The 115,343-nt window shown below is 41.7% G+C and carries 103 protein-coding genes (1 of these 103 only partly in view); 43 read left to right on the forward strand and 60 right to left on the reverse strand.

Annotated features, from left to right (window positions below):
* Positions 1 to 57: 57 nt before the first annotated feature.
* Positions 58 to 1,470, reverse strand: a complete 1,413-nt coding sequence (gene leuC / locus K1F36_RS00270; protein ID WP_220112008.1) for a 3-isopropylmalate dehydratase large subunit — start codon at positions 1,468 to 1,470, stop codon at positions 58 to 60.
* A gap of 200 nt (positions 1,471 to 1,670) precedes the next feature.
* Positions 1,671 to 3,776, reverse strand: coding sequence for an ATP-dependent DNA helicase RecG (gene recG, locus K1F36_RS00275; protein WP_220112009.1), 2,106 nt, complete (start codon positions 3,774 to 3,776; stop codon positions 1,671 to 1,673).
* A gap of 46 nt (positions 3,777 to 3,822) precedes the next feature.
* Between recG and K1F36_RS00280 the strand changes: the two genes are divergently transcribed.
* Both K1F36_RS00280 and K1F36_RS00285 read left to right on the forward strand, forming a co-directional pair.
* Entirely contained in the window at positions 3,823 to 5,913 is a 2,091-nt protein-coding gene (locus K1F36_RS00280; protein WP_220112010.1) for a M1 family metallopeptidase, read from the forward strand.
* The gene (locus K1F36_RS00285; RefSeq protein WP_220112011.1) at positions 5,910 to 6,824 is read left to right on the forward strand and encodes a patatin-like phospholipase family protein; all 915 of its coding nucleotides are present in this window, start codon (positions 5,910 to 5,912) and stop codon (positions 6,822 to 6,824) included. The genes K1F36_RS00280 and K1F36_RS00285 overlap by 4 nt, the downstream gene beginning before the upstream one ends.
* Here K1F36_RS00285 and K1F36_RS00290 read toward each other — a convergent pair whose 3' ends face one another.
* From K1F36_RS00290 to K1F36_RS00310, 5 genes are all read right to left on the reverse strand, one after another.
* Entirely contained in the window at positions 6,825 to 7,346 is a 522-nt protein-coding gene (locus K1F36_RS00290) for a DUF7935 family protein (protein ID WP_220112012.1), read from the reverse strand. It lies immediately after the preceding gene.
* 76 nt (positions 7,347 to 7,422) lie between these two features.
* Positions 7,423 to 8,196 (reverse strand): DUF724 domain-containing protein, encoded by a 774-nt coding sequence (locus tag K1F36_RS00295; protein WP_220112013.1) that lies wholly within the window; start codon positions 8,194 to 8,196, stop codon positions 7,423 to 7,425.
* Between the two features lie 41 nt (positions 8,197 to 8,237).
* Complete coding sequence (locus K1F36_RS00300; RefSeq protein WP_220112014.1) at positions 8,238 to 9,800, reverse strand: FMN-binding glutamate synthase family protein; 1,563 nt, start codon at positions 9,798 to 9,800, stop codon at positions 8,238 to 8,240.
* A gap of 102 nt (positions 9,801 to 9,902) precedes the next feature.
* Positions 9,903 to 11,189: an amidohydrolase gene (locus tag K1F36_RS00305; protein ID WP_220112015.1), complete on the reverse strand. Its 1,287-nt coding sequence runs from the start codon at positions 11,187 to 11,189 to the stop codon at positions 9,903 to 9,905.
* Positions 11,190 to 11,211: 22 nt separating this feature from the next.
* Positions 11,212 to 11,670, reverse strand: a complete 459-nt coding sequence (locus K1F36_RS00310) for a DsrE family protein (RefSeq protein WP_313790053.1) — start codon at positions 11,668 to 11,670, stop codon at positions 11,212 to 11,214.
* A gap of 221 nt (positions 11,671 to 11,891) precedes the next feature.
* Here K1F36_RS00310 and K1F36_RS00315 point away from each other — a divergent pair, with 221 nt between their 5' ends.
* The 3 genes from K1F36_RS00315 to K1F36_RS00325 all read left to right on the forward strand — a co-directional run bounded on the left by K1F36_RS00315 (position 11,892) and on the right by K1F36_RS00325 (position 17,337).
* Entirely contained in the window at positions 11,892 to 14,222 is a 2,331-nt protein-coding gene (locus tag K1F36_RS00315) for an ATP-dependent helicase (protein ID WP_220112017.1), read from the forward strand.
* 146 nt (positions 14,223 to 14,368) lie between these two features.
* The gene (locus K1F36_RS00320) at positions 14,369 to 16,585 is read left to right on the forward strand and encodes an alpha/beta hydrolase (protein WP_220112018.1); all 2,217 of its coding nucleotides are present in this window, start codon (positions 14,369 to 14,371) and stop codon (positions 16,583 to 16,585) included.
* 131 nt (positions 16,586 to 16,716) lie between these two features.
* Complete coding sequence (locus tag K1F36_RS00325) at positions 16,717 to 17,337, forward strand: L-threonylcarbamoyladenylate synthase (protein WP_220112019.1); 621 nt, start codon at positions 16,717 to 16,719, stop codon at positions 17,335 to 17,337.
* A 52-nt stretch (positions 17,338 to 17,389) separates the two neighbouring features.
* On the opposite strand, the gene K1F36_RS00330 is transcribed toward K1F36_RS00325, so the two are convergent.
* The 3 genes from K1F36_RS00330 to K1F36_RS00340 all read right to left on the reverse strand — a co-directional run bounded on the left by K1F36_RS00330 (position 17,390) and on the right by K1F36_RS00340 (position 19,819).
* On the reverse strand, positions 17,390 to 18,262 hold the full coding sequence (locus K1F36_RS00330; protein ID WP_108247019.1) for an OmpA family protein: 873 nt from the start codon (positions 18,260 to 18,262) through the stop codon (positions 17,390 to 17,392).
* Positions 18,263 to 18,358: 96 nt separating this feature from the next.
* Complete coding sequence (locus K1F36_RS00335; RefSeq protein WP_220112020.1) at positions 18,359 to 19,360, reverse strand: glycosyltransferase family 2 protein; 1,002 nt, start codon at positions 19,358 to 19,360, stop codon at positions 18,359 to 18,361.
* 12 nt (positions 19,361 to 19,372) lie between these two features.
* Positions 19,373 to 19,819 (reverse strand): type I restriction enzyme HsdR N-terminal domain-containing protein, encoded by a 447-nt coding sequence (locus tag K1F36_RS00340; RefSeq protein ID WP_220112021.1) that lies wholly within the window; start codon positions 19,817 to 19,819, stop codon positions 19,373 to 19,375.
* Between the two features lie 26 nt (positions 19,820 to 19,845).
* Here K1F36_RS00340 and holA point away from each other — a divergent pair, with 26 nt between their 5' ends.
* Complete coding sequence (gene holA / locus K1F36_RS00345) at positions 19,846 to 20,847, forward strand: DNA polymerase III subunit delta (RefSeq protein ID WP_220112022.1); 1,002 nt, start codon at positions 19,846 to 19,848, stop codon at positions 20,845 to 20,847.
* A gap of 3 nt (positions 20,848 to 20,850) precedes the next feature.
* Here holA and K1F36_RS00350 read toward each other — a convergent pair whose 3' ends face one another.
* The 6 genes from K1F36_RS00350 to K1F36_RS00375 all read right to left on the reverse strand — a co-directional run bounded on the left by K1F36_RS00350 (position 20,851) and on the right by K1F36_RS00375 (position 32,159).
* On the reverse strand, positions 20,851 to 21,228 hold the full coding sequence (locus K1F36_RS00350) for a DoxX family protein (RefSeq protein WP_220112023.1): 378 nt from the start codon (positions 21,226 to 21,228) through the stop codon (positions 20,851 to 20,853).
* A gap of 100 nt (positions 21,229 to 21,328) precedes the next feature.
* Positions 21,329 to 23,740: an alpha-ketoacid dehydrogenase subunit alpha/beta gene (locus tag K1F36_RS00355; protein ID WP_220112024.1), complete on the reverse strand. Its 2,412-nt coding sequence runs from the start codon at positions 23,738 to 23,740 to the stop codon at positions 21,329 to 21,331.
* Positions 23,741 to 23,897: 157 nt separating this feature from the next.
* Complete coding sequence (locus K1F36_RS00360; RefSeq protein WP_258538881.1) at positions 23,898 to 26,687, reverse strand: gluzincin family metallopeptidase; 2,790 nt, start codon at positions 26,685 to 26,687, stop codon at positions 23,898 to 23,900.
* Between the two features lie 55 nt (positions 26,688 to 26,742).
* Entirely contained in the window at positions 26,743 to 27,429 is a 687-nt protein-coding gene (locus K1F36_RS00365; protein WP_220112025.1) for an LOG family protein, read from the reverse strand.
* A gap of 15 nt (positions 27,430 to 27,444) precedes the next feature.
* A complete protein-coding gene (gene uvrA, locus K1F36_RS00370; RefSeq protein ID WP_220112026.1) occupies positions 27,445 to 30,306 on the reverse strand; it encodes an excinuclease ABC subunit UvrA in 2,862 nt (953 codons plus the stop codon).
* Positions 30,307 to 30,410: 104 nt separating this feature from the next.
* Positions 30,411 to 32,159, reverse strand: a complete 1,749-nt coding sequence (locus K1F36_RS00375; protein ID WP_220112027.1) for an APC family permease — start codon at positions 32,157 to 32,159, stop codon at positions 30,411 to 30,413.
* An 83-nt stretch (positions 32,160 to 32,242) separates the two neighbouring features.
* Here K1F36_RS00375 and K1F36_RS00380 point away from each other — a divergent pair, with 83 nt between their 5' ends.
* Positions 32,243 to 32,767, forward strand: coding sequence for a hypothetical protein (locus tag K1F36_RS00380; RefSeq protein ID WP_220112028.1), 525 nt, complete (start codon positions 32,243 to 32,245; stop codon positions 32,765 to 32,767).
* A gap of 90 nt (positions 32,768 to 32,857) precedes the next feature.
* On the opposite strand, the gene K1F36_RS00385 is transcribed toward K1F36_RS00380, so the two are convergent.
* From K1F36_RS00385 to K1F36_RS00395, 3 genes are all read right to left on the reverse strand, one after another.
* Complete coding sequence (locus K1F36_RS00385) at positions 32,858 to 34,279, reverse strand: aminotransferase class V-fold PLP-dependent enzyme (protein ID WP_220112029.1); 1,422 nt, start codon at positions 34,277 to 34,279, stop codon at positions 32,858 to 32,860.
* Positions 34,280 to 34,651: 372 nt separating this feature from the next.
* Complete coding sequence (locus K1F36_RS00390; RefSeq protein ID WP_220112363.1) at positions 34,652 to 35,428, reverse strand: TIGR03915 family putative DNA repair protein; 777 nt, start codon at positions 35,426 to 35,428, stop codon at positions 34,652 to 34,654.
* Between the two features lie 107 nt (positions 35,429 to 35,535).
* Positions 35,536 to 36,798 carry a putative DNA modification/repair radical SAM protein gene (locus K1F36_RS00395; RefSeq protein ID WP_220112030.1) on the reverse strand — a complete coding sequence of 421 codons (1,263 nt, stop codon included), beginning with the start codon at positions 36,796 to 36,798 and terminating at the stop codon, positions 35,536 to 35,538.
* Positions 36,799 to 36,982: 184 nt separating this feature from the next.
* Here K1F36_RS00395 and K1F36_RS00400 point away from each other — a divergent pair, with 184 nt between their 5' ends.
* The gene (locus K1F36_RS00400) at positions 36,983 to 37,738 is read left to right on the forward strand and encodes an XRE family transcriptional regulator (RefSeq protein WP_220112364.1); all 756 of its coding nucleotides are present in this window, start codon (positions 36,983 to 36,985) and stop codon (positions 37,736 to 37,738) included.
* Positions 37,739 to 37,747: 9 nt separating this feature from the next.
* Here the strand turns inward: K1F36_RS00400 and K1F36_RS00405 are convergent, their stop codons facing one another.
* The 4 genes from K1F36_RS00405 to K1F36_RS00420 are packed head-to-tail and all read right to left on the reverse strand — an operon-like array spanning position 37,748 to position 41,990.
* On the reverse strand, positions 37,748 to 38,743 hold the full coding sequence (locus K1F36_RS00405) for an SMP-30/gluconolactonase/LRE family protein (protein WP_220112031.1): 996 nt from the start codon (positions 38,741 to 38,743) through the stop codon (positions 37,748 to 37,750).
* 49 nt (positions 38,744 to 38,792) lie between these two features.
* A complete protein-coding gene (locus K1F36_RS00410) occupies positions 38,793 to 39,713 on the reverse strand; it encodes an ATP-grasp domain-containing protein (RefSeq protein ID WP_220112032.1) in 921 nt (306 codons plus the stop codon).
* Positions 39,714 to 39,723: 10 nt separating this feature from the next.
* Positions 39,724 to 41,409: a gamma-glutamyltransferase gene (gene ggt / locus K1F36_RS00415; RefSeq protein WP_220112033.1), complete on the reverse strand. Its 1,686-nt coding sequence runs from the start codon at positions 41,407 to 41,409 to the stop codon at positions 39,724 to 39,726.
* A complete protein-coding gene (locus K1F36_RS00420; RefSeq protein WP_220112034.1) occupies positions 41,397 to 41,990 on the reverse strand; it encodes an acyl carrier protein phosphodiesterase in 594 nt (197 codons plus the stop codon). The genes ggt and K1F36_RS00420 overlap by 13 nt, the downstream gene beginning before the upstream one ends.
* Positions 41,991 to 42,081: 91 nt before the next feature.
* On the opposite strand from K1F36_RS00420, the gene glmM reads away from it, so the two are divergent.
* On the forward strand, positions 42,082 to 43,470 hold the full coding sequence (gene glmM, locus K1F36_RS00425; protein ID WP_220112035.1) for a phosphoglucosamine mutase: 1,389 nt from the start codon (positions 42,082 to 42,084) through the stop codon (positions 43,468 to 43,470).
* Here the strand turns inward: glmM and K1F36_RS00430 are convergent.
* Positions 43,467 to 44,384, reverse strand: coding sequence for a lysophospholipid acyltransferase family protein (locus K1F36_RS00430; protein ID WP_220112036.1), 918 nt, complete (start codon positions 44,382 to 44,384; stop codon positions 43,467 to 43,469). The two genes, glmM and K1F36_RS00430, sit on opposite strands and share 4 nt — an antisense overlap.
* A gap of 53 nt (positions 44,385 to 44,437) precedes the next feature.
* Here K1F36_RS00430 and K1F36_RS00435 point away from each other — a divergent pair, with 53 nt between their 5' ends.
* Positions 44,438 to 45,088 (forward strand): rhomboid family intramembrane serine protease, encoded by a 651-nt coding sequence (locus tag K1F36_RS00435; RefSeq protein ID WP_220112037.1) that lies wholly within the window; start codon positions 44,438 to 44,440, stop codon positions 45,086 to 45,088.
* Positions 45,089 to 45,149: 61 nt separating this feature from the next.
* On the opposite strand, the gene K1F36_RS00440 is transcribed toward K1F36_RS00435, so the two are convergent.
* Both K1F36_RS00440 and K1F36_RS00445 read right to left on the reverse strand, forming a co-directional pair.
* A complete protein-coding gene (locus tag K1F36_RS00440; RefSeq protein WP_220112038.1) occupies positions 45,150 to 46,271 on the reverse strand; it encodes a TlpA disulfide reductase family protein in 1,122 nt (373 codons plus the stop codon).
* Between the two features lie 95 nt (positions 46,272 to 46,366).
* A complete protein-coding gene (locus K1F36_RS00445; RefSeq protein WP_220112039.1) occupies positions 46,367 to 46,858 on the reverse strand; it encodes a porin family protein in 492 nt (163 codons plus the stop codon).
* Between the two features lie 89 nt (positions 46,859 to 46,947).
* On the opposite strand from K1F36_RS00445, the gene K1F36_RS00450 reads away from it, so the two are divergent.
* A complete protein-coding gene (locus K1F36_RS00450; protein WP_220112040.1) occupies positions 46,948 to 49,863 on the forward strand; it encodes an FAD-binding and (Fe-S)-binding domain-containing protein in 2,916 nt (971 codons plus the stop codon).
* On the opposite strand, the gene K1F36_RS00455 is transcribed toward K1F36_RS00450, so the two are convergent.
* Entirely contained in the window at positions 49,834 to 50,754 is a 921-nt protein-coding gene (locus K1F36_RS00455; protein ID WP_108247048.1) for a UDP-2,3-diacylglucosamine diphosphatase, read from the reverse strand. The two genes, K1F36_RS00450 and K1F36_RS00455, sit on opposite strands and share 30 nt — an antisense overlap.
* Before the next feature lie 194 nt (positions 50,755 to 50,948).
* Between K1F36_RS00455 and aroC the strand changes: the two genes are divergently transcribed.
* Both aroC and K1F36_RS00465 read left to right on the forward strand, forming a co-directional pair.
* A complete protein-coding gene (gene aroC / locus K1F36_RS00460; RefSeq protein ID WP_220112041.1) occupies positions 50,949 to 52,013 on the forward strand; it encodes a chorismate synthase in 1,065 nt (354 codons plus the stop codon).
* Between the two features lie 59 nt (positions 52,014 to 52,072).
* Entirely contained in the window at positions 52,073 to 53,380 is a 1,308-nt protein-coding gene (locus K1F36_RS00465) for a dicarboxylate/amino acid:cation symporter (protein ID WP_220112042.1), read from the forward strand.
* Positions 53,381 to 53,434: 54 nt separating this feature from the next.
* On the opposite strand, the gene K1F36_RS00470 is transcribed toward K1F36_RS00465, so the two are convergent.
* The 8 genes from K1F36_RS00470 to K1F36_RS00505 all read right to left on the reverse strand — a co-directional run bounded on the left by K1F36_RS00470 (position 53,435) and on the right by K1F36_RS00505 (position 60,186).
* A complete protein-coding gene (locus tag K1F36_RS00470) occupies positions 53,435 to 55,489 on the reverse strand; it encodes a DUF4139 domain-containing protein (protein WP_220112043.1) in 2,055 nt (684 codons plus the stop codon).
* A 111-nt stretch (positions 55,490 to 55,600) separates the two neighbouring features.
* Entirely contained in the window at positions 55,601 to 56,005 is a 405-nt protein-coding gene (locus tag K1F36_RS00475) for a thiol-disulfide oxidoreductase DCC family protein (RefSeq protein ID WP_220112044.1), read from the reverse strand.
* Between the two features lie 183 nt (positions 56,006 to 56,188).
* The gene (locus K1F36_RS00480) at positions 56,189 to 56,812 is read right to left on the reverse strand and encodes an FMN-dependent NADH-azoreductase (RefSeq protein ID WP_220112045.1); all 624 of its coding nucleotides are present in this window, start codon (positions 56,810 to 56,812) and stop codon (positions 56,189 to 56,191) included.
* A gap of 65 nt (positions 56,813 to 56,877) precedes the next feature.
* Positions 56,878 to 57,459, reverse strand: a complete 582-nt coding sequence (locus K1F36_RS00485) for a Crp/Fnr family transcriptional regulator (RefSeq protein WP_220112046.1) — start codon at positions 57,457 to 57,459, stop codon at positions 56,878 to 56,880.
* A 57-nt stretch (positions 57,460 to 57,516) separates the two neighbouring features.
* On the reverse strand, positions 57,517 to 57,903 hold the full coding sequence (locus K1F36_RS00490) for a VOC family protein (protein ID WP_220112047.1): 387 nt from the start codon (positions 57,901 to 57,903) through the stop codon (positions 57,517 to 57,519).
* A gap of 79 nt (positions 57,904 to 57,982) precedes the next feature.
* Entirely contained in the window at positions 57,983 to 58,396 is a 414-nt protein-coding gene (locus K1F36_RS00495; RefSeq protein ID WP_220112048.1) for a hypothetical protein, read from the reverse strand.
* Positions 58,397 to 58,723: 327 nt separating this feature from the next.
* Complete coding sequence (locus tag K1F36_RS00500; protein ID WP_220112049.1) at positions 58,724 to 59,419, reverse strand: HEPN domain-containing protein; 696 nt, start codon at positions 59,417 to 59,419, stop codon at positions 58,724 to 58,726.
* Positions 59,420 to 59,526: 107 nt separating this feature from the next.
* Positions 59,527 to 60,186 carry a lyase family protein gene (locus K1F36_RS00505; RefSeq protein ID WP_220112050.1) on the reverse strand — a complete coding sequence of 220 codons (660 nt, stop codon included), beginning with the start codon at positions 60,184 to 60,186 and terminating at the stop codon, positions 59,527 to 59,529.
* A 346-nt stretch (positions 60,187 to 60,532) separates the two neighbouring features.
* Here K1F36_RS00505 and K1F36_RS00510 point away from each other — a divergent pair, with 346 nt between their 5' ends.
* Positions 60,533 to 60,817, forward strand: a complete 285-nt coding sequence (locus tag K1F36_RS00510) for a hypothetical protein (RefSeq protein WP_220112051.1) — start codon at positions 60,533 to 60,535, stop codon at positions 60,815 to 60,817.
* A 77-nt stretch (positions 60,818 to 60,894) separates the two neighbouring features.
* Here K1F36_RS00510 and K1F36_RS00515 read toward each other — a convergent pair whose 3' ends face one another.
* The gene (locus K1F36_RS00515) at positions 60,895 to 62,571 is read right to left on the reverse strand and encodes a hypothetical protein (RefSeq protein ID WP_220112052.1); all 1,677 of its coding nucleotides are present in this window, start codon (positions 62,569 to 62,571) and stop codon (positions 60,895 to 60,897) included.
* 114 nt (positions 62,572 to 62,685) lie between these two features.
* Positions 62,686 to 64,587, reverse strand: coding sequence for a tetratricopeptide repeat protein (locus K1F36_RS00520; RefSeq protein WP_220112053.1), 1,902 nt, complete (start codon positions 64,585 to 64,587; stop codon positions 62,686 to 62,688).
* Between the two features lie 313 nt (positions 64,588 to 64,900).
* Between K1F36_RS00520 and K1F36_RS00525 the strand changes: the two genes are divergently transcribed.
* On the forward strand, positions 64,901 to 66,499 hold the full coding sequence (locus K1F36_RS00525; RefSeq protein ID WP_220112054.1) for a thiol-activated cytolysin family protein: 1,599 nt from the start codon (positions 64,901 to 64,903) through the stop codon (positions 66,497 to 66,499).
* 243 nt (positions 66,500 to 66,742) lie between these two features.
* On the opposite strand, the gene K1F36_RS00530 is transcribed toward K1F36_RS00525, so the two are convergent.
* The 5 genes from K1F36_RS00530 to K1F36_RS00550 all read right to left on the reverse strand — a co-directional run bounded on the left by K1F36_RS00530 (position 66,743) and on the right by K1F36_RS00550 (position 73,550).
* On the reverse strand, positions 66,743 to 67,198 hold the full coding sequence (locus tag K1F36_RS00530; protein WP_220112055.1) for a hypothetical protein: 456 nt from the start codon (positions 67,196 to 67,198) through the stop codon (positions 66,743 to 66,745).
* 55 nt (positions 67,199 to 67,253) lie between these two features.
* Positions 67,254 to 68,471, reverse strand: a complete 1,218-nt coding sequence (locus K1F36_RS00535) for a permease (protein WP_220112056.1) — start codon at positions 68,469 to 68,471, stop codon at positions 67,254 to 67,256.
* A gap of 172 nt (positions 68,472 to 68,643) precedes the next feature.
* The gene (locus tag K1F36_RS00540; protein WP_220112057.1) at positions 68,644 to 70,110 is read right to left on the reverse strand and encodes a Gfo/Idh/MocA family protein; all 1,467 of its coding nucleotides are present in this window, start codon (positions 70,108 to 70,110) and stop codon (positions 68,644 to 68,646) included.
* Positions 70,111 to 70,352: 242 nt separating this feature from the next.
* Complete coding sequence (locus K1F36_RS00545) at positions 70,353 to 71,147, reverse strand: DUF5677 domain-containing protein (RefSeq protein WP_220112058.1); 795 nt, start codon at positions 71,145 to 71,147, stop codon at positions 70,353 to 70,355.
* A 231-nt stretch (positions 71,148 to 71,378) separates the two neighbouring features.
* Positions 71,379 to 73,550: an endonuclease MutS2 gene (locus tag K1F36_RS00550; RefSeq protein ID WP_220112059.1), complete on the reverse strand. Its 2,172-nt coding sequence runs from the start codon at positions 73,548 to 73,550 to the stop codon at positions 71,379 to 71,381.
* 240 nt (positions 73,551 to 73,790) lie between these two features.
* Between K1F36_RS00550 and K1F36_RS00555 the strand changes: the two genes are divergently transcribed.
* Positions 73,791 to 74,456 carry a uracil-DNA glycosylase gene (locus K1F36_RS00555; RefSeq protein WP_220112060.1) on the forward strand — a complete coding sequence of 222 codons (666 nt, stop codon included), beginning with the start codon at positions 73,791 to 73,793 and terminating at the stop codon, positions 74,454 to 74,456.
* Between the two features lie 101 nt (positions 74,457 to 74,557).
* Here the strand turns inward: K1F36_RS00555 and K1F36_RS00560 are convergent, their stop codons facing one another.
* The 5 genes from K1F36_RS00560 to K1F36_RS00580 form a co-directional block, all read right to left on the reverse strand.
* Positions 74,558 to 75,406: a substrate-binding domain-containing protein gene (locus tag K1F36_RS00560; RefSeq protein WP_220112061.1), complete on the reverse strand. Its 849-nt coding sequence runs from the start codon at positions 75,404 to 75,406 to the stop codon at positions 74,558 to 74,560.
* Between the two features lie 70 nt (positions 75,407 to 75,476).
* Complete coding sequence (locus K1F36_RS00565) at positions 75,477 to 76,364, reverse strand: nucleoside phosphorylase (RefSeq protein ID WP_220112062.1); 888 nt, start codon at positions 76,362 to 76,364, stop codon at positions 75,477 to 75,479.
* A 3-nt stretch (positions 76,365 to 76,367) separates the two neighbouring features.
* Positions 76,368 to 77,300, reverse strand: a complete 933-nt coding sequence (locus K1F36_RS00570) for a DUF1835 domain-containing protein (RefSeq protein ID WP_220112063.1) — start codon at positions 77,298 to 77,300, stop codon at positions 76,368 to 76,370.
* A gap of 144 nt (positions 77,301 to 77,444) precedes the next feature.
* Positions 77,445 to 77,774 carry a translation initiation factor gene (locus tag K1F36_RS00575; RefSeq protein ID WP_220112064.1) on the reverse strand — a complete coding sequence of 110 codons (330 nt, stop codon included), beginning with the start codon at positions 77,772 to 77,774 and terminating at the stop codon, positions 77,445 to 77,447.
* Positions 77,775 to 77,776: 2 nt separating this feature from the next.
* The gene (locus K1F36_RS00580) at positions 77,777 to 78,727 is read right to left on the reverse strand and encodes an isopenicillin N synthase family dioxygenase (protein ID WP_220112065.1); all 951 of its coding nucleotides are present in this window, start codon (positions 78,725 to 78,727) and stop codon (positions 77,777 to 77,779) included.
* A gap of 111 nt (positions 78,728 to 78,838) precedes the next feature.
* Between K1F36_RS00580 and K1F36_RS00585 the strand changes: the two genes are divergently transcribed.
* The 7 genes from K1F36_RS00585 (at position 78,839) to K1F36_RS00615 (ending at position 85,543) form a co-directional block, all read left to right on the forward strand.
* On the forward strand, positions 78,839 to 80,818 hold the full coding sequence (locus tag K1F36_RS00585; RefSeq protein WP_220112066.1) for an alpha-ketoacid dehydrogenase subunit alpha/beta: 1,980 nt from the start codon (positions 78,839 to 78,841) through the stop codon (positions 80,816 to 80,818).
* A gap of 107 nt (positions 80,819 to 80,925) precedes the next feature.
* Complete coding sequence (locus K1F36_RS00590; RefSeq protein ID WP_108247318.1) at positions 80,926 to 81,411, forward strand: lipocalin-like domain-containing protein; 486 nt, start codon at positions 80,926 to 80,928, stop codon at positions 81,409 to 81,411.
* Between the two features lie 4 nt (positions 81,412 to 81,415).
* Positions 81,416 to 82,108: a YiaD family glycine zipper/OmpA-like lipoprotein gene (locus K1F36_RS00595; RefSeq protein WP_220112067.1), complete on the forward strand. Its 693-nt coding sequence runs from the start codon at positions 81,416 to 81,418 to the stop codon at positions 82,106 to 82,108.
* Positions 82,109 to 82,273: 165 nt separating this feature from the next.
* The gene (locus K1F36_RS00600) at positions 82,274 to 82,606 is read left to right on the forward strand and encodes a P-loop NTPase family protein (protein WP_220112068.1); all 333 of its coding nucleotides are present in this window, start codon (positions 82,274 to 82,276) and stop codon (positions 82,604 to 82,606) included.
* 85 nt (positions 82,607 to 82,691) lie between these two features.
* Positions 82,692 to 83,609 (forward strand): EamA family transporter, encoded by a 918-nt coding sequence (locus tag K1F36_RS00605; protein ID WP_220112069.1) that lies wholly within the window; start codon positions 82,692 to 82,694, stop codon positions 83,607 to 83,609.
* Between the two features lie 68 nt (positions 83,610 to 83,677).
* Positions 83,678 to 84,235, forward strand: a complete 558-nt coding sequence (locus tag K1F36_RS00610) for a DUF4251 domain-containing protein (RefSeq protein ID WP_220112070.1) — start codon at positions 83,678 to 83,680, stop codon at positions 84,233 to 84,235.
* Positions 84,236 to 84,355: 120 nt separating this feature from the next.
* A complete protein-coding gene (locus K1F36_RS00615) occupies positions 84,356 to 85,543 on the forward strand; it encodes a PQQ-dependent sugar dehydrogenase (protein WP_220112071.1) in 1,188 nt (395 codons plus the stop codon).
* Positions 85,544 to 85,551: 8 nt separating this feature from the next.
* Here K1F36_RS00615 and K1F36_RS00620 read toward each other — a convergent pair whose 3' ends face one another.
* The gene (locus tag K1F36_RS00620) at positions 85,552 to 85,839 is read right to left on the reverse strand and encodes a hypothetical protein (protein ID WP_220112072.1); all 288 of its coding nucleotides are present in this window, start codon (positions 85,837 to 85,839) and stop codon (positions 85,552 to 85,554) included.
* Positions 85,840 to 86,326: 487 nt separating this feature from the next.
* On the opposite strand from K1F36_RS00620, the gene K1F36_RS00625 reads away from it, so the two are divergent.
* The 7 genes from K1F36_RS00625 (at position 86,327) to K1F36_RS00655 (ending at position 92,953) form a co-directional block, all read left to right on the forward strand.
* Complete coding sequence (locus tag K1F36_RS00625; RefSeq protein WP_220112073.1) at positions 86,327 to 87,061, forward strand: cysteine hydrolase family protein; 735 nt, start codon at positions 86,327 to 86,329, stop codon at positions 87,059 to 87,061.
* 212 nt (positions 87,062 to 87,273) lie between these two features.
* A complete protein-coding gene (locus K1F36_RS00630; RefSeq protein ID WP_220112074.1) occupies positions 87,274 to 87,819 on the forward strand; it encodes a carboxymuconolactone decarboxylase family protein in 546 nt (181 codons plus the stop codon).
* A gap of 28 nt (positions 87,820 to 87,847) precedes the next feature.
* Positions 87,848 to 88,315, forward strand: coding sequence for a YHS domain-containing (seleno)protein (locus K1F36_RS00635; protein WP_220112075.1), 468 nt, complete (start codon positions 87,848 to 87,850; stop codon positions 88,313 to 88,315).
* 70 nt (positions 88,316 to 88,385) lie between these two features.
* On the forward strand, positions 88,386 to 88,802 hold the full coding sequence (locus tag K1F36_RS00640; RefSeq protein ID WP_220112076.1) for a nuclear transport factor 2 family protein: 417 nt from the start codon (positions 88,386 to 88,388) through the stop codon (positions 88,800 to 88,802).
* 132 nt (positions 88,803 to 88,934) lie between these two features.
* Positions 88,935 to 89,819 (forward strand): helix-turn-helix domain-containing protein, encoded by an 885-nt coding sequence (locus K1F36_RS00645; RefSeq protein WP_220112077.1) that lies wholly within the window; start codon positions 88,935 to 88,937, stop codon positions 89,817 to 89,819.
* A gap of 10 nt (positions 89,820 to 89,829) precedes the next feature.
* Positions 89,830 to 90,207: a DUF302 domain-containing protein gene (locus tag K1F36_RS00650; RefSeq protein WP_220112078.1), complete on the forward strand. Its 378-nt coding sequence runs from the start codon at positions 89,830 to 89,832 to the stop codon at positions 90,205 to 90,207.
* A 112-nt stretch (positions 90,208 to 90,319) separates the two neighbouring features.
* Entirely contained in the window at positions 90,320 to 92,953 is a 2,634-nt protein-coding gene (locus K1F36_RS00655) for a hypothetical protein (RefSeq protein WP_220112079.1), read from the forward strand.
* 110 nt (positions 92,954 to 93,063) lie between these two features.
* On the opposite strand, the gene K1F36_RS00660 is transcribed toward K1F36_RS00655, so the two are convergent.
* From K1F36_RS00660 to K1F36_RS00670, 3 genes are all read right to left on the reverse strand, one after another.
* Entirely contained in the window at positions 93,064 to 93,609 is a 546-nt protein-coding gene (locus K1F36_RS00660) for a JAB domain-containing protein (protein ID WP_258538882.1), read from the reverse strand.
* A gap of 157 nt (positions 93,610 to 93,766) precedes the next feature.
* The gene (locus K1F36_RS00665) at positions 93,767 to 94,390 is read right to left on the reverse strand and encodes a class I SAM-dependent methyltransferase (protein WP_220112080.1); all 624 of its coding nucleotides are present in this window, start codon (positions 94,388 to 94,390) and stop codon (positions 93,767 to 93,769) included.
* A 16-nt stretch (positions 94,391 to 94,406) separates the two neighbouring features.
* On the reverse strand, positions 94,407 to 95,936 hold the full coding sequence (locus K1F36_RS00670; RefSeq protein ID WP_258538883.1) for a prolyl oligopeptidase family serine peptidase: 1,530 nt from the start codon (positions 95,934 to 95,936) through the stop codon (positions 94,407 to 94,409).
* 269 nt (positions 95,937 to 96,205) lie between these two features.
* On the opposite strand from K1F36_RS00670, the gene K1F36_RS00675 reads away from it, so the two are divergent.
* Positions 96,206 to 97,048 carry a 1,4-dihydroxy-2-naphthoyl-CoA synthase gene (locus K1F36_RS00675; RefSeq protein ID WP_108246048.1) on the forward strand — a complete coding sequence of 281 codons (843 nt, stop codon included), beginning with the start codon at positions 96,206 to 96,208 and terminating at the stop codon, positions 97,046 to 97,048.
* A gap of 619 nt (positions 97,049 to 97,667) precedes the next feature.
* Here the strand turns inward: K1F36_RS00675 and K1F36_RS00680 are convergent.
* A complete protein-coding gene (locus K1F36_RS00680; RefSeq protein WP_220112081.1) occupies positions 97,668 to 99,002 on the reverse strand; it encodes a serine hydrolase domain-containing protein in 1,335 nt (444 codons plus the stop codon).
* A 51-nt stretch (positions 99,003 to 99,053) separates the two neighbouring features.
* Here K1F36_RS00680 and K1F36_RS00685 point away from each other — a divergent pair, with 51 nt between their 5' ends.
* From K1F36_RS00685 to K1F36_RS00710, 6 genes are read left to right on the forward strand one after another with little or no spacing between them, the layout of a single operon-like run.
* Positions 99,054 to 99,926 carry a pirin family protein gene (locus K1F36_RS00685; protein WP_207036053.1) on the forward strand — a complete coding sequence of 291 codons (873 nt, stop codon included), beginning with the start codon at positions 99,054 to 99,056 and terminating at the stop codon, positions 99,924 to 99,926.
* A gap of 41 nt (positions 99,927 to 99,967) precedes the next feature.
* Positions 99,968 to 101,449, forward strand: a complete 1,482-nt coding sequence (locus tag K1F36_RS00690) for an FG-GAP-like repeat-containing protein (protein ID WP_220112082.1) — start codon at positions 99,968 to 99,970, stop codon at positions 101,447 to 101,449.
* On the forward strand, positions 101,440 to 101,883 hold the full coding sequence (locus K1F36_RS00695) for a 3D domain-containing protein (protein ID WP_313790056.1): 444 nt from the start codon (positions 101,440 to 101,442) through the stop codon (positions 101,881 to 101,883). The genes K1F36_RS00690 and K1F36_RS00695 overlap by 10 nt, the downstream gene beginning before the upstream one ends.
* Positions 101,870 to 102,529 (forward strand): peptidoglycan recognition protein family protein, encoded by a 660-nt coding sequence (locus K1F36_RS00700; protein ID WP_220112083.1) that lies wholly within the window; start codon positions 101,870 to 101,872, stop codon positions 102,527 to 102,529. The genes K1F36_RS00695 and K1F36_RS00700 overlap by 14 nt, the downstream gene beginning before the upstream one ends.
* Entirely contained in the window at positions 102,529 to 103,977 is a 1,449-nt protein-coding gene (locus tag K1F36_RS00705) for a M14 family zinc carboxypeptidase (RefSeq protein WP_220112084.1), read from the forward strand. Before K1F36_RS00700 ends, K1F36_RS00705 begins: the two co-directional genes overlap by 1 nt.
* A gap of 38 nt (positions 103,978 to 104,015) precedes the next feature.
* Positions 104,016 to 104,615, forward strand: coding sequence for a 3-keto-disaccharide hydrolase (locus tag K1F36_RS00710; protein WP_207036061.1), 600 nt, complete (start codon positions 104,016 to 104,018; stop codon positions 104,613 to 104,615).
* A 57-nt stretch (positions 104,616 to 104,672) separates the two neighbouring features.
* On the opposite strand, the gene K1F36_RS00715 is transcribed toward K1F36_RS00710, so the two are convergent.
* Together K1F36_RS00715 and K1F36_RS00720 are read right to left on the reverse strand one after the other, a co-directional pair.
* Positions 104,673 to 105,620 carry a 3-keto-disaccharide hydrolase gene (locus tag K1F36_RS00715; protein WP_220112085.1) on the reverse strand — a complete coding sequence of 316 codons (948 nt, stop codon included), beginning with the start codon at positions 105,618 to 105,620 and terminating at the stop codon, positions 104,673 to 104,675.
* Between the two features lie 72 nt (positions 105,621 to 105,692).
* A complete protein-coding gene (locus tag K1F36_RS00720) occupies positions 105,693 to 106,775 on the reverse strand; it encodes a vWA domain-containing protein (protein WP_220112086.1) in 1,083 nt (360 codons plus the stop codon).
* A gap of 215 nt (positions 106,776 to 106,990) precedes the next feature.
* Here K1F36_RS00720 and K1F36_RS00725 point away from each other — a divergent pair, with 215 nt between their 5' ends.
* Positions 106,991 to 107,242, forward strand: a complete 252-nt coding sequence (locus K1F36_RS00725; RefSeq protein ID WP_220112087.1) for a MoaD/ThiS family protein — start codon at positions 106,991 to 106,993, stop codon at positions 107,240 to 107,242.
* A 16-nt stretch (positions 107,243 to 107,258) separates the two neighbouring features.
* Positions 107,259 to 107,891, forward strand: a complete 633-nt coding sequence (locus tag K1F36_RS00730) for an NTP transferase domain-containing protein (RefSeq protein ID WP_258538885.1) — start codon at positions 107,259 to 107,261, stop codon at positions 107,889 to 107,891.
* A 201-nt stretch (positions 107,892 to 108,092) separates the two neighbouring features.
* Here the strand turns inward: K1F36_RS00730 and K1F36_RS00735 are convergent, their stop codons facing one another.
* Positions 108,093 to 108,731: a GntR family transcriptional regulator gene (locus tag K1F36_RS00735; RefSeq protein WP_220112088.1), complete on the reverse strand. Its 639-nt coding sequence runs from the start codon at positions 108,729 to 108,731 to the stop codon at positions 108,093 to 108,095.
* Positions 108,732 to 108,770: 39 nt separating this feature from the next.
* On the reverse strand, positions 108,771 to 109,247 hold the full coding sequence (locus K1F36_RS00740) for a DUF5004 domain-containing protein (RefSeq protein ID WP_220112089.1): 477 nt from the start codon (positions 109,245 to 109,247) through the stop codon (positions 108,771 to 108,773).
* 144 nt (positions 109,248 to 109,391) lie between these two features.
* Here K1F36_RS00740 and K1F36_RS00745 point away from each other — a divergent pair, with 144 nt between their 5' ends.
* The 3 genes from K1F36_RS00745 (at position 109,392) to K1F36_RS00755 (ending at position 112,561) form a co-directional block, all read left to right on the forward strand.
* On the forward strand, positions 109,392 to 110,183 hold the full coding sequence (locus K1F36_RS00745) for a hypothetical protein (RefSeq protein WP_220112090.1): 792 nt from the start codon (positions 109,392 to 109,394) through the stop codon (positions 110,181 to 110,183).
* 106 nt (positions 110,184 to 110,289) lie between these two features.
* Complete coding sequence (locus K1F36_RS00750; RefSeq protein WP_220112091.1) at positions 110,290 to 111,660, forward strand: aldehyde dehydrogenase; 1,371 nt, start codon at positions 110,290 to 110,292, stop codon at positions 111,658 to 111,660.
* A 133-nt stretch (positions 111,661 to 111,793) separates the two neighbouring features.
* Complete coding sequence (locus tag K1F36_RS00755) at positions 111,794 to 112,561, forward strand: universal stress protein (RefSeq protein ID WP_220112092.1); 768 nt, start codon at positions 111,794 to 111,796, stop codon at positions 112,559 to 112,561.
* Between the two features lie 74 nt (positions 112,562 to 112,635).
* Here the strand turns inward: K1F36_RS00755 and K1F36_RS00760 are convergent, their stop codons facing one another.
* Both K1F36_RS00760 and K1F36_RS00765 read right to left on the reverse strand, forming a co-directional pair.
* A complete protein-coding gene (locus K1F36_RS00760; RefSeq protein ID WP_220112093.1) occupies positions 112,636 to 113,190 on the reverse strand; it encodes an HNH endonuclease in 555 nt (184 codons plus the stop codon).
* Entirely contained in the window at positions 113,190 to 113,396 is a 207-nt protein-coding gene (locus tag K1F36_RS00765; RefSeq protein WP_258538886.1) for a helix-turn-helix transcriptional regulator, read from the reverse strand. The genes K1F36_RS00760 and K1F36_RS00765 overlap by 1 nt, the downstream gene beginning before the upstream one ends.
* 200 nt (positions 113,397 to 113,596) lie before the next feature.
* Here K1F36_RS00765 and K1F36_RS00770 point away from each other — a divergent pair, with 200 nt between their 5' ends.
* Entirely contained in the window at positions 113,597 to 113,824 is a 228-nt protein-coding gene (locus tag K1F36_RS00770) for a hypothetical protein (protein WP_220112094.1), read from the forward strand.
* 46 nt (positions 113,825 to 113,870) lie between these two features.
* Here K1F36_RS00770 and K1F36_RS00775 read toward each other — a convergent pair whose 3' ends face one another.
* Both K1F36_RS00775 and K1F36_RS00780 read right to left on the reverse strand, forming a co-directional pair.
* Positions 113,871 to 114,425, reverse strand: a complete 555-nt coding sequence (locus tag K1F36_RS00775; RefSeq protein WP_220112095.1) for a hypothetical protein — start codon at positions 114,423 to 114,425, stop codon at positions 113,871 to 113,873.
* A gap of 240 nt (positions 114,426 to 114,665) precedes the next feature.
* Positions 114,666 to 115,343: the 3' portion of a peroxidase family protein gene (locus K1F36_RS00780; protein WP_220112096.1), read on the reverse strand. The gene runs 768 nt beyond the window's last position; the window shows 678 of its 1,446 coding nt (coding positions 769-1,446); its start codon lies off the right edge, out of view; it ends in the stop codon at positions 114,666 to 114,668.

Genomic DNA, 115,343 nt, shown 5'->3' on the forward strand with positions numbered 1-115,343 from the left:
TTTTTCAATTCTCAATTACCAATGGATTGTCCAATGATAATTGCACATTGTTTATTGTTACGCCAATACTTCTTCGTGAATTAACTCCCTTGGGTCGGTTACTTTACCTGTAACAGCAGCTGCAGCGGCCACCAATGGACTGGCCAAAAGTGTGCGGGCACCTGGGCCTTGTCTCCCTTCAAAGTTTCTGTTGGAAGTACTTACGGCATATTTGCCTGCGGGAATTTTGTCATCGTTCATCGCCAAGCAAGCAGAACATCCAGGCTCTCTTAATTCAAAACCAGCTTCGGTCAAAATATCCAAGATACCTTCTTCCTTGATGGCTTCTTCCACTTTGTGCGAGCCAGGAACCAACCAAACGGTTACGTTGTCGGCCTTTTTTCTTCCTTTTATGATCGATGCAAAAGCTCTAAAGTCTTCAATCCTACCATTGGTACAACTTCCAAGGAACACAAAATCGATAGGCTTGCCCACCATAGGCTCTCCTTCTTTGTAGTCCATATACTCCAAGGATTTTTTGTAGGTCGCAACGGCACCATCAATGGTTTCGGCCAAAGGAATGGTATTACTGATTCCAATGCCCATACCCGGGTTGGTACCGAAAGTGATCATAGGTTCGATTTCGCTCGCATCAAAAATGACCTCTTTGTCAAAATCAGCATCTCCATCAGAATAAAGCGTGCTCCAATATTCCATCGCAGCATCCCAGTCCTTGCCTTTTGGAGTATATTCTCTTCCCTTGATGTAGTCGAATGTCTTCTCGTCAGGAGCAATCATACCACCACGGGCACCCATTTCAATACTCAGGTTACAAACCGTCATACGGCCTTCCATGGACATATTTTTGAAAACATCTCCAGCGTATTCCACAAAATATCCAGTAGCACCGGAGGTGGATAATTTGGAAATGATGAAAAGCGCCACATCTTTGGGAGTGACGGCTTCGCTCAATTCTCCACTTACATTGATACGCATACTTTTGGGCTTGGGCTGCATAATGCATTGGGTGGACAATACCATTTCCACTTCACTGGTTCCAATACCGAAGGCAATGGCACCAAAGGCTCCGTGGGTAGAGGTATGCGAATCTCCACAAACAATAGTGGCTCCGGGGACCGTTATTCCGTTTTCCGGGCCAATTACGTGTACAATGCCGTTTTTCCTATGTCCAAGTCCCCAATACGGTATGTTGTGGGCGTTGGCGTTTTCTTCCAATGCCCTTAATTGATTGGCGGACAAAGGGTCCTTAACGGGCAAGTGCTGGTTTCGGGTCGGGGTATTGTGGTCTGCGGTCGCAAAGGTGCGCTCTGGGTACAATACTTTAATTCCTCTGTTCTTTAATCCTAAAAAAGCTACGGGACTCGTTACTTCGTGGACCAAATGCCTGTCAATAAAGAGTACATCCGGACCATTCTCAATATGCTTTACCACGTGGGAATCCCAAACTTTATCAAAAAGTGTCTTGCTCATTGTGTCTTCCATAATTTGTAAGCCTACAAAGTTAAAATTTGTATGTGAAACCGATTTTCGGTTCTGGTAAAATTACGATGTTCAACCGCAATTTCAATGGGTTGTTTTTAAAGTTAACAAATCTTAAGGGTTGATTTTCAATTTATAACAAAGAAGTGTGCGGAATTGTATGGTCTTCCAATTACAAACCTAAATCGCTGCTAACTAATATAATTCCAAATGGTTTTGTTGGCCATCATTTTGGTGAAGGCATTTAGAATAGGCGCATTTTCGGTTTTTTCCAGCCTTGGGTCCTCCTTCAGCAATTGAATGGCGTGATAGCGGGCCGTTTTCAAAATTTGATTGTCTTTAACGATATCCGCTATTTTGAGGTTCAGCATACCGCTTTGTTGGGTGCCCATCAAATCTCCCGGGCCACGAAGCTTAAGGTCGACCTCGGCAATTTCGAAACCATCATTGGTGCGTACCATAGTCTGTAAACGGGTTTTGGCATCTTCAGATAGTTTATGGCCCGTCATTAGAATACAAAAGCTCTGTTCCGCACCTCGGCCCACGCGACCTCGAAGCTGATGCAATTGCGATAGCCCGAAGCGTTCGGCACTCTCAATGATCATTACGGAGGCGTTGGGAACGTTAACGCCCACTTCGATGACCGTGGTGGCGATCATGATATGTGTTTCGCCCTTAACAAAACGCTCCATTTCATAATCTTTGTCAGCCGGCTTCATTTTGCCGTGTACAATCGAAATCTGATACTCGGGTTGCGGAAAATCACGGACAATACTTTCATAACCATCCATCAAATCTTTATAATCGAGCGCTTCGGATTCTTGAATCAGTGGATAGACAATATAGATTTGTCTGCCTTTTTTAATTTCATCTTTGATAAAACCAAACACCTTTAGTCGGTTGCTATCGTATCTATGGACCGTTTTGATGGGTTTTCTTCCGGGTGGTAGCTCATCAATCACAGAGATGTCCAAATTTCCATAAAGGCTCATTGCCAAGGTTCTGGGAATAGGGGTTGCCGTCATAACCAAAATGTGGGGAGGCGTCTGATTTTTATGCCACAATTTTGACCGCTGCGCCACACCAAACCGATGCTGTTCATCCACTATGGCCAACCCAAGATTTTGAAACTGCACTTTGTCCTCCAAAACCGCGTGTGTGCCGACCAGTATGTTCAAATTGCCATTTTCCAGTTGATTGTGGAGCAAGGTGCGTTCGGACTTTTTCGTGGAACCGGTCAACAGGGCAATCTTAACGTCCATGTTTTCCAACAGTTCTTTGAGCCCATTGTAGTGTTGGGCTGCCAAAATTTCAGTGGGAGCCATCAAACAGGTTTGGAAACCGTTGTCAATGGCCAAAAGCATACACATCAAGGCCACAATCGTTTTCCCAGACCCCACATCGCCTTGCAGCAATCGGTTCATTTGGGCGTTGCTGCCCAAATCGTTCCGAATTTCCTTGATTACCCTTTTTTGCGCTGTCGTAAGCTCAAAGGGTAGGTGGTTTTCAAAGAATTCGGTAAATTTTTCGCCCACGGCCTCAAAGGGCATCCCTTTTATCTTTTGCTTCCGCTGTAAATTCTGGGATATCAACCGCAACTGCACAAAAAACAACTCTTCAAACTTTAATCGAAACTGCGCTTTTGCCAACAATTCTTGATTCTTCGGAAAATGAATGTTGAAGAGTGCAGAGCTCTTGGAAATCAACTTTAATTCTTCCAAAATGGGGCGTGACAAGGATTCGGGAAACTTGCCTTGGCATTCCAGGAACAATTGTTGAACCATTTTTCCGATGACCCGATTGGTGATCCCCTTGTTGCTCAATTTTTCCGTAGAAGGGTAGATGGGCTGCATTACCATTTTCAACCCTTGTTGATGCTTTTGCAAAGTCTCCATTTCGGGATGTGGCATCGAGAAGGCACTTCCGTATTTGTTTATCCTTCCAAAAACCACGTAGGGCTCGTTCAGTTTTAAATTTTCCTTGATCCATTTGTGCCCTCGGAACCAAACCAGGTCCATTTGCCCCGTTTCATCCACAAAAGAGGCCACCAAACGTTTGCCCCGTTTTTGTTCCACCGTTTTTATATGAACAATTTTCCCAACCACTTGGACATCCGCACCGCTGGGCTGCAGTTGATCGATCTTATAATAACTCGTCCGGTCCAAATAGCGATTCGGGAAGAGATGCAACAAGTCCCTAAAGGTCTCAATGCCCAATTCGGCCTTTAGGACATCGGCCCTATTGGGGCCAACTCCTTTGAGATATGCTATGGGAGTTTGCAGAAAATTGGGATTCATCGAACTAAAATATGTAATTTGGAAGGACTTTTGATAAGATGATGGTATGAAGCTGAGCCCCGTATTTGTTTTTTTCTTATTCGCACAGTTGTTGTCCGCCCAAATTCAGGATAAGGTGGACTTTGTCCACGCCCAAGTCGCAATTGAACCCACACCCTCCGAAAACCGCATAAATGGTAGCGTGACCTATCAATTTGATGTAATTGAAGATGTAGGTTCCGTTTACCTTGATGCTGTGGACTTGGAATTTTCATCGGTTTTGCTGGATGATACAAAGATAGATTTTGATTACAATGGCCGAAAAATTACCATCAATAAAAAGATGGAAAAAGGAGATACCCATATCTTGAAGCTGGATTATAAAGTCAAACCTAAACAAACGGTATATTTTTTAGGATGGAATGATGGCGTTAGGAACAATGAGCAAGTTTGGACGCAGGGACAGGGGAAATATACCAGTCGCTGGTTGCCCAGTTTTGACGATATGACCGAAAAGGTCGAGTTTGATCTGGATATCATCCTAGAACAGGATTATACGGTAATTGCGAACGGCAAGTTGGTCAAGAAAGACACCTTGCCCGATTCCGAAGGGTATTCCTGGCAGTTTGATATGGAAAAACCAATGAGCAGCTATCTGGTGGGTTTTGCCATTGGGGACTACAATAAAAAAACGGTTGAATCCTCTTCTGGAATTCCAATTGAACTGTACTATGAACCCACGGATTTTACTAAAGTGGAGCCCACGTACCGATACAGCAAACATATTTTTGACTTTCTAGAGGACGAAATCGGCGTGGGATATCCTTGGCAAAACTATAAGCAAGTTCCGGTTCAGGATTTTCTCTACGCTGGAATGGAAAATACCACTTGTACCATTTTTTCCAATCAGTATGTGATAGATTCTACTGCCTTTGTGGACAAAAACTATGTAAACGTCAATGCGCACGAACTTGCGCATCAGTGGTTCGGCGATTTGGTCACGGAAACCAGTAGTGAACACCATTGGCTGCACGAAGGTTTTGCCACATTTTACGCATATCTGGCGGAAAAGGATATTTTTGGCGATGATCATTATTATTGGCATTTATTGAAGACAGCACAAGCGCTGCGGAATTTTTCCGAGGATGATCAGGGCGAAGCTTTGCGAAATTCTGGAGCAGGTAGCTTAACCTTCTACGAAAAAGGTGCATGGGCCTTGGTGATGCTACAAGACAGGGTAGGAGAGACGGCCTTTAAAAAAGGGGTTCAAAACTACCTTGGCAAATACGCATTTAAGAATGTGACCATTCCCAATTTTATAGCGGAAATTGAAAAAACAGCGAACGATAATCTTGAGGATTTTGAAAAATTGTGGTTGCAAAACCCAGATTTTCCCTATAATCAGGTGGTTTCTTTTTTGCAAGAAAAGAATGCATCCATTAAAACGTATTTTGAGCTTAAAAAACAGATAGCGGAGCAACCCGACAAGGCCGAAGCAATATTAAAGCACAATTGGAGAAAATTAAAATCCCGTCAATTAAAGGAAAACCTTGTTTTGGATTATGGGGACAAGTTGTCGGCCGATTTTTTGGGCACTATCCTTCAATCTGGAGATTTAAAGACCAGGCAGGCGACAATCCTCTCCCAAGACAAAATTCCAGCAGAGCTACAAATGCAGATGGAGAACCTTTTAAAGGACAAAAGCTATACCACCAAAGAGGCTGCTTTGTACCGATTATGGACGGATTTCCCCAAAAATAGGAGCAAATACCTCAATGAAACCGATGGTATTATAGGTTTCCCAAATAAAAACATTCGACTGCTCTGGTTGACACTGGCTTTGGTAACCCCTGAATATAATCCCGATTCAAAGGCGCTTTATTTTGACGAATTGAGCGGTTACACGGGTGCGGAACACCATTTTGAGACCCGTTTGATAGCTTTTGAGTATCTTAAAAATATTGGTGGCTTTACCGATATCGTGCTAAAAAACCTCGTGGATGCATGCAATCATCACGTGTGGCACTTTAAAAAATCGGCCCGAACCATTTTGGGCGACTTTCTGCAATCCGAAGGAAATACGGCCCGTATTAAAGGACTTTACCCTTTGTTAAGTCAGGAAGAAAAGCAATATTTGGAGAAAACTTTAGGTGAATGAGGGCATTGGTCATTTCGGGAGGAGGTAGCAAGGGTGCCTTTGCGGGCGGCGTTGCCCAATTTTTGATTCAAGAGGCCAAGCATGATTATGATCTTTTCGTCGGAACATCCACAGGAAGCCTTCTGATTTCCCATTTGGCCCTGAACAAGTTGGACAAGATCAAGAATATCTACTCAAACGTTAATCAGGATAGCATCTTCAACAATTGCCCTTTTATCATCAAGAAAAAGCACGGAGTAGAGACCATTGCTATCAACCACTGGAACGTTATCAAAAACTTTATCAAAGGAAAAAAGACCTTTGGAGAAAGTGAGAACCTTAGAAAATTGATTCGTAGTTCCATTACCGTCCAAGAGTTCAATAAGCTCAAAAAAAGTAAGGTAGATGTAGTGGTTACCGTATCCAACTTATCATTGAACCAGGTCGAATATAAATCCATTAATGACTGCACCTACGACGAATTCTGTGATTGGATTTGGATTTCCTCCAACTATACGCCATTTATGAGCTTGGTAAAGAAAGATGGATGTGAATATGCCGATGGAGGGCTTGGTACTCTGGTGCCAATAGAGGAGGCTTTGTTACGAGGTGCGACCGAAGTGGATGTTGTGGTACTTCATACCGAGGTAAACCACTTGAACCGTATGTCCTCTAAAAACCCTTTTGATTTGATAACAACCATTTTTGGTTTTATGCTCGACCGTATCGAGAACCAAAATGTGCGTATTGGAAAATTGGTGGCCAATCAGAAAGATGCTATCATCAATTTTTATTATACACCAACGGTTCTCACCACAAACTCATTGATATTCAATAAGGAACGTATGACCTTGTGGTGGAAACGCGGTTATCTGTATGCCAAGAACAAGAACGACGAAACGAGCCCTATCGAACCTGAAAAACAGGAATGATTAAGACCAAAGGTCGCTCACCTCTTTTTTAACATAAGCCAAGGCTGCATTCGAAGGTGATTCCTTTTCCATGGTCTGGTTCAAGATATCTTCTCGCAATTTATCGGGAGAATCAGTTGCGCTCATTCCAGCTGAACGGATTATCTGTATCGTGGTGTTCTTTGCAGTTTTGATGATGTTCCAACAAGCATCCGACATGTATATTTGTTGTGATAGATTATGTTCGAACTCAGTTTCTATCTGCTTTATGAGCAAGTTTTCATAATCACCTTTGTTTTTACTGGCCGGCGCAACGCGAACTACTAAACTGTTGAGGGCAATTCGTTCCAAAAATAGGGCCATGCGCTCATAGGCCTGTAAACGAATCGGTAAAGTGTCCTTTTGGGAATCTTTGTGCAATAAAAATCGTCTGCGCCCATCTTCGTTTCGGGTATGCAATCTAAAAAAGTAGAAGGCCACGGCGCCCGTTACAACGGCCGGCATTAAATAAGCGAATAACTGAAGGATTTGATCTCCACTCATAAGGTAGTCTGGTTTTTTATTGATTTTACACTACCAAGAACGCATCAAAATTGTAAAAAGTATTTTTGACTAAAGGTTATTGGGTCGCCTTGGCACTTTCTTTGGCCTTAGCGTAAAAACCTTTGTAATCGGGTTGCAGTCTTATGTTGATTCCCTCTTTAAAATTACCATCCTTGGCGGAAATGCCTATGTTTTGGGCAGGAACTTCCAAACTGGTTACGAGTTCGGAGGCCACAGAAGCCACTTGGTCATAGGTAGGGCCAAATTCACCGGTAATGTTCAATCCTTCGACTTCGGCCTTAAAACTTGGATTGGATTTGATAATATCTGCCACACCGGCCAACCACGTTTTGCCTTCTTCCGTCAATTTATCAGAGGTGTCCGAGCCAAAAAGTGTATTCAAACTATTACTGATGACCACTACGCCAGCTTCAACACTTACTTTGGCATTTTCTCCCAAGGTCTGTTTAATTCGTGTCAGAGAAACAATAGCGGTAGAGTCGTTTGCAGAAATCATATCGTTAATTCCACTTAACTGTTTTTCTTTTCTGGCAAGAGCAGCCATGGCCCGGTCTACATTGTCCGAGTTCTGTTTTGACAACTGTGAAAAATTGCTCATGTTGCCCAACAGGGTTGCATTTGCATCACGAAGGGTTAAATTTTCCGATTTCAAGGCCTCTGCTTCGGCATTACTGGATGATATTTCCCTTTTTGCAACAGCGAGTTCTTGTTCCACCTCGGATATTTTTGATTTTAGATTGTCTATTTCAGCAATTAAATCACTTTTTCTCTGCGAATAAACACTTGTGGTGATAATAAGAAGCGCAATGACGAGTAGATTGTTTTTCATAAGTAGTACAATTATTTGGGTCTAAGTTATAATGTTTTTAATTAAGTTGTTTTCTTGCCTCCAAGATGCTCACAATTATAGAGCTCCTGCATAGAGGTGAAGGGCACTTTCTCTTTTTGGTACTTGTAGACCCTTCTAATATCGCTGCTAAGATAATCATCGTCCACATTCACTTGTATATCCTCCATATGAAATTGGCAGGGATGTTCATAACCCGCAGCATGGGTGATTTCCAAGAATTCTTTTTTGAAGGTATTGAAATATTGGGCCAACCTATCCGATTTCAACGGCACGTTGATTCCGCTCTGTCTCCATTTGTTCTGCGTAGCAACACCAGCAGGACATCTATTGGTGTGGCAAACCTGTGCCTGAATACATCCAATGCTCATCATGGCTTCCCGGGCCACGTTGATGCAGTCCGCGCCCATAGCAAATGCCATGGCGGCCTTCCCGGGGAAACCTAATTTTCCACTTCCAATAAAAACAATTCTATCCGTAAGGCCATGGTCTAGAAATAGCTTGTAGACCGAAGAGAACCCATAGGTCCAAGGCAAGGAAACATGGTCGGCAAAACTTGGAGGCGCTGCTCCTGTGCCTCCTTCACCGCCATCAATGGTTATAAAATCTGGGCCTTTGCCCGTTTTCTTCATTAAATCGGCAAGTTCTTGCCATTGGTCAATTTTACCTATGGCACCCTTAATTCCGACGGGGAGTCCTGTTTCCTCAGCTATGGACTCAATAAACTCCATAAGCTCTGGAATTGTGGAAAATGCTTTATGTGTAGGAGGGGAGATGACATCTTTTCCAACTTCCACGCCACGGATTTCAGCAAGCTCATGGGTGATTTTAGAACCAGGAAGTACTCCTCCCTTTCCAGGTTTGGCTCCTTGGGAAAGCTTGATCTCAATAGCTTTGATACATGGATTTTCATCAACAAGGACTTTTAATTTATCCATTGAAAACCCTCCATCTCTTGAACGAACTCCAAAATATCCGGTTCCAAAATGAAAAATCACATCGCCGCCTTGTTTATGATAGGGTGAAAGGCCCCCTTCACCTGTATTGTGATAGGCGCCGCACTTTTCAACTCCCTTGTTCAATGATTCGATGGCAGCCGCGGAAAGCGAGCCAAAACTCATTGCGGATACATTGATGATGGATGCCGGGCGGTATGGTTTTCTTCGTTTATTATAGGCACCCATTACCTTTGCGCACGGTATAAAATATGGATGTTCAATATTTGGATGCTTTTCTGGGACCTGGAACCCTATCATTGCATTTTTTATAAAAAGATGTTGGTGCTTGTAAATGTCCCTATCGGTACCAAACCCTTCATAATTGTTTTCTTTTTTGGCCGATGCATATATCCAGCTTCGCTCTATTCTATTAAAAGGAAGTTCTTCCCGATTGTTGGCAACAAAATATTGCCGCATTTCCGGACCTATACTTTCCAGCCAGTACCTTAGGTGCCCCACCACCGGATAGTTGTGGCTGATGGTATGGGCCTTTTGAAAAAAGATGTCACGTATGGCCACTATCGCCAGAAAAATCAAAACCCAAGTCCACCAAGGGACGTCGCCTAAAAAATCAAGGAATCCTTCCATTTATTCAATTTGATATAGTAGCTACAAATATCAAGCCCCAACATCCAAATTCCAAATATTGGAGGACATTGGGGCCTAAAAATATGTATTTATTAATATTGATTATTTGCTTCTATCCAAGTAATCCAAAGCGATTTCCGTCATGGCTTTCACACCCAATTGTAATCCGCTATCGTCAATTTTAAAATCGGGAGTGTGATGGGGAAAGTGCTCATCAGGACCTGCATTAGGGTCTTTTCCTCCCAAAACATAAAAGAAACCGGGTATATTTTCTTGATAGAACGAAAAATCCTCAGCTCCTGTTATGGCCTTGATCAAATGTACATTTTCCGCTCCTGCCACTTCTTGAAGACTGGGCAACGATGTTGCTGTTAAATCGGGGTCGTTGTAGGTGATTGGAACACCTTTTGCAATTTCCACGGTCGCTTCGGCGCGGTAGGCTTTGGCAATGTTTTCCGCCATTTCCTTCATTCTGTCGTTTACCTGTTTTTGCATATCATAATCCAACGTACGAATGGTTCCGATAAGCTCGGCACTTTCCGGAATGATATTGTTACGTACTCCGCCACTGATTTTTCCGACCGTGATAACGGCAGCTTCCTTGGTCAATTCCAATTCCCGGCTGATGATGGACTGGTACCCATCTACAATCTTGGATGCCACAAAAATGGGGTCGATACCGCCCCAAGGCTGTGAACCGTGGGATTGTTTTCCCTTGATCTTAACAACAAAGCGTTGTGCCGCGGCCATTGCTCCGCCTGGTTTGTAGGCAATGTGACCCACAGGTAAGTAGGAGCCAATGTGAAGTCCGTAAATCGCATCAACTTTTGGATTATCAAGAACACCTTCTTTGACCATAAGTTCTGCGCCACCTTCTTCTCCGGGAGGAGCACCTTCTTCCGCAGGTTGGAATATGAATTTTACGGTACCATGGATTTTGTCCTTGTTCTTGGCCAAGACTTCAGCTGTTCCCATCATGATAGCAATGTGTGTATCGTGTCCACAGGCATGCATCACTCCGACCTCTTCGCCCAAATACTCGGATTTTACTTCTGATTTAAATGGTAGGTCGTTTCTTTCTGTCACCGGTAGGGCATCAATATCCGCTCTCAAAGCGACCACTTTTCCCGGATGGTCCCCTTTTAAGAGACCTACAACCCCAGTATGGGCAACACCTGTTTGTACCTCTATGCCAAGGGATTTTAGGTGGGCAGCGATTTTCTCCGCAGTTTTGAACTCTCGGTTGCTCAGTTCAGGATGTTGATGCATGTCTCGACGCCATTCAATCACTTTGGATTCAACGGCAGCGATGTCCTTTTCCAGCCCATGATCTTGGGCATACATGGATAAACTTGCTGTGCAAAGTGCAAGTGCTAAAACGTTCTTCATAATATAATTGTGTTGAGTTAGTTTATAGTTTAATCGGGCGGTAACCTTGGTTTTGCAATTGAATATTGGCTGTCATGGCGGAGAGCGCGATTTTTACCCCAGGAATCAAATCTTCTTTTGGTAGGTCCCTTGTTTTGGAAGACTGTCCGCACATGATTATTTCCACACCTGCGGATAACAGTTCTTCAACGAGTTCTCTATTTGGATTTTCTACTTTATACCTAGCTTTATGTGCATCGTCGGAAAGTAAATTTCTTGCTGCGGTGCCATGCACTATCAATGCTGCCTTTAATTGCGCGGTTGGTATGCCACTTTGGGCGTGCATATTCAAAAAACGGGCAACGGTATTAATGTTCCTGTTAAGTTCTGTATTAGACTCAGGGCCATCCTTAACATCAAAAACCACTTTAAATTCTTGGGATGTGTCCGTCTCAAAGTCGGGGTCGTTGATTTCCCATACCGCACCGTAGCCTTCTATCACGGGGCCCGATTTGGTGGTTTGAGAAAATCCAGAAAACACAAGAAAAAGTAAAAGGAATTGAGGTAAACGTTGAAAATTCATCAGCTATTTGAGTTGAGACGTTAAATATATTTAAAAATAGGTCCAAATCCGAAAACGATGTTTATAAAAATTGAAAGCTTGATTTTAGCAAGAGCTCAATATTGGCTAATTTCACGGCTACTTTTAAAAGCTTCTGGCCCTTGAGTAATTTTATAGATGAATTGAATGATGCGCAGCGCGCCCCCGTGCTGCATAAGGATGGACCTCTAATGGTGATTGCCGGTGCAGGCTCTGGGAAGACCCGAGTGCTTACGTACCGAATCGCACATTTAATGGAGCAAGGAGTGGATTCCTTCAATATTTTGGCGTTGACCTTTACCAATAAGGCAGCACGTGAGATGAAGAAGCGGATTGCTACAATTGTTGGCAATTCCGAGGCGAAGAACCTTTGGATGGGTACGTTTCACTCCGTTTTTGCCAAATTGCTCCGTTTTGATGGTGACAAACTGGGCTATCCGAGCAACTTCACTATTTACGATACCCAAGATTCACAACGTTTGATTGCTGCCATTATCAAAGAAATGGGGCTGGACAAGGATATTTACAAGTACAAACAGGTCCAGAACCGCATTTCATCCTATAAGAACAGCTTGATTACCGTGAAAGCATACTTTCAAAATCCTGAATTAATGGAAGCCGATGCCATGGCAAAGCGTCCACGTTTGGGTGAAATCTATCAGAACTATGTAGATAGATGCTTTAAGGCGGGTGCCATGGATTTTGATGATTTGTTGCTACGAACTAATGAGCTACTGACCCGATTTCCTGAGGTATTGATGAAATACCAAGATCGTTTCCGATATATTTTGGTAGATGAGTACCAGGATACCAACCATTCCCAGTATTTGATTGTAAAGGCGTTATCGGACCGTTACCAAAATATTTGTGTGGTGGGGGACGATGCACAGAGTATTTATTCCTTCCGTGGTGCGAACATTAGTAACATACTCAATTTTCAACGGGATTACGACAATGTGGCCGTATATCGATTGGAACAGAATTACCGTTCCACCAAGAATATTGTAAATGCAGCAAACTCCATCATTGCAAACAATAAAAATCAGCTGGAAAAAAATGTATGGACTTCCAATGATGATGGGGGGCTCATAAAAATCCATCGAAGCGTTACCGATGCCGAGGAGGGTCGCTATGTGGCAGGTTCCATTTTTGAGAACAAAATGCAGAACCAGATGCAGAACGGTGAGTTTGCCGTGTTGTATCGTACCAATTCACAATCCCGCGCCATTGAGGATGCACTGCGCAAGCGGGATATCCCATATCGTATTTATGGTGGATTATCTTTCTACCAGCGCAAGGAAATCAAAGACGTATTGGCTTATCTACGGTTGGTCATCAACCCCAAAGATGAGGAAGCGCTAAAACGGGTCATAAACTTTCCTACGCGCGGAATAGGGCAGACCACGATTGATAAACTTGTGGTTGCAGCCAATCATTATGGGCGTTCCATTTACGAGGTCATGGAACATTTGGATAAGCTCAATATGAACATCAATGCCGGTACCAAACGTAAACTGGCGGATTTTGTCACCATGATCAAGAGCTTCCAAATTATGAACGAAGGCTCCGATGCTTTTGTTTTGGCGGAACATGTGGCCAAAAAAACAGGTCTCTTGTTGGAGTTTAAAAAGGATGGTACTCCGGAAGGCATTGCCAAAATGGAGAACATTGAGGAGCTTTTGAACGGCATCAAGGATTTTGTGGAGGGCCAAAAAGAAATTGCAGATGCCACAGGAAGTTTAACCGAATTTTTGGAGGATGTGGCCCTTGCAACGGACATGGACAAGGATATAGAGGATGATGACAGAGTTGCACTCATGACCATTCACCTGGCCAAAGGTCTGGAATTCCCCTACGTCTATATCGTGGGAATGGAAGAAGATTTGTTTCCATCCGCCATGAGCATGAACACTAGGAGCGAGCTGGAAGAAGAGCGACGACTGTTTTATGTGGCACTCACCCGGGCAGAAAAACAGGCATTTCTTACCTATACACAAAATCGCTATCGTTGGGGAAAATTGATTGATGCCGAACCAAGTCGTTTTTTGGAGGAAATTGAAGAAAAATATGTAGAGAACCTAACGCCGGTCAATGATGGCTACCGATACAAATCAACAATCGATAAGAATATTTTTGGCGAGGTGGACAAGAGCAAGCTACGTCAGGTAAAGCCATCGAACGGAACACCTCCCAGTGTTCAGGGGCCAAATGAAAACCAATTGCGTAAGCTGCGCAAACTAAAGCCCGAAATATCTTCTCCTTCACAACCAATGGATTTGGACCCAGGTCTGGTAACAGGTGCTCGTGTGAACCATACGCGTTTTGGAAGGGGAAAAATCCTTAATATTGAAGGTGCCGGTAACGATAGAAAAGCGGAAATACATTTTGATCAGGGTGGAATAAAAAAATTATTGCTGCGCTTTGCCAAGCTTGAGGTTTTGGACAATGCCTAATGCAAATTTTTGCTTTCTGATAATTTAACCTTTACTGGTTTGGGGATTTTCTAATTAATTTTTGGGAGTAGGTTGCTATGGACAAAAATGCTTAAATTCAGAGCTATTATTCTGAATTTTAAGACCAAACCAACCAACCTCCCCCTATGAAGAATCTATTTCTCAGACCTGTATTTATAGCAGTTGCCATTCTGGTTGTCACCCTTTTCGGAGTGGCCGGTTATCATTACGCCATTGGATATCCCGCTTGGGTTACCATGGTGGCCGGAATATTGATAGGCATCGTGCTGATTCTAGTTTTAAAATTATTGCTGACTTGGCTCTTTCCATTGGCCAAGAAGATTCCAGTGCCGATTGCAACAACAATCTTGGGAGGCTTTTTGGCGCTTTATATTATGAGGATGTATGCCTTTAGGTGGCCATCCCTTTTGTTCTATAGTCTCGCCTTGTTCGGGTTTATCTGTTTGGTATTGATTGTTTTGGGTGTCTGGCAAATCATAAAAAATAAAAATACTGGAAAGGGCAGCGCACTTATTCTTATTGGGATTGTTCTGATTGCATTAGGGCTTTATGGATTCAATGCTTTGGATGGCGACCCATATTTGGAAGAGTTATCATCCGAAGAAAGAATGCCCGAAACAACTTTGAGTGAACTTGGCGTTGCTGACCCATCAAAAAATGGCGATTTTGAAACTGAAGTCTTTACCTACGGCAGTGGAACCGATGAGAAAAGAACAGAATATGCGGAAGGTGTCAGATTCAAGACACCTACTGTAAACGCAACTTTGTTACTTCCGGAATGGAAGGGCAAAAAGAAAAAATGGCGCGAAAAATATTGGGGGTTTGGCGTGGACAGCTTCCCGTTGAATGCCCGGGTATATATGCCCAAAGGTGAAGGTCCTTTCCCAATGGTGATGATGGTACATGGCAACCACAGTATGCTCGATTATTCCGATGGCGGTTATGCCTATCTCGGAGAGCTTTTGGCCAGCCGAGGTATTATTGGGGTCTCGGTTGACGAAAACTTCATCAACGGACATTGGTCCGGTGATTTTATGGGCAAGGAAATGCCAACGCGTGGTTGGTTGTTGCTCAAACATCTGGAACAATGGCGAAATTGGAACAATGATGAGACTTCCGAATTATCAGGAAAGGCAGATTTGGACAATGTAATCTTAATGGGGCATTCCAGAGGGGGCGAAGCGGTATCCATAGCGGCAGCTTTTAATAAATTAGAGAGGTTTCCCGATAATGGCAATGAGAAGTTCGACTTTGGTTTTGGGATTAAAGGTATTATTACCGTAGCACCCACAGATTATAGGTACAATCGTGAGATTAGTTTAAAGGACATCAACTATTTGAGCATTCAAGGTGCATCAGACGCTGATGAAACAAGTTTTTGGGGAATGCGCCCATATCACAGACTGCAATTTTCCGATGATTTTGATGGCTTTAAAACCGGATTGTATATGAACCATGCCAATCATGGTCAATTTAATTCATCGTGGGGACGTTCGGATTTTGGCGCTCCTATGAAATGGTTGCTCAATCTTGAACCACTGGTCACGGGGGAGGAGCAAAGGCAAGTGGCAAAGGTTTATGTCAGTGCATTTGCCGAGAGCATATTTAAAGGCGATGAAAGTTACCGACCCATGTTCAAAAATGTTGATTTGGTGCATGATTGGTTGCCCAAAGAAACCTATAGAAGTCAATATAGCGACATACATAAGAACGTGCTGGTAAATTTTGAAGGTGACATAGACTTGACCAATGCTTCTGACAGCATTTTACTTGCAGCCAATAACTTCAAAGTTTGGCGTGAAACCGAGTTAATGTCCAGAGATGGCGGGAGCCAGCAAAACAATATTTTGGTCTTGGGTTGGCACCATGGCAGGAATGTGCAAAAGGATTCCATTCCGGTGTTCAGTATTTCGCTGCCCGATACATTGAAGAATTTCAGTGATGCAGATACCCTCGCTTTATCCATGGCTATGGGTGATATTTCAGAATTGGAACTAAAGGATTGGGACAAAAAGGACAATCCACCAAAGTTTGGTTTCAATTTTAGTGTAATGCTTAAAGATAGCACTGGAAACACCGCATCGGTGGCAATATCGGATTACAATGCTTTGCCCGGAATTATCAAGACCAAGTTTACCAAGTTCGATTTTCTGGACAAAAACATGATAGGAAAAAACGCTGAAGACCAATTAAAAAGCTGCTATTTGCCGATGTCATCTTTCTTAAAAGAAAACGATAGCTTAAAGCTGGACAAGATTAAAAGTATCCATATGGTTTTTGATAAGGATTCTATTGGGGTAGTGATTCTTGATGATATTGGGTTATACCGAGCAGGGAGATAAAGCATCAATATTTTACTATAATATTTCGATTTAAGCTCGTTGTTAATATGGACGGCTTAAACGCTCTGCTGAATTATAAGCGTATCTTTGTACTTGGCTCTTTGGCTTCATTTTACTTATCTAAATAAAAAATGGCAGAGTTTATTAAACTTTATGAAGAAAACCCGAACCCTAAGCAGGTGCAGCAAGTTGTGGACGTGCTCCGAAAGGGCGGCCTTGTGATCTACCCTACGGATACGGTTTACGGACTTGGTTGCGATATCACCAATACCAAGGCATTGCAGCGAATTGCCCGGATTAAGGGAATAAAGCTTGAAAAGGCCAATTGGTCGTTTATTTGTGCGGATTTGAGCAATCTTTCGGACTATGTTCGCCAAATAGATAGCCCTACGTTCAAGATTCTAAAAAGAACCTTGCCAGGGCCTTATACTTTTATTCTACCGGGAAACAATAATTTACCAAAGGACTTTAAAAAAAAGAAAACGGTAGGTATCCGTGTTCCCGACAATTCAATTGCACGTGCCTTGGTGACAGGGTTGGGACATCCCATTGTTTCTACGTCTATACGGGATGATGATGATATTTTGGAATATACTACCGACCCTGAACTTATTTATGAGAAATGGCAGAATCTTGTGGATATTGTGATCGACGGCGGATACGGTGATAACGTTGCCTCTACGGTAATAGACCTTTCAGGAGACGAACCGGAAGTAATTCGGGAAGGCAAGGGCAGCCTTGAGATATATTAATAAAAAAAGCGGCCAATTTGGCCGCTTTTCTTTTAAAGCTTAAGCTTATTTCTTATTTACCAGAACCACCGATTGCTGGATCCTTCATTCCTTCTTCGATCATGCTATAGAACTGATCGATTTTTGGAAGTACAACAATTCTTGTTCTTCTGTTTTTGGCTCTGTTTGCAGAAGTATCGTTACCTACTAGTGGCACGTAGTAGCTACGTCCGGCAGCAGTCATTCTTGCAGGATCTACACCAAAATCATCTTGTAGTATTCTAACAACGGATGTTGCTCTTTTGGCACTCAAATCCCAGTTGTCAAGTAGAACACCGCTTCTGTAAGGTACGTTATCTGTGTGACCTTCTACCATAAATTCAAAATCAGGCTTGTTGTTCACTACTTTGGCTACTTTGCCAAGTACTTCTTTAGCAGCGTTGGTTACGTTGTAGCTTCCGCTTCTAAACAATAGTTTGTCAGAGATAGAAACGAATACAACACCTTTTTCAACACTGATTTCGATGTCTTCATCGTCCAAGTTGCCCAATACACCTTTTAAGCTCTGTACCAAAGAAAGGTTAACAGAATCTCTACGTGTAACGGCATCTTGCAGTTTTCTAATGGTAAGGTCTTTTTCTTTAAGGCTTTCCAAAGACTTTTCAAGGTTTTCAGCACCTTTTGTGGTAAGCGTAGTCAAGTTGCCCATATTGTTTATGAGTTCTTGGTTGTTCGCTTTAAGGAATGCATTTTGGTCTTCGAGAGTTTTCAACCTAGAGTCAGCGGTTGCTTTATCTTCCAAACAATCGTTCAATTTAACGGTTGCGGAATTTAATAGGTCTTGTGTTTCTTTGTGCTTGGCCTCCAATTCGGCATATTTCTTTTGCGATACGCAAGAGGATAATAGAATCGTCATTGCCAATGTTCCTAGAAAAACTTTTTTCATAGTTCAGATTATAATTTAAGGATTGTTAGATATATCAAATGTTAAAAAACTATACCAAAATTAGATAAAAAGCAAAGTACCTATATTTCGGCTTCGTTAATCTTTTACTAAAATGTTAAAATTCTCTACTTGATGTACGAAGTAGGACCATACTATGGATGTCGTAATATGGTATTTTAATATAAAATTAGCTTTTTCGCGTTTTCTATACATTTTTATAAAGTTAGCATAAAAGCTAAGATGGGCCTGCAAAATGGCGAAACAATGGTCGAATTTTAATTGGAACACAAAACGCAATGCGGCCAAAGCGTCCAAAACTAATCGGGCAAGCACCAAAGGGATTGCTTTTTTTCTGGGAAGATTTTTTGTGATGGAGTACAGCGAGTTCCTAAAGTTGAGAAATGTTTTCTTCGGGTTCATATTGGAAAGGGTGCTCCCGCCCAAATGATACACGCTGCTGAGGCCTACATAATATACTTTATGACCAGCATTTTTTGCGCGCCAACATAAATCAATCTCTTCTTGGTGGGCAAAGTAGTCCTCGTCAAACCCTCCTAATTTCTGAAACACGTCACTTTTAATGAACATACAGGCGCCCGTGGCCCAAAATACTTCTCTAATATCGTTGTACTGTCCTTCGTCTTTTTCGATGGTCTGAAAAATACGCCCCCTACAAAATGGATATCCGAACATATCAATAAATCCACCTGCTGCACCAGCATATTCAAAGTGGTCTTTTTGGATTAGGTCCAAAATTTTTGGTTGAATAATGGATGCTTCGGGAATCGACTTAAAGGCATCTTTGATAGGCTCCAGCCAATTGGGAGTTACTTCCACGTCAGAATTCAATAAACAGAATATGTCAGCTTCAATATGTTCAAGGCCATCGTTATATCCCTTGGCAAAACCACCATTAGAGCTGTTTTGAACTATTCCAATGGTAGGGTAGTGCTGTTGTAAGAAATCAACCGATCCGTCGGTGCTGGCATTGTCCACCACATATATATCGGCTCCATCCGAATGCTTCATAACAGAAGGCAGGAACCTTTCGAGCAAGGCTTCTCCATTCCAGTTGAGTATGACGACGGCGATTTTCAAAACGGAGGCAAATTAACGGCTAAAATCAGGAATATCCTTCAAAAACGTATACTTTTCATTCTCATGGTCCATTTTACAATAATAATGATCCAGGCCGTTGGTCACCATTAAGTATTCAGCCTTTAACTCATAATTGTAGCGGGCTATTTGGTCAAAAGTATCCTGAGTGATTTTTACATCCGGCCCCTTGCATTCGATTAAAAGAAAAATAGAGCCATCAGGGTTGAACACGACAACATCGTATCGCTTCTTTAGGTTGTTGACCGTCAACTGTTTTTCAACATTGATCAAGCTCTTCGGATAATTTTTGGTAAAGACCAAATATCTGAGCACGTGCTGGCGAACCCATTCTTCCGGTTGGAGGACTACAAATTTTTTACGTAGCCCATCAAAAATGTACTGCCTATTTTGGCTATTTTTGATTCGAAACGAATAGGGTGGAAAATTCAAATCTTGCATTCTACAAAACTGATGATATAATTTGAATGGACAAAGTAAAGGAGATTGTATCGGAAATCAACAAGGGAAATCCAAAACCTATATATTTTTTAATGGGGGAGGAGCCCTATTATATTGATAGGATTTCTCAATATATAGCCGAAAATGTACTTACGGAAGATGAGAAAGGCTTTAATCAAATGGTATTGTACGGTAAGGACACCTCTGTGGATGACATAGTTGCGAACGCCAAACGATTTCCTATGATGGCCCAGTACCAAGTGGTAATTGTAAAGGAAGCCCAACATTTGTCAAGAACTATCGAAAACCTTGTTTCTTACGCAGAGAACCCACAGCCGACCACAATTTTGGTGCTTTGCTACAAATACAAGAAGCTGGATAAGCGTAAAAAACTGTACAAGGCCATTAACAAAAGTGGCGAGCTGTTCGAAAGTAAAAAACTCTACGATAATCAAGTGGCGGATTGGATTCGAAGGACCTTAGCGAGTAAAAAGTACAAGATTTCCCCCAAATCCTGTGTAATGCTGGTGGAGTATCTTGGAACTGATTTGAGCAAAATCAGCAACGAACTTGATAAATTGGCTTTGATTGTCCCGCCTGCTACGGAAATAACCCCTGATCTTATCGAAGAGCATATTGGGATAAGCAAAGACTTCAATAATTTTGAGCTGAAAAAAGCGATTGGGGAGCGTGATGTTAAAAAGGCATCACGAATCATTGATTATTTCGTACAGAACCCAAAGGACAATCCCTTTGTGGTTACGGTTACACTACTTAACACCTTTTTCACCCAACTTTTGCAATATCATGGGCTCAAGGACCATTCTCCGGGAAATGTGGCCAAGGTACTTGGCGTTAACCCATATTTTGTAAACGAGTATGTAGTGGCCGCAAAAAATTACCCAATGAAAAGAGTGAGCGGCATTATTTCCAGCTTAAGGAATTTAGATTTAAAGGGAAAAGGGGTAGGTGCCAGCAATATGGGACAGGCCGATTTGCTGAAAGAACTACTATCCGAAATAATCTAAAGATTACTTTTTATCCACACTGTACTTGCCCGGACCCAATAGCATGATGATCACAAAAATTGTAAGGTAAAGCAATGGCAACTCTTTTCTTCCGAAAGGATCTGAACCATGGGCAATAAAAGCAGCAACAAACATTGTAATGGCTGCGGGAATAGCGGCCCATCGTGTTTTAAATCCGATGATCATTAATAGGGGGCAGATAAATTCACCAATAACAGCTAAAAACAATGAAGGAGCTTGTCCAATCCCAAAAGGATCGGCAAATTCCGTGTTGCCATTGATAAGTTTCATAAGTTTTGGATAACCATGGGTCAGCATAAATGCAGATGGTACAATTCTAAGCAATGCGAGACCAAGGTGGATCAGAGTATTGTTTTTCATTCGAGGGGTAAAATTATTCCCCGTGAAATTAAAGATTATGTTTTAAAAAACGTAACATTAATTGACGAAAAGTGCTTTTGAATTGACGTATAAGGAAATACTAACGCAAAGACGGATACGATTTAGGGTTGGATTCATGCATAATTTGGTACACTTTCTCAAAAATATCCTCGGCATTGGGTTTGGAAAAATAATCCCCATCAGAAGCATAAGCTGGCCTATGTTCCTTGGCCGATAACGTTTGTGGTGCACTGTCCAAATATTTGTAACCACCTTGCTTTTCGACCACTTCTTGCATCAAATATGCCGAACACCCACCTGGAACATCTTCATCAATCACCAAAAAGCGATTGGTTTTCTGAAGACTTTTTACTACGTCATGGTCTAAATCAAAAGGAAGAAGTGATTGTGCATCGATAACCTCGGCATCAATGCCTACTTCCAATAAATCGTTTGCTACTTTTTCCACAATACGAAGTGTGGAACCGTATGATAAGAGTGTAATATCCGTTCCTTCTTTAAGGGTTTCCACCTTGCCAATTGGTGTGCAGAACTCTCCTAAATTGGCAGGTTTTTGCTCTTTTAGGCGATACCCGTTAAGGCTTTCTATGACCAAAGCTGGCTCGTCACTTTTCATAAGTGTATTGTAGAATCCCGCTGCCTGGGTCATATTCCTTGGTACTAAAATGTACATTCCTCTTAATAAATGCACCAATCCTCCCATAGGGGACCCGGAGTGCCAGATTCCTTCCAAGCGGTGCCCTCGTGTACGGACGATGAGCGGGGCTTTTTGCTTACCCACGGTCCGGTACATCAAAGTGGCCAAATCATCGCTCAAAGTTTGAATTGCGTAAAGGATATAATCCAGATACTGTATTTCGGCTATGGGCCGTAATCCACGGAGTGCCATACCGATTCCTTGGCCTATTATAGATGTTTCACGAATTCCAGTATCGGCAATCCTTAGTTCGCCATACTTCTTTTGAAGGCCTTCCAGTCCTTGGTTTACATCGCCAATATTTCCAGTGTCCTCACCAAAAATAAGTGCCTCAGGATACTTGGAGAAAAGAGCGTCAAAATTGTCCCTCAAAATGATTCTTCCGTCGACTTCCTCGGTTTTTTCAGGATAAGAAGGTGCTACAGACTCTATTTTTGTGGCTTTGTTGCCCAGCTCATTGTAAAGATGCGAACTGTAATGGGGTTGGTTTTCTATCAAGAAGCCATCTATCCACTGCTGAAGCTGTTTTTTTTCCGTGGTAGATTCTCCCAAAAGGTAACGTAGTGCTTGTCTCGCCTTCGATGCCAAGTCTTTTCTTAATGGCTCCTCTACTGCGATTAAATCATTCTTTAATTTATTGATGAAGGCTCTATTTGGGCTTTGTGCGGCTACTTTTTCTAATAGTTGCACCAATTCCTTTTTTGCGGTCAATTGTGGCTTCAAAAACTCGGACCAAGCTTCTTTTTTAGCGGAACGTACTTTGTGCTTTATGTCGCGCTCCACCTTTTTGAGTTCATCTTCGGTACTTATACCATTCTCAATGATCCATTCCCTAAAGCGTTTGTTGCAATCATTTTTTCGTTCCCATTCCAAACGTTCGGAGGATTTATACCTTTCGTGCGACCCAGAGGTAGAGTGACCTTGGGGCTGGGTCAATTCCGTTACATGGACCAACACAGGTACATGACCTTCGCGGGCAATGTCCGAAGCGTTTTCAAAAGCATGTATCAAGGCGGTATAATCCCATCCCTTGACTTTTAAGATTTCAAAGCCATCATGTTCTTCATCACGCTGTAATCCACTCAAAGCTTCGGAAATGTCACCTTTGGTGGTATGGAACTCGGAGGGTACGGAGATTCCGTATTCATCATCCCAAATGCTTATTACCATGGGCACCTGCATTACCCCAGCTGCATTCAGGGTTTCAAAAAAATGACCTTCGCTGGTACTTGCATTACCAATGGTTCCCCAAGCTACTTCATTTCCGTTTTTGGAGAAATTGGTCTGGTCGATACCTTCAACATGGCGATATATTTTTGAAGCTTGGGCCAAACCGAGCAAACGAGGCATTTGGCCTGCAGTACAGGAAATATCCGCGCTACTGTTCTTTTGTTCGGTCAGGTTTTTCCATGTTCCATCTTCATTTAGGCTATGGGTCACAAAATGCCCGCCCATTTGCCTTCCGGCACTCATAGGTTCCTTCTCCAGATCCGTTGTGGCATAAAGCCCATGAAAAAATGCTTTGGGGCTTAAGTAGCCCAAAGCCATCATAAAAGTTTGGTCACGATAATAACCGCTTCTAAAATCACCATCCTGGAATGCTCTTGCCATTGCAAGTTGGGGGAGCTCTTTGCCGTCTCCGAATATTCCAAACTTGGCTTTTCCCGAAAGTACTTCGCGACGTCCCAATAGACTACATTCCCTACTCATAACGGCAGTCTCGTAATCTTGAAGAATTTGAGATTTGAAATCGTCAAAAGAGATGTCGTTACTTGTGCTAGGTTTAGGTTTCATGGAAATTTGAAGATTTATGCAAAACTATTAAAAATACATCAAAATAGCAACATCAAATCTTGTTAATAAAATGAGAATTTATCAAAATAAACGCAATAAAAATTAATTTATATTAATTATAGGTGATTTATTGTGTGTTGAATTATTGATTTGACAATCAAAACCACTTTCGTGTAAACAAACCTGTTAAGGTTCTAGGACTAATGGTAACTATAAAACGAATACGCTCTCCATAGTTGTCCTGAGCTATTTCCCACCCCCGGTTGGAGTATACTGGAAAGTAGAGTTCAAAATAATCCGTCACTAAATTTAAGCGGATACCGGAATCGTAAACAAAACGAGGGTTGTCGCCTTTGTTCCTTAGGAACCCTAAGTCACCATACGCCTCGACCCATCGCCAAATATTGGTGCTGGCGTTTGTTGTGGCGATCCAATCGTTTGCAAAAGGGTTTTCCAACTTTGATTTAAAGCCTCCCTCGGCAATAATAACTTGTTGGCTGTATATGCCGGAATCTTCTGACCGACCCAGATAAGCAAGGTCGAACATATAATCCGTTGGTCTGTCCAATGCAAAACTGAAAAAATTGGACTCTGTGTCGTTCCTTAAAAATTTACCTGCATAGAAACGTAGATTAAACTGGCGGTTGCTCTGAAAAAGCTTTCTGTATTCGAATTCAAAAGCAAGCTTTGTGAATTCGCTTGAATGTTGAGCATCTATGGACCAAAGGGAGTAGTTAAGGATGTTGTTGTCCACATCGGTATATCGAGCGTTCAAGACGCCATAGTCTGGGTCGGTATCCAACTCGCCAACAAGGCTCTCATCTATGCTCCTGTAAACACTGCGATACCTAAAAAGAAGGTTTTGTCTGCGATTGGAACGCAAGTCGTTCGGACGCCACCCAAAACTCACCGCTGGCGTAATTGTGGTAAATCGAGAGTTTTCCTGAAAGTGCGACGTTGAAGCAGAAAACGAATAATTGGTGACGTAAAGCCCGGTTTTCTTGTGGTATTTTCTATATCTAAAACCAACTTTCCCTACCATTGTTTTTTCTAGAAATGAATAAGTAGGGGAGATGTCATACTGGAATTGACGCTCTAAAAAGGTTTTGTTGTACAATCGTAATCCAGGTGTAATACCATCATAAAGGTTGAAGTTTGCAATGGGTACATAAAAAACCTGATTATAATAAGGGTCTTCGGTATCCTTAAAGAATTGAAACTTCAATTTTTTATTGCTGGACAGCCACCCGTTCAAGGTCTTCCAGTTATCACGTTGATTGAATTCCGGAATTTTTTGGTCGTAATTAAGTACCAGTCTATCCTCACTTTTTCTAGGTATGGTAAAGGTTTTTGTACTATCAATATCCGAAAACCAATACTGCGATACCACTGTATCATTTTCCAACCCAAAAACAGATATGGGAACATTGGTGCCCCTCTTGTTTTTTAGCGTGAAGGTGATAGAGTCCTCAGACTTTTGGATCTTTTTGATTTTGAAATCTATTTTCTTGTCCGTGGATACATATTCATCAAAAAACCAATCAACATCTTTGTCAGCATATTTTTCAATGGTTGTCCTAAAGTCAGTAGCACTAACCTGTTGCTTCTGTTTGTAATTTTTATAAAAGTCCAGCACTGTGCTATCAATCTCTTTTTTGCCCAAGTATGCAGACAAATATGACATCCCAAGCCCAGCTTTATAGCCATTGGCGATTTTTTCGTTGAACTTGATCAATGAATCGTTGGAGGTGGTCAGTGCTTGATCGATGTTTTTTCGTGCGGGCAACATGCTGAACAAAGAGTATTGTTCGTTAAAATCCATTTGGGCGAGATGAAAGTTCTTAAGCCCCCAGATTCTGGACAGTTTTCCAATCAGTTTTTGATTGGGGTAATGTTCCTCCACAAATTTTATCATAAGATAATATCCAATGGCATCGTTCACCCATCGTTCTTTCCTTGGATTTAGATATAAGGATTCCTTCAGATAATTTCGAATGGCCGTTTTTAAAAATTTCATTTCAAACTGGAATCGCTCCTCGTAAGGCCTTATAAAAGATGGAAGTTGGCTGATTCCGTACAGCGGTGACCTGTTGTAGTCATATTCGCTTACCAAAAGATTATCATGGGGGTATTCCCCAAGGTTCTCATAAAGAAACTGTGAAATATTGTTTATGGATATGCCCTGGGCTATTTCTTCATATTTATTGGATTCGATATCGGTGGTGATATTAAGGTGGCCGGTGATGTGCTTGGTGAACCTTTCATCTATGGTCAGGATAATTTCACAACTCTTTCTTTGGTCACCAAATAGCTGTACGTGTTTGCCCCCGGGGAAATTGGAAACAACGGACATACGATAATTAGAGGCAACATATAGCAGGTTCGGAAAAGTGAAGTTAATTCGTGTGTCGGTGATATCGGTATAGAGATCGTCCAGGTTCATATTATCGTAAAGTTCCCAGTCTCCATTTGTAAAAACTGCAGGGGTAAGGTACCAATCCTTTAAATTATACCCGTTGCCCGTATGCCCATATCCAGTAAACTTGGCATCCGGCAATTTAATGGTGTAGGTAAAAAATAGCTTAACAGACTCTCCGGGTTTAAGGATTTCATTTAGGTTGACGGCAATGATATCCGTATTGCCGCGGCGTTTCCAATCCAAACCTGCATAATTGCTGTCAACAATAGATTTTATAGTGGTTTTTCCGCGTTCCCTGTCCTTTGCCAAATGCAAGCTCCTATTGAATTCTTCACCAAATCTCTTTGCCAGTGCCGTGTTTTTGTTGGAGTACGCATGGTTCCAGTCGTTGAAATACAACGTGGAGAGCCCCTTTTGGGACTGATTCACATAGGTGAAGTGTTGTCGTATACGAATTTGATTGGTGGGTCCATCAAGTATGGCCACAATCTCATTTTGGTGTTGCGACCAAAGTTTGGGGCACACCATAATGATAAGCAGCGAAACGCTAAGTAAAGCTCGATGGATAATCAATGTAGTAGGCTTAAAAATTTGGACTCAATGTTCTGCCTTTGTAGAAAGCGTCTATAATTTCAACAACCTCATCTTCTGTGTCTACTAATTTGATCAAATCTAGGTCTTTTGGACTAATGTTACCGGCTTCGACCAACGTATTTTTGATCCAATCCAAAAGCCCCTTCCAAAATTCGGTACCAACAAGTATAATAGGGAATGTATGTATTTTGTGGGTTTGGATAAGAGTTAGTGCTTCAAAGAATTCATCCAATGTGCCGAACCCTCCCGGCATTACGACAAAACCTTGCGAATACTTCACAAACATCACTTTCCGTACAAAAAAGTAATCAAAGTCAAGGCTCTTATCATCATCAATGTAGGGATTGTCATGCTGTTCAAATGGTAAGTCAATGTTCAGCCCAACGGAAGTTCCACCTGCTAAGCTGGCACCTTTGTTACCAGCTTCCATAATTCCGGGACCTCCACCGGTGATTACCCCATAACCCGCCTCGGCGATTTTTTGGGATATTTTTACCGCTAAATCATAATAATCATGTCCTTCACGTACCCTTGCCGACCCAAAAATGGAGACACAGGGGCCTATTCTGCTCATTTTTTCAAATCCATTGACAAACTCGCCCATAATTTTGAATATGGCCCATGAGTCGTTTGTCTTTATCTCATTCCATCCCTTGGAATGTTGTTCTCTTCGCATATGCATAACTTTTATTTAAACTGCTCGTGCAATTTTTTGTTTTGTGTTTTCCAATTCTTTCTTTAAAAATTTGGCGGTGTAACTTTTCTTGTCCTTGGCCACTTCTTCGGGAGTTCCTGTAGCAACAACTTTTCCGCCGCCTCGTCCACCTTCGTAACCAATATCGATGATGTAGTCCATCATTTTAATGACATCCATATTGTGTTCTATGACCAAAATGGTATTGCCCTTGTCCACTAAACGGTCGAGTACGTCCATAAGTACTCTAATGTCTTCAAAATGCAAGCCTGTTGTTGGTTCGTCGAGGATGTAAAAGGTGTTTCCGGTATCTCTTTTGGAGAGTTCTGTTGCCAATTTCACCCGTTGGGCCTCTCCACCAGAGAGGGTGGTGGATTGTTGCCCTAATGATATATAACCCAAACCTACATCTTTTATTGTTTTAAGTTTACGATGAATTTTTGGAATATTCTCAAAGAAATCCACAGCTTCGTTGATGGTCATTTCCAAAACATCGGCAATCGATTTGCCCTTGTAACGGATTTCCAAGGTTTCCCTGTTGAACCTTTTACCATTACAGGTTTCACATTCCACGTACACATCGGGCAAAAAGTTCATTTCAATGACTTTAAGGCCGCCACCTTGGCAAGTTTCGCATCGTCCCCCTGCCACATTAAAGCTAAAACGACCGGGTTTATAACCACGAATGGTAGCTTCGGTAGTTTTGGAGAACAAGGAACGTATTTCACTAAAAACGCCAGTATAGGTGGCTGGATTTGAACGTGGCGTTCGGCCAATCGGGGATTGGTTGATGTCGATTACCTTGTCAATATGCTCCAGTCCCTTTATCTTTTTATAGGGCATTGGTTTCTTAACGCCGTTAAAGTAATGGGCGTTCATAATAGGGTAGAGGGTCTCATTCACTAAAGTGGATTTGCCACTACCCGAAACACCTGTGACACCGATTAATTTTCCCAAAGGAAAATCCACCGTCACGTTTTTAAGATTGTTACCGGTACAGCCAGAGAGCGTAATTTTTTTACCCGTTCCCTTTCGCCTCTCTTTCGGGACGGGGATTTCCAGTTCCCCTGTGATGTATTTTGCGGTCAAGGTTTGTTGGTTCACCAAATCCTTGGGACTTCCTTCGGAAATAATCTTGCCACCGTGCTTGCCCGCCTTGGGGCCGATATCTATCACATGGTCCGCGCACTCGATCATATCACGGTCGTGTTCTACCACAATTACGGAATTTCCAATATCTCGCAGTGCTTCCAAGGAATGAATCAAACGTTCGTTGTCGCGTTGGTGTAAGCCAATACTAGGTTCGTCTAAGATATAGAGGACACCTACCAATTGAGAACCAATCTGTGTAGCCAGTCGAATACGTTGCGCTTCACCACCTGACAATGATTTGGAGCTTCGGTTCAATGATAGATAGTCCAGCCCCACATCCAACAAAAACCCGACACGGGCTTTGATCTCTTTTATGATTTCTTCGGCAATCTTTTTCTGATTGCCTTCCAACGAACCTTCCAAATGCATGAAGAAAGCAGCAAGCTCGGCAATATCCATTCGGGCCAGTTCGGCAATGTTCTTACCGTCTATCTTAAAATAGAGGGACTCTTTTCGCAATCGTGAGCCTTCGCAAGCAGGACACTCCACTTTATCCATGTAATCTTTGGCCCATCTTTTTATGGAAGTGGAGTTGGCTTCTTCGTACTGGGTTTTGATGAAGTTGGAAATGCCTTCGTAATCAATTCTATACTGTCTTTTTACGCCCAGACTTTTGGAATCGACCTCAAAACTTTCTTTGCCGCCGTTCAAAATAACGTTCATGGCTTCTTCCGGAATCTTTTCAATGGCATCCGTCAAATCAAAATTATAGCGCTGCGCAATGGTTTCCAGTTGTTTGAAGGCCCAAGATTTTTTGTATTCGCCCAAGGGGGCAAGTCCACCAGATTTAATGGATATTTTTTTGTTGGGAATGATTTTATTCTCGTTAACCTGGTACACGTGGCCCAATCCACTACATTCCGGACACATTCCTTTCGGAGAGTTGAAGGAAAACGTGTTTGGCTCAGGAGTAGGATAGGAGATGCCCGATGATGGACACATTAAATCCCTGCTGAAATACCGGGGAACGGTTTCGCCCTCTTCCAAAATCATCAGAACATTGTCCCCACTGTACATGGCCGTATTGATGGTTTCGCTCAAGCGTTTATGGAAATCTTCGCTATCGACGACCTTCAAACGATCGATTACAATCTCAATATCGTGGGTTTTGTATCGGTCTACCTTCATCCCTTTGGTGATGTCGGTAATCTCACCATCTACCCGAACTTTTACAAACCCTTGCTTGGCAATTTGCTCGAACAATTCACGGTAATGTCCCTTACGTGACTTAATTACGGGGGCAAGCACATTGATCTTCTTGTCCTTGTACGATTCAATGATCAAATCTTTGATCTGCTCATCGCTGTAGCTCACCATTTTTTCGCCCGTATTATAACTGTAGGCGTCGCCAGCACGAGCGAACAGCAATCTTAAAAAGTCGTAAACCTCCGTAATGGTGCCCACGGTAGATCGAGGGGATTTTGAAGTGGTCTTCTGTTCTATGGCGATTACAGGTGAAAGACCATCTATTTTATCCACATCGGGTCGTTCCAAACCGCCCAAAAATTGTCTGGCGTAGGCCGAGAAGGTTTCGATGTACCTGCGTTGGCCTTCGGCATAAATGGTATCAAAGGCCAAAGAGGATTTACCACTGCCCGAAAGTCCGGTAATGACCACAAGCTTTTCTCGTGGAATTGTAACATCTATATTTTTAAGATTATGGACCCTTGCGCCCTTAACCTCAATATGTTCTTCGTAATTGATCATAAATCATAGCAAACCTCAAATGTAGCGATTTGGGATTTAAAAAGGAAGTAGCCTTTTGGTTTCGTTTTTGTTAACGAAAGATGTTTAAAGTACCATGCTTTCCATCAAATGATGAGGCGGACGCCTCCGAGCTCCTGCAAAGGGTATGGGAATTTATCGCTGGGGCTTCCAATAAACATAAAATTGATGGGGATATTCCATTTTTCGGAGAGTTCTTTTATTTTTTTGGGTGTAAATTCTCCTTTCAATTGAATGTATTCGATTTTAATTTCGGGATATTCCCTATCCAGTACTTTTAAATCAGATATAAAGCTGTCGGTGGCCTGTTCTCCTTCCGGAAAAATAGATACGATTTTTAATTTGCGGGTATGCTCGTTGTTTCGGATATACAGCAGCACTTTGTTGAGAGCGGCCACATCATCTTTCTTGGTAAAATAGACAAACTCTTGGTCGTTGATGTGGTCGATTACCCGATTGATACCTCGATAGGATTTTACCAAAAACCGGTTGATGGGGTCAAGAAAATACCGAATCAAACGTAATAACAATTTTAACAGGGCCGTCCTATTGAGCATTACCAAAACCAGGGCTATGGTCGGAACAAAATATTCCATAAACACAACCAAATAGTCAGGGTTCAAAAGAATATTTCCCACTAAAGCCGTAATAACCGCAGCAATGGCAACAAGCAAGGACAACCAACCAGAGCGTTCAGGTCGTGGCAGGTTTTTTCGCCTTACTTTAAGCAAAATATTACCAATACCAAAAAGTGCCATTACGGACAAAAAGGCTATGGTATATACACCGGCCAAAGCTTCCAAGTCACCTTCGGTAATCAATAGAATGGAAACACAAAGCATAAAAAACACGATGGCAATCCGGTAGGTGCTTCCGTTCTTGTTACGCTTTAATAAAAATGGGGGCAGGATTCTATCCAAAGTGATACGCTCCACCAGACCGGACACGCCCACAAAAGAGGTAAGTACGGCCCCGCTCAAAACCAGTACGGCATCCACAGAAACCAAGAAGGATAACCAAGAACCACTTACTTGGTTGCCCATTATGGATAGCAATGCTTCACTATTGGACTCTATATCTGAAATAGGTAGAACGGCCAGCGCCAAAAAGGCAATCAAGGGATTAAAAATGGTGACCACCACCCACATATTGCGCAAGGTTTTGGGAAACACGCCTTTTTTCTGCTCTTCAACAAAGTTAGCAGAGCTTTCGAACCCGCTTATGCCCAACATGGCCGCAGAAAACCCAAAGAACAGAGCCATGGGCAACGCACCGTGCTTTACGGGCAGTGCGTTGTTGTCGGCAAATACATCCAAGCCATGTTCGAAAAGATAGATGCCCGCGAATGAGGATAATAAAACCAAAGAAGCCAAATGGAAAATAAAAATGGCAATGGCCACTTTGGAAGATTCGCCAATACCGATGATAACCAGTCCCATAAATAAGGCCAATAGGCCTATGGTGGCCAAAATCACGGGCAGTTGTGGCACAATGTTCTTTAAATAAGCCATGGCCTCATTGGCGGAGATTACCGCGGTGGCCATATACGATAATAAGGTCAAGGACGCAGCCAAAGATGCCATTCCCTTGCTGGTGGTGTTCAACAGGGCGTTGTAGGCCCCTCCGTTCATAGGTAGTGCCCCGACTACTTCGCCGTAAATTTTCCGAAATAAAAAGAGAACAACACCAACGATCAACAAGGAAATCCATGCATATTGGCCTGCGTGCAAAACGGCCAAAGCGGATACGTAAAGACAAGAAGAACTGATGTCGTTACCACTGATGGAAGTTGAAGCCAACTCCCCGAGCTTTGCTCTTATTTTTCGTGGTTCCATGAATACTGGTTTAAAAAACCGACAACGAAGTTAGGGCTTACAACCAAAAAATCTAAATTTGAGAACAGAAAACAAATACAATTATGAAAATATTAGGCATAGGCTCTAGAATAGACCATCCGGAATATGGCAAAGGGGTGGTCACCAACGTATCGTCCAAACATTATTGGGTCACTTTTTTGGAAAATGGATTGGAAACCATTGATTTGGATGCTGAATTCGAAGTGATTGAAGGCGTAGAGGCCGAAGTGGACAGTGTGAGCTTTTTTGATGTGGAACAATCCTTGGTGAAGATTCTTGAAAAATGGAGCGATACCCACGAAAAAGTAGCCATGGCTGACAAATGGAAGGGTGGTAAACTGGTTTTGGAACCCGATGATGGCACGGCCAACAAGGAAATGCCCATTGAGACCTTTTTCCATAAAATTGTGATGGTGCGGGACCGTATCCGCGTGATGGAACAAAAAATAAATAGCAGTAAAAACCTTGATGATCAAGAAAAGGTGGACCTACAGCAATATATTACCCGCATTTATGGTAGTTTGACCAGTTTTAATGTACTGTTCAAGACCAAGAATGACCATTTTGTGGGGGAGAAGAGTAGGTAAGCATAAGCAAGATGTTTGGTCAGGATGTCTGCCTAAACAATAAACAATGCCTTTCTATCAATGATAAAAAGGCATTGCTTTTAGCGTTTCTCAAGATGCTTTTAAAATTTCTTTAGAAATAGTTTTGTCCTTCAAACCACGAACCAACGATACAAAAGCATCCAAATCGTCACGGTTGGTGGCGATACCCACCGAAATTCTTATCGAACCTCGCATTACTTGTAAAAAATCAATCATATCCAAATAATTTCCGGATACACGACTTTTAAAATATTGATCTATTTCATTGGTGTTCATACAATTGATGGTTTCATCTAATCCCGGATTACAAAAACAACCTGAACGAAGGGAAATGTTTCTATCGTTGGCCATTTCCTCAATTTGGTGAAAATCAATTTTCGACCCATCGGGATTTTTAAAACACATACTCATGGTGCCCCCGGTATTCAATCTTTTGGGATGCCCAAATATTTCCAACTGAGGTGCTCCATTGCTATGTGTTAAATCCTTCAATCTGTAAAAAATGTACTCCATTAATGAGCCCACCCGTTCATTAAGCCGTTTCATCCCTATCGATTTCAAATAGTCCAATCCAATTTTTAATGCAGGAATGTCCAAATAGTTGAGTGTGCCATCTTCAAATCGTTCATGATTGTCCATCAAAAAGTGATGTGGGGTCATTGCAGAAGCTAAATTAACAGTTCCTCCTGCAAACCATTTTTTCTGCAGTTTTCCGAATGAAGATTTTTTTATTAATAAGCAACCCAATCCCGTAGGATAACCAAACATTTTATAAAATGAGACAGCAACAAAGTTAGGGGAGTGTTTCGTCAAATCTAAAGGAGAGGTAGGCGCAAAGGCCGCTGCATCCAATAAAACATCCCAGCCATAACTTTGGGCTGTGGAAATCCATTGAAGATCATGTTTGATGCCCGATACGTTCGATTGTGCGGGATAAGCAAATAGTTTTGATGTTCTTGAGGAATTTTTCAGACTATTAAATAGCTTATCTCTGGAAACGCCTAGGTCGATTCTGTTCATTGGCACATATTCGTTGACACCGCCAGCATTTTTACAATATTCCCTTATACCGTTAACTGAGTTATGATTGTCGGCTAGCAATAAAAAATGTCCATCATTTTCAAATGGATAACATTCTCCCACAATTTTCAGTGCACCGGAGGCATTTGGTGTAAAAACACAGTAATAGTCATGGGCCTTAAAAAATGAAATGATTGCATCCCTTGCCTCTTCCACCAAGTTGGTGGATAATTCTGAAGTTGGATTGGAGGAGTGGGGGTTTCCAAAGGTATTTGAAGCCAATAACTCCATATGTTCATTTAATTGGGAGCTCGCGTACAAACTTCCACCCGTATAATCTAAATAAACGTGTCCGTCCCTATCCAACCTTTCATAGTTTTTTGCTCTGAGACGATTAAAATACGCATCATGCAAAAGCTCTACATTTTGTGAACTTAACCCCTGAATCTTTTTTATAAGTAACTCTAACATAATTATGATCTTTTCGCCTGTATCACAAATGTTTATAAGTAATGTTGCAACTTGGTAGAAAAGCTACTAGGGGTTATGAGATGCAAAAACTAAATAATTGACCAAGAATTAGTAAATCTTGAATACCATTCGTGATTGCAGGACATTATTTAATATAAACCTAGATAATTTAAGATACACCTGTATGCTCAAGATATGTTTGAAGCAATAAAAAATTCTTTTGGATCAAAAATCCAGAATGGAGGCATGAAAATTGAAAAAACAAGATAGTTGCAGGTATCTTTGGCCTCAATCGATTCTTAAGGGCTAAATTCAAGTTTGGAGATAATGGAAGAATCCATTTTTCGAGTTGCTGCTCAAACTATCAAATCATTAAGCTGTAACCTTCTTCTCGCTCAAATACTTCCAATACCTTTTTGGTACATGCTGTTTGTGCAATTTTGGATTAATCCGTGAAGCAATGTTAGTGCTTTTAAAATAATCGTTCCACAGCGTTTGGTATTCGTATTCCTCGTTGGTGAAGGCATCACTTTTTACCGTTTTATTATGATGGATATCTTTCAGGTTCAAGGATACCATCTCCACATGGTCCAAATCATAGTAGATGCCATATTTACGCCTCACATCATAAATTAACCATTTTTGGTCTGCGTAACGGTCACGAAAATGTTTGGAAATCAAGGGTAAAACATCAAAATCAGGTTCGATATTGGCAAAATAAATTTCATCCTTGGTCAATTGAAACCGTACAAAGGCTTCCATACGGTGCTTTTCGCGCCCCACTTTTTTAGCTAATTGGGCAATATGCAGCACCGTACTGTCCGAATAGTCCAAATACTTCCCATTTTTGGTGCGCATCAATTTTTGAATATAGTTGTAGAGCATCATTTCTACACCTTCGGCTTCGCTCAAAAAAGCAAAATACACATTGGAGATGGCATTGTGGCTTTTGTTACGGATTCCGTTCCATACACGTTTCGCTTTCTCCACGTTTGTAAAAACTGTTTCCGTTTCTGAGAACAATCCGTTTTGGGATTGATTGTTCTTTTGAATGTCTGCCACGTTGATTTTTTCATCAAAGGCGACGAAGACGGCGGTCAGAAATCCATTAAAACTTCCGTCATAAACTAAGGTTGTTGAAGCATTCATCATGTTTGCTTTTTAGTTTCTTTTATGTCATTTCGAAGGAGTTTACAACTGAGAAATCTAGATTTCTCCCCTTCGGTCGAAATGACTTACTCATCAATTGCCAATTCCTAATTGAACAATGACAATTGTGTACTGTACTGATTCCGAAATTTCCCAGAGGAAGTTTGCAGGATCATGCCTTTTATTTTCTCCGCGTCCATATCACGACGTTCCCAAAGTCGGGAATCACAAACCATAAAATATTGGGCACGGTTGAGGGCCACACCGATTTTTTTCAGATGGTCCCAGTTCAATTTTCGAAATTTTCTTGCTTTTATAATTTTATATACCGATTGCATCCCAATCCCTGGAATTCGGGCCAATAGATGCTTATCGGCCGAGTTCACATCCACTGGAAAATGATGTAAGTTTCGCAAAGCCCATGAGAGTTTAGGGTCCACGTCCATATCCAAATTGGGATGTTGGGTATTCAAAAGCTCTCCAACAGAAAAACCATAAAAACGCAGCAGCCAATCGGTTTGGTACAACCTGTTCTCTCGCAACATGGGGACTTTGGAGCCAATGGCGGGTAACCGGGAATCGTGAGTCACGGGCACATATCCGGAATAATACACACGCTTCATATTGTAGGTTTTATAGTAATAGGATGCAGAATACATAATATCCTTATCCGATTCTCCGGAAGCACCCACAATCATTTGGGTGCTTTGGCCCGCAGGGGCATACTTGGGAGTGCTTTTGATGATTTTTCGTTCAGTTGTATATCGTACGATTTCATTTTTCACCTTTTCCATCGGTTTGGTAAAGTCTTCATGCTTTTTGTCCGGGGCCAATAATTTTAATCCTGAAACGGTCGGCACTTCAATGTTTACCGAAAGTCTGTCGGCATAGAGCCCTGCCTGGTACATTAATTCGTCGCTAGCGCCGGGGATTGATTTTAAATGGATGTACCCATTAAAATTTTCCTCTTCCCGCAGTTTTTTGGCCACCGCTACCAAACGTTCCATGGTATGGTCGGGACTTTTGAATATTCCCGAGCTCAGAAAAAGTCCCTCGATATAATTTCTTCGGTAAAAATTGATGGTCAGGTCCACTACTTCTTGCACCTTAAAGGCAGCTCTTGGGACATCGTTCGATTTACGGGTAACACAATAGGCACAATCAAAAATGCAGTGATTGGTCAAAAGAATCTTTAATAGTGATACGCATCGACCATCTGCCGTGTAGGTGTGGCAAATTCCCATTTTGGAAGCATTGCCCAATCCGTTATTTTTATTGGAACGGTCACTTCCGCTGCTCGCACAAGAGACATCGTACTTTGCAGCGTCTGCCAATATATTTAGTTTTTCTCGTATCCGTTCAAAATTCATAACTTGGAAATATTCCAACCAAAAATATGGAAATAATCCAATATATGGAAATATTCCATAAAAATTTTTGGAAATATTCCAAAATAGCTATATTTGAGCATGGATTGTCTGAATGAGCATATTCCAGAATTAACATACTGCTTTATATCTCGACTACGCTCGTCACGACATTATCAACCTGATGATGGAAAATGAAATAACTTTAAAACGATTTACCGATCTACGGAGGGAGCTTGGTTTTACACAGACTGAATTTGCCGATTTGCTTGGTGTTAAAAACACGACAGCGGATATAGAGCGGGGGAGAACCAAACTTTCGGGCAAAGTGGTGAGCGAGCTTTTAAAACAGTTTAAGATTAACCCACTTTGGTTGTTCGGTGAAAGTGATCAGAAACACTTGGATACCTCCAAAACCAGTGTTATTCCAAAGGTGGTAACAGTTGATAATTCGGACAACGATAACATGGTAATGGTAAATGCCAAAGCCGCGGCCGGGTATCCACAGAATATTTCCGATACAAGCTGGTATAGGCAGTTGCCCGCTTTTGATATGCCCATTCCAGAGTTTAGAAATGCCACTTATCGTGGTTTTCAGGTGGAAGGGGACAGTATGTTGCCGAATTTAAGGCCCAATGACTGGGTTTTGGCAAGAGCAATCGAGCATATAGACCATGTGAGTCCGAATAAAATGTATGTGGTGGTGCTGCAGGATTCGGTGATGGTAAAAAAGATTGAACGTAAGCCCAATTCCAATGACATCACATTGGTCTCTTTGAATGAAACTTACCCGCCCTACGAAATCAAACCCTTTCAAATCCAAGAAATTTGGGAAGTAAGCAGTAAATTGACCTTTAATGTGGATGCCACCACGGAAACAGGCTTGCTCAGACAGCTTCAGGAATCAATGGAGGAGCTGAAAAAGCAAATTGCAGGAAATTAGAATTACTTTCTAAAAACCAACCCCCTTTGTTTTGGTCTGAATTCTCATCAGATAGTTATGGGCGGTCATATAAAGGACCGAGCCATCATCGCCCCATGCACAATTGGCGGTTCGTTGTCCGGTTGCTATGCGTCCCAACAGCTTTCCTTGCGGCGTGATGACCAAAACACCACTAGGTCCGGTCGAAAATATAGTTCCGTCCATGGCAATTTTAAGTCCATCCAGAGAACCTATTAGCCCCTCTTTTTGCAATTCAGAAGCGTCAAAAAAGATTCGGCCATTATCCAATGTGCCGTCACTTTTTATATCGTAGGCCATAATGTAGGGCTCATCGGAATCTGATTGGTTGACATAAAGTATATCTTCATCCAATGAAAGTGCCACGCCATTTGGTCTTTTCAGATCGGAAACTACCATCTCCACATTTCCATCGTTATCTATTTTATAAACACCGAATGCATCTATTTCACGGAAAGGGGAATCTTGTTGCTCTGGCAAACCGTACGGGGGATCGGTAAAATAATAAATGCCCGTCGAGGTCTGTACGATATCATTTGGACTGTGGAACCGTTTGCCCCGCCAAGTATCGGCAATCGTAACTTTACCGCCTTTGGTCAATGGCATTTTGGAAATCCTACGGTCTCCATGTTCACTGGCCACTAGCTCACCTTGATTATTGATGATCAACCCGTTGCTCCCGGGCTCACGACTATAGGGTAGGATACCGGTATACCCGGATGGTTTTAAGAATTCAGAAATGCCTTCAGCTTCGTTCCATTTAAAAATGGTGTTTTGAGGAACATCGGAAAAAAGAAGAAACCCATCCTTTTTTACCCAGACAGGACCTTCGGCCCATATAAATCCTTCAGCGAGTACTTCAATTTTTGCATTCTTATCCACATAGTCAAAAAAGGCATCTTCGTTGGCCACCAACTCTCCCGTGGTGCTTTGCTGGGCGGAACACCCGAGGGAAATGCTCAATAGAATAACGGCTAGGTTTTTCATTTCTAAAAGTTTATTTAAAGATAAAAATATATATCAATCCCAGTTGGTTTCAATCGAAGGCGATGGTTTCCCTGATTCCTTTTGCCAGAACATTTGCTGCTACGGGGTTGAGGCGGAACCATAGTTCAGGTTCAAAAATTTCAAGTTCGGCCAGTGCCCATTTGCCATTATTGTCCTTAAAAATATCGACTCTGGCATAGACAGGGAGTTCAGGAGCGGTTTGTACCACACTTTTGGCAAATTCGATTTGCTCCGCGCTTGGGGAATAGGGATGTACGGTGCCGCCAAAATCATCCTGAACCCTAAAATCCCCTGGTTTGGCAATTTTTAAAACTGCATGGGTAAACGCTCCGTTAAAAACCATCATGGAAATTTCTCCTTCGGATACAATGTGATGTTGAAATTCTTGGAGCATCATGGCCTCTTCACATACCAATTGCTTAAAGATTGCTTCGTGGTCCCCAACCTTACTATCATCTATTTTATAGGTATGTCTTGCAGCGCCGGATACGCAGGGTTTTAGTATATACTCGCTTGAAGTAAAACCATGTTCCGATTTTGAAATTTTTATGGTCTCGGCAAGGGTAGGGGTAGCACCTTGTTCAATAAATACCGTTCTTGGAATATTAACGCCGGCAATTAACAAATCCTTTAAATAATGTTTGTCTATGTTCCAATAAATTAGCTTTTTAGGGTTGATAAACTTTGTTTGTTGCGATGCTCTATCCAACCAATTTGAAAACTCGGCATACCGGTCAAAATAGTCCCAAGTAGTTCGGAACAGAGCGTATTTGGTCGTCGACCAGTCAAAATCAGGGTCGTCCCAAGCTTTTCTTACTGTTTTTAACCCTTGACTTTGCAGCGCTTCCAGAACCAGTCGGTCTTCTTGGAGCACATTTTCAATGTACGGTGTTTTTTTCTCTGGGGCCACGTAACGGTGGTCCGTGAGAACGACTACGTCAAATTTCATTGTGCAATTGTTAATAACCAACTGCGGTATCATCCCCACGTTTGTCCGCTCCTCCTTCAAGTTTACCATTGGGAAGCACACGGATAGCATCTACTTTTCCGATGATGGGCGTACGTTCTTCGTTGATGATGTAACCTTTGGTTTTTAGTTGTTCAATCAGCTCTTCGGAGAATCCTTCTGGTTCAAAAATTACCATATCGGGCAACCATTGGTGATGGAAACGAGGGGCATTAACGGCTTCTTGCATGCTCAAATTGAACTCATACACGTTTAAGATGGTCTGTGCTACGGCCGTGATAATGGTAGAACCTCCGGGGGTTCCTACGACCATGTAAAGTTTACCGTCTTTTTCAACAATTGTAGGCGTCATGCTGCTCAACATGCGTTTTTCAGGTTCAATGCTATTTGCCTCGGCACCGATAAGCCCAAACATGTTCGGGACTCCGGGTTTGGCACTAAAATCGTCCATTTCATTATTCAAAAAAATGCCCAACTCTTCGCAGAACAACTTGGAGCCATAACCGCCATTTAAGGTAGATGTTACAGAAACGGCATTGCCTTCACCATCCACTATGGAAAAATGCGTGGTCTGGTCGCTTTCGATAACTTCCACTTCGCCATGGCTTACCTCCGATGACAAGGTGGCCTTGTCAAATGAGAAATTACCCATTCTATCTTGCAGGTAATCATCACTCAAAAGTACATTGTACGGTATCTCCACAAAATCGGGATCTCCCAAGAAGAAGTTTCTATCAGCGTAGGCTCTTCGGGATGCTTCGGTGAACAATTGAATGGTTTTTGCGGAATTGTGTCCAAATTTGGACACATTATAGGGCTCCATCATTTTAAATATTTGATTGATGGTAACTCCACCGCTACTGGGTGGACTCATGGAAATCACCTTAATATCCTTATAACTAAAAACAATGGGGTCTCTCCAAACGGCTTCGTATTTTTCAAGATCTTCTGTGGTGATCAGACCTCCTTTTTCCTGCACAAACGAAGCTAGTTTTTCTGCCACTTCGCCTTTATAGAAACCATCACGCCCTTCTTCCATTATTTTTTGGAGCGTTTTGGCGTAGTTTGGATATTTTATGGTGTCACCCGCGGCAAATGGCCCTGCGAATTTGGTGCTGTCACCATTGGCCTCGATAAATCGCTCCCGAGTTCCCTTCAATCTGTCCGCCTGCTTCTTGGTAACTACGACTCCTTTATTGGCAAGTGCGATAATAGGTTCAATGATTTCTTTTAATGGTAGTTTTCCGAACTTTTTGTGTACTTCCAATACCCCGGCAACAGTCCCGGGAACTCCCACAGCTGTTCCGCCCGAAGTGCTTAAACCTGGGATCACATTGCCCAATGAGTCCAAATACATGTCCTTATGGGCGGCAAGTGGTGCTTTTTCGCGATAATCGATTCCGCCGACCTCGCCGTTGCTTTTTCGATAGACCATAAATCCGCCGCCGCCAACACTTCCTGCAAAAGGGTAGGCAATAACCAATGTCAATTCTGTTGCGACCATGGCATCAAAGGCATTTCCGCCCTTTTTCATAATGTCGACCGCAAGTTGTGACGCTTCTTTTCGGGCAGAGACGACCATGGCCTTTTCAGCGACCAGCCCCGTAGGTTCTGCAGGCTGTTGCTTACAATTGATCAATAAGATAAGGAAGGGCAGTAAGAGTATCAGTCTTCGCATAGGGAAATAAATTTTTGGTTGGAAAAAGTCATCAATTCTTCAAAAAACGATGTGAACTCGTTTTCAAATTCTGTATAGTGTTCTTCGAGGTCCAAAATGGCAAAATTCATTCTGGACCTATTTTTTGTTCTTCGGTTCATGCCGTTGAGAACACGGTCGATTCCCGCTAGATTGGCGTAGTTGAGCAGCCAATTATCGGCCATCATATAGGGCATCATCCGTTTGGTGGCAATGGGGAGAATATCGTAATTATCCTCTAAAAGATCATAGAAGTTTTCTACATATTCATCCAAAGGCACATCTGAATAATCGGTCCAATTTTTGGCCAAAAAATGATCGTAATAAATATCTACGATCACACGGCTATAATGACTGTAGTTTTTGTGTAGGCGTTTGCTGCTTTGTCTTGCCGTGGGGTGTGCATCGGTAAATGTGTCAATTTCTCTGTGGAGAAGAATGCCTTTTTGTATTCTATCGGGCAAATGCTTGTATTTGTTACCGCGTATATGGTCGGCAAAGAAATTGCCCAAAGTGATTTCCTCATCACCAAAAGATAGATAAATGTGAGCTAAGAAGTTCATCGGGGCAAAGTCCTTTTCTGTCGAAATTTACAAATTCAAAACATGGAATCGACCAAGCCCAGTTATATTTGCAAAAACTTTTTTAACAATTATGACACTGATCAAATCAATTTCTGGAATACGAGGCACTATTGGAGGCCAAACTAATGACAACTTAACACCTGTTGATGCGGTTAAATTTGCAGCGGCTTATGGTACATGGTTAAAATCATATTCCGGCACGGATAATTTGAAAGTCGTGATTGGACGTGACGCTAGATTATCTGGAGAGATGATCCAAAACTTGGTGGTCTCTACCTTGGTTGGTCTTGGAATCGATGTGATTGATTTAGGATTGTCCACCACACCGACCGTAGAAATAGCGGTTCCTTTGGAAAAAGCAGATGGCGGTATCATTCTGACCGCCAGTCACAACCCTAAGCAGTGGAATGCACTTAAATTGCTGAATGAAAAAGGTGAGTTTTTGGATGCGGAGCAAGGTGCCAAGATTTTGGCCTTGGCCGAGAAAGAGGATTTTGAGTTTGCCGAAGTAGATGACCTAGGTGAGATCATTACAAATGATTCCTATATCGATATCCACATTGATGAAGTCTTGGAATTGCCCTTGGTGGATGCCGAAACCATTAAAAAAGCTGGGTTTAAAGTGGTTGTTGATGGGGTAAACTCCACAGGGGGCATTGCCATTCCCAAATTGCTTGAAGAATTGGGGGTGGAAGTCGTAAAACTCTACTGTGACCCAACGGGACATTTTCCACACAATCCGGAACCTTTAAAGGAGCATTTGGGCGACATCTGTAAAAAAGTTGTGGAGGAGAAGGCTGATTTTGGTATTGTGGTCGACCCCGATGTGGACCGCTTGGCATTCATTAGCAATAAGGGTGAAATGTTCGGTGAAGAATATACTTTGGTGGCCTGTGCCGATTATGTCCTGTCCAAAACCAAGGGAAATACAGTCTCCAATCTATCATCTTCAAGAGCATTGCGAGATGTTACCGAAAAACACGGTGGAACTTATGAAGCTGCAGCGGTTGGAGAGGTGAATGTTGTCACCAAAATGAAGGCAAACAATGCCATAATCGGCGGTGAGGGTAACGGTGGAATCATTTATCCAGAAAGTCATTATGGACGTGATGCATTGGTCGGAACGGCCTTGTTCTTAATGTTGATGGCGGAGCGTGGAGGAACGGTTGCCGAGCTACGTGCCAGCTACCCAAGCTACTTTATGAGCAAAAAGAAAATCGAGCTCACCCCTGATTTGGATGTTGATGCCCTTTTGGAAGCTATGCACAACAAATATAAAGATGAAGAAGTGTCCACAATTGATGGAGTGAAGATTGATTTCCCTGAAAACTGGGTGCACCTGAGAAAATCTAATACAGAGCCCATTATTCGAATATACACCGAGGCTAAATCTCAGAAAAAAGCCGATGATTTGGCGGATAGAATCATACGTGAAATCAAAGAAGTAGCGGGACTTTAAGCGTTACTTGCTTCTGCTGGTTCTTGTTGAAACTCTTTTGGAACTTTATCCTTGTGTTTCCAGCGTTTGTGCGTCCAAAAATAATATTCGGGAGCTTCCCTGATGGATTTTTCCGTTTCCCGCAAAAAGGCATCCGTAATTCCGTAGTCAGGAACTTCGGTTGGGTTTTCGGTAAGTATTTTAAAGGTGCCTTGGTAATAGCCCCTCCGTAGTTTCTTTACCTTGAGGTACACGGGGATTATGTCGTTGTTTTTACAAATTTCCTCGCCCCCGACATGGGCCGGAACCACTATCCCCATAAAATCGGTCCAATATTTGGCCCTGCTTACCATGGGCGATTGGTCACTTATAATGCCCACCATCAACAACTCTTTGCTTTCTTTGGCCGCCTCCAGGATTTTTCTGGACTCCCTTGTGGAGATTAGTTCAGTATTGTATTTACCGCGGATGTCCCTTACTAACTTATCAAAATATTTATTTTCCACTTTTTGATATATACCGTATCCTTTGGATATAATTTGAAGGTTTAAGGACAACACCCATTCCCAACTGGCATAGTGGGGGAGCATCAGCATGGTATTGATGCCTTTTTTTTCCAGTCCATTGAGCATTTCCATGTTGGTTACGGTAAACCTTTCTTGGATTTCTTTTTTGCTCATGCCCATGGTCTTCATCATCTCTAAAAAGATGTCGCACATGTGCCTGAAGAATTTTTTTTCTATCAATAATCGCTCTTCCTTGGTTTTTTCGGGAAAAACGAGGGCCAAGTTATTCCGTACTACTTTTTTACGGTATCCGATGATATGGTACAAAAGCACATAAACACCATCCGAAATAAAATAAATGACTTTAAAGGGAAGTCTGGAAATCAACCAGAGCAATGGATAAACAAGGATATAAACTACCAGCTGCATAGACTATTCTTGTCTGCAAATATAGCTATATTTGAACCCAAACCTTTATTTACATGCTCAATTTACATATCGCTACCATTGCTATTATGGCCGCCAATGTTCTGGTTTCCCTTCGCGGATTCAACAATAACATATTTTTTGATAGATATAAATTCAGTATCAGTGCCATACAAGCGGGGCAAAAGGAACGAATGTTGACTTCTGGTTTTTTACATGTTGATATTTCGCATTTGTTTTTGAACATGTTTACCCTATACTTTTTCGCTCCTGTGGTGATAAGTTGGTTCGGTTCCATAAAATTTTTGATTATTTATTTGGTGAGTTTGATAGCAGGAAGTCTCTTGGCCCTTGTTTTTCATAAAGATGAGCCATATTACAGCGCTGTGGGCGCCAGTGGGGCAGTAATGGGCGTTCTCTATGCCGCGATATTGTTGAATCCGGATATGCAATTAGGTATTATGTTTATCCCGATTCCGTTACCTGCCTACGTATTGGGTATAGCCTATTTATTGTATTCCATTTGGGGCATGAAGAGTAGAATGGGCAATATCGGTCATACGGCTCACTTTGGCGGTGCCATTGGCGGGTACGCTACCACACTATTGTTTATGCCAGGGTTGTTTGTAACGGATACTTTGATTGTGATTTTGCTCGCCATTCCTATAATCGTTCTTTTTGTGTTGGATAAAATGGGCAAGATATAGCGTAATAAAAAAAGGCCTTGAAACCATCAAGACCTTCTTTCATTAAAATATATTTTACTGTTTAGCTCTTTCCAAGTATTTCGGCTACTTTTTCTTCCAGAGCAGGTCCTCTTAAATCCCGAGCTACGATAACACCGTTCTCATCCAATAAGAATGCTGCAGGTATAGCGTTGATATTGTACAGGCGAGCAATCGGGTCTTGGAAACGTTGTAGATTGGAAATATGGTTCCACTCCAACCCATCTGAAGCAATGGCATTTTTCCAAAGGTCTTCTTTGTTGTCCAAAGAAACGCCCAATACATCAAAACCTTTATCGTGGTATTTTTTGTAAACCGATACAATGTTCGGATTTTCAGCACGACAAGGTCTGCACCAACCGGCCCAAAAATCCACCAAGGTAAGTTTAGCCTTACTGGTCACATCACTGAGCGCCAAAACATCGCCAGATGGGGTAGGGGCCGAGAAATCTGGGGCAACTGCACCGATTTCGGTCGACTTTAAATTTTCAAGCTGTTCCGCAATTTTCTTCGCTGGCTCTGTTTGCTTCATTTCAGGGCTAAGACCCTCAAACATTGATTTGATTTCATCAACAGGTACTGCTTTTGTGGCTAAAAGGTTGCCAATAACCAATACGGAAACAAAAGCATTTGGATTATTTTTCGCAAAATCGATATTAAAGTTTTTCGCATCTTCTTGGAACTCGATAAACTCCTCACGCAATGCAGTCACCGTGGCCGTATCTTGTTGCTGGGCTGCCACTCGCATATCGTTTTGCATAGATCTTGCACGTTCGGACAGTTTTCGTGATTCTTCTAAAAAGTCCATGAACAATTCATTTTGTTCTGTACCCTTTAGTTTAGCATACTCAATGCTATCTTTCGGAAACTCTACTTCTATGGTACCGTTTTCCAGAATTACAGGTACGTTTCCTCGAACTTTATCCACAAATAGGTAGTGCATTTTAGGACCGGACTGATTTCCGCTGAAACTAAACAGTCCATTCTCTACCGTAGTAGTATCAATATCAATCAATTGATTGATGGAATCTGTGGTCTTCAAAAATATTTTTGTTCCATTTTCGGGCTCTCCGGTAATGGTTCCGCTCAATGTGTATCCTTTAGGGTCTGAATTACATGATGATAAAAACAAAACTCCCAAGGTTATTGCTAAAAGTCTTTTCATTTCAGAATGTTTAAGTTGCTAAGGTATTCAATGTTTATGGCATAAAAAAACCCTTGACTTTTATTGGCCAAGGGTTTTTACATATATGTGCTCTACTAGAATTGGTATCTAATACCTAGCGCAATGTCAAAATCAAAATCATTATCGAAGCCATCATAGCCTACAAGCCCGACTTCCGGTCTAAAGTCCAATGATAACAGTAAAGGGATATTGAAATTGTATTCAATACCAATATCACCGGCCCCGAAAATGAATAGTCCTTCATCGTCGTCAAAAATGGGATCTTCAAAGTCAACGCTTCCCAATCCACCACCGGCACCAACGTACCAGTTAAAATTGCCGTCTAAAGGAAATACCCATTGGTAAAGTCCGGCAAGTTTAAAAGCATCAAAATGGCGGCTGTCCCTCCAGCCAAGGTCAACTTCTAACCTGTTATTGGCTCCAAGGGCATTTTGGTACGAAATTTCGGCCCCAAAGCCATCGCTGTCTCCCAATCGTAGCCCCAAGGCATGTTCGGAAATACTTTGAGCGCTTACGCTAGCTGTTGTAAATAACATAACAGCGGCAAATAATGTGGTAATCTTCATGAGTTTCTCTTTTAAGTTAAAAATTAGAGATAGTTTTGTGTTAGATTTACGTTTGAAAAACCGTTTTAGTTCCCAAAAAGTATTCCAAATTGAATAAAAATTTGTTAAAAGACCTTTCTGAACATCTGAAAGGTGAGTTGTTGTTCGATGATTTGAGTAAGGCAATCTACGCTACGGATGCTTCGGTATATCGTAAGTTGCCAACAGCCGTTGCATATCCAAAAAACACTGATGACCTTAAAACTTTGCTTGCTTTCGCAACCAAAAATAAGGTAGGTCTTATACCTCGTACTGCGGGAACTTCTTTGGCCGGACAATGTGTGGGCGAAGGTATTGTGGTGGATGTTAGCCGACATTTTACCAAGATCATCAGTTTGGACAAGGATAAAAAACAGGTTACCGTTCAGCCTGGGGTGGTCCGCGATGAGCTCAATCAGTATTTAAAACCATTCGGTCTCTTTTTTGGACCCAATACCTCTACCTCCAATAGATGCATGATAGGGGGTATGGTCGGGAACAATTCATCGGGAACCACATCCATACAATATGGTGTGACCCGGGATAAAGTATTGTCCATGCAATGTGTGCTGTCCGATGGCAGTGATGCATTCTTCTCCGATATTTCCAAAGAGGAGTTTGAAAAGAAAAAAGAAGGCAGTTCCTTGGAAGCTACCATTTATAGGAAACTGTACGAAGAGCTTTCGGACCCGGAAACACAGAATAAGATTCATGAAGAATTTCCAAAGCCAAGTATTCACAGGCGAAACACGGGCTATGCGGTGGATGAGCTGCTCAACAACTCCATTTTTGGAGAAAATGAAGCGGATTTTAACTTGTGCAAGCTGTTGTCCGGTAGTGAGGGCACATTGGCTTTTACTACGGAAATAACGCTACAGTTGGATGATTTACCGCCACCCTTCGCGGCAATGGTTGCCACGCACTACAAAACTTTGGAAGATTGCTTGACCGATGTTGCTCCAGTAATGCAGCATAGCCTGCATTTGTGCGAGATGATGGATAAGGTGATTTTGGATTGCACCAAAAATAACCGTGCCCAGCTGGCCAACCGTTTTTTTGTAGAGGGAGATCCTGCCGGAATTTTGATGTTGGAGGTGAAAGCAAATTCCAAAAAAAACCTGGAAAGACAACTTGAATCACTCCTCAAGACCATTGAAGTATCAGGGTTAAGCTATGCCAATCCAATTTTGTATGGTGAGGACATCAACAAAGCTATTGAATTGAGAAAAGCCGGCCTTGGTCTTTTAGGCAACATGGTCGGCGATAAAAAGGCAGTGGCCTGTATCGAAGATACCGCTGTAGCCCTGGAAGATTTAAAGGACTTTATTGCGGAGTTCTCCCAAATTATGAAAGGATATAACCAAGATGCAGTTTACTACGCCCACGCCGGTGCAGGTGAGCTTCATTTAAGGCCCATATTGAATCTTAAGAAATCGGAAGATGTAGTGCTTTTTCGAAGCATTACCACCGATGTGGCCAAGTTGACGAAGAAGTACAACGGCAGCTTTAGCGGGGAACATGGAGATGGTATCGTTCGTGCAGAATTTATCCCATTAATGATCGGAGAGGCGAATTATGAGCTGCTGAAAAGGGTAAAAGCCTTTTTTGACCCCAACTTGATTCTAAATCCAGGAAAAATAGTGGAAGCCTATCCCATGGATGAGTCGCTTCGCTATGAAATCGATAGAAAGGAGCCGGATGTTGAAACCGTTATGGATTTTTCGGACAGCGAAGGCATATTAAAAGCTGCTGAAAAATGTAACGGTAGTGGGGACTGTAGAAAAAGCCACCACATGAACGGAGGCATGTGCCCGAGCTACCAAGCCACTAAAGATGAAAAAGACACAACTCGTGCCCGAGCCAATGCCTTGCGCGAATTCTTGACCAATTCCGATAAAACCAATCGATTTGACCACCAAGAACTAAAATCGGCATTCGACCTGTGTTTGAGCTGCAAGGCCTGTGCCAGTGAATGTCCCAGTAATGTGGACGTATCCGCTTTAAAAGCTGAATTCCTATATAATTATCAGGAGGCGAACGGATACAGCTTGCGAAGTAAATTGTTTGCTCATAATACACAGCTCAATGCTATGGGTAGCAAAGTGGCCGGTATCACCAATTGGATGTACGAGTCCAAAACCGTGGGAGGTATGTTAAAAAAAGCGGTCGGAGTGGCCCCTGAGCGTAGTTTGCCGAAGGTGGGACGTTTCAATTTTGAAGAGCATCTTAAAGATAACCTTGCGAAGCAAAAGGGAGTTTCCAAACGACCTGTTGTTCTTTATATTGATGAATTCGTCAGGTATTTGGACATTCAGGTGGGTAAGGATGCCATTGAATTGTTATGCCGATTGGGGTATGAAGTAGAACTGTTCTATGGGGAAAGTGGCAGGACCTATCTATCCAAAGGTTTTCTGAAACAGGCCAAGAAATTGGTGGCCAAGAACATGGAGAACCTAAAGGATATTTTAAGTTCAGGAACCCCTATTGTTGGATTGGAGCCATCGGCCATTTTATCTTTCAGGGATGAGTACCAGCGTCTTCACGATGATAAGGCACAGTTGCAAAAGTTGTCCTTACAATCATTTTTGATCGAGGAGTTTTTAGCTGGCGAGATAATTAAAGGCCATATCTCCGCTAGTAGTTTTACCGAAGAGAAAAAGACCATTAAAATACACGGGCATTGTCATCAAAAGGCATTGAGCAATCAAAAAGTAACTTTTGACATCTTAAATCTGCCCAAGAACTATACGGTAACCATTATACCCTCCGGTTGTTGTGGTATGGCAGGTTCGTTCGGGTACGAGAAGGAACACTATGAGGTTAGTATGCAGGTGGGTGGGTTAAAACTGTTCCCTGCAGTGAAGAAGAGTTCAGAGGATACGTTGATTGCGGCAAACGGAACCAGTTGTAGGCATCAAATAAAAGATGGGACGAAAAGGGAGGCGCAACACCCGGTTTCAATCTTGAGACAGGCCCTTATCGTCTAAGAAGTCGTTCTCGATATTCTCTTCTTCGGTTTCGCTTAAGTGTTCTTCCGTTACATCATACATGTTCACTTCCTTGTCGGTAATGGAAGCGATTAAGTCGTTCATATCCATTTCCTTTAGATCCTCGTCCATAAAAAACGGGGAAAGCCTATCATGGTTGTAATGGTAAATCTTCCATCGTTTGAAGGAGTATTCCAGGGCGGTTAAATTTTCTACCCAATCCCCGGAATTGAGATAGGTGCAACTGCCATATTTGTTCTCGTACACTTCTTTTTTGGGTTGATGGATATGTCCGCATACCACATAATCATACTCATTTTCTATGGCAAGATCTGCAGCGGTTTTTTCAAAGTTGTTGATATATTTGACGGCACCCTTTACGCTGTTTTTGATTTTTTTGGACAAGGAATATTTTTCACGGCCCATTTTGGCCAGGCACCAATTTAGGAAGCTGTTGATCAAAATAAGAAGGTCGTAGCCATAGCCGCCCAACTTTGCCAGCCATTTTGCATTTTGAATGGAAACGTCGAACACATCACCATGGAATATCCACGCTTTTTTACCGTCCAGATTAAGTACCAGTTTATCCATCACCTTAAAATTTCCCATTGAAGTATTACTGAACTTACGGAGCATTTCATCATGATTACCAGTAATATAGTAAACTTCTACACCTTTTGAGGCCATACCTATTATCTTTCTCAGGACCTTAAGATGGGAAGGAGGGAAATATCGTTTGCTAAACTGCCATATATCAATAATATCCCCGTTCAAAATCAGCTTCTTGGGCTGAATACTATTGAGGTATGTGATGAGTTCTTCTGCGTGGCAACCATAGGTTCCCAGATGGACATCCGAGATTACGGCCAATTCTATCTTCCTTTTTTTCAATGGTATAGGATTTATTACAAAATAAAACGGTAGGAATAAAATAAAAATCAAATCCAAATCATTAATTCATGAGCATATTGTTAAAATAATATCACCATAAGATGAATTATGTTACAATAACATTAAGTCAAACCCCTGTTTTTGAATTAGCTTTGTAACATCTACCTTTGATGGCGATATAATTTTTATACCGAATGGCTGGAAATTCTTTTGGACAACTTTTTAAGCTCACCACTTTTGGTGAATCTCACGGAAAAGCTTTGGGTGGCATCATTGATGGGTGTCCTGCCGGGATTGTGTTGGATTTGGATAAGATTCAAGAAGAATTGAATCGTAGAAAACCGGGACAATCCGCCATTGTAACCCAAAGAAAAGAGCCCGATACCGTTGAAATTTACTCTGGAATATTCGAGGGTAAGACCACTGGTACGCCGATAGGTTTTGCCATTCACAATACCAATCAAAAGTCGAAAGATTATTCGCATATCAAAGACTCGTACCGTCCATCGCATGCAGATTACGTGTATGATCAAAAATATGGTTTTCGTGACTACCGTGGTGGTGGAAGAAGCTCGGCTCGTGAAACGGCCAGTAGGGTAGTGGCCGGAGCCATAGCTAAACAATTTTTGAGCGAAATCAAGATAAACGCCTTTGTTTCTCAGGTTGGGGGAATGAAATTGGACAAACCCTACAAAGAATTGGATTTTTCCAAGATTGAGTCCAATGCCGTTCGTTGTCCCGATACCGAGATGGCGCAAAAAATGGAAGACTATATCAAATCCATTAAAAAAGAGGGAGATACCATTGGTGGCGTTATCACTTGCGTTATTCAAAATGTACCAATTGGTCTTGGCGAACCTGTTTTTGACAAGTTGCATGCGCGCTTGGGTGAAGCCATGTTGTCCATAAACGCTGTAAAAGGCTTTGAATATGGAAGCGGCTTTGCCGGGGTAACCATGAAGGGCAGTGAGCACAACGATGCATTCAATACGGACGGAACCACCAAAACCAATCGAAGTGGTGGTGTGCAAGGCGGTATCAGCAATGGTATGGATATTTATTTCAATGTTGCCTTTAAACCGGTGGCGACCGTACTACAATCATATGAAACCATCAACAAAGAGGGTGAAAAAGTGACCACTCAAGGCAAGGGAAGGCACGATCCATGTGTTGTCCCAAGAGCAGTTCCCATCGTGGAGGCCATGGCCGCACTGGTACTGGCAGATTATTCACTTTTGGCCCGGACCAACAAAATCTAGGTAGAGGTTAGGACGTTTCCATTCAATAAAGTATCTTTCCGTCCCTAACTTAACTCTTTATGAAGAAACTGGAATTACACTGGCAGATCCTAATTGGAATGGCAGCAGGTGTTTTGTTTGCGCTATTGATGGTTCAATTTGAATGGGGCCCAAAGATTGTATCAGATTGGGTAAAGCCGTTCGGAAATATTTTCATCAACTCCTTAAAATTAATTGCAGTGCCCTTGATTCTGGCTTCATTGATCAAAGGGGTTTCAGATTTAAAGGATATCTCCAAGCTATCCAAAATGGGGGGTAGGACCATTGGCATTTATATTATTACCACGGTTATTGCGGTTACGATAGGTTTATTGGTAGTAAATACGATCAAACCAGGAAGTTCCATTACCGAAGATACCCGAAATGAATTGGTCGAAAACTATAAAGGCGATGCGGATAATATAAAGACTGCCGCTGACAAACAGAAGGAAGCGGGACCTTTGCAGGCTTTGGAAGATTTGGTGCCAAGCAACATATTCAAGGCTGCGAGCGATAACGGTAACATGCTTCAGGTCATTTTCTTCGCTATTTTCTTTGGAATAGGTTTGATTTTGATTCCCGAAAAAACCGCAGAACCGGTCAAAAAATTCTTTGATGGCTTTAATGAGGTCATCCTCAAATTGATAGATATTATTATGTTGGCCGCACCATACGGTGTATTTGCCCTATTGGCTGCACTTGTAGTGGAATCGCCAAGTTTTGACTTGTTCAAGGCATTGGCTTGGTATTCCTTCTGTGTGGTGCTTGGTCTGGCCTTAATATTATGTGTTTACCTCTTGATTGCTTGGATTTTTACAAAAAGAAGCCCTGCTTTTTTTATGAGAGGAATGTCTCCTGCACAATTATTGGCATTTTCTACGAGTTCCAGTGCGGCGACCTTGCCCGTGACCATGGAAAGGGTCGAGGAGCATTTGGGAGTAGAGGAGGAGGTTACCAGTTTTGTACTGCCCATAGGCGCTACCATTAATATGGACGGAACCAGTTTGTACCAAGCTGTTGCCGCTGTTTTTATCGCACAGGCATTTGGTATGGACCTGAGCCTTTCCGCACAACTTGGAATTATTGTAACGGCTACGCTGGCATCTATTGGTAGTGCTGCGGTTCCCGGTGCGGGAATGGTAATGTTGGTGATCGTATTGGCACAAGCGGGTATTCCAGAAGCTGGACTTGCTTTGATTTTTGCAGTGGACAGACCTTTGGATATGTGCCGTACCGTGGTAAATGTTTCCGGAGATGCGACCGTATCCATGGTTGTGGCAAAATCAGTAGGTAAATTGGGCGAGCCGAAAGTGAGGAATTGGGACGATAATTATCAAAAGGAACAATAGAATAGATTTAAGAATTGTAAAAAAAGACCTCTTTTAAGGAGGTCTTTTTTTGTTTTAGAGCGAGATATATCTTCCTTTTGGGAATTTAACTTGAAAGGAGAAGATTTCTTTCTGGACGGATTTGGGCCCGAGTATCATGTTCCACGTTAACAAGCCTTTGCTTTCGTCGTACTTGGCATTGTTGGTACTAACATCATCCACTTTAATCTCTTTGTTCTGGGATTTTGGTATTCGGTCCATTAGCTTCAGACTGATGGGGGTATTTTTATTGTTCTTAACTTCCAAAACATATGTACGATTCACTATTCGATTGCTTCCAACAAAGGGTTTGCTTTTAAAATTTCGGTCCTGTTGCCTTGTTACGGAAATATTGTGCTCAATGCCCAAGGATAGAATCATTTCTTTTTTAGTGGTATATGGGTCTATTACCGTTTTACCAGCATAGGTTCCCTCAAAGTAGATATTGGCTTCTCCCGGTAAAAGTTGATGTTGTTCCCAATCCTTGAAACTTGCGGTGAGATAAACATTATCATTTAGAACGGGTGCGGCAAAGTATTCATAAGTGGCCGGCATTTTAAATGTATTCACCTCAATGGCGGTTATATCCCCATTTGCCAAAATAGTGTACGGCTTTTTTATGGCGAATTCTGTTTTGGTTGCTCCTTCCTGCATTTGGCTTTTTTTGGTTGTTATCACAACAACGCCATTTGCACCCCGGTTTCCATATATGGAGGAGGCATTAGTACCTTTTAAGACCTCAACGTCCTGGATTTCGTTCTCGTCCAAATCACCTTCGGTAAAATTATCAATAGGAACTCCATCAATAATATATAAGGGTTCTGGTGTACTATCAATAGATGACGCACCTCTAATGGAAATTCCTGCTGCACGACCGCTTAAGGCTCTTTCAGGAGAAACCGAACCGACTGCTGCCGTGCCGTATCCGGTTACGACAACTTCATCCAAACTTTGTGCATCTTCTTCCATACGAACATTTATAATGGAAGAGTAGATGGGCAATTCTTGCGTATGCATCCCAATGTAGGAATAGGTCAATTCTTTCCCGGAAGGTACCTCCAACGTATAATTTCCATCAAAATCCGAAGTGGTTCCCATAGAGGTTCCCTGGACTACAATATTGACACCGGGTAGGGGTGCACCGGATTCGTCCGTCACAGTTCCTGTAACTTTTTTAACGTAGGGGTTAAAAGCATATCCCTTTTTGCTTGTAGTTGCAGCATTTCTTTTGTTATAAGCACTTACAAAATTCAAATAATGTGCCTCAATAGTAGGTTTGCTGATATTATATTGAGGGTTTCCCGTGGAGAGGGAAATTTTGACGTTCTTCCAATCCTGACCCGTATTTTGGTATACGTTGCCTTTATATGCCAGAGAAATAGGAGCATTCAAACCAGAGGATTTAATATCGTAATTGGGTACCCATCCCGCGTCTTTGACCAAGTAGGATAGCGTAGCATTCAAAGTTGTGGTAATAGGTGCATCAAAAGTGATGGTGATTTCTCCCTGTGGAGTTTGGCTACCATTATTGGCTTCGGCCAGTTGTTGCCGTAAATCATTGATTTCAAGATTGAATTTATTGATATTCAGGTTGGTCTTGAATATTTCATTTTTGATTTTCGTAATTCGCTCACGATAGTAGGCACCAATTTGTTTCATACGCTCCAAATCCAATACTTGGCTGTCTCCGTTTACGATTCGATTGGAGGTAATCACCTTTTCTTCTTCTTCGAGACCAGCGATAGTATTTTTTAGCAGTGAGATTTCATACTCCAATGCCTCTATGCGGTCTTCCCATTCTTTGATTTTAGGATTGCTTGCGGATTTTTCGAGGTAATTGATGTCGTAAGCAATGGATAAAATGGAAACGTGACCCAGGCCAGAGATTTGAATGCTACTTTCATCAATTTTATGGGACAGTCCAGTAAATATTACTTCGTTGGAACCCTCATGGAGCGTACAAGAAGCTGTTCGGGTAATCTGGGCTCCATTCAGGTAAACAGTTACTTCCTTGATCTTGGAAGGGGTTTTAGTTGAGTTGGCCAATAAAAACAAGGGAGCCAATAAAAATAGGACAACTGTATTTTTCATAAGAGTCGGATATTTAATTGTTTACCCAAACCTATGATTCACATATTCCAATTAAAACCAGCAATGGTGTGAATGGGCCGATTGACTTAGGGAAAGTCGGGTTTAGATGAGTCAGTCCAAAAACTTGGCCTTTAATTCGGGCGTAGGAATCATACAAGCCTCTTGTTTTCCGAACCATTTGTAGCGATTTCGGGCCACAAAATCGTAAATGCTGTTTCTGATGGAAGTGGGTATCCATGTAAAAATTGCGGTCAGCTTCCATAATCCACCGAGGTCTTGGGCAATTTCCAAGGCGGCATCCGATTTGGTGTAGTAGGCCACACCCGGTTCAATTAGGATAATGGAATCCACCTTACTGGTGTCTATTTGACGTTGGTTCACCAATTCTTGACCGATTTCACTTTGCAATGCGGCATAACGAAACACATCCTTTTTGTCCCGTTTGATCACAAACTGGACAGAACTGTTGCACAAGTTGCAAACGCCATCGAACAAGATTATTTTTTTGTTTTCCATAATGCAGTCATTCCCTAAGAAGTGGAAAGCCAATTTCTTTTCCACAAAGATACGCAGCTTTGCCATCAAAGGCTAACGGGCCAACACAAATGCCATGGGAGGAAATCTTAATTTTCATAAAATTAGGGAATTAAGTTTAGGTTAAGTGGAGCAAAATCAATTATCTCTTTTTCCGTAACAGTTTTAAATCTGTTCCATCTTTTGGTAAATTTCTCTCTTTGAGTTCTCAAATAGTTCCCCACCAAACTCTTCGTTGTCCAAGGAGATTATCGAAATGTCTTTTATGCCCATAATTCCAAAAACGAACTTTAAATAGGTTGTTTGGAAATTCATATGTCCATTTTTTTCGTTTTCTCCATAACCTGTGTCACCACGACTTGATAGTATGAACATTTTCTTGTTTTCAAGCATACCCACATAATTTCCGTCGGGTTTACCTGAACGAAATTTCCAAGTTTCGTTGATACGCATAAGTTGGTCAATGTAAGCCTTTAGTCCGCTTGGAATGGACCAATTGTACATGGGTGTTCCCAAAACATAAACATCATGAGCTTTGAACTCTTTTACCAATGCATCGCTAAGGGCAACACCTGACTGGTTTTCTTTTGTTCTTTCACTGGGTTTGATGAATGCACTCGAAATCCATTTTTCATTTATTGGCGGTATTTCTTCCAGTCCTACTTCTCGGTATGTAAAAACATCGTTCGGGTGTTTCTTTTGCCAATTTTTTTCGAAAAGTTGTGTCAGCTTTCTACTGTGCGATCTTTCCTTTCGCACACTTGCGTTGATGATCAATACTTTGTTCATAATTCATAAATTTTTGATTACGAGACAAAATTCCGAATCCGGAAAATGAAAAAAATTGACCTAGTTCAAGATGCATCGATTTTTTTTCGAATTCTGCTTAAAAATTCAGCAGAAATGCCCAAATACGAAGCAATAAGATAGTTGGGAACTTTTTCGGCGATTTTGGGATAGTTCTCCATAAAATCCAAATAGCGTTTTTCAGCGTCGAGGGTTTTATTCAAGATGATTCTTTTCTGCAAACTTCCCAGATAATTTTCGAGGATGATTCTAAAAAAGCGTTCCAATTTTGGTAGCTGACTTAGCATTTCCTGAAAAGAACCGTGGCTGATTTGTAGCAAAGTGGTGTCCTCAATGGCTTGAATGTTGTAGATGGAAGGTTTTTGTTTTTGAAAACTTTCAATATCCGTTGCCCACCAATTTTCAATCGCAAAATATAGGATCTCTTCCTTTCCCGTTTCGGGGTTGATGTAAAAAGCCTTTAAAGCACCGTTCACCACAAAATTATCGGTGCGGCAAGTTTGCCCATTTCGCAACAGATAATCTCCTTTCTTAAGGGTTTTCTCCGTCCAAAACGTTTCTATTGAACGGGCTTCTTCGGAACTTAAGGTAATGTATTGGGATATTGATGTAATGAGTCCCTCTTTCATATATATTGTTGCTGTGGGTAGCTGTTATCTGTAATTGTTTGGGTTTTCGAAAACCAGTTACTCCGTTATTTCAATCCAATTGCCCTCTGGGTCGGCAATAACACTTTCGTAATAGCCATCGCCAGTGGTTCTGGGTTCTCCGATGACCTTAAATCCATTTTTGCGGATGGTTTCGGTAAGGGCATCCACTTTTTCTTTTGAACCCACGGATATGGCAAAATGGGTGAGGCCAAGTTGGGCGTCCCTGTTATCCATGAATTCTGAAATATCGGGCCTGTGCATTAATTCGATGCGTGCGCCTTTTTTAAAGGAGAGGAAATAGGAACTGAACTTTTTCTTTGGATTGTAATATTTTTCGTTGGCTTCCAATTCGAAAAAGCGCAGATAAAAATCTCTCATTTTTTCTAGATCTGAAGTCCAAATAGCAATATGTTCAATTTTCATTATGCTTCTTTTCTTAAAAGTAGGGAATTTAGTTTAGGGGAGGAGGGAAACAATGAATTGTGGTCAGTGTTGTAAACAGTTATTTTATTTTTTTCACTTGGAGTACAATTCCTGATTCAGGTATTTTCAGATAAGACTTTTTGTCCTTAATAAAGTGTTGAAATCCGATAATAGTATAGTCATCCTCTTCTGTACCCACCATAATCCAGTCCAAATCTTTACTGTATCTCCATTTTGTGCCCATTGTCATTTCGATTAAATCTTTGGCAAACTCACCTTCGCTTTTTAAGTCTATTTTGAAGTTACCATTAGAATTGAAATCAATTGAGCCGCCAAGGAATATTTGAGAGAGCTCATATTCATCTGAAACCGCTTGGTCAGGACCTTTGGAGAAGGATTCAACTACTTCCCACTTTCCAACAAATGAGTTATTAGAGCTGTCTTGGCCATAAGCTATTTGAGTTAGAAAAATAAGAATGATAATTTTTTTCATAATTGTTTACAACGGTCTGGGCTATGATTTCGACCTTTGGTTATTTATTTTCTTAAAAATAGGGAATTTAGTTTAAGGAGGTAGGGGACGATGGATTATGGCCATTGGTTGTAACCCTCCCTAAATGGAATAAAATCGTTGTCATTTCGAACCGACCGAAGGGAGTGTGAGAAATCTGAAGAAGCAAAAGAGATTTCTCAATCGTCGCAGTGCTCCTCATGTCGAAATGACAATGAACGGTGTAAACCAAGTGGGACACAAGATACAATCTTGCGGTAGCAGGGAATTTTAGTTTAGGGGAGGAGGGGTAATGGATTATTGCCAATGTTATCTTCTATTATTTGAAAATATAGTTTCACTGAAATCAGTGAACTTTGATATTTCGCCATCATATTTATTTTTTGTAATACCGCCTTTTACGACATTCTCTCTATGAAATTTAGGTCCTGTATTTATGTAAATTGAAAATCCAATATCAGATCTTTCCATGAATTCTTTTTTATTTTCATTCTTAAGAATATAATTATTCTCATAAAGGTGAGTGTCATTGTTTTCAATTGCTTGAAAATATTTCGTCATTGAAAACCCACCATTTTGAGAACTATAGATATATTTTTCCATAAAGTCAACTGTGAAATCTAATTCCCCAATAAACTGATTTATATAGAATCCCATAAAAATTGGTCTATTAATTTTATCATAATATCTTATTCTAAAAGCATTTTGAAGTATGTCCAAGAAAATAGAATCAAATTCTTCGGTCACATCATTATTTAATTTACTTAATAGTTTTTTGAGTGATTCAAATCTGTCTAAATGATAATGATAGTGCTCTTTTTTTTTGAGATTTAAAACAATTATTGCTTTAAGATATTTTTCAACTGAGGTACTAGCAAGTGTTAATCCTTGAACTAATAAATGTTTATTAAGTAATACACGAGCAGCAATATAATCTCTATAACCAAGATCTATTAAAGCACTTCCTTTATTTATCTTTTCAAAATATGAAATCGAGTCTTTCATAATAATTGTATGTAGCGGCCTCGGCTATACGTGTCTAGTTTTTTAAACGTAGGGAATTTGGTTTAGGGGAGAAGACAAGCAATTACTTATAGCATTGTTGTGTGTAGTTATTTCATTCCGATACTTATCAACATATCTCCTAAATAAGTCAAACTTCGGTCATTTACATCCGGTTTTCTGTCTTTGTTCATTTCCTTGGCTTTTTCGTAGATGTTAACCAAATCCTGCGTAATAAGTCCGCTAGTATATAATTCATCATTTATTCTTCCGTTCACTCTTAGACCTTCAGAATTATTTTTTAGCCAAACCAAATCATAATAGAATAATCTTTTGACAATATGAGCAAGTCTTAAATATGTTTCATAATCTATTTTTTCCTCAATAACCGCTTTGAATAATTTTCCGAGTATTTCAGGTTTTCCATCACTCTCAATTTTCTCTAAAAGTTCAAATATCATTTCTCCAACACTACTTTGATATTTTCTAGAATTGTTTATTTCGTCAATCTTTTTTATCCTCTGTTCCTGGGGAATTGTATGAAGTTCAAATAGAAATTTATAGATTTTTTTTGCAGATAGGTATTTGTTGATTGAGTTACCAAATTTCACGGCTCCAACTATTCCTCCAACTAATGGTAAATCCTGTAATACTCCTTCATCCATTATTCCATCGATAGCTACTTCGGCAAAATCTTTGGAAAGTGAAGGCAAATCTGAATCTTTAATTACTAATTCAAGTTTTTTGTTTGGATTTTCTGGTTTTTCCATAATTAATGGCAACTCGTTTATATAAAAACAAAATACATCTCTATACCCCCAAATGGGAATATTAGTGCTGCTTTCGACTATTAGCTTTCTAATTTCACCGAAATTTCCCTCAAAACCAATAGGTTAAAATCAAAACTTTTCAAGATTTATTAACCAATAATTTTAAAATGTATATTTGCTTCGTCAACACATTTTAATAATCTCGCAATGCGAAAATTTCAAAATCGGTTTAAACAGAAAAAACTGGGAAGGCATACGGGTGTAAGTCCCGAGACCTATCTGAGCATTGCTTGGAATGTGTTGACGGTGACCTTCCCTTTTTGTTTCATTAATAACCTACTTACTTATGTCAACACAAGATGGTCAAAAAAGCTGCCCATATTGCAGTAGCGCCAATGCGCAAAGCGTTCCCAAAATTTCCCAAATGCTCAGCCCGGCACAAATCCAATTGCTGGACTACGCCGATGCCTTGGATGGCCCCGATTTGGTACAATCCCTAAAACTGCTGCACGATATTGCCGTGTATCACTCCACCGAACCTATTGATGAGGAAGAAAAGGATGCACTCTTCAGCGTAAAAGGGCTGTGGGAGTGTATTGAGTGGATTATTGGTGAGGGGGGTGATGGGTAAAGGGTGAAGGGTAAAAGGTGAAAGGTTAAGGGGGGAGGGCCTTTTACGGCCCTCTTTCCTTTTGTTTTATGCTGCGTTTACTCTGTAATTATCTTTAAATGCTCCTTGGAGCCCGTCATTTGCCAATGTCCCAACGAAATCGGGATGTTGCCAATGCTGTTCAGCGTATCAAAAAAGTCCTTTGGGGCAAAGGGCTCGCCCTGTAGCTCTTTTTGTCGGGCATAATCGGCCAAGGCGGCTTCCAATAAATATTTACCGGTAATATAGCTAGATCCATACCCCGGTTGGCGCAAATAGAGGTGTTGCTCAAAAATGAGCAGTTCCTTTTCGGTCTTCATCCAACCACGCGGGGTGTATTCACTGTGGATGCCTCCGGCCTCTTCCATGGTCATTTCGTTGGCGTGGGCGTACAATGAGCCCAAACCTCTGGCCGCACGCTGCGCGATCATTATGTATACGATTTCTTTGGTTCTTGGGCTATCGTTGTACAGACCGGCCTGCATAAACATTTCTTCCACGGCCGTGGCGGTACCTTCGTTCCGGGAATCCCAAATATTGTACAATAACGGACCTTTCCGTATTTCACTTTTATGGGGCTCCAAATCCATGCGCGCCAGCTCAAACCAATGGTAAAAATGGGAGTAGAGGGGCCGGGCATCATAATGCTCCCCGATAGCGAAGAAATTCCGTTTTGCCTTGGGGACAAATTCGCCCAAATGCTCGCGTAGGGCAGGGTCGAAATACGGTTTTACGGTAACAATGTCCTGTTGCTCCAAAAAGTTCATCAGGCTTTTAGCGGATGCATCGGCCATTTTATCATAAGCCTCTGGAGAATCTGCATCCACCAGTTCCGGCAGGTTCCTGTTGTTGTGTTCCACCAATTTTAAGGAGGTCCATGCACGGGCGAGTTCCCGTTTTAGGATCATGACTTCGTCTTCCCAAGTCAACGGCACCAAGTGTACATTTTGTAGATACCAGGTGTAATTGTCCTTGCCAATGCCCGATGGACCGGTTTTTGACTCGGATTCGGTCTCCAACCAACTAACAAGGTCGTTGGTGGAGGCAATGGCCTCGTCGATTACGGCAACCAATTCGGTATCGTTGGTAACGGCATCGTTTTCTTTTAACTCGGTAAGCACTTCGCTCTGGTTTTTGATGTCACGGATTCCTGTGACCCATAACTCACGAGCGTTCCCTGTCAAGTTTTGCTTGGCTTGGGTATAGAAAGGGGCAATCACTTTTAAATCGGACAGAAGTCTGGAACGTTCCTCTGTGGATAAAGGAAAATTATAGGACCAGAGTTCCGTGGTGCCATGGTTGGTGGGTCCTTCGTGGGCGGGCACATCGCTTTTGGCAGTCCAGACCACTTTGTAAAAAGCAGGATCGCGAACCCAAGGTTGTAAAACGCGCTGGTTGAAGTCGTAGCCGTTCATTTCGGCCCAAACGATCATCCAATCCACTTGGTTTTCCACGGACCAATTGGTGGTGTCGATGGCCTGTAGTTTGGATTGCAGTTCTTTGAATGTTGGCCAACGCTTTTCGAAGGTTTCGGCAGTATAATCCGGAGCTCCGTCCAATATCGGAGGATTTTCGAACGTTCGCCATTCCTTAAATAAGGCTACTAAATCTTGATAATCGTTGGAAGTGAAATTTTCGGTTTTGGTCGGGGTTTCTGTGGCGTTCTCTTTCTTTTCGGTTTGACAGCTCATCAAACATAAGAAGAGGAGGGGCAGGATAAAGTTGGTTGTTTTCAAGTGGTCGATTTTATTAGCTTCCAAGTTCGTTGAAATATCTTTGAAAAACAAAAGCTCAGTGCAATGGTTTTGCAGGTACTTTTAGATAGCAACAACTAGAATGAACAAATGACTTTATAACGTATTTAGGAAAGTGGACAAATCGGTATCCTTTTCCAATCCCAACTTCTTTTTTAATCTGTACTTGGACTTGAGGATGCTATCCGGAAGTACATTTAAAGTTGCTGCTATTTCCTTAGTAGTCAGGTTCATGCGCAGGAAGGCGGCCAAGCGGATTTCCTTTTCGGAGATGTCGGGGTAAATTGTTTTGAGTTTTTGGTCAAAGTCGTTATGGACCTCGGAAAAGTACGTTTTGAAGACTTCCCAATCCTTATCGGAGGCATTTTCTTTTTTGAGCAGCATTACCATACGCCTAAACTCCATTTTAAACTTTTCCGGGGAATTTTTAATGTTCTCCAAGTTCTCCATCAACTCTTGGATAAAGGTGTTCTTTTGCACTAAATGCAGGGTCTGACTGGTGAGTTCCTTTTTCTTGTGGGCTATTTCCTGCTTGTATATCTCCTCTTGCTTCTCGCGTTCAACTTTATTTTTCTTTATTCTTTGTCGGTAACCGAATACCAATAATCCGGAGAGGGCCAGGGCAGAGGCCATGCCCCCGGCATAAAGTCCTTTGGTGAGTTTGTCCACTTTGGCTTTTGCGTTCAAGGTGTTGATTTCCTCTTCTTGCAGGGCAATTTCAGCTTCTTTTTTCTCGGTTTCATAAATGGTTTTTAGTTCTTCGATTTGTTGGGACTTTTTACTGTTGAAAATACTATCGTTGATAATTTGGTACGTTTTTAGGTCCGTCATGGCATTGGTGTATTTGCCCAAGCTTTCATTGATCTCGCTACGTTCCTTGTAAGATTCTCCTAGAATGGATGCCGCACCAATACCTTCGGCCATCTCAATTACGCGGTTCATTTTATTAAGCGCTTCAGTAAACTCTTTGGCTTTATAATCAACTTTTGCCAACTCTTTGAGTGTGGAGGCCATGTCCAATTTTATTCCAGTGCCCTCAGCCTCCTGATACGACGCTTTGAGCAATGCCCTCGCATCATTTAACTGTCCTTTTTTAGCATAGATCCGACCCAAATCCCGCAAGGCAGTGGACAGTGCAGATTTTACGCCCATTTCTTTTGCCAAGGCCATGGAAGTTCTTTGGTATTCCTCTGCTTTTTGCATATTTCCGAGCGCTTCTGCGGCCAGCCCGGAATAGTTTGCCGCGTAGGATTGGTAAACCTTATCGCCTTCATCCCGATAAATGGCAAATGCCTCCTCTTCATAGGTAAGGGATGCGTCAAAATTTCCAAGTTTGTATTCAATCTGTCCTAATTGCAATAGGGCATCGCCCTTTCGTACCTGGTCTCCCACCTCTTCAAAAAAACGTAGCGCATTCAAGGTTTCATTTAGTGCCAAGGTATAATTGCCCTTGTCCATGTAGACACTCCCCAAAACCTCATATTCTGCTCCGATCAAGTTGAATTCCTTTAAATCTGTAGTATCCCGGTTCTTATCATTATATAGACCAATGTTTCTTTGGGTAATTTCAATGGCCTTATCGTAGTTTCCTTTTTCTCGTTCAATTCCGGCCAAGGAATGGTTGGCGAAAATTTGCCCTCTGATGGACTCTATTTCCTTGAACTTGGTCAAAGCGAGATTATAATAATAAGTAGCAGAGTCATTCTCTGTACGGTTGGAAAAATAATTTCCGAATTGAAGATACCCGTTGCCAACCCCTTTTTTGTAGTCCAGTTTTTTTGAAAGGTCAAATGCTTGTTGGGCATAGTCCCGGGCCAGATCAGGGTCCGAGAACATCATCCTTTCGTGTATCCTGGAAAGTACTTGGGCTTTTTCAATGCTTTCTGGAAGTTGCTCGGCATGATTGATCAAACTATCCAATTCTTTTTCCCGGCCTTGTGCGTTGATGGATAGGCAAAAACAGGAAAATAAACTTAAAATAATGATACTGTGTTTCACGAGGTTATGGCTTTTATACTTTCTAAAGTAGTAAATAATCCAGAGCGCTGTAACTGTCCAATTGCAGTGTCAGGACCATTTTGTCCATTCATTGTCCATGGTATAGAATAAATCGTACAAATATGAAATACAATTAATTGCTTAAAAATCAATTGATTGTATTCTATTTGAAAATCTTCGGTACTATTACTGTCCATGCTCTCCAACTCACTTTGTTTCCTTGGTTGTCCATACTTTGTCCATGTCCATAAATAGGTTGGTGGCGGTTTGAGGTCTAATTTCGACAGCGTTGAACCCATAAAACCAAATAGTTATGAAATCAATTCTTAAAAAAATCAGCTTATGGACACTGTTGATATGGTCCATGGCATTATGCATTGCTGTTTCGTGCAGCAAGGATGAAGGTACAGACCCTCCTATTGACAATGGGGGTGAAAACGGCGGCGAAAACGGTGGTGAAAATGGCGGTGAGGAAAATGATGACCTCGAGGCCATCAATGCATACGTTGAAAATCTATCGTATAGTTCCGATGAACTTTTGAATGTTCAGGATACGGGAGGAGGTGCCACGGAACGTACCGTAACCAATGATAATACAACAAACACGGGGCCTACCTTGGGAGAGAGCTTTGAATGTAGGACACAGGACTACAATTTGGAGTCCAATTTTGATGATGTGGCCATTTTGCGTCCGACCAATGGCATTGTATTCCCTGGAGCTTTGGTCGTTGGAAACCAAGGCATGTTGGATGGCGCTCCAGATCCTTTGACATTAGGTCGGGCACCAGTTACTCTACGGCTGGATCTACCCGGTATTGGATCACAAGGGAATATTGTGGTGGATAATCCCACAAACTCATCGGTACAGTCAAGTATTGATGATGCCTTGGAGTGGTGGAACGCCAATGCGTACCAAGAGGGTTATGTGAACGCTTCCAATTCTTCCTATCAAGCATCTACTTCATACTCTTCCAAACAATTTAGTTTGGATGTTGGCCTGAATGTGGAATGGGCCACGGGATCATTGGCTTCCCAATTTGATTATGAAAGCTCAACGGAGAAGCGATACGCCGGGGTAGTGTTTAAACAAGTTTTCTATACTGTAACTATGGACACCCCAAGCTCTCCGGGCAGTGTTTTTGACAACTCGGTAACCCAAGCCGATGTTGCTTCTGCCATGGATTCCGATACGCCTCCAGCCTATGTAAGTTCCGTTTCGTACGGGCGTATCATTATGGTGCGTATGGAAACTACCAATACCAATACGTCCATTGAGTTGGATGCAGTGTTGGAATATGCCGGTGGTGTGAGCGGTGTAGGAACGGTGAACTCTGACTACGATGAAATCTTGAAAACGTCCAACATAACAGTGGTTACCATTGGCGGAAATGCGGAAGCAGCCTCCGAAGCCATCAATTTAGCGGATATTGAATCGGGCTATGGTTCCTTGAACAGTGTAATTACAGGAGAGAATGCAGTGTATAGTAGAGAAAATCCAGGAGTGCCCATTGCCTATACTATCCGATACTTAAAGGACAATACGTTGGCCAAAATGGGGTACACCACAGATTATCGGGTGGAAAGTTGCCAAACATTTAGGTATGACCATGCCAGTGTCGATGTAGACAACAATTCAATTTTTGATGTTCGTTACAGGTTTGTTTATAAGACCGCTGGTACAAACAATACGGTTATTGGCGGCTACCATACGGTAAACAATGGACAACGTTCCGTAAAAAGCCCACCTGACGGAGCGCACGATGTGGAAGTGGAATTCCAGTTTCAGGATGCTTTTGTTTGGAGAGCATTGGGCAGTCCACGGTCTTACGGATATCTGAGCAGTCAAAAATGTTTTGAAGTCACCAATAATTTTATTCTTCAGATTACACTATCACCAATTAGCTGTAATTAAATAGTGCTGACAGTCGGCCGCTCAAGTGGGGTTCAACCATTTGATGCCGGCTGTTTTTTATTCCCGCGAAGGCGGGAATCCATGAGGCAGGTCTTTTTTGTCATTTAGAACCGACAGGAGGGAGTGTGAGAAGTCTAGATTTCTCAATCATCGTTTCGTTCTCCTTATCTAAATGACCCTAACATTGCTTTTTCTCATTGAGCACCAGGTGCGGAATCCATTTTGGTTTTGGAACTGTTCGTATTAGTTGTTGGTTGACATAAAACCATACTTATCCCAATTATTTGGAAATTCGTTGGTTATTTCAAGTTTGTTTGAAGTGATCGTAGGTTTCACCCTTATTATTTTTACCGTGTCTGTTATAACAACTTTATGAGTACTCCGCATATTTACCACGTCAAGATGCCTGATATTAAAAACATGATTGCCATTTTCGAGTTTTACGATGACAAAGTCCTTGGCTTTTAATTGCCCTAGATTTTTATCATCTAGTACGATGTTGAGTCTAGCGGTGTTGTCACCCGTGTGAAGAATATTTGCATCATTGTAAATCAAAACTTTTCCTTTGCCCAAGCTTTCCGAAGAAATATCCTCTTTCTCCATTCTCAATAGGGCGTGTTCACTGGAAATTGGCTTTAATGCGCAAGAAGATAAAATCAGCATCAGAGCAAATAAGATGATAGGTCGGGTTGGTTTCATGAGGTTGAATTTTGTCTTTGGTTGATAAAGATAAGAAGATGGTTTCTTTCCGACATTAAACGGTAAACTTCAAAACAATCCCAACGGCCAACCATACATAGCAAACCATCGCTATCCATTTCAATGTTTTTTCCATCAACGGACTTTTTGGCGCCATTTCCTTATGGTGTTTCACACTTTTCCATTTAAAGAAGCCAAAGTAGACCATCAATCCAGACAGCACCACAAAGGCCAAATTCAAGAAAAAAGTATAATCAATAGCAAAGTGTTGTTGATCCGTAATACTTTTATCCTTGCCTTGTGGAATCAAATTGAAAATATCAAAGCCATAGTGTAGTATCAGGGACGCGGCAATCAAGGACGTAAACAGTAGGAACAGGATAAAGAGCGACATTTTCCATCCGTAATATTTTGCATTGATACGCAATACAGGAAAAACGACCAAATCGCTAAAAATAAAGGCCATGACACCTGCAAAACTAACCCCTTTGCCATACAGCAGCGCGGCGAGCGGGATATTTCCCATGGACCCGATAAACGTTAAAAACGCAGCAACGGGACCAACGATTACATGTTCCAATAGTGTGAAAAAACCAAAGGATTGTTGACCCTGGCCTGTATTGATAAAAAGTGTTTGAAAAAAGGAATCGGGAACAAAAGCGGCAACAATTCCTGCGATGGTGAAACCTACGGTGACATCTTTCCAGACCATTTTCCACTCCATGCCATATTGTTTGCCCACTTTGGCCCAATTTTCATGTGATTTGATTTTTTCAGACAAGGATTTTTTATCCGCATGGTCTTCACTGGATTCATCGAGTCGTTTTCGCGCGTTCTCGATCATTTTTTTTGGATTGATGATGCGTATCAGGAGCCAACTGCACAAGATCAACAATATCCCGCCGACATATTCACCGACTACGAACTGCCACCCCAAAAAGATGGATATGATAATTCCCAGTTCGATGACCAAATTGGTGGATGCCAGTAAAAACGCAATGGAAGAAACAAAGCTTGCTCCCTTTTTAAACAATGATTTGGAGGTGGCGAGCGCAGAAAAACTACAAGAACTGCTGATAAACCCAAAAAAGGTTCCCAGCAGTACGCTTTTCCTTCCTTTGTCGCCCATCATGTTCTGCATTCTTTTTTCTGTGACAAAGACTTGGATCATGGAGCTTATTAAATAACCCAATGCAAATGCCCATAATGCCATCCAAAAAAAGCCTAAAGAAGTGTAAGCTGCTTCGCCCCATTCATTCAAAAACTGATTCATGTAACAAGCTATTTGATGTTTTAACTATAAAAAGTGAGCTCCTATAAGTTCAGGGATTTTTGGGCCAATTCAAAATAATCTATTATTCAACTTTCTGGATGACTTGACCTTTGGGGTGATAAACTAAAAAAGGCCGCGTGTTGGCGGCCTTTTTGCTAATTGTGTATTTGGTTTATACATCTAGCATTTCCCAGCCTTCACGGTAGGTACGGGTAACAAACTGGTTGGCATCATCAAAATTGGTGATTTCCATGTTGTCGCCGTCCCAAAGCAATTTTTTACGGCCATAAAATTCCATATTGCCCTCGGCATTTTCCTTGCGCAACATATAACTGCGTATCGCCAAGTTGCCCATGAGTACGGTTTCCGTCATAGGTCCGGCATAGTCAAAGGAAGACGTAAGGTCTAGGTGTTCGGTACTTCCGAACCCGGCTTTACAGGCATCCACCCATTTACGTTGGTGACCGTATTCAGGCTCTGGCATTTCCTCTACCTCTGGTCCAAATTCGGTAACACCATTGCTCATGTACAATTTTGGAGTCAGTGGCGAACTATCGTTGATGTTCGTAGAAATTACCCCATGCTCTCCATGGATCAACACCCCGTTTTGACTTCCTGGCCCTCCGATATCGCTATCCGCAGGTATAATCTCTGGGTGCGAAGGTCGAATTCCGCCATCGCTCCAAGTCATGGTCAACGGAGCCCCGGTCTTGTCGGTAGCTTCGTAGTTCAGTGTAATAAATGATGATGGTGGACAACCTTCTGGATGGTAATCAGGGTTCCACATTTGGGAGAATACGGTTCCTACGCTACATTCGGCCGCTGTTGGATATTTAAGTTTCAGGGTTCGGTAAGGAATGTCGATCAAGTGGCATCCTACATCGCCCAAAGCCCCTGTTCCGTAGTCCCACCAACCTCTCCAGTTGAACGGATGCAGGTTTGGCGTATACGGTTTCATGGGTGCTGGGCCTAACCATAGGTCCCAGTTCAAATCGTTCGGTTTGCTGGAGGGGTCCGGTTCTGGCATGGCATTACCTTGTGGCCAAACAGGACGGTTGGTCCAAATTTCAACTTTTGTGATTCTGCCCAGTGCTCCGGAATCCACCCATTTTTGCACCATGCCCAATAACGGGTTGGACGCTCCTTGGTTCCCCATTTGGGTCACTATTTTTTTATCACGGGCCATTTGGGTGAGCATACGTGCCTCGCGGATGTTGTGCGTCATCGGTTTTTGTACATACACGTGCTTGCCGCGCTGCATGGCATAAGCTGCAGCCGGACCGTGAACGTGGTCGGGCGTACTGATGGTAACCGCATCGATATCCTTCATGGTATCGAGCATTTCACGATAATCGCTAAAGAGCTTTGCCTTGGGAAAACGCTCTACCGACCTCTTGGCCGATCCGGAAAAATCGACATCACAAAGGGCCACTACATTTTCACGCCCATTTACGGAGGCGTTGGCAATATCGCTGGCTCCTTTGCCACCTGCACCAATGGCAGCGATGTTCAAACGGTCGCTGGGGGCCAAAAAGCCCGGACCGCCCAGCACATGCCGGGGCACAATAAAAATGCTGGACGCCAGCGCGGTGTTTTTCACAAAATTTCTTCTGCTTTGGGAATTGGTTGTTTTTTTCATTTTTTCGTTATACGATGTTTAGTTTCTAATTGCTAAACAAGATAGGAAAAAATGAACTGAACGCTCGGAGGGATTTTGTGATATGTGTAAAATGGGGATGGCGTTATTGGCCGTGATTAACAAAAGTGTGCGGAATTTAGCACGTGGAGTGGTCAACTTGTTGTTTTGTTGTTCGGAGTTATAAATTATTATTTTCCTCTGAAAATCGCATATTGGCTCCCTTAAGCACTGTTAGCTGTAGTTTATGCTTCTAAATCTTTCATTTGACTTGCAAAAAATATTTTCTCAATATCTTCAAGGTTAGGAAGATTTTGTCCTTCATTCAAGAATCCAAAAATTACATTGCAATATAAATTCAAATATTTTCCAAAATTATGTTCTGAATAATTACAAGAATACATCAATATTGAATTGGCTATTAATATTGAATTTTTCAAGATATTTAATTTTCTAAATTCTGGTGTTGGATTTTTGCTTACTAACCTTAACGCATCCCAATAACCTTCATCTGCTCTTGGATGAATAAAGGAAGAGCCCAAATCATATCCCAACTTATATAAGAATGTTAAATTTAATTCTTTAGCGAAATCTTCTAATTTTGGTTCAACCCAATCAATTTTTTCCAATTTTAGTTTTTGATATTTTTTTACTTGTTCAGGGCTATCTTTTAGATATTTCTTCGTGGTAGAATCATTGAATTCTGAATTACTTCTAGCGTTATTTCTAGACTCGTATGTCTTGATATATGACCAATCTTTAAATTCTTGATATTTGTCCTTCTTTTCTAAATATTCTAAATAAAAATATCTTTCAATCAACATTCTATATAATGCCATTGCTTCGCCTTCTTGATTTGCGGAGATAAGTATTGAAATACTATTTAATAAAGAATTAGACTTTGCTATAAAATTTCTTCTAATATTTTCCTTAGTTCCAGATGTATTATTTTCAAAAACTAGAATTACAAATTTTGTCAGTTTGATAAAGGAAACGACAATTTTATCTAATTCTTCTTTTTGAAATTTGTCTTTTGTCATAAATCAACGCTAATGTTATAAAGATGCTTCGTTTCAATGATTTATATCAACCGATAACGAAGTTCGCTGAAAAAACCCTGACAAACAATAGGTTAAGTGGTTGACTTATGAGGAGTTGTCAACACTAAAAATGATGGCAGCGTGTCATTTCGAACGAATGTGAGAAATCTGAAGATTGCAAAGAGATTTCTCAATCGTCGGTGCCCTCCTTATTTCGAAATGACAATCGGATTACTTTTTTGCCTCCACCAATTCCAACTGGTCCACACTCACATTGGTGGTGAACATCCCGTAGTTGACCACCGCTTTGCCTTTTTCCAGCGTATCGATGCTGCCCACGGCCTTACCATCCATCAAACGGACACGGTCACCAATCTTAAAAACAGGCCTGGGTTTGTTCTTTTCGGCCTGGATTTCCTTTTTCTTTTGGATTTTTTTCTCGACCCGTACCTTCTTGATTTTCTGCTCCAGCTCTTGGGCCACTTGTTTCTTTTCTTCCTGTTTGGCCTTGGCCTTTTTGGCGGTGGTCTTTTTGCGCTTGCTGTTCTCGGTTTCCACAATACGGAGCATCTCGGAGATCAAAGGACGCTTTTTCTTGTCCATGAAGTATTTTTCCGCAGCGGTATTCACCTTGTTGCCCAATTGAATCATACGCTGGTTGTGGTCGTACATCTCTTGGTAGCTCTCCAGTTTGGATTTGATCTTGGAATTCAGTTGTTCCAAACGTTCATTTTCCTCACGGGCCTTATTTTCTTCTTCTTTAAGTTTGGAGCCGGTCTCCACCATTTTGCTGCGCTCTTTTTGCAGCTTGGCAATCGTGGCGTCAAAACGGACCTTTCCACGTTCAATCTTTTTCTTGGCCTTATTGATCAAGGAGTAGGGGATGCCGTTCTTTTGGGCGACCTCAAACGTAAAGGAACTTCCCGCTTCCCCCAAAACCAATTGAAAGGTAGGTTCCAGCGTTTTGGAATTGAACAGCATGTTCGCGTTGGTGGCATGTGGCAATTCGTTGGCCAGCGCCTTTAAATTGGCATAGTGCGTTGTGATGACTCCATAAGCCTCACGCTCGTAGAACACTTCCAAGAAAGCTTCGGCCAGGGCGCCGCCCAATTCGGGGTCACTTCCCGTTCCAAACTCATCAATTAAGAACAATGTTTTGTCGTTGCACTTTTTAAGGAAGTGGTTCATGTTCTTTAACCGATAACTATACGTACTTAAATGATTTTCAATGGATTGATTGTCCCCAATATCCGTCAAAATCTTATCAAAAAAGCAAACGGAACTACGCTCGTGCACGGGAATCAACAAACCACTTTGAAGCATCACTTGAAGCAGTCCAATTGTTTTTAGGGTAATACTTTTACCCCCTGCATTGGGTCCCGAAATCACAATTATCCGGTTTTCCTTATGCAGTTTTATGGTCTGTGGCCACGTCTTTTCGTTCTTTCGCTTGTTGGATAAATAGAGCAGGGGGTGAAAGGCATCTCGGAGAAACATCTCACGCTCATCATTGATTTCTGGCAATATGCCGTTCATATCGTTGGCATAGCGTGCTTTTGCTGCCGTAATATCGGTTTCTGAAAGATAGGATTGATAGTCTTTTAGCAATTCCAGGTAAGGGCGGATTTTGTCCGTCAACTTGTTTAGGATACGTTGTACCTCTTCTTTCTCGTCAAATTCCAGATTGCTCAACTCCCTGGTGTAGGCCAGCGTAGCTTCTGGCACAATGTATACGATACTTCCAGTCTTGGAAGTGCCCATCACGGTACCCTTCACTTTCTTACGATGCATGGCCTTAACGGCCAAAACCCGACGGTTTTCAACCACGGATTCGCGGATTTCATCCAAAAAATCGGACGATTGATAACGCCCCAATGCAGCACTAAAGCTCTGGTTTATCTTGCTGCGCACCTCATTGATTTGACTCCTGATGTACCGAAGTTCATCCGACGCGGAATCCTTGATTTCCCCAAACTTATCGATAACATCATCAATGGCATCGGGAATTTCAGGATGTAGCTCCAAAGCATCCACTTTATTAAAAAGTAAGGGATAATACTCCTTAAACTTTTTGAAGAATTTATGGTGAATGGCAACAGTCTTACAAATGCCGCCAATTTTGCGAAAACCGCTAATTTCCAAAGTGCTGTTGTCAATTTTGAGCAGTCCCAGTTCACTATTGATGTGGTCGAAACCGTGATTGGGAATACGGTTATCGTTGGAAAACGAAGCCAAATATTCCGAAGTCTGTCCCAAAACATCCATCAACTCATCTTTGTGGCGGTATGGTTCAATGGACAATGCCTTTTCCTTTCCCAGCTCCGTATTGCATCGAGCAGCAATCTGCGTCAATACGGTTGGAAACTCTAGGTCTTGAAGTGTTTTGGGGTGAATGTTTCGCATCTTTCTCAAATAGCAAGGCAAATATAGGATTTTGAAGTGTCTTTTGAGTGCCACCCGTTTAGTAAAAACACTCCACTTTGTTTACTTTTGATTCATGTTTGATGAATACCATACAATTGAGTTAAAATGAGGAACGACAATACCATAATCTACATAATCGCAGGGATTGTTCTGCTTCATTTTATTGTGGGCATCGGGTATTTAATCTACAAACTGACCAAAAAGAAGTAAAATCGACGCATGGAAGTAACCATTGAGCCAAGCTGGAAAGCACAGTTGAACAATGAATTTGAAAAACCCTATTTCCAACAATTGGCCGCTTTTGTGAAGCAGGAATATCAACAGCATACCTGTTACCCCAAAGGAGCGGATATTTTTTCGGCGTTTGACCATTGCCCTTTTCAAGAGACCAAAGTGGTGATTATTGGACAAGACCCTTATCACGGCCCGAATCAGGCCAACGGATTGTGCTTTTCCGTAAAAGATGGGATTCCACACCCACCATCCTTGGTCAATATTTTTAAGGAAATTAAAACGGATGTTGAAAGGCCTTATCCTAAAAGCGGTAATCTTGAGCGTTGGGCCGACCAAGGTGTACTCTTGTTGAACGCGACGCTGACGGTTCGTGCGCATCAGGCGGGAAGCCATCAGAAAAAAGGGTGGGAGCAGTTTACCGATGCGGTAATCCAAACAGTATCCAACGAATTGGAAGGTGTGGTTTTTCTGCTTTGGGGCGGATTCGCGAAGAAGAAATCATCTTTGATCGATAAAACCAAGCACCATATTCTTACTTCTGGGCATCCTTCACCCTTGAGTGCCAATAGAGGTCTGTGGTTTGGCAATCAGCACTTTAGTAAAACAAATGATTTATTGAACCGTATGGGCAAAGAGCCTATTGATTGGTAAAATGTGTCACCTCGAGCGCAGTCGAGAGGTGTTTTGGTGAAATAATAACTGAGTTGATTGGTCTCGATTGCGCTCGACCTGACATCTTTCTTTTTGAAAAGCTATTTCCAGAGAAAATGCGAAGCTTCCTTGATTTCCTCAATCAAACTAAGGTCGTGCAATCTAGATTGGACCTCGTTCACGGTTGCTGAGGAAAGTTGTTCCTGCCCCCAAGTTGTTTTGGATAACCATGCTTTTATGTCCTCCAGTTTTTGCTCATATCTATTAGACAAGGTTCTATCAATGCTTGGAATTTGTTTGAACTCTGAGGTATAGGTATTGATAACTTCCAAAACGTGTTTGAGCAAACCTTCGTTATGCTGAATAAATGCATCCGTAGCAGCAATCACAAAACAAGGCCACGGAGTAGGGCAGTCGCCAACACGTTTAAAGGTTCCGTTGTCCACCAAAGGCTTGGTTGTGAAATGTTCCCACATAAAATAGGCATCCGAACCGCTAGTGAGACTTTCTATGGCGCCATCCAAATTGTTGATGATCTCAAATTCGAGATTTTCGGTATTCCAGCCTTGGTTTTGAGCATTGATATAGGCCATAAGATGGCTACCACTCCCCATTCGGCTGATAGCTACTTTATCGTCCTTTAAATCTGCAATAGTTTTGCGGTTACTTTTTGCGTCAACATGAATGCCCCAAAGCAGTGGAGAAGAAATGAATCCCTGAACAATTTTACTGGGATTGCCCTGTGATATGCTTTTGATAATGCCCTCGGTAAGAATGATGCCCATATCGGCCTCTTCATCCTGCAGCATTTGTGTCATTTTCCCGGTTCCTTCGGGAACATCGGTCCATTCCAATTGAATGCCTCTGTCTTCAAAAGCACCGTCTTCCATGGCCAAATGCCAAGGAAGGTTAAAATGTTCTGGGACACCAATTATCTTTACCGTTTTCATAGTGCTCTTTTCTTTGTGATCTTAAATTTATGATTCCGTTCGGTATCCATCAAAAAATGTAGCCTTAAAATTATATAAGGTCACTATTTGCGATAGCGTTTAAAGTGTACTTAATGAGTTCTTCAACCGTTTTATGCCCCTGTTCGGAAAACTCCCCGGTGGCCCTATTAGCCAATATCGCATTGAGCGAAATCGCTCGATGTCCAAGAAGTTTGGCAAGGCCATAAATACCTGCCGTTTCCATTTCCAGATTTGTTATCCTTGTATTTTGATGAGAGAACCGGGCCAACTTGTCGTTAAAATCCTGAATGGATGGCGCTAATCTCAACGTTCTTCCTTGTGGCCCATAAAAACCTGAATTTGTTACTGTTGCACCATATCGTATACGATTTGATTCAAAAATTTTAGCTAATGACTCGTCAAAATCGACAACGTAGGGATGTATATTGTGGTCTGCCCAATACAAATAAGATGTAAGGGCGGATTCGAGTTCATGGTTCTTGACGTGTCCATGCTCATAAAAATGAAGCAAGTTGTCAAAACCTATTGCGGAGCTGCTCATCAAAAATGAATCAACGGGAATATCCGTTTGTATGGAACCGGATGTACCAATCCGTATAAAACTAAGCTGTTTTTTTTCTTTTTTAACCTTGCGGGAAGCAAAGTCAATGTTTACGAGGGCGTCCAATTCATTAAAAACAATGTCGATATTGTCCGTTCCGATGCCTGTTGAAATGACGGTTATTCGTTTATTCACATACATGCCTGTATGAGTAATAAACTCACGCTTTCCTTTCTTTATTTCGATGGAATCAAAATGTTTTGAAACCTCGGATACACGCTCAGGGTCACCTACGGTGATAATGATGTCGGCAATATCCTCTGGAAGAAGGTTGAGATGGTAAATGCTCCCATCAGCATTCAGAATAAGCTCTGAACTGCTCAATGAAGCTTTCATCTATTACAATTTCAGGATTCGTTCGGTGTCGGTATTGTATAAGAAGTTATACTTTAAAGAACCCCCTAAATATATTTGATTATCACGTATTTGTGAATAATAATTAGCCTCTTGTTTTAAAACATGCAATCCTTTTTTGGTCAATTTGACAGGGTCAAAAGAACTGAACAAAGGTTTTAACGAGGAAATCATTCTGTCGTATTGCGTGTCCCCAAAACCATAAAATCCTTGGTTGGCCAATAGCTTACCCATTAATTCATTTCTGGAATTGGGCTTTTCTTCTTTGGCCACTTCCAAAATATGGTTCTCTAGGTCGTTAAGACCATTTTTAATGGTAGGGTAGCGCTTTAAATGGGTTTTAAGTGCATCAGAAAGGTATTCGAATTGGAAATCGTTATTGGCAATCTGATTTTCCAAGCGGATGGGATTATCACTGCAATACAATTGCCAAATGTAATCTGCGTATTCAATATCGTCCTGTGAAAGGAGTTTTTTATTATCGTATAGTTCGAGTAGTTTTTCGTCGTTGAGCTCATTTAGTCCATACAACTTGTTGGAGCCTTCAACTTTTCCACTACATACCAAATAAATTTCGGCATGTCTTCTATGGGTCTTTAACCAGCTCAATACGGCCAACATATTAATTTGGCAGAATAGGTCATATTCAAACCACAGAACAATCTGGTCCTGTTGCTTGTGATTACAAAGGGACCTGTACTCTTTCAGGGTTTTTTCTATGAACCAAGATTTGGAGACTTTGTAATTCTTGTTCAGGAACTCGAACCTTGTTTTCCAGAAAGATTCGCTTCCCACCGTGGAGAGGGTTTTGCCTTCGCAAAGCATTTCTCTCCATGTAATTACGTCTCCTTTTAATTGTAAGGACTGTAATCTGGACGTGAAACTGTCTCCGTTGGTTATGTGCAACAGTGATTTCATTTTCAGCTCAGTTTTCGTTGGTTAGGAAGAATAAAAGTAAGGTTTAAAGCAAGAACACAAAAATTTTTTCACAAAACATTGTTCTTAAGATCAAGTTTTTAACATCAATTAAAATCTGAATCGATTTTTTGTTAAATTTTTATATTATCCGCCAACACGCTTTACGGAAAATCCACTTTCCTTTAGGAAGTCCATAATTTTATCGCGATAATCCCCCTGAATAATGATCGCTTCGTTCTTAAAACTGCCGCCAACTCCCAAGAGAGTTTTCAAGTCTTTGGTCAGTTTTTTAAAATCACTATCGGCGCCATTGTAACCCTCAAGAATGGTTACTGGTTTTCCCTTCCGCTTCTCATATTTACAGATAATGGGGTCATCTTGTAGCCAGTATGCGGGTTCGTTTTTATCATTGTCCGGTTCGTCTTCCGGTTCGTGGTCGGGAAATAGATTCTTTAGTTGGTCTTGCAGGTCCATCTTTATTTTTTTACGAGTCCTAGCTCAATAAGTCTTTCGTGCAGGTATTCGCCCGCGGTAATATCCTCAAATGCCTTTGGATTTTCATCGTCGATACAATTTTCCAGACAGTTCAGCGGCATATCGCTCACTGGGTGCATAAAAAACGGAATGGAATAACGTGATGTGCCCCAAAGTTCTTTTGGTGGGTTCACTACTTGGTGAATAGTGGATTTTAATTTGTTGTTGGACAAACGCGATAGCATATCGCCCACATTTATCATCAACTGGTCCGGTTGGGCAATGGCATCCACCCAATTGCCTTCATGGTCTTTTACTTGAAGTCCCTTGCCGTGTGCGCCCATGAGCAATGTGATCAGGTTGATATCGCCGTGTGCGGCAGCTCTCACCGCGTTTTTTGGCTCTTCGGTAATGGGCGGATAGTGGATGGGCCTTAAAATGGAATTCCCATTTTTGATGTAGTCATCAAAATAATCCTCCTCAAGATCTAGGTGCAAAGCCAATGCACGCAACACATATTTTGCTGTTTTTTCCAGCATTTTGTAGGTTTCTTTTCCCACTCGGTTAAAATCGGGAAGTTCTGCCACGGTAACATTGTCGGGGTATTCGGCTTCCAATTCCGGATTGTCTTCCACATACTGCCCAAAATGCCAGAACTCCTTCAGGTCGCCTTCTTTTTTTCCTTTGGCATGTTCCTTTCCAAAGGAAGTATATCCACGCTGACCGCCAATACCTTCAATTTCGTATTTATCTTTCACCTCTTGTGGAAGGTTGAAGAATTTTTTTATCTCGCTGTAAAGGTGGTTCACCAATTTATCGGATAAAAAATGTCCGCTCAGCGCCACAAAGCCAATATCTTCAAAAGCGGCACCTATTTCATTGACAAATTTTTCTTTTCGTTTTGGGTCGCCCGAAACAAAGTCGTTCAGGTCCACACTTGGAATCGCACTCATAGTATCATCTTTGATATAAAACCAAAAATAAGGAAATAAGCTGAAGGTTTTTGAATTTTAAAGCGTTTTGAAGGGCTTTTTACTACTTTTAGCCAACAGAATTTTTACGATATGAGGTATCATGTTGGCAGCTTGGAACGCGAAAAGTTGCTGGAGTTGTACAAAGGCATGTTAAAGCCAAGGATGATAGAGGAAAAAATGCTGATTCTTCTGCGACAGGGCAAAATTTCCAAGTGGTTTAGTGGAATGGGGCAAGAAGCCATTTCCGTTGGAGTGACCCACGCACTCAAGGAAAGTGAGTACATTCTCCCTATGCATAGAAATCTTGGAGTTTTTACTTCCAGGAACATCCCATTGAACCGTCTTTTTGCCCAGTGGCAAGGAAAACAGAGTGGGTTTACCCAAGGAAGGGACCGTAGTTTTCACTTTGGGACCCAAGAATATAAAATAATAGGTATGATTTCGCATCTAGGCCCGCAATTAGGGGTGGCTGACGGAATCGCCTTGGCGGATATGTTGCGCCGAAAAAAACGTGTAACAGCTGTGTTTACTGGTGAAGGAGCCACTAGTGAAGGGGATTTTCATGAAGCTTTGAACGTAGCTTCGGTATGGAACCTTCCGGTATTGTTCTGCATAGAAAATAACGGGTATGGGCTATCCACACCAACCAATGAACAATATAAATGTGAACATTTGGCGGACCGTGCCAAAGGCTACGGCATGGAGTCCCGAATAATTGATGGCAACAATATTTTGGAAGTGTACACCAAAGTGGATGAATTGTGCAGGGCCATACGCAAGCGTCCAAGACCCGTGTTGCTCGAGTTCAAGACTTTTCGGATGCGAGGGCACGAAGAAGCAAGCGGAACCAAATATGTTCCGGAAAAGTTAATGAAGGAATGGGGCAAAAAAGACCCGATTTCCAATTATGAAGACTTTTTGGTGGCGGAAGGAGTATTGACTCAAGACTACATTGAGAACCTCAAAAAAGAAATCACTGAGGAAATCAATACAAATTTACAGTTGGCTTTTGATGAGAACGAAGTGGAGTCATTTGAAAGTAAAGAATTAAAAGAGGTGTATCATGATTTTGATTATCATCATATTGAACCAAAATCAGATTCCAAAGAGCATATTCGTTTTGTAGATGCCATCTCCCAAGGTTTGGAACAATCCATGTATCGTCACAACGAACTCATCATCATGGGTCAAGATGTAGCAGATTATGGCGGGGTCTTTAAAATTACCGAAGGTTTTGTGCCCAAATTTGGTAAGAGCCGGGTTCGGAATACGCCTATTTGCGAATCATCGATAGTCTCCACGGCCATGGGACTGTCCATCAACGGTATGAAAGCAGTCGTTGAAATGCAGTTCGCTGATTTTGTGAGTTCCGGGTTCAATCCAATTGTCAATTATTTGGCCAAAGTGCATTATCGTTGGAATGAGAAAGCCGATGTAGTAATACGTATGCCCTGTGGCGGCGGTGTAGGGGCGGGACCTTTCCATTCCCAGACCAATGAGGCGTGGTTCACCAAGACCCCAGGTCTAAAAGTCGTGTACCCTGCCTTCCCCGATGATGCAAAGGGATTATTGAACACGGCCATAAACGACCCTAATCCCGTCCTCTTTTTTGAACACAAGGGGCTATACCGAAGTGTAAAAGGTGATGTTCCGACCGATTATTACACATTGCCTTTTGGCAAGGCCAACTTATTGAAGGAAGGAAGTTCCATATCTGTGGTAACCTACGGTGCAGGTGTTCACTGGGCTTTGGAAGTATTGGAGAGACACCCAAAAATTGATGCCGATGTACTGGATTTAAGAACGCTTCAACCACTGGATGCTGAATCTATATACAACTCGGTCAAAAAAACGGGCAAATTGATCATATTGCAAGAAGATACTTTGTTCGGAGGTATTGCCAGCGATATTTCGGCCATGGTCATGGAGAATTGTTTTGAATATTTGGACGCTCCTGTCAAGAGGGTGGGCAGTTTGGAAACGCCGGTTCCCTTTGCAAAATCCCTTGAAACAAACTATTTGCCCAAGAGTCGGTTCGAATCGGAATTAATTGAACTGTATCAATATTAATATGGTCTTTATCCCATTTAAAGCAAGTGGATTAGCCATTTTTTTCATAATTTAACAACTATAATACGTCCCCAAACGTATATTCTTAAACATTAACTTAATTACCTATGATGAAACGATCACTCTTATTGATTACAGTGGTGGGACTTTTGCTCTCATCATGTTCGGTTTCCAAAAGCGCTAGAACACAGCGAGACTTGTTCAGCGGAACTTGGAATTTGGACAATGTTTACTACCAAAACGCTTCCGGAAACTTTAAATCCACCATCTTCAACGATGCAGAGGATATCTGCTTTGAGGATAGTGAGTGGTTTTTTAGGGACAATAACAGTACTGGACGCTACACTATAGCTCCAAGTTCGCTCTGTCAAGGAGGCGACCGATTTTTTAGATGGTCCGTTGTTGAGCCGGAACAAAATTACCAGAGTCAATTACAGTTCAAGTTTATTGACGAGAACCGAAAGGATATCTCTGGCGGTTACGGATACCGTTTGAACATTGTCAGTTTGTCCGAACAGTCCATGACCCTTAACTCCAATGTTTCTGTTGACGGTCAGAGTGTGACCATTGTTTACGAATTCTCAAAAAAATAATTTCATGAAAAATATTCTATTGAAAGGTGCAACTGCTTTTTTAGCGTTGACCATGATTATTAGCTGTGATGCTGTCAAAAATGCCAACAACACCCAAAAAGGTGCTGCTATCGGCGCCGGTGGTGGTGCCGTTATCGGTGGTGTCATCGGTAACAACGTTGGTAAAGGAAACACCGCGCTGGGTGCTATTATCGGTGCTGTGGTAGGTGGTGCTGCCGGTGGTTACATTGGTAACCGTATGGACAGACAGGCCGAAAAAATCGAGCAAGAAATCCCAGGTGCCGAAGTGCAAAGGGTAGGTGAGGGTATCAACGTTACCTTTAGCGGAGAGAACGGTGTGTATTTCGATACCAACAAATCCGATATCAAAGGTGCTTCCGCCAATACATTGGATAAATTGGCAGGAATCTTTAAGGAATACCCAAAAACCAACATCTTGGTCGAAGGTCATACCGATTCAGATGGAGCTGCAGACTACAACATGAGCCTTTCTCAGCGTAGAGCACAATCCGTAACCAGTTATTTGGTGTCCAAAGGTATTTCCAGCGGACGTTTTACCACTAAATGGTATGGCGAGGAACAACCTATAGAAAGCAACGAAACAGCTGCAGGTAAAGCTGCCAACCGACGTGTAGAGTTGGCCATTATTGCCAGCGACGAACTTAAAGAGGAAGCCAAAGAGCAGACAGAAAATTAAACCTCTTCTCCTTTTTGTAAAGTATAAAGCCCGGTTTTATCCGGGCTTTTTTTATGGCCAGATGTTAAATAAACTATTAAATGTGAGTTAAGCCGTTACAGTATTGCAAGAATTGTTTTAACTTAATAGTGGACAACACATTACACCATTAAAACCTTGTAAGTCATGCAACATATATCCCCAAATACCATTGAACATAAGCAGGAACTTCTTGTAAGAGTGGAAAGAAACGAACGTATGGTGCAAAGACTATCGGAAAAGTTGAATTCCTATACCTATGAGCCCAAATGCCCACAGCGGTTCGAAAAGTTTTACGAGCTCAACAGGCATATTCAAGAGTTTAGGAAGCATCAAAACAGGTTGTTGTCCAAAATAAGAAATCAACAGATAGACCTGCCGGAAACGGATACCCATGAGATTGAATCCCATCTGGCACGTTTTAAAAAATTGGAAAGCGAGTTTGCAGCGTATCTATTCGACCTTAAAAAACCTTTGTAGCCTCTTTTTTACTTTAAAATTTCAACAAATCCCTTTTCACCGAATATTCATGCGTAATATTGCAGGACATTAAAATTGTCCTGTTATGGCAAAATCTTCAAACTCTGTACTTGTCATCCTGGCATTTTTCGCCATCTATTTTATATGGGGTTCAACCTATTTATTGAACAAGATCGCTGTTATGGAGCTTGAACCGTTCATGCTGGCGAGCTGTAGGTTCACTGTGGCAGGACTCTGTATTTTTATCTTGGCCAAGATCATGGGCATCTCCCTTCGAATCACCAAAAAACAGCTTATAAACTCTGTATTGGCAGGCATCCTTTTCCTTAGTGTTGGCAATGGATTGGTGGTTTGGGCATTGCGGTATGTGGACACAGGCTTCGCGGCCCTCGAAATTTCTTCCCAACCACTGATCATCCTGTTGATGATGCGCATACTCCAAGGAAAAAAAATACAGCCTATGTCCGTAGTGGGAGTGGTTTTGGGAATCGTGGGCATTTACTTGCTGGTAAGTCAAAAACAGATTATAGCCCAAGAAGAGTCCATCGTGGGAATGGCAATGATTTTCTTTTGCATGCTATGCTGGGCCTATGCAAGCCTTTTTGTGGCGAAAGCCGACCTGCCTACCAATTACTTTGTAAACACGGGCTATCAAATGTTCTTTGCAGGCCTTATTTTAAGTTTGATGAGCCTTGGGTTTGGAGAAGAATGGTCGTCACCATTGGCTTGGAGCAGCGATGTACAGATTTCGATGCTGTTGCTCATCTTTTTTGGAAGTATCTTGGCGTTCACCTCGTTCAACTATCTGCTCAAGACCGTTTCCCCGGAAAAAGTGGCTACATCTACCTATGTAAACCCCATTGTGGCCCTATTGTTGGGCTGGTATTTTTTGGACGAACAGATTACCCTTCAATCTATTCTAGCGGCGGCCATATTGTTGACTGGGGTTTATTTCATCAACACCAAAAAGACCTTGGCCATTTTTGAGCGCTTTAAACGTTAAGACTCCGTTATTTGTCTCGGAATTGGTTTGGCTTTTTCGTATTTTAAGTCGAATTAATTTTAAACCAAATGAAATCTATTATAAAATTTGGGGCTTATCTTTTGCTTTTAGTGTCTGTAGCCTGTGCATCTAGCAAAGACCAAGCATCCCCCGAAGCAATCGCCGCTTTGGATAAAATGATTGCCGATCAGCAATTTGAAATCGCTGCCAATTGGGCCCAACCCATGGCCAGCCAAGGATTGAACAGCATTGCCAATGCTGGGCTTTTGCCCTTTGGCAGTACCGCTAGCCGTATAGATATTAGCGGGTCAGGTGGTTATTTACGTATGGTGGGCGACAGCGTTAAGGCAGATTTACCTTTCTTCGGGGAGCGCCGTATGGGTGGATATTACAATCAGAACAAGACCGGAATAATGTTTGAGGGCATACCCAAAGACCTTTCATTTTCTCCCAATAAAAAGGATTCGGGGAAAACCATGCGTTTCAACATTACCGAAGATTCCGAGAGTTATCAGGTTATCGCCCAGCTATATCCCAACGGAAATGCCCGACTCACGGTCTCCAGTAGCCAACGGACCAATATTTGGTACCAGGGCAATCTTTCCGAGTATAAAAAGAAAGAATAGGTAGGGGAGACCATCAAAATCTTGTTGGGCTTTCTGCCATTGGCTCGCGATATCTTTCCACTTTCCATCATTTTGTCATAGCTTTATTGATTCAGAAACTAAAACATCTAAACTAGTAAAATGAAAATGTACACTTTGACCCAACGGTCAATATTTATGTTGATGCTCTTGACGGCTTTTGCGGCCTGTAAGGACAATAAGAAAAACCAAGAAGAATCAACCGAAGAAGAAGTAGCGGAAAATACCGAAACCACCACAGATTTGCCATTGGACCGCCTAAACCTGCCCGATGGTTTTAGCATAGATGTATATGCGGAAAATATTGAAGGTGCCCGTTCCATGGCCATGGGGGCCGATGGCACCCTTTTCGTGGGTACCCGTAACGAAGGAAAGGTATATGCGCTTAAAGATACGGATGGTGATTATAGGGTGGACAAAACCTATACCATTGCATCCGATTTGGAGCAGCCAAACGGAGTTGCGTTCAAGGATGGAGCCCTCTACGTTGCCGCGGTGAGCAAAATGTTCAAGTATTCGGATATTGAGTCGCAGTTGGAAGACCCAAAGGAGCCAGAACTGGTCTACGACGATTACCCGACCGAGTTCCACCACGGCTGGAAATACATTGCCTTTGGACCTGATGACAAACTCTACGTACCTGTTGGGGCACCCTGTAATATTTGTGATAGTGCCACTGTGGACAAGCGTTATGCCTCCATCACCCGAATGGATTTGGATGGCAGTAACCGTGAAATCGTGGCCAATGGGGTACGAAACACCGTAGGATTCACTTGGCATCCAGAAACCAAGGAACTTTGGTTTACCGATAATAATAGGGATATGATGGGCGACGACCTTCCCCCCGGAGAACTGAATAAACTTACAGAGGTAGGCCAGCACTTCGGATATCCGTTCTGCCATGGCGGAACCGTGAAGGATCCCGAATACGGGGATCAACGTCCCTGTTCAGATTTTGTGCCACCAGTACAGACATTACAGGCACACGTAGCAGCTTTGGGCGTTAAGTTTGGGCAAGGCCCTATGTTCCCGGAGCAATATACCGGACAGGCATTTTTGGCGGAGCATGGTTCTTGGAATCGCTCCAAAAAAGTGGGGTACAGGGTAAGCATGGTAAAACTGGAAAACGGCGAGGCCGTAAGCTACGAACCTTTTATAGATGGCTGGCTGGACGAAGAATCGCAAGAGGCATTTGGTAGGCCAGTGGATTTGCTGTTCCTGCAAGATGGTTCCCTGCTCATCTCCGACGATGAGGGCAACGCCATTTATAGGGTCACTTACAAGGGATAGCCCCTTTTTTAAAATAACGATTCAAGGTACTTGGGGATGGGCAGTTGCTCCATTTTCCAAGTACTTTTTTTTTGGTCCTTATCGGTGACCTCAACAAAATAATAATTGGGCATCCCACTTTTTTTGGGATGAATGTGCTCCACCGAAAACGTACTTTCCTCGTGCGTAAACACGTATTCCGTGGTCTCTCCCTCGGCAGACTCCCTTACTTCCCCATTTCCAAGAATTAGGTTGGGCTTGGTCAATATACCGTTGCGCTTGTTCCAGCAGAGGTAACGGATTTCGCCGTTGCGCAAACGATCTATTCGTATAATGTACTGCCCATCTCCTATATAGGCTAGAATGCTTTGAATGTTAGGGTCTCTCCAAAAAATGGCTAAGTAGGTTTAAGTAGGTTTGGAGTGTGTAGGAACGTTTTAAAAACTGAGGTATTGTTTTAACACCTGTATTTTCTGGTGAACTCGGCGCCAAGGAGCCAACCTACCATAAAAATGATGAATCCCAATACCACTAAACAAAAAATCTGTAAGGCGTTTATCGTTTCAAGCGTAGTCATACTCTTATTTTTTTACCAAACTACACAATATGCAATAATTCTACGTACTCAATTGACGAATGCCCCTTTTGAATTGAGGAATGGCCGTTTTGAACCAACGGATTTTATTTTACCCTGCAAAAAGAAAATTGTCCATACAGTAGCGTAGTTCGTCCATTTTTTTCCATTTGGTACTGCCGCAACTTTGTTCCATCAAAATTTAAGTTTAATCAGTTAAAAAGAATATCATGAAAAATTTGATGCGAACAGTGACCCTGTTCTTGATTACCGTTACGGGCGTGCATGCCCAATTGCCAGAACCAGGTTTTATTATTGACGAAACCACCGCCATTGTGATCACCGATCCACAAAACGATTTTCTTAGCCCTGATGGAGTGGCTTGGGGTGCCGTGGGACAAAGTGTCCAAGAGAACAACACCATCGAAAATTTGGAGACCATTTTTAAGTTGGGTGAACAGTACAACATCCCAGTGTTCATTTCTCCCCACTACTACTACGAACACGACCACGTGTGGAAGTTTGAGGGAACCCTTGAAAAGTTGATGCACAACATCAGCATGTTCGATCGTGGGGACCAATTGAACGTAATAGGGTTTGAAGGTTCCGGTGCCGATTGGTTGCCCCGCTACAAAAAGTACATCAACAAGGATAGGGTAGTGGTGACCAGCCCGCACAAAGTGTTCGGTTCCGAGTCCAACGATTTGGCCCTGCAGTTGCGCAAACAAGGGGTGGACAAAGTAATCTTGGCCGGAATGTCCGGTAACCTGTGTGCCGAATCGCACATGAGGGAACTGGTGGAGAACGGTTTTGAGGTTGCCGTGGTCGGCGACGCTACCGCTTCTGCCATATTACCTGGATTGGATGGCAACCAAGCTGCCCAGACCAACTATAAAATGATTTCCAGCCGGGTGTTCACTACCGATGAATTGGTGAAAGAATTGAAAATGCATCCAATCAAATAAACGTCAGTGAGCGTGATGTTGCAGTGGAGTGATGAGGGGTCGAACCATAGGTTCGGCCCTTCTTTTTTTGTTGATAATCAGTCAGGTATTTCGCAATGGGGAAAATTATCCAAGGAGTTGCGGCATCTGTCCATTTTATCCGAACACGCACCATCGCACCTTTGTAATGTCAATAATGACAAACCATTTATTCATTAAAAAAATAGAAAGTTATGACACGTTTACAAGCATTAGATCCAAAAGTAGCCACTGGAAGATCAAAAGAATTATTCGACGGCATCCAAGCCAAATTGGGAATGGTTCCCAACATGATGAAAACCATGGGGAACTCCCCGGCCGTTTTGGAGGGCTACCTCAACTTGAGCGATGCTCTGGGCAAAGGATCTTTGGGCGGAAAATTGGGCGAATTGTTGGCCTTGTCCGTTGCAGAGTCCAACGCCTGTAATTATTGCCTTTCCGCCCACTCCTTTATCGGTGAAAAATTGGTGGGCATCGATACCGACACGCTTCAAGCGGCAAGAGAAGGCATCAACGCTGACCCCAAAGTGGCCGCTGCGCTTCAGTTTGCGAAAACCTTGATCAGCAAAAACGGTCGTGTTTCCTCGGAAGATGTGGAAGCTGTAAAAGTCGCTGGCTATACCGACGGTGCCGTGGGCGAGATCGTTGCACACGTAGCCTTGAACATCTTGACCAATTATTTCAACAATACCGCCAACACCGATATTGACTTTCCAGTGGTGGAAGTGGCTACGGTATAAGCAATCAATAATCTTAAAATCAAAACAAATGAAAACGTTTGGAAATTTATTTCTTTTTGGAATTGTGTTGTTTGCCGCTATCAGCGTGCAGGCACAAACCCCTCCGGTGGACGATAACGGTCTGGCCGTGGGCGGGTACGATGTGGTTTCCTATTTTTCGGGAAAAGCACAACACGGAAGCAATAGTTATGCTGTGAAGCATCACGGTGCCACCTATTACTTTGCCAACAAGGCGAATCAGGATGCCTTTAAAAAATCTCCCAACAATTATTTGCCTCAGTTTGATGGCTACTGTGCTTGGGGCGTAGGGGCAAAATCGACCAAGTTTCCCATCAACCCGGAAACCTATACGGTGATCGATGGCAAATTGTACCTCTTCTTCAACGGGCCCTTCAACGGGGAGCCTTTCAACACCTACGAAGATTGGGGACAACGCACTACGGAGCTGAAAACGGCGGCACACGCCAATTGGCCCGCGGTCAAAAACAGCAAGTAGTTTTAATTAGCTGATAGGGCGCGGCCCCGCCATAGGTCCCGCCCTTTTTTCAATTATAAAAATCACCATTATGGAACTAGAGAAAAAATATCCGTTGCCTCCCTTTACGGAGGCGACCGCCAAGGAAAAAGTACAACTGGCCGAAGATGCCTGGAACAGCCAAGACCCCGAAAAGGTAAGCAAAGCGTATACCGTGGACACCGAATGGCGCAACCGTTCGCAGTTTATCAACGGGCGCGAAGCCGTGGTTTCCTTTTTGACGAAAAAGTGGCAAAAAGAAAAAAATTACAAATTAAGAAAGGAACTATGGGCCTTTACCGACAATAAGATTGCAGTTCGTTTTGAATACGAATACCAGAATGGCGAAGGAGCGTGGATTCGCGCGTATGGAAACGAGAATTGGGAGTTCAACGAGCACGGGCTTATGCAGAAACGCTACGCCAGCATCAACGACCTGCCGATAGCCGAAACGGAGAGAAGACTTTAATTTCAGACGTCAGATATCAGACATAGGACATAGGACATAGGACATCCGACGTAAGACGTAAGACATCAAGTTTTAGAAAACTGAGAACTGCCAACTGAATACTGACAACTGCCTACTGAAAACTGAACAAATATGGATATTTACAACACCAACACGCTCATCGACGAACAGACCGGAAACCTGGCCTTTAAACTCTCCGAATTTGAGGATGGCTGCCAGTTTTGCGATACGCACCGGTTGAACCATTATTCCTTGATCTGGATAAAAAAGGGGAGGGGCACCGCCCAAGTGGACTTTTCGGAGTACGCGTTTACGCCAAACACCCTAATTGCCGTAACGCCCTATCAGCCTTTTGCCCTAACTGAGGAAGAACCGTTGGAGGGTGTGGTGTTGCAGTTTCACCCCGATTTTTTCTGCATCCACAAGCACCACGAACAGGTGGCCTGCAACGGGGTGCTCTTCAACAATATTTACAGTCCGCCCACGCTTTGCGTTACGGAGAGCATGTCCCAACAGTTTGAGTTGGTTCTGGAGCAGATGTACACCGAAGTGCAAAAATCGGAGCTGGCGCAGTACGAGCTGTTGGTCTCCTACCTTAAAATATTTTTGATCACAGCCTCCCGTGCCAAGGCCAAGCAACAGCCCGAAGCCTTGGAGGGCACCCCGGACGAGAAGGAACCGTTTATCCTCCAAAAGCTCAAAAACCTGATAGAGACCCACTACAAATCCAAGCACTCCGCGGGGGAGTATGCCGATTTGCTGAACATCAGCCCCAAGGCCCTCGCCAAGATGACCAAAAACCATTTTAACAAGACGATGACCCACCTGATCAGCGAACGGATCATTATTGAGGCCAAGCGCGAGCTGTACCTCACCAACAAAACGGTAAAGGAGATTGCCTACGACCTTGGGTATGACGATGAGCACTATTTTAGCCGCTTTTTTAAGAACAATGCGGACATTTCGCCCAAAACCTATCGCGAAACGGTGGGCTTTGCCCGTGCCGCCATGGCCTAATGGATCCCAGATGAAAGCCCATGTGATCCACCATACCCTGCCGCTGCCCTTTGGGCAATTGTACGGCGCCCTGAAAAAACGCATTGTAGACCATGGCTTTTTGCTCCTCCACGAGATAGACACCCAGGCCATTGTGGCGAAGCATGGCGTGTACATACCGCACTTGCGGCAATTGCTCTTTTTCCACCCCAAATACATTGCGGAAATTATGGCGAACGACCCTTTGGCCATAAACGATATCCCCTTAAAACTGGTACTACAAGAAATTGATGCCCAAACCACCCAACTGAGCTTTAAAAACCCTGTGGGCAGCCTACAGGATTATGGATTGAAGCCTGAAATGGGAGAAGAGCTTCTTGGAAGGGTGATATTTTTACTTTATTTTTAAAATCAATTTTACTATTTAATAATATTGTTGAATAAAACTTAATAGTTTTTTTATGTAGCTCATATTAGGTAATTGAATTCTTGTTAAATTTCTATCAAATAATTTTTGATAGATGTATCAGAAGCGTAATAAAATATTAAAACAAGTTTGGGCTAAAAACTTAATTGAAAAGGAAGATTCTGATTCCGCTTATTTTTTAGCATTACTATATACAGGTGAACTTCTGACCAAATTAATATGCGCTTCAATGTTAGCAGGAGTTGAAGAAGATTCAAAAAAACACAAATATTCACAAGCATACCATTTAGTAAGGGCGGATGGAATCGGAGATTGGGGTAAAGCGATTTTGGAAATTGTTTCAGGCCCAACTTCACATCATTTAAATATACAATTAAGAAACCCCCAAAAGGAAATAACGCAAAAAGTTAAGGCTGGAACTTGGCAACACGACTCAATCTCATCGTTAAATGAATGTTTAAAAATCATTGGGGTTGCCGTCAATGAAATTCCATCAAAAACTAATTTAATTAATTGGTTTTCTATGTTTTCTCAATTAAGGAATAAAACTAGGGGGCATGGAGCTTTAAGAAGTGGAGTGAGTTCTCAAATTTGCCCGTATTTAGAAAAGTCTCTGGAATTGATAAGCGGTAATTTTTCAATTTTTGATTTTGAATGGGCATATTTATCGCAAAATTTGTCTGGAAAGTATAATGTAAAACCAATCTCCGAAAATAGCCCAAGCTTTAATTTTTTAAAATCTAATGTTGGTAAATCCCAAAATTTAGAAAATGGGGTATATATATATTTGAACAGGCCAGTTTTTGTAGAACTTATTAAGTCAGATAAAGATCTCTCAGATTTTTATTTTCCTAATGGCGGGTTTAGCAATAAACGTTATGAAGTACTTTCTTATTCCACTGGGAGCAGAGACAGTAAAGACAATTCAAAATATTTGATGCCACCTGGTGATTTACCAGTGAGTGAAACTGAAGGAAAAAGAAAATTGTCTGTCATTGATAATTGTTTCACAAATCTTCCAAAAGTTGATTCAATCTATATTCATAGACCATCGCTAGAGAACGAATTGAAAAAGATTCTAGTTAATGAAAGACATCCAATGGTTACTCTTCTTGGGAGAGGTGGTATTGGGAAAACTAGTATGGCACTTAGGGTTTTAGAAGGACTATGCTCATTAGATAGGTTTCAAACAATAATTTGGTTTAGTTCTAGAGATATTGATTTATTGGAGTCTGGAGCAAAATCTGTTCAACCACAAGTATTGGATATTGAAGATGTTGCAAAAGAATTTGTTAAATTGATTGATGAAAGCCTTTTAAAAACTAAAGGGTTTAATTCGAGAAAATTTATTGAAAAACACCTTAGTGATTACCAAGAAGGGATTTCTCCTTTATTAGCGGTTTTTGACAATTTTGAAACTGTTAAAAACCCAACTGAAATGTTTGTATGGTTAGATACATACATTCGTACTCCGAATAAAATATTAATTACTTCCAGAATTAGTGAATTTAGAGCAGATTATCCAATTACAGTTTCTGGAATGGAAGAAAATGAGTTTAATGAACTGGTTGATTCAGTAAGTGATGAATTAGGTATTACAAATCTTATTACAAAAAAATACGTTGATATGTTATATGAGGAGTCATTAGGACATCCTTATGTTGCTAAAATTTTATTGGGGGTTGTCTCAATAGAAGGAAAGGCAGGTAATATTAATCGAATTGTAGCCTCTCAAGATGAGTTATTAACAGCTTTATTCGAGAGGACATATACAATGTTGTCCTATGCAGCCAAAAAAGTGTTTCTTACTTTAAGTAGTTGGAGGTCAACTATTCCAAAAATTGCCTTAGAAGCAGTTTTATCTACTACTTCAGATACAAAAATGGATGTAGAATCTGCAATTGACGAATTACATAAATTTTCGTTCATAGATATTTATTCATCCACTAAAGATAATTCCAAATTCATTTCATTACCACTTTCAGCATATCTTTTTGGTCATAATAAGTTAGCTGTATCCCCTTTAAAGCAAAAAATAATGGAGGATAGAGAAATTTTAATGATGTTCGGAGTAGGTAAGGTAGTTGATGTTGATGAAGGTGTAACATTAAGATTTGAGAAGTTCTTTAGACAAATTGCTCAGAATATCGGAACTGGTAAGAACCATAAGCTTTCATTTTATAAACCTGTTTTAGAATATATATGTAGAAAACATTATACTTCCTGGCTTATCTATGCTACCTTATTGGAAGAGGTCAACAATAAAAATGGTGCAATTGGCGCATGTCAGCAATTCATTCAGAATGAGCAAGATTATAATAAGTTAATACCAGTTTGGAAAAGATTATCTAAACTTTATGCAAAGCAAAAAGATTTCTTTGGTGAAATTCATTCATTAATTGAAATGTGTGCAATTGACAATGTATCTGGAGCAGCAATAAGTGCTTGTGCGACTAGACTAAATCAATTATTAAGTAATGGAAGTTTAGATTCCAAAGAAGATGAAAAAAAAGCTCTATCTCGAAGATTAATAACAATTCTTAACGATTATATAGTTCAAGATGATAACAACTTAGATGACCGAACGAAACTTGCTTGGATTTATGTTCATATTAAAAAAATAAATGAGGCTAGAAAATTGGTTCAATTTATTATTGAGAAAGACCCGAATCATGTTCATGCAATACGCTTAGCGGGCAAAATAGGAGTGAAATTAGAATCAAATTAAACAGGCGACTATTTTAAGGTTAACTTATTTTTAGGTCCTTATCCCCCCAATATCCTTCAAGCTCAACCCGGTATACTTTTTAATAGTTTCGGCATCTAAGCCATCGGCCTTCATCTTTTTTGCAATACTGATTGCCTTTTCTTTTTCTGCCCGCTTTTCTCGGTATCAATTTTAAACTGTTCCAGTTCCTGCTTTTCGGGGCCCATGATTTCAAACAGGCCGCTTTTTTGTAGTTCGTCCATCACGCCTTGGTCGGCAAAACTGGTATAATTCGTTTCGGTGATCACCAAATGGTCCAGCACTTCCACTTTTATCAGTTTGCCCACTTTTAGCATATGGTCGGTAAAGGTAATATCGGCATCGGTAACCTCGTGCGTGCCGCTGGGGTGGTTGTGCACCAAGATCAGCTTGCTGGCCAGTTTGTAGATCGCCATCCTAAACACATCGGGCGGGTCGGCGTTCACCCGGTTGCTGGCCCCCAGGCCAATGAGCTCCACGAACAATATTTTGTTGTTGTGGTTGAGGCCCACCACCCAAAAATGCTCTTGGTTGCGGCGTATCTTGTTCTCGCGCAGCAAAACCTGTTGCATGATCGCATATATGTCCGCGGAGTTGAGCACTTTGATCTTTTGTTCTTGGGTAAGCCGTACGTTCATGGTAGGTGTTTCTAGTTTTTGGGTTTGGGAAAGGTAGTCCATGCCCGTGAGAAAAACAAAAATGCCGTTTGGGCATAAAAAAACTGCCCCAAACGTGGTTCGCAGGGCCAATAAGGATATGACAGATATTCAGCATACACGAAACCGTATAGCTTAGCTATTGCTTTTTACCGAAAAAACGAATTACCGACCCGGTACCGATATGGCCTTCGCCCTCATTGAGCGCTACCGTTGTTTTTTTGAGTTCCAGAATTTCGAAATCAGTAAAACTGGTTTCCAGCTCTTCCAAGGAAAACAGGTAATCCACATTGTTTGGTCCTCCCACGCTAGGATTTTGCTGCTTGTAAGCGAGATGGTCTTTACTAAATGCCTCAAAAATTAGGTGCCCGCCCTTCTTTAAGTAACTGCTCAACATTCTAAGATATTCAGGGCGAATGGTGGGAGGGAAGTGGGCATAGACCAACGCCAGCGCATCGAATTCCTCCTCCTTAAAACCTAAATCTGGTAAATCGCCCAATTTATAATCTATGGAAACCTTTTTATCCTCCGCTAATTTCAAGGCTTTTTGTTGACCTGCCTCGCTGATATCAAAAGCGGACACCTTCCAGCCCAATTGTGCGGCGTACACAGCATTTCTGCCTTCTCCCTCGGCGGCAAAAAGAATGGAGCCCGCGGGAATGTGCTGAAGTTTATCCTTTAAATAGTTATTAGGCTCTGTACCGTAGGCATATTCCGTTTGTCCAAACTTGGTGTTCCACATATTGAGCCAATCGCTTGCCATATACTTTCAGATTAATTTATTTTTTCAGTTGTTGTAATCGATGGAGGGCATTTTGACTTTGAGGATTTAATTTTAAGGATTTTTCAAAATTCTCGACAGCCTTTGCTTTATCGCCCATAAATAAATATCCTTCTGCCAAACTATCATAAAGGTTTGAAGAATTTGGATAAAGTTTTGTTGCCAATAAAAATACGTTTATTCCTTGTAAAGATGTTTCTGGATTAAAAACAAGTTGTAACCCTAGAACGTTTAGATTGCCCTCTGGAATTTCTAACGAAGGATGCTTCTCTGCAATTGAATCATAGAGTTGTACCAAGTTCTCATAATTTTGATTTAATGCCAACTGATTAAAATCTTGAAACGCGAACACTTGTTTTTGTGGTTGTTTGATTTTCTGAGTGATCAATTTTTTTCCAACTCCATTGTTTTCTGGGCTATTTTCCATAAACCCCAATGCTTTTTTATCCTTATTCAAAGTAGCTTCCAAAAAATTCAATGTGTACATCGCAGCCCATTTGTAAGATTCCATAATTTCAGAATCGCTTTTATCTTGTCTTTTGTCCCTATCTGCAAAAAGGATCCCCAATGTGCTAAAGTAGCTATGGGTTAAGTTATGAAACCTTAATCGATGAACCTTGCTGTTTACTATGCTATCGTATAATTGAAACACAGTATTGAGTTCGGAATCAACCTTATCTTCCTTTAAAACTGTTTCGGGGATTTCCTTCTGGGCCATATGGGCATATGGAACGTCTATTTTTTCAGCATCAAAAAATGGGGATTGTTCTAGCGATTCATATTGATATCTTTCTGTACCGTCAAGGCTAACAATTGCTTTTATATTGTCGTTACGATTTTGCACTATGATATTTGATAACCCCCCAAAGCTGAAGCCCATTAGGGCTATCTTTTCATAATCTACAAAAGAAAGTTTCCCAGCCTCCTTGATTAAAAACTCCGTATCCCTGGCCTGTGTTTCAATTTCCTTGGCATTATTGCTGCTGAACCAACGGGTTTCCGTTCCTCTACTTGGACTTGATATGACCACAAAGCCGTGGCTTGCCAAATATTCACAGAGAGCAAAGTTCTCGATGGAAGATGCTTGGAAACTGGGTCTGTAAATGACTGTTGGAAATTTTCCTTTTACAAATTCCACGTTGGCATAAGCCGTCGTTTTTTCCGTAAGGAGTCTTTGATTAGCAGGCGTATTTTGGTAATAAAACCAATTCAATATTTGATCATTGGGCAGATGCTCCCATTCTTCTTCCTCTTTTAAAATTTCAAGATAATCCAAGACCGTCAACGGTTCCGCATCATCCACATTCTGTTCAGTGGGATACCATATACTTACCAGAATCGGTCTTTCAATTTTTTTATTGGTATAGTCAAAAACTCTACTATAAGTTCTTGTACTATCATAGGAAGTATAATGCTGAAAACCCACTTTGAATTTTCCATTATCAAGGTCAATTTCATCAAGAGAGGTCTGAGAAACTATTGAATTGGTTTGAAGGAATATTAAAAATAGTAGGATTGTCAATCTCATGATAAATCGGTTAGTGTTCACTTTCAAAGATGGCATTGTTGAACTATTGTTACAGTATCAATTGTCTATAAACAGGTTAGTGGTGATTTTCATAGATTAATATGAAAGTTGAAAAAAATAAAACTACCTCCAAGGTTTAGCACGCATTAACCTGTTGTCAATCATTAATTTAATCAAATTATTATTCTTTTAGTGGTGTCGGAAGGAACAATTCAAAACGACAATAATCCAGAAATTCCGTTATTTGTATTTCAATAAAAGCTACAACTATGGAATCACCCAACTGGCAGACCGCCATGGAATTCGAAGATATTACCTATAAAAAATGTAATGGCGTGGCACGTATTGCCTTTAACCGTCCGGATATAAGGAATGCGTTCCGACCCAAGACCACCAGCGAGCTGTATAAAGCTTTTTATGATGCGCAAGAAGACACCTCCATTGGAGTGGTGCTGCTTTCCGGTGAAGGACCATCGTCCAAGGACGGTAAGTGGGCCTTCTGTAGCGGGGGCGACCAAAAGGCCCGTGGACATAAAGGCTACGTGGGCGATGATGGTTACCATCGATTGAATATTTTAGAGGTGCAGCGTTTGATTCGTTTTATGCCCAAGGTGGTAATTGCCGTAGTGCCCGGATGGGCCGTTGGGGGAGGGCACAGCCTACATGTGGTGTGCGATATGACCCTTGCCAGCAAGGAACACGCTATTTTTAAACAAACTGATGCCGACGTTACCAGTTTTGATGGCGGCTACGGCTCCGCATATCTCGCCAAAATGGTAGGTCAGAAAAAGGCCCGCGAGATTTTCTTTCTAGGACGTAATTATTCTGCACAAGAAGCGTATGAAATGGGTATGGTAAACGCTGTCATCCCTCATGATGAATTGGAGGATACTGCATACCAGTGGGCCCAGGAAGTCTTGGCCAAATCACCGACATCCATAAAAATGCTGAAATTCGCCATGAACCTTACCGATGATGGCATGGTCGGACAACAGGTGTTTGCAGGCGAAGCTACACGATTGGCCTACATGACGGACGAAGCAAAAGAAGGTAGAAACGCATTTTTGGAAAAGCGTAAACCCGATTTTGGCAAGGACAAGTGGATTCCGTAAGTCAATTTACAGCTGCAATAAACAATTTACAATTACCCATTGTCATTCTAAAGGAGAGCAGCGACTGAAGAAACTGAATTGAATTAGTGCTACCCTTCGACTACGCTCAGGGTCCAGCGATACAATCAATTCAGGATGGCCTCAAATAGAAAAGAGCCTTGCCGTTATGGTCAAGACTCTTTTACGAGAACACTATATGAAAATGAAAAAATTACTTTCGCTTTTTATTACATAGTAAAACTACTACGAGAGTTCTTGTAAACGAAATTATTGTTGTGAAGTATCCTTTACCTGTTGTCATCTTTATATTTTATGTGATTCTGGGTTTGAGAACATGGATTTCTCGACTGTGCTCGAAATGACAAGAAATGAAGAACTGTAGTTGTTTCATCGAGCACAATCGAGATGCGTTTTGATTAATTAAGGATGGCCCCAAATAGAAAAGAGCCTTGCCATTATGGTCAAGACTCTTTTACGAGAACACTATATGAAAATGAAAAAATTACTTTCGTTTTTTATTACATAGTAAAACTACTACGAGAGTTCCCGTAAACGAAATTATTGTTGTGAAGTGTCTTGATTCTGTGGTTTTTCAAGTATTTTGATATATCTCATCGATTTACGGTACCGCTTTTACGATGTTCGACAGTACTCCGTTCACATCAAAATACGGTTCCTCGGCCAAACCTGTACGCACAACCACCAAGTCTTTGGAGGGAATCATGAACACATGTTGACCTTCAAAACCATTGCAAGAAAACATATCCCTGGGCACATCCGGATATTTCCCTTCTGCATTCAACCAAAAATGAGCACCGTAAGTACCGTTGGAATTTACAGTTGGAGTTGTAATGTAATCAATCCAAGAAGCATCAAACAGTTGTTTCCCGTTCCAATTCCCCTTATCCAGGTGCAATTGTCCAAAACGTGCCCAATCCCGTGTACTCGCCCATGCGTAGGAGGAGCCCACATAATTCCCTGCAATATCAGCTTCCATAACCATGGAATACATCCCTATTTTATCGATTAAAGCGGAGTAGGGGAAGTCCAAATACTCTTGATGGCTCCTAAATTGCTGCTTTAGTATTCCCGAAAGCAAATTTGTGGTCCCTGAAGAGTAGTTCCATATTTCCGTTGGTTTTGCTATCGCTTTTTTGTCACGTTGGGCCTGGGTCATATCACTGTCCAAAAACAGCATTCGAGTAACATCCGATATTCCGGTATAATCCTCGTCCCACGCTAATCCGCTTTGCATGCGGAGTAAATGATCTAGGGTAATGTTCTTTCGCTCATCATCCTTCCATTCAGGAATGGGAGCGGGCCAATCCATTTCCAACTTTCCTTGGTGTTCCAAAATTCCATAGCAAGTGGCCAACACACTTTTGGTCATGGACCATCCCAAAATAGGCGTATCCTTATCGAACCCATCAATATATTTTTCGGCGATCAAATGTCCTTTGTACAGAATTAGAAAGGTTCGTGTTTTTTGAGTTTCAGGCTCGGCGAAGGCCATGGCGATGGCCTTGTTGATTTGATCCATATCCACATCAGCCAATACGGTATCCAATGGAGCCGCTTGTCCATACGGGTAAGGAATGGTGTCGACAGGTTGGTTTCTTTGAGGTTTTATTGTTAACGCTTTGGGGTCGTAATCATCATTGATCAAAACGGCTCCAAGACCATCACGATAAACTGCGGTACGCTCCATCATCCCATAAACGGTTGAAGATGCGGATTGCTCACTCTCATTAATCTCAGTAGATGCTATTTCAATTAAGGGAGCACTATTGTCATATTGATTCATACTGGCAGCGGAACGATGCGCCAAGAAAACACCAGATGCCACATTTTTTGCAGCATAACCGGAGATAATGTTCAATTTGGGATAATTTAGGTAAACGACAACCCCTATGATTACGACAAGGAGCAGCAAAACACGTTTAAGTAGTTTCATGATATAGGATGTATTTGTAACTTTCTGCTTCTAAATATAAACATTTAACCTATGTCCAACATTGGATTGATCATTGAAGAGCGTAGTAGGGATATTGGCGATTTTTTGGTAGGAAGATTGATTCCTTTCCGCAAGAAGCGTATGATCGGCCCTTTTATTTTTATCGACCATATGGGGCCTACAAAATTAGGACCTGAAAAGTATATGGACGTGGACCAGCATCCGCACATGGGTCTTTCCACTTTGACATTTATGTTGGAAGGTGAGATCAACCACGAAGATAGCCTTGGGACCCATCAACGTATTAAACCCGGTTCCGTTAACTGGATGACGGCAGGGAAGGGGGTCACCCATACCGAGAGAACACCACAAGATTTGCGCAACGGCAATACGTTTACAGCGCATGGTTATCAAATTTGGGTAGCATTGCCAAAAGAATTGGAGGACATGGAACCTCAATTCCATCATATTGATGGCGAAGACATTCCCAAATGGACCGATGGCAGTACGGAATTTAAATTAGTTGCGGGCGAAGGTTACGGAAAAAAATCCCCGGTACCCGTGCATTCCAATCTTTTTATGGTAGAAGTAATGGCAAAGGAAGCGTATTCCTTGAATGTAAACGGTAACCTAAAAGGTGAAATTGGTATTTGTATCGTCGAAGGCGGCATTGAAGCCTGCGGAGAAACGGTTGGCGAAGGAAATATTCTGGTGTCAAAAGTAGAAGATACCTGCAACATAAAACTAAAACCAAATACACATTTAATGTTGTTCGGGGGCGAACCTTTTCCAGAGGAACGCTATATTTATTGGAATTTTGTTTCTTCCAGTAAGGAAAAACTGGAACAAGCAAAAAAAGCATGGGCCGATAAAACCTTTCCCATGATGGAAAACGACAACACCTATGTGCCATTACCCAACTAAAGATAAACCAACTCGCTTAAATTTTAAGACAGAACCGACCAATGCCGAACAGACCAAGTATTACCCCACTACTTTTATTACTTTTAATTTTTATTTCTTCCTGTAAAAAAGAAACACCAAAATCCCCGGAGGCTGAGCTCTATACAAAATACTGCGCCAGTTGCCACTTAGCTCCTAAATTGGACGAACTGCCCAAAGAAATATGGAAAAAGTCAGTGCTTCCAGCCATGCTGGAGCGTATGGAAGTAGAAGGGATCAATGAAGGTGCAAATGCTGGAGCACCAGGCTTTAGACCAAAACTCACCTTTGAAGAATGGGTGCAGATTCAGACCTACGTACTATCCAATGCGCCCGAACATTTGGAAGCGATAGATGTACCCAAGGCAGATACCTTGAACCAATTTGTGGCCAAGCCATATGCCGTTGATGAACAAAATGGTGGTATGATCACTTATTTGGAATTTCTTGAGGATAATAACCAAGTCCACTACGGAGATCTCACCGGAACTTTAGGGTCTTTTAATTTTGACCAAGAAGCCTCTGAACAAATCTATCAAGGCAAGACACCTATAACTTGGTACAGTAAAAAAGATTCCATGGAAATTATCAGTGAGGTAGGAATCATCCGTCCATCCGAATTGGAAAAAGGAAAAATACTTCGCAAAATTGGAACGGATACCTTAGCTGTGGATCAAAGTTTTCATAGGCCCGTCCATACTTTATTGGAAGATTTGAACGGTGACGGCAAAAATGAAATCGTCGTGAGCGAGTTCGGCAATGAATCCGGTCGGTTGTCACTTTTGATCGAGAACGAATCTGGAGGGTATGACAAAAAAGTATTGCTCAACCTCCCTGGTGCCATACGTACTGTGGCAAAGGACATGAACAATGATGGCAAACTCGATATTGTAGCCTTAATGACCCAAAGTAACGAGAGCATTACGGTTTTCCATCAGACTGAAGATTTAGTGTTTGAAGCTAAAAAACTTTTGGAGTTTAGTCCTTTGTTCGGAACAAGTTGGTTCGAAATAGTAGATTATAATGGGGATGGACTGGACGATATCATAACAGTTCAAGGGGATAATGCGGATATTTCGTATGTTCACAAACCCTACCATGGAATGCGAATCTACCTTAACAAGGGAGGCAACGAGTACGCTGAGTCCTATTTTTACCCAATGTACGGCGCTACAAGAGTGCTTTCTAGGGATTTTGACCAAGACGGTGACATAGATTTTGCCCTGATCAGTACATTTCCCAATTATATGGAGTTTCCAGAACGCTCCTTCGTGTATTTGGAAAACAAGGACTCGGATGCGTATGAGTTTTCTACAAAAATATTGGAAGACCCCGCTTTGGCGCGTTGGTTTTTGATGGATGCTTCGGACATTGATGATGACGGTGACCTGGATATTGTACTTAGTTCATTGACCTTGGGCTTCACGCCGGTTCCCGATGTGTTGTCCGATCGATGGAACAACACCAATGTGGACATTATGCTCTTGGAAAATTTATTGCATTGAAAAACTGTGTTTTCATACTGATCATTATTCTGGCGGGATGTTCATCAAAAGAAGATGAAACAAAGCCCAAAAAAAAATATGATTGGTACGGACATGAAGTCACGGCTTCTGCCTATAACTCCGTATTTTGGCAAACGGATAGTATCAACCCTTCCGTTGCGGCTTGGGGAGATACCTTAAAACCTGGCATGAAAGTCATCGCAGTATCCAGGGACCTGATCAAAAAAGGATTTACACACAATACCATGGTTAAAATTGATACGTTCCCAGATACCTTTTACGTGAAGGACAAAATGCATTGGCGTTGGCGAAACCGCATTGATATTTACATGGGAAAAGATGTAAAAAAAGCTAGGGAATGGGGCAGAAAAAAACTGATCATTTGCTACGCCGTTCCCATTGATTCTATAAATACTCCGAATGAAAAAGACTAGTTTAATTGTATGGGCCTTGGCCTTGGGAGCATGTTCCATCCAAAAGGAGATTGTGGATATTCCCATTATTTTTGATGAACAACGCGTGGAACTGACCAAAGAATACTTGTTGAACAGGTACGAGTTAAAGCAGGACACCCCGGAAATCACGCCTAAAATGGTAGTGCTACATTGGACGGCTATTCCATCCTTAAAAAAATCGTTCGAAGCTTTCAACCGGTCTACCTTACCCAACTGGCGCCCCGATTTGGTAAACGTGAGCGGACTAAATGTAAGCTCCCATTTTTTGGTGGACCAAGATGGGACCATTTACCGATTGATGCCGGAAACCACCATGGCAAGGCACACTATTGGATTGAACCATTGTGCCATAGGAATAGAGAATGTTGGAGGTACAGAAGGATTGCCATTGACCAAAAAACAGTTGCGCTCCAATATTTATCTGGTGAACTATTTAGCATCAAAATATGACATTGATTATGTAATCGGTCACCAAGAATACACGCTTTTTGAAGGACATCCACTTTGGTTGGAAGTTGATGATGGTTATCGTACCGAAAAGACAGATCCAGGAATGGATTTTGTTGAAAAGGTTCGAAATGCCACTAAAAAATTTAACTTTAAACCTGTTCCAACAAAAAAATAATGATAAAGCAACTTTTTCTTTCGGCTGTCTTCCTTCTAGTTTGTAATGTGCAGGCTCAGGACGAACTTACCTCCAAGCTATACGAAACATATGATGATTACAAAGAATCGAGCATCGGGAAACGGAGGATAAAACACGCCGACATTCAACCCTTGATCGAAAAATTCAAGGCGAACCCTAAATTTGAAGTCCAAAAAGTAGGAGAGTCCATTCAAGGGCGGGATTTACACTTGGTAAGCATTGGTTCCGGGGACAGCAATATATTTTTATGGTCCCAAATGCACGGTGACGAGCCCACGGCCACCCAAGCTATTTTTGACATCCTTAATTTTTTGGATGCCCCTGAATTCAAGGAAGAGAAGGAAGCAATCCTATCCAAGTTAAAACTTCACTTTTTACCAATGCTCAACCCAGATGGCGCCGAAGTATTTACGAGAAGAAATGCCTTGGGAATCGATATCAATCGGGATGCTCTGCGGTTACAGTCGCCCGAAGGGCAAACGTTGAAGCGTCTCCGAGATAGTTTGGATGCCGATTTTGGTTTTAACCTTCATGATCAGAGCAAGTACTACAATGCGGAACGGACCGATAAGCCGGCGACTATTTCCTATCTCGCCACAGCGTATAATTACGAGAAGGACATCAACGATGTTAGGGCCAATGCCATGAAAGTGATTGTTTTTATGGATAAGATCATTCAAAATTATGCGCCGGGGCAAGTTGGAAGATACAGCGATGATTTTGAGCCACGTGCCTTCGGTGACAACATTGCCAAATGGGGCACTAGCCTTATTTTAATCGAATCCGGAGGTTATCCCGGCGACCCAGAGAAACAAGAAATCCGTAAGCTTAACTACGTTTCCATTCTTTCGGCCTTGTACACTATTGCCAACCAATCGTACAAGGGTATTCCCATTGAGGATTACGAAAAAATTCCCCACAACAATCGTATGTTGTTCGATTTGAAGATAGAGAACGTTACCTATGAGCTTTTGGGCAATGACTATATTATTGATTTGGGGATAATTAACTACGAGGTAGATTTAAAAGACCACAACGAGTTCTATTACAAAAGTTCGGTTGCCGACCAAGGAGATTTATCAACTTATTACGCCTACAAAACCTTTGATGCGGAAGGTTATACCATTGTTCAGCCTAAGGTGGCCAAGGTGGCACGAATCGATAATCCCATGCAGTTGTTGCAGGATGGTGTGGCCTATGTAAAAACGGAGAAGCCGGAAAAAAGCACTTTTGTACACTTTCCGTTGATATTGGTAGATGAGAAATTTGAATTAAAAAGTTTTAGCATGCAACCGGGAGCAAACCCGACATTCTTTCTAAAGAAAGATGGAAAGTTGACCCATGCCGTGGTCAATGGATTTTTGATAGACCTTTCCAAGCCTTTGGAACAACAGAATACAGGAAACGGCCTGATTAACGGCAAATAGATTTTAGAAATAGTAAATAACCCTTTTAGCACATAAAAATGAAGAAACAGATTTTAGTAGGATTATGCCTGTTGGCAGCACAATTGACTTTTGCACAAGAGTCCATTACTCTTTTTAACGGTGAAAACCTCGATGGTTGGATCAATCATGGAGAAGAAAAGTGGTTTGTGGAAGATGGAGAGCTCATCTGCGAAAGCGGTCCTAAGGGTGAATATGGCTATTTGTCCACAGACAAATTCTACAAGGATTTTGAGTTGACCTTGGAGTTTAAACAAGAGGCAGACGGTAACAGTGGTGTTTTTATCCGTTCCACTTTTGAAGGTACCAAAGTAACCGGTTGGCAAGTAGAGGTTGCCCCTCCAGGAAAAGATACTGGTGGAATCTACGAATCTTACGGTCGTGGTTGGTTGATAAAGCCCGACCCAGAAAAAGACAAAGCCCTAAAAATGGGGGAGTGGAACACCATGAAAATCCGTGTGGAAGGTCCCGAGGTAACTTCTTGGCTCAATGGAGTTGAAATGGTTCATCTGGAAGATGAAAAAATTGGAGAGGGCGAAGGTGCCATCGCATTACAGATCCATGATGGAGGTGGTATTCGCGTAAAATGGCGAAACATAGAACTTATCCCCTTGGATTAAGAAAAAAGAAAAGCCCGATTGCTATAATCGGGCTTTTTTTATATGAATGCTGAATTCTTAATTCTTTAATGGGGTCACTTCAAAAGCTCTATACTCAATAGGTCCGTGATCTCCCTGAATCATGAATGGGCCAGGCTCACCTTCTTTACTGTCCAAAGCTCCTCCTGTAATCCCGGGAATAGTGGCATCGGAAATAACGGTTTTCCCGTTAAGCGTTACCGTTACCCTTCGTCCTATCAAGGTAATATCGTATGTCTGCCATTCACCTGCTGGTTTGGACGCATTCTGATTGGGTTCCAAAAAGCCGTAAACACCGCCCAAATAGATATCGGCAGGTTCCAAACCTTCACTATCCACAATTTGAACTTCGTAGCGACCGCGCAAATAAACCCCGCTATTGCTACCTTCTGGGTAACGGAATTCTACATGTAGTTTAAAGTCTTGGAATTTTTCATCAGTAATTAAATTGGAACCTGATTCTGGACTAGTTAAAATACCATCCTTTATCACCCATTGGTTCTTTTCGCCATCTACATGCCAGCCCGTAAGATCCTTTCCGTTGAACACCTCAATAGTTTTTCCCCATTTTGGATTTTCGGTATAAGCCAGTTCAGGTGCCTTAACTCCGGTCCAATTGATGATGGAACCATCGGTGTAGATCATTGTACCTTTCAATTCTTCACCATCCAATTCACCATGGAAAATCATATCGCTGCCTTTTGGTTCCCACTGATTGGGGATACTAAAAGTGAATTTGTTTTCTCCATAGGTTTCCACTTCGGCAATGGGTCGTGCGCTACCAAAAGCAAACACAAAACGCCCCAATAAAGTAGCGTTTCCGGAGTGTCTAATTTCCAACCAAGAAGGGGAGGTCTTGCCCATAAAATCCGTTTCCAAATCCCACCGTCCCTCTAACGGACTGATGTGTTGGGCATAAAGACTACTCGCAAAACCTAAGAATAGGGTGCAAATGAAGGTGTAAATCGTTTTTCTAGGGTTAATCATAGTTATGTTCAGTTTATTGCTGAACAAGATACGTATAATCCTAAAATTAGCTGTTCAGGCAAGTCAGCTGATTTACTCGCAACCTCCCGTAAAGCCTTTAGCGCTGAATCTGGTCTGTACAGCTCCCTGTAAGCCATTGTGGGTAAGCTGAATAACCAAGTTGCTTTCGCCACTACCATCACGTTTTGGTGTACAATATTCGAACAGATAATAGCTTCCAGCTTGTTCCTCTACGCGTTCGGATATATCGTTAAAAGTGTTTTCCAACTCTTCGGAGTTGCTGGCGAACACACTGGCTGTTTTCCCGATTTGCTCTAAAACTTCGGTGTCGATTTCGGCACCAAGTCCAATAGAGAAGAAAGAAATGTTTCTATCCGCTTCCTCTACGGCACGAAGGGCGTCGGACTCCCTATAACGAGAGGCTTGGTCGGTACCATCGGTGAATAATACCACGGAAGCAGCGTTGATCACATCAGAATTTTCATCCAGTAAATCCTCGGCAATGTTTGTTGATTTGATTACCGCACCATACAAATCTGTTGATGGGTCACTGCTGATGTCCGTTGTGATTCCGTCCACAGAAGCGATTAGTTCTTCAACAGAAAACGTCAATGGGTTCAATAGGTGAAGTTCATCCTCTCCATCAAACCAATAAATGGCCATTCTGAAGGATTCTGAACCAGACGCGGGCATTACATTATTGATAAAACTTGTGGTAGCTACTTTTAATTCATCCAGACTACTTTCCAAAACACTGTTGCTCAAATCCAATACCAAGAGGGTATTGTTGTTGAACACCTGTGAATTAGGGGAAATCCGTGCGAAGGACTCCGATGATGATATGGAGTTAAAACAATCATCGTTCCTACCTTGTTCATAAATCGAGAATTGGTCAGCGGATAGACCCGAAATAGGATTGCCCATAAGGTCGGACACTCTAAAAAGAACAGAGACCTTACCGGGTTGGGTGGTATATTCATCCTGAATGGACAATAGAATCTCATTTTCATCAAAACCTAGGCAATCATCCGGCTCTTCTCCAAGACCAAGCTCCCTGTCATCAATGTCAAAACTCACATCGTCGTCAGCATTTCCACAAGAGAATAAAATAAGTCCAAGGGATATAAGGAAAGTAAATCGAAGTATATTTTTCATTTTCATATAAGTTAAGGTTCTGCATGCAAAACGCCGAATTTAAAGGAAAAGTATGTATGACGGCCAGAATTAAATTAAAGAAAAGTTAAAAGAAATTCCTGCTTGTTAAAATGACAGGCGTTCGGGCAATTTTTAATATTTTCACCTTTTAATATAACCTACCAGCCTATCTAACCAAGATTCAAAACAAACAATAACGCTAATAGGTTGATATTATGACTATACTATTGTTCGGGGCTACCAAAGATATTATTGGAACTCCAACGTTGTCCGTGCCCACGGCAAGCTTGTCCGGAAAAAAAATACCCAATACTGTAGGTGAACTCAAAAAATTTTTGGAAAATACGTATCCAGAACTCAAATCCATACCGCAGGTGACCGTTGCCGTGAATCAAAATTACGCATCGGATGGTGACAAAATCAATTCGTATGACGAAATTGCACTGATACCGCCACCGCAGGTATGATAGTTAAAACAAAATCTTGAATCCAGAAGACAGCACCAAAACCGCAAACCATGCGCCCCAATTATTTGGGCTGGTGCTGTCCGGCGGCAAAAGTTCAAGAATGGGCAAGGACAAGGGACTTGTAAATTATCATGGAACTCCTCAGCGGGAATATTTGTACTTCCTGTTAAAAAAGGTCTGCGATAGTGTTTTTCTGAGTATACGACAAGAACAGTTACCAGAAACTCCAACAAGCTTTAAGACCGTTGTGGACCAAGATAAATACAACGGTCCCTTTAATGGTATAATGAGCGCTTTTGACGCCCACCCAAATGTTGGATGGTTGGTGATTGCCTGTGATTTACCGTTCATGGACCTACCGTCGTTACAGCAATTGATAGGGAAAAGAAACTCTGAAAAATCTGCAACCGCCTTTAAAAACCCCGATACGGGCAATCCTGAACCCCTGTGCTGTATTTGGGAACCGAAAGGATTGAAGGAAGCTCTTGATTTTCTAAAGAATTCCGATTATCCAAGCCCAAAACAATTTCTAATGGATGCTGGGATTTTACTTGTTCAGCCTAAAAATAAGCAAGTGTTGTTCAATGCCAACTCATTGTCGGACTATAAATTTGTAAAAAGTAAGCTAAAGGAGCAGGAGGGAGGTTAGTTTTTTGGAAATGCCCTTTTATGATTGTCCAGATCTAAGGTTTCAAAATCTTGGAAAGTTCCACAAGAAATCTGTCTTTTCACCAGTGATTTGGATTTCTTCCTTTTTGTGCGTGATTCTATTTCTTTGTTCAAGTAATTCATGGTGAATTATTTTACCTAAAAACGAAATTAGAATTATTTTAGTATGACAATCAGAAGATTAACCATTTTTAACATTGATTTGCGCTTCAATATGTTCCAAAATGGACATCCAGTGCATCCGTAATATCAATGCAGCGGTTGGAACATTATCCTCTTGTATGGCATCTACCACGGAACGCGTCTGTGTACTTAGTTTTTTGAAGAATCCATGATCTTTAATAAAATCGTGTTCATAAAAATGAAGCCGAACTTTCAGGTCCTTTAAAATTTGTAAGAGCACTTTATTTGGGCAATGCTGTACCAAATGGTTGTGAAAATTGAATCTGGCCCGTAATCCTTCTGGAATGGTTGTAGTTGCTTCAAGTTCGGACTGCATTCTGGCCAAAGCATCCATTTCATCAGGTTCAAACTTTGAATTCTCCAAGGCCATCACTTCCAATTGGGCCACAATTTCAATTAAGTTCTTGACTTCTTGTTTGGAAAGCTTGGCTATGACAAAACCACGATTGGGCACCGCTTGTATCACCTGGGCTTGCTCCAATTGGGTCAAAGCTTCACGAATGGGCGTTACACTAATGCCCGTTGCCCGGGAGAGAGCGGCCAAATTAATCGTCTTGCCCTCTTGTAATTCCCCATTTTGAATCTGCTGCAATAAATGTTCTTTGATCTCATCTCTTAAAGCCGATAACTTAGCCATACGCAAAAGGTTAGTGTTTCTTAGGGCGGCAAGTCAACACTATTGTTTTTCATAGATATAGGATGACACTCCTGGCAATTCTTCATCTTTGTTCCAAATGAGCTGGCCTCCCATCAATTCAAAATTGCTGTTCAATATACTGCTTCCTTGAAAAGCTACATTGGAACCATCGCTTGCCCAGGCACCTGTAGCAAGATTGGTTCCGGTACAATCCACATAATACCTGTTATTGGTGATGGAATTGATGGTAAAACTAGATTGCTCAAACTGGTAGGTGGTATCTGCATTAAAAACTAGGCTCCCCGACACACAATCCTCTTCTTCCATCAAATTAGTAGATGCCTGGCCATCACCATCCACATCGACTTCGCTACTTAAATTAACCTCTACCAATACCCAAGTGCCTACAAGTTCTGCATTGGAAAATCCGGATTGACCATTGTCACCATCCTCACTGCAGGACATCATCAATACAAGTATAAATATCAATAAGATAGGTAATTTGATTTTTTCCATGGGATTGTTTTAGCTCGATGAAATTAAGACAATTTCAAGGAAATAGGTTCAATCCGCTCTGCATTTCATCGAATTGAAGAAGCTCCTTCACACTAAAAATGAACGTGTTTCGTTGTTCTACCAACACATCTATAACCAAATAACATGAAGAAATTTAATCTACGAAATTTAAGCATCGCCTTTTTGACCATTGCCTTTCTTGGCTTTCAATCGTGTAGCGAAGATGGGATGTCCGGTGATGGAGAAACCCTTTCACAAGCAGAATTACAGACTATTTTGAATACCGACGATATTGCCGGAGCTGTTGATACGGCCCTAGCGGAAATAATTGGCGGGGATTCGGACGAAAGTGCCACCGTTGGCAAGGAAGGTGAGTGCTATTCCACTGAATATACCGAAACAGGTTTTGTGGCAACTTTCAACAATTGTGTGCTCAATGGTACCGATAACATAAACGGAACCGTTACTGCCACCTACGAAGTAGGGAGCGAGATGACTACTTTTACCGCCACATACCAAGATTTTTATGTTGGGAACATCAAAGTAAATGGAACCAGGACATTTGAGATTTCCTCAAGTACAGAGCAAACCTCGGTTTCGTTCTCCATTATCAGCGATATGTCCATAGAAATGGAAGATGGCTCCGTTATTTCCGAAAACGGTACCAAAACATTTACCATTGCTTTTGGTGACAGCTTGGAGGGAACCATGATTTCCATCTCCGGAAGTTGGAACGTAGAAGCCGATGGAAACGTTTATGCCGTTGAAACTTTGGAAGACCTTCAAGGTAGCGCAGCTTGTGAGCATATGACCACCGGAACCATGGTGGTTTCCAAAAATGGATTGGCCGTTACCGTGGACTTTGGAAATGGTGAATGCGACGATGTGGCCACGCTTATTTATCCAAACGGGGCTACCGAAGAGATTTCCCTTTAAACACACTAAGCAACGTAATGAAAAAGCATCGGTAATCCCGATGCTTTTTTGTTTTATGGAAGATGCTGTTCCCAAGTTTGCCTATATTTAAAGAAACAATCAGTTTATGGTGAAGCAATTGGTAGCTGCTCAGAACGACTTTTTTGCCACACAGAAAACCAAGGATGTCAGCTTTAGAAAACAGTATCTCAAAAAACTGCAACAAGAGATCATAGATCAGGAAGATGCGATTTGTGATGCGCTGTATGCCGATTTTAAAAAACCAAAGTTTGAGAGTCTTGCCACCGAGACCCAATTTGCACTTTCGGAACTGAAGCATGCCATTAAAAACGTGGAATCCTGGAGCGAACCCGAGCGGGTTTCAGCTTCATGGTCCAATTTTCCATCCAAGGAATGGATCCAGCCCGAACCTTATGGCAACGTGCTCATTATTTCGCCTTGGAACTATCCGTTTATGCTGGCCATTTCCCCATTGATAGGTGCCTTGGCAGCCGGGAACACCGCCATACTAAAACCGTCCGAGTTCAGTACACATACTTCCAAAATATTGGCCCGGATTATCCGTAAAGTGTTTCCGCCCGAATATGTGACCGTGGTGGAGGGTGGAGTAGAGGTCTCCCAACAATTGCTGGCCGAAAAATGGGAATATATCTTTTTTACGGGCAGCACCAAAGTGGGCAAGATCGTCTATAAAAGTGCTGCGAAACACTTGACTCCCGTAACCTTGGAACTGAGCGGTAAAAACCCCTGTATTGTGGATGATACCGCCTCCATAAAATTGGCGGCCAAGCGCATTGCGTGGGGGAAATTTATCAATGCCGGGCAGACCTGTATTGCTCCCGATTACATTTTGGTGCACAAAAACGTGAAAGATGGACTAGTGAAGCACCTAAAACAGCATATCACGGATTTTTATGGGGAAAACATGGAAACTTCCCGCGATTTTGCCCGTATTGCTACCGACAAACACTACGAGGAGCTTAAAGCGATGCTCCAAGGGCAGCCCGTACTGTTTGGGGGCACTTTTACCGATAAAGACCGATATATAGCGCCCACTTTAGTGGATGAACCCGAACTGGACAGTACCATCATGCAAGGGGAAATATTTGGCCCCATCTTGCCCATTATCAGTTATACGGAGGAAAGCGAGCTGGACACCTATATTTCCAAGTACCCAAAATCGTTGGCGTTTTATGTGTTTTCGGAAAACAAAACGTTTCAAAAACGTTTGATGAACAGCTATTCCTTTGGTGGGGGCGCCATTAACGATACGGTGGTGCACATCAGCAACAAGGATTTGCCCTTTGGCGGCGTTGGGGCATCGGGGATAGGGGGATACCACGGAAAACATACGTTTGGGCTGTTCTCCCACCATAAATCCGTTGCCAAAAGAGGCACTTGGCTGGATGTACCCCTGCGTTACGCACCCTATTCGATTTCCATGGATTTGGTCAAAAAAATCAAACATTTGTTTTAAAGGGATGACAAACCATTAATTGTGGACGTTGATTTTTGACAAATTGATATTTTTTTGCCAAACAAACGTTAAATCACTGACCCATAGGTAGTTTGATGCTAACTTTAGAAGTGACCACAATAAATAAACGCCTATGGAACCTACACAGAAAAAATACCGCATTGCGGTATTGCTGGATATGTCCAAAAATTCCGCCTTTGTATTGACCAGTGCCTTGGAACTGGCCAAACAGATGGATGGAGCCGTAGAAGTGTTTCATGTGCAACCTTCGAAAGCAAGTCGGCAAGCCAATCCCAAATACGTAGCTACACAAACCGAAATCGAGGCATTGATCAACAAAATGGGAGCGGAGGAACAATTGCCCATCAGTTACAAAGTGAAGTATGGCCGCGTAAAGCATCGCGTGCGGGACTATTTGGCCCTACAAAAACCTGATATTTTGGTTTTGGGCAAGCGCAGGCCCAAATTGGGCATTTTTGGGGAAAGCATTACGGATTTTGTGATCAACCAAACTCAGAGCACCAACGTGCTGTTATTGGGCGAGGATGACAAATTTCACACGTTCAAGAACATTAACCTTGGATTTTTTGGAAACGAGCTCAAAGAATCGGATTTGGAAGTGATTATGGATTTGACCCGTAACAGCGACAAACCTGTGCGACATTTTGATATTTCGCAGGATCCATCGCAAAAACGGATATATCCTTGGCACAAAACGGTTTCGTACCAATTTCCCGAAGGTACCAACGCGATGGACGGATTGATACATTATGTATCCCGAACCCAAACACAGTTGTTGTGTGTGTCCAAAAAATCCGGTAAGCAGTTGCTGTTTAAAACAAGTCCCGTAAAAACGGTTATCCGAAAGGTAAAGGTGCCGTTATTGATTTTACCGAAATAAGGGATTGGGGGATGGTGTGGAGGGTTTTGAATTATTCTATTTTACATAATGTAAATTATAGTACAGTATTAATGTTATTTCTTGACAAAAGCCCGGTCTAACTCCTGATACATTTTTAAGGCTTTATCATTCTCTGTTTTAATATTATCATATAGTGAGCTTGCAATAACCCTTATGGCATGTTGTTCGGCCTCGTTTAGTTCTGGGTATTTAAATTCTCCCTTACTCATATGATTTTGAATTTTTTTCTTTCTATCGAAAAAAGAGTTCAATTCATCTTTTTCACGGCAAATTTGCTCTAAATGATCTTCCCAATTTAAATAATTACTGAATTCGTCCCTTCTACGTTTATTACATGCTTGACAAGCAGGAACAACATTTCCCGGATGATGTAATCCATATTGAGCTCTATTAAACATTATCAGATGTTCTATCTGAAGTTTGTTGGATTTACTTCCGCAATAAGCACATTTGCCTCCAAAAACTTCATCCTTAATTTTCTCAAAAATCTTTTTTGATTTTCCAGAACCCGTATTGAAACTTTTACCCCAATAATGTTCGCCAACTTTTGTGAGAAAAGCTCTAATTGCAGTATTAGCAGAATCTGAAGAAGTGTTATAAACAGCCATTATACTTTTGTCGATATTAATAACTCTCTAATATCCACATCAAGAATTTTAGCAATTTTTTTAAGATCTTTTAAATGTGGCTGGGATTTATTATTGCAAATTGAAGTAATTGTATTAGGATTTCGGTCAAGTTTAACCGCCAACTCCTTTTGGCTCATTCCCTTGATAACCAGCACTTCTTTTATTCTGTTTATTCGCTCAGACATAGTCTAAAGCTAGAAATAATCAAGGTTTAAGGCAACGCTGAATTTCAACGAATATAGTTTAAAATAATATTAATATTGTTGTAAACTATATTTATATGTGTTAAAACAATAAATATAATTTTTATTTTTACAAATAAAACTTATATTTATATAGTTATGACCAGTGTTTCCACCATAAATACAAATAGATTTATCCCAAAATGAGCTTAAAACCAAACAACCTACTCCCCCTACTCTCTTACTTTGAAGAATGTCACGAGGGAGATTTACTTTCCCTTACACAATGGTTGGATAAGGCCATTTATATGTTTCATTATCTTTCAACGGATATTTTTTCAGAAATTGAGCGCCAAAATGTTTGTCATGTACTCATGGAACTAAAGGAAGCTGTTTTGAAAATCCATGTTGAGCAAAACAATTGTGCTTAAAATCCACTCCATTTATTTTTATTGGCTGAACCTTATCTTTTACCAGTTAATCTGGCTTACTTTCCTTTTCGCATTTATAATTCTGAATGCTTGGAATCTTTAAAGTCTCTAATATTGCAATTAGTTTATCCCTCTGTGCGTCCCTTCTTTTTTTACCTTCATTAATTAGACCAATGACTGAGCTGGCTATTCCAGTAATTTCAGCAATTGTTATTGCGGCGGGCCAAAAGGCTTTGTTATTGTCGCAATTTTGATTTTGGAATTTTTTTAATTCATTTAAAGCATTTTTTAAGGAAGGATTGTTTGCAACGAAATCCGGGTTATTGATGCGACCAAATTCATTTAAAGCGTTTCTCGTTTTTAACTCAGACAAATTAGCCATATGCTTATTTATTATTTTATTGAATTTAATGGCAACTTGTTGGTACGACTCAATGAATTGTTTCTTGTCATTACAGTTGCAGTAATCTGTTAAAACTTTAGTTTCGATTTGCAAATTAACCTCGGTTAAGAGTTCCACCAGGTTATCTTTCTCTTGAGAATAGGATAACATGGAAACCATACCAAAAAGGAAAAATGTGAATTTAAATTTGCCAGCCATAATTTTATTTTTGAATTATTTATTTTTATTCAGTAAAATGTTTTGGTATTTAGAATACGAGTAACACCTGTAACAGGATATTTCACCGGCGCAGTAAGTAGAAGGATAAGTCAATGATTTTTGCAGATCAAAAAGATAGCTATTACCGTTGAAAACCCACCGTAGGAAATCCTTATAGATTCTAGGTTGTCCCTTATAATTACCGGTCCCTTACACCCATGCACGATACTTTGAATTACATTACAATTCCACCGCTTTATTCGCTATAGTGAGTAAATCTTTCATGGTAAACACACCGTTTGTCCCTAAAGTGGGCGACCAATCCCTATTATGTCCCAAATAAGATTCTTCATCCATTTCCAACAAGCCGATGAGAGTTTCTGCCACAATAGTACCACCCACAGGACCTAAACCTTCACCAGGTTTGCTGCCACCATTGTCAATCCTTCCAATCTCCTCTGCCTCGGCTAAAATGTAAAACCAGAGCGGTGTCCCATTGTCCAGATTAATGTTATATGCTTGCGATACATTTCGAATTAGGTTCTTTACATCATTGATTTCGCCTTCGTCGCGTTCCGTACAAGCGGCTACGGATTCCCCAGAAGGCAATAAAAAGCTTTGGCCCCTACGCAAATTTCTAGTCGCCAGCGATTTATCTGCGGGGTTGGTGGAATCGATAAAGGGGAGGTTGAGCAAAATGGCCGCGAGCTGGGTGTCCAATTTTTCTGCACGTTGGTAATTGCCGTCAAAATCGAACAAGGCCTCCCACTCCACTATTTGTTTTTGGTTCTTTATCTTTTCAAAGCCCCGTCCGAACTCACTGGAAAAGATACTGTGTACATCGCCTGATGGCTTCAACTTAAGTTTTTGGTTGATCATGGAATGTCCAAAACGATAGGCAGCCACTGAAAACTCCAC

The organism is Flagellimonas abyssi, assembly GCF_019457905.1.
GTDB classification, from domain to species: Bacteria; Bacteroidota; Bacteroidia; order Flavobacteriales; family Flavobacteriaceae; genus Flagellimonas; species Flagellimonas abyssi.

Bases quoted from the DNA above. Each gene is read 5' to 3' on its own strand.
- leuC (WP_220112008.1), bottom strand. From the start codon at position 1,470: ATGAGCAAGACACTTTTTGATAAAGTTTGGGATTCCCACGTGGTAAAG.
- recG (WP_220112009.1), bottom strand. From the start codon at position 3,776: ATGAATCCCAATTTTCTGCAAACTCCCATAGCATATCTCAAAGGAGTT.
- K1F36_RS00280 (WP_220112010.1), top strand. From the start codon at position 3,823: ATGAAGCTGAGCCCCGTATTTGTTTTTTTCTTATTCGCACAGTTGTTG.
- K1F36_RS00285 (WP_220112011.1), top strand. From the start codon at position 5,910: ATGAGGGCATTGGTCATTTCGGGAGGAGGTAGCAAGGGTGCCTTTGCG.
- K1F36_RS00290 (WP_220112012.1), bottom strand. From the start codon at position 7,346: ATGAGTGGAGATCAAATCCTTCAGTTATTCGCTTATTTAATGCCGGCC.
- K1F36_RS00295 (WP_220112013.1), bottom strand. From the start codon at position 8,196: ATGAAAAACAATCTACTCGTCATTGCGCTTCTTATTATCACCACAAGT.
- K1F36_RS00300 (WP_220112014.1), bottom strand. From the start codon at position 9,800: ATGGAAGGATTCCTTGATTTTTTAGGCGACGTCCCTTGGTGGACTTGG.
- K1F36_RS00305 (WP_220112015.1), bottom strand. From the start codon at position 11,189: ATGAAGAACGTTTTAGCACTTGCACTTTGCACAGCAAGTTTATCCATG.
- K1F36_RS00320 (WP_220112018.1), top strand. From the start codon at position 14,369: ATGAAGAATCTATTTCTCAGACCTGTATTTATAGCAGTTGCCATTCTG.
- K1F36_RS00325 (WP_220112019.1), top strand. From the start codon at position 16,717: ATGGCAGAGTTTATTAAACTTTATGAAGAAAACCCGAACCCTAAGCAG.
- K1F36_RS00330 (WP_108247019.1), bottom strand. From the start codon at position 18,262: ATGAAAAAAGTTTTTCTAGGAACATTGGCAATGACGATTCTATTATCC.
- K1F36_RS00340 (WP_220112021.1), bottom strand. From the start codon at position 19,819: ATGCAAGATTTGAATTTTCCACCCTATTCGTTTCGAATCAAAAATAGC.
- holA (WP_220112022.1), top strand. From the start codon at position 19,846: ATGGACAAAGTAAAGGAGATTGTATCGGAAATCAACAAGGGAAATCCA.
- K1F36_RS00350 (WP_220112023.1), bottom strand. From the start codon at position 21,228: ATGAAAAACAATACTCTGATCCACCTTGGTCTCGCATTGCTTAGAATT.
- K1F36_RS00355 (WP_220112024.1), bottom strand. From the start codon at position 23,740: ATGAAACCTAAACCTAGCACAAGTAACGACATCTCTTTTGACGATTTC.
- K1F36_RS00360 (WP_258538881.1), bottom strand. From the start codon at position 26,687: ATGGTGTGCCCCAAACTTTGGTCGCAACACCAAAATGAGATTGTGGCC.
- K1F36_RS00365 (WP_220112025.1), bottom strand. From the start codon at position 27,429: ATGCGAAGAGAACAACATTCCAAGGGATGGAATGAGATAAAGACAAAC.
- uvrA (WP_220112026.1), bottom strand. From the start codon at position 30,306: ATGATCAATTACGAAGAACATATTGAGGTTAAGGGCGCAAGGGTCCAT.
- K1F36_RS00375 (WP_220112027.1), bottom strand. From the start codon at position 32,159: ATGGAACCACGAAAAATAAGAGCAAAGCTCGGGGAGTTGGCTTCAACT.
- K1F36_RS00380 (WP_220112028.1), top strand. From the start codon at position 32,243: ATGAAAATATTAGGCATAGGCTCTAGAATAGACCATCCGGAATATGGC.
- K1F36_RS00385 (WP_220112029.1), bottom strand. From the start codon at position 34,279: ATGTTAGAGTTACTTATAAAAAAGATTCAGGGGTTAAGTTCACAAAAT.
- K1F36_RS00390 (WP_220112363.1), bottom strand. From the start codon at position 35,428: ATGAATGCTTCAACAACCTTAGTTTATGACGGAAGTTTTAATGGATTT.
- K1F36_RS00395 (WP_220112030.1), bottom strand. From the start codon at position 36,798: ATGAATTTTGAACGGATACGAGAAAAACTAAATATATTGGCAGACGCT.
- K1F36_RS00400 (WP_220112364.1), top strand. From the start codon at position 36,983: ATGGAAAATGAAATAACTTTAAAACGATTTACCGATCTACGGAGGGAG.
- K1F36_RS00405 (WP_220112031.1), bottom strand. From the start codon at position 38,743: ATGAAAAACCTAGCCGTTATTCTATTGAGCATTTCCCTCGGGTGTTCC.
- K1F36_RS00410 (WP_220112032.1), bottom strand. From the start codon at position 39,713: ATGAAATTTGACGTAGTCGTTCTCACGGACCACCGTTACGTGGCCCCA.
- ggt (WP_220112033.1), bottom strand. From the start codon at position 41,409: ATGCGAAGACTGATACTCTTACTGCCCTTCCTTATCTTATTGATCAAT.
- K1F36_RS00420 (WP_220112034.1), bottom strand. From the start codon at position 41,990: ATGAACTTCTTAGCTCACATTTATCTATCTTTTGGTGATGAGGAAATC.
- glmM (WP_220112035.1), top strand. From the start codon at position 42,082: ATGACACTGATCAAATCAATTTCTGGAATACGAGGCACTATTGGAGGC.
- K1F36_RS00430 (WP_220112036.1), bottom strand. From the start codon at position 44,384: ATGCAGCTGGTAGTTTATATCCTTGTTTATCCATTGCTCTGGTTGATT.
- K1F36_RS00435 (WP_220112037.1), top strand. From the start codon at position 44,438: ATGCTCAATTTACATATCGCTACCATTGCTATTATGGCCGCCAATGTT.
- K1F36_RS00440 (WP_220112038.1), bottom strand. From the start codon at position 46,271: ATGAAAAGACTTTTAGCAATAACCTTGGGAGTTTTGTTTTTATCATCA.
- K1F36_RS00445 (WP_220112039.1), bottom strand. From the start codon at position 46,858: ATGAAGATTACCACATTATTTGCCGCTGTTATGTTATTTACAACAGCT.
- aroC (WP_220112041.1), top strand. From the start codon at position 50,949: ATGGCTGGAAATTCTTTTGGACAACTTTTTAAGCTCACCACTTTTGGT.
- K1F36_RS00465 (WP_220112042.1), top strand. From the start codon at position 52,073: ATGAAGAAACTGGAATTACACTGGCAGATCCTAATTGGAATGGCAGCA.
- K1F36_RS00470 (WP_220112043.1), bottom strand. From the start codon at position 55,489: ATGAAAAATACAGTTGTCCTATTTTTATTGGCTCCCTTGTTTTTATTG.
- K1F36_RS00475 (WP_220112044.1), bottom strand. From the start codon at position 56,005: ATGGAAAACAAAAAAATAATCTTGTTCGATGGCGTTTGCAACTTGTGC.
- K1F36_RS00480 (WP_220112045.1), bottom strand. From the start codon at position 56,812: ATGAACAAAGTATTGATCATCAACGCAAGTGTGCGAAAGGAAAGATCG.
- K1F36_RS00485 (WP_220112046.1), bottom strand. From the start codon at position 57,459: ATGAAAGAGGGACTCATTACATCAATATCCCAATACATTACCTTAAGT.
- K1F36_RS00490 (WP_220112047.1), bottom strand. From the start codon at position 57,903: ATGAAAATTGAACATATTGCTATTTGGACTTCAGATCTAGAAAAAATG.
- K1F36_RS00495 (WP_220112048.1), bottom strand. From the start codon at position 58,396: ATGAAAAAAATTATCATTCTTATTTTTCTAACTCAAATAGCTTATGGC.
- K1F36_RS00500 (WP_220112049.1), bottom strand. From the start codon at position 59,419: ATGAAAGACTCGATTTCATATTTTGAAAAGATAAATAAAGGAAGTGCT.
- K1F36_RS00505 (WP_220112050.1), bottom strand. From the start codon at position 60,186: ATGGAAAAACCAGAAAATCCAAACAAAAAACTTGAATTAGTAATTAAA.
- K1F36_RS00510 (WP_220112051.1), top strand. From the start codon at position 60,533: ATGTCAACACAAGATGGTCAAAAAAGCTGCCCATATTGCAGTAGCGCC.
- K1F36_RS00525 (WP_220112054.1), top strand. From the start codon at position 64,901: ATGAAATCAATTCTTAAAAAAATCAGCTTATGGACACTGTTGATATGG.
- K1F36_RS00530 (WP_220112055.1), bottom strand. From the start codon at position 67,198: ATGAAACCAACCCGACCTATCATCTTATTTGCTCTGATGCTGATTTTA.
- K1F36_RS00535 (WP_220112056.1), bottom strand. From the start codon at position 68,471: ATGAATCAGTTTTTGAATGAATGGGGCGAAGCAGCTTACACTTCTTTA.
- K1F36_RS00540 (WP_220112057.1), bottom strand. From the start codon at position 70,110: ATGAAAAAAACAACCAATTCCCAAAGCAGAAGAAATTTTGTGAAAAAC.
- K1F36_RS00545 (WP_220112058.1), bottom strand. From the start codon at position 71,147: ATGACAAAAGACAAATTTCAAAAAGAAGAATTAGATAAAATTGTCGTT.
- K1F36_RS00550 (WP_220112059.1), bottom strand. From the start codon at position 73,550: ATGCGAAACATTCACCCCAAAACACTTCAAGACCTAGAGTTTCCAACC.
- K1F36_RS00555 (WP_220112060.1), top strand. From the start codon at position 73,791: ATGGAAGTAACCATTGAGCCAAGCTGGAAAGCACAGTTGAACAATGAA.
- K1F36_RS00560 (WP_220112061.1), bottom strand. From the start codon at position 75,406: ATGAAAACGGTAAAGATAATTGGTGTCCCAGAACATTTTAACCTTCCT.
- K1F36_RS00565 (WP_220112062.1), bottom strand. From the start codon at position 76,364: ATGAAAGCTTCATTGAGCAGTTCAGAGCTTATTCTGAATGCTGATGGG.
- K1F36_RS00570 (WP_220112063.1), bottom strand. From the start codon at position 77,300: ATGAAATCACTGTTGCACATAACCAACGGAGACAGTTTCACGTCCAGA.
- K1F36_RS00575 (WP_220112064.1), bottom strand. From the start codon at position 77,774: ATGGACCTGCAAGACCAACTAAAGAATCTATTTCCCGACCACGAACCG.
- K1F36_RS00580 (WP_220112065.1), bottom strand. From the start codon at position 78,727: ATGAGTGCGATTCCAAGTGTGGACCTGAACGACTTTGTTTCGGGCGAC.
- K1F36_RS00585 (WP_220112066.1), top strand. From the start codon at position 78,839: ATGAGGTATCATGTTGGCAGCTTGGAACGCGAAAAGTTGCTGGAGTTG.
- K1F36_RS00590 (WP_108247318.1), top strand. From the start codon at position 80,926: ATGATGAAACGATCACTCTTATTGATTACAGTGGTGGGACTTTTGCTC.
- K1F36_RS00595 (WP_220112067.1), top strand. From the start codon at position 81,416: ATGAAAAATATTCTATTGAAAGGTGCAACTGCTTTTTTAGCGTTGACC.
- K1F36_RS00600 (WP_220112068.1), top strand. From the start codon at position 82,274: ATGCAACATATATCCCCAAATACCATTGAACATAAGCAGGAACTTCTT.
- K1F36_RS00605 (WP_220112069.1), top strand. From the start codon at position 82,692: ATGGCAAAATCTTCAAACTCTGTACTTGTCATCCTGGCATTTTTCGCC.
- K1F36_RS00610 (WP_220112070.1), top strand. From the start codon at position 83,678: ATGAAATCTATTATAAAATTTGGGGCTTATCTTTTGCTTTTAGTGTCT.
- K1F36_RS00615 (WP_220112071.1), top strand. From the start codon at position 84,356: ATGAAAATGTACACTTTGACCCAACGGTCAATATTTATGTTGATGCTC.
- K1F36_RS00625 (WP_220112073.1), top strand. From the start codon at position 86,327: ATGAAAAATTTGATGCGAACAGTGACCCTGTTCTTGATTACCGTTACG.
- K1F36_RS00630 (WP_220112074.1), top strand. From the start codon at position 87,274: ATGACACGTTTACAAGCATTAGATCCAAAAGTAGCCACTGGAAGATCA.
- K1F36_RS00635 (WP_220112075.1), top strand. From the start codon at position 87,848: ATGAAAACGTTTGGAAATTTATTTCTTTTTGGAATTGTGTTGTTTGCC.
- K1F36_RS00640 (WP_220112076.1), top strand. From the start codon at position 88,386: ATGGAACTAGAGAAAAAATATCCGTTGCCTCCCTTTACGGAGGCGACC.
- K1F36_RS00645 (WP_220112077.1), top strand. From the start codon at position 88,935: ATGGATATTTACAACACCAACACGCTCATCGACGAACAGACCGGAAAC.
- K1F36_RS00650 (WP_220112078.1), top strand. From the start codon at position 89,830: ATGAAAGCCCATGTGATCCACCATACCCTGCCGCTGCCCTTTGGGCAA.
- K1F36_RS00655 (WP_220112079.1), top strand. From the start codon at position 90,320: ATGTATCAGAAGCGTAATAAAATATTAAAACAAGTTTGGGCTAAAAAC.
- K1F36_RS00660 (WP_258538882.1), bottom strand. From the start codon at position 93,609: ATGAACGTACGGCTTACCCAAGAACAAAAGATCAAAGTGCTCAACTCC.
- K1F36_RS00665 (WP_220112080.1), bottom strand. From the start codon at position 94,390: ATGGCAAGCGATTGGCTCAATATGTGGAACACCAAGTTTGGACAAACG.
- K1F36_RS00670 (WP_258538883.1), bottom strand. From the start codon at position 95,936: ATGAGATTGACAATCCTACTATTTTTAATATTCCTTCAAACCAATTCA.
- K1F36_RS00675 (WP_108246048.1), top strand. From the start codon at position 96,206: ATGGAATCACCCAACTGGCAGACCGCCATGGAATTCGAAGATATTACC.
- K1F36_RS00680 (WP_220112081.1), bottom strand. From the start codon at position 99,002: ATGAAACTACTTAAACGTGTTTTGCTGCTCCTTGTCGTAATCATAGGG.
- K1F36_RS00685 (WP_207036053.1), top strand. From the start codon at position 99,054: ATGTCCAACATTGGATTGATCATTGAAGAGCGTAGTAGGGATATTGGC.
- K1F36_RS00690 (WP_220112082.1), top strand. From the start codon at position 99,968: ATGCCGAACAGACCAAGTATTACCCCACTACTTTTATTACTTTTAATT.
- K1F36_RS00700 (WP_220112083.1), top strand. From the start codon at position 101,870: ATGAAAAAGACTAGTTTAATTGTATGGGCCTTGGCCTTGGGAGCATGT.
- K1F36_RS00705 (WP_220112084.1), top strand. From the start codon at position 102,529: ATGATAAAGCAACTTTTTCTTTCGGCTGTCTTCCTTCTAGTTTGTAAT.
- K1F36_RS00710 (WP_207036061.1), top strand. From the start codon at position 104,016: ATGAAGAAACAGATTTTAGTAGGATTATGCCTGTTGGCAGCACAATTG.
- K1F36_RS00715 (WP_220112085.1), bottom strand. From the start codon at position 105,620: ATGATTAACCCTAGAAAAACGATTTACACCTTCATTTGCACCCTATTC.
- K1F36_RS00720 (WP_220112086.1), bottom strand. From the start codon at position 106,775: ATGAAAAATATACTTCGATTTACTTTCCTTATATCCCTTGGACTTATT.
- K1F36_RS00725 (WP_220112087.1), top strand. From the start codon at position 106,991: ATGACTATACTATTGTTCGGGGCTACCAAAGATATTATTGGAACTCCA.
- K1F36_RS00735 (WP_220112088.1), bottom strand. From the start codon at position 108,731: ATGGCTAAGTTATCGGCTTTAAGAGATGAGATCAAAGAACATTTATTG.
- K1F36_RS00740 (WP_220112089.1), bottom strand. From the start codon at position 109,247: ATGGAAAAAATCAAATTACCTATCTTATTGATATTTATACTTGTATTG.
- K1F36_RS00745 (WP_220112090.1), top strand. From the start codon at position 109,392: ATGAAGAAATTTAATCTACGAAATTTAAGCATCGCCTTTTTGACCATT.
- K1F36_RS00750 (WP_220112091.1), top strand. From the start codon at position 110,290: ATGGTGAAGCAATTGGTAGCTGCTCAGAACGACTTTTTTGCCACACAG.
- K1F36_RS00755 (WP_220112092.1), top strand. From the start codon at position 111,794: ATGGAACCTACACAGAAAAAATACCGCATTGCGGTATTGCTGGATATG.
- K1F36_RS00760 (WP_220112093.1), bottom strand. From the start codon at position 113,190: ATGGCTGTTTATAACACTTCTTCAGATTCTGCTAATACTGCAATTAGA.
- K1F36_RS00765 (WP_258538886.1), bottom strand. From the start codon at position 113,396: ATGTCTGAGCGAATAAACAGAATAAAAGAAGTGCTGGTTATCAAGGGA.
- K1F36_RS00770 (WP_220112094.1), top strand. From the start codon at position 113,597: ATGAGCTTAAAACCAAACAACCTACTCCCCCTACTCTCTTACTTTGAA.
- K1F36_RS00775 (WP_220112095.1), bottom strand. From the start codon at position 114,425: ATGGCTGGCAAATTTAAATTCACATTTTTCCTTTTTGGTATGGTTTCC.